Source organism: Pseudoalteromonas sp. C8 (genome assembly GCF_011378685.1).
Classification (GTDB): Bacteria; Pseudomonadota; Gammaproteobacteria; order Enterobacterales; family Alteromonadaceae; genus Pseudoalteromonas; species Pseudoalteromonas arctica.
Genome location: NZ_WTKT01000005.1, coordinates 57672 through 173014 on the forward strand (window position 1 = coordinate 57672; position 115343 = coordinate 173014).

The following is a 115343-nucleotide window of genomic DNA, read 5'->3' on the forward strand; positions in this document are numbered from 1 at the left end:
TAGCAATTGAATTGTTTTGTTCATTAATTTGCTCATTACGTGCTTGCTTATCTATTTTATTTTTTTGTTGAAGCGCCACAAACTTAATCAATTTATGCTGCTCTTTAGCAATATACGTGCTTGGCTCTTCAATCCCTTTTGGCTCATCAGCAAGTTTTAAGTTAGCAAGCTCGCTCGTTAAGCCTGTTTTTAAATCAACTTTAAAAAATACATTGCCTTGGCGGTAAACTAAATCGCCATTATTTAAAAATTGTGGTTTAGATTCGCTTGCTGATGTCGCTGTAATTTGTTTAAGTTCACCGGTTTTTAGGTTTTTAACAAACACATTGCCTTTAAACGTGTAGGCCGCCATTGTTTTATTTTTTGAATAAACGGTTTTATTTGAACCCACAGTATGAAGTTTATTAAGTGTAATTTGCTCTGCTGTTTGGCTAGTAACAGATTGGCTAAATAAATCGCGTAGTGTATTACCTTGCTCTTTTTGAGCATAAATAATAGTAGCCGAATCGCTTGCCCAATAAGCGCTCTCTGGCTGATTGCCCATCCAATCAGGATCGGCCATTGCTTGTTCTAACGTTATTTTTTGTGAGCCGATATCTGCTGGCGTGTTTACAACCGCAGCAACCGATGTTGCTGGTAAAGCACTTTGCTGTGTTGATGAGGTGTTAGCGGTCGCGCTACAACCTGCAAGCATGACACTTGAGGCAACAGCTAATGCCACTAACGTTTTAGATGAAGAAAAATTAAAAATCATAGTGCTTCTATACGGTTATTATAATTAAGCCGTATTTAAGCAGAAGCACTCAAGTTATTGCAATTTTTTAAGATAAATAGCCATTAAACAGGGTAAAGCTCAGTTTACTAGCGCATCCCCTGTTAATAGGCGTTATTCAACGATTAAATCAAGCCACACCAGTCGATGATCGCTCGATGCGTTTCTGTCTTTAATTAAACGATATTCATTGCTCGTTTTAGTTGGCCAAAACACACCACCGTCTTTAATTTTTAAGCCGTAGTTTGACGGTAAAACGTAATCAACACGCGCTTGCCAATTAGCACTGTAATTTTGTGCATAAGGCACATCATACTGCTCTTTAGCGCCCTCACTTTTTGGAACAAAGTGAGCGTTTATCAATGGGTTTTTAAGTAGTTGGTCGGTGGTATTTGTGCGGGCTTTATCGCCCTCTGGTGCGGCGTTTAAATCGCCTAAAATAACAAACCGAGAGTAAGTTTTTAAACCGCCCTTTTCGCCTTTATCATCGTAAATATACTTAGCGTTTGAAACGTAATCGGCAATTAACCTTACTTCATCGTGGTTACGTTTGCCGTTTCTATCCTCTTCACCGTCAAATACAGGGGGTGTTGGGTGAGATGCAATAACATGAATGGTTTTATCATTTACGTTAATAGGTAAATCCCAAAACGATTTAGAGCTAAGTCTAAGTGCTTGCCATTCTTGTGCGTTATACCAGTTTTCGCCTGTTTTAGGCATTACGGGCATTTGTGCATTTGGCATGTCTTTATATTTAAAGGTTTGAAGGGTTCTTACTTTATCAAAATCGATTGGGTATTTTGACAAAATAGCCATACCGTAATGGCCTTCAAAAAAGCCAAAACCTTGTGCATCGCCCATCACGCCATTTTTCTTGCCATCGTTATCTAAATCAAACTCAGTGGCTAGGCCTGTATTTACAGGGGCAATATAAGAGTAAGGGTAATTAATAGCGGCTTGTTTATGTTGGCCTACATTTAAATAATGCTTATTAAAGTATTCAATTCCCTGCTCTTTTGGGATGTAATCAAATTCGTTAAGTAAAATAATGTCAGGGCGAACACGTTGAATAATTTCCGCTATATTCTTAATTTGCTGGTGGTTTGCTTTAAGTGCATTAACTAAAGCATCACTTTTAACTTGCTCACCTTTAGGTGTGTGATTAGTTGCATCCATACTTACATTAAAAGTAGCAACACGAAGAGAGTCTGATGCAAATGCACTGTTACTAAAAAAAGGACTAAAAGAAGCGGCAACAAGTAGTGCGCTATAAATTGCTTTAAGTTTCATTAAATAATTTCACTGTAAAATTTTAGACTCAATCATTATTTCACAATCTAGGTAACCTTGCGCTTTTTTTAAGTACAAAAAAAATGCCGAGCAAGCTCGGCATTTAATAAAACGGTTAGCCATTTAATGAAGGATTAAATTTGCCGCCGCTTTTAAAATACCTGGATAATCTTGCTCAGGTAGATATTCAGTAAGCTCACCTAATTTATCTGCTAGATCGTTCATGCTAGTGGCCGATACGTTTATATGGCCCATTTTACGACCTGGTTTTGCAGTTTTACCGTACCAGTGGCTAGTCACATCTGCATATTTTAGTACGTCAGCTGGGATATTAGGTTGCCCTAGTACGTTTATCATCGCGGTAATGTGTTTAAGCTCTGTATTGCCAAGCGGCAAACCTGCAACAGCACGCATGTGGTTTTCAAACTGTGAGCAATGGCAGCCTTGTTGCGTCCAGTGGCCTGAGTTATGTACGCGCGGTGCAATTTCGTTAACGAGTAACGTGCCTTGTACATCAAAAAACTCAATAGCTAATACGCCAACGTAGTTAAGCTCGTTTGCTATTTTTGTAAATGCTTCGTTTGCTTGCGCTTCAACGCTGTGATTATTTTTGCCGGCAATAGAAAGCGTTAATACACCATTTGTGTGCTCGTTTTCTGTTAGCGGATAAATAGCAACGTTACCGTGTTTATCGCGCGCACCAATAATAGATACTTCACGATCAAACGGGATCATTTTTTCTGCAATAATTGTATGTGGCGCAAGTTCGGTGCCCGATGCAATAAAATCAGCCATTTGTGACCAAATTTCGTCTATTTGACTATCCGATTTTAAACGCCATTGGCCTTTTCCATCGTAACCCGCTTGGCATGTTTTGATTACAAGTGGCTTACCTAGAGTTTTAACGGCAAGTTCTAAATGCGCTTTTTCAGTAATTAATTGATACGGCGCACAAGTTACGTTTGTTTTATCAAGCAATGCTTTTTCAAGCGAGCGATCGCCACCGGTTTTAATAGCGGCTTTCCCAGGGTAGAACTTATTGCTGTTACAGCAAAGTGTTAGTACGTCATCAGGAATGTGCTCAAACTCTGCAGTAATTGCATCAGCGTTTAATATTGCTTGCTCAAGTGACGTGCTATAAACCTCACCAGTTAGCGGATGCTTAATTTGCTTGCTGCCTACATCGTATGCAACCACGTTTAAATTAAGCGGCGCGCCTGCAAGACTCATCATACGTGCAAGTTGCCCTGCACCTAATATTAAAATATTCATTATTACTCTGCAGGGTTTGGATTAGCTAATATAGTATCGGTTTGAGCTTTACGAAACGCTTCAATTTTTGCAAAAATTTCGGGGTTTTGACACCCTAAAATTTGTGCGGCTAGTAAACCTGCGTTTGCTGCGCCCGGCTCACCAATTGCAAGTGTGCCCACTGCAACGCCTTTAGGCATTTGGCAAATAGATAAAAGTGAATCAACACCATTTAATGCTTTTGATTTTACAGGCACGCCCAGTACAGGAAGCGACGTAAAAGCAGCAGCCATACCTGGTAAATGAGCCGCGCCGCCAGCGCCAGCAATAATAACTTTAATACCGCGTTCTGCGGCTGAACTTGCGTAATCAGCAAGTAATTGAGGAGTGCGGTGTGCAGACACGACTTTAGTTTCGTACTTAATGCCAAAATGCTCAAGCATAAGTGCTGCATGTTCCATGGTTGGCCAATCTGATTTAGAACCCATAATAATGCCAACAGTCATAAATACTCCTCAGTAATGTATTTTTAAAATAGCGGACTTATGTCCTGTTTAAGCCGGGTATTATACCCAAAGCCATATTAATTGCGACTAATACAAAGCCACAAAAACAAAAAAAGCCATGTTTAAACATGGCTTTTTAGAGTTAACGTGTAAATAGCTAATTAAGCTTCTTTACTCGCTAGGTATTCTGCGTAGTTGCCTCTAAAGTCAATGATTTTACCATCTTTAACTTCCCAAATTCGGGTAGCTACCGATGATACAAATTGACGATCGTGCGATACAAACATTAATGTACCTTCGTAGGCTTCAAGCGCTAAGTTAAGCGCTTCAATAGATTCCATATCCATGTGGTTGGTTGGCTCATCCATTAGCAATATGTTTGGTTTATGCATCATAATTTTACCAAACAGCATGCGGCCTTGCTCACCACCTGAAATTACTTTAACTGACTTTTTAATATCGTTTTGAGAGAACAACATACGACCTAAGAAGCTACGAACCACTTGCTCGTCGTCGCCTTCTTGTTGCCATTGCTCCATCCACTGAAACAAGTTCATGTCGGTTGCAAACTCATCTGCGTGATCTTGCGCGTAGTAACCAATGTTTGCATTTTCTGAGAACTTAAACTCACCGGCTTTAGGAGCTAAGCGCCCTGCTAATGTATTAAGTAATGTTGTTTTACCAACACCATTTTCACCAATAATAGCAATACGTTCGCCAACTTCTACTAAACCTTCAAGCCCAGAAAACAACGTATTGTCGTCAAAACCTTGCGTTAAGTTATTCATTTCAAGCGCGTTTCTGAATAACTGCTTTTCTTGGTCGAAACGAATAAACGGTGTTTGACGTGAAGACGCTTTAACTTCGTCTAACTGAATTTTGTCGATACGTTTAGCGCGCGATGTTGCTTGCTTAGCTTTAGATGCGTTAGCAGAGAAACGTGATACAAACTGTTGAAGTTCAGCAATTTGGTTTTTCTTCTTCGCGTTTTCGCTAAGTAGCTGCTCACGTGCTTGCGTTGCTGCAAACATGTATTCGTCGTAGTTACCTGAGTAAATACGTAGCTCACCGTAGTCAATATCGGCCATGTGAGTACACACAGAGTTTAAAAAGTGACGGTCATGCGAGATGATTATCATGGTACAGTCGCGTTGGTTTAACACGTCTTCTAACCACTTGATGGTGTAAATATCCAAGTTATTGGTAGGCTCATCAAGTAGCATTATATCTGGGTCTGAAAACAACACCTGTGCAAGTAGCACTCGTAGTTTAAAACCAGGTGCAATTTCTGACATTGGGCCAAAGTGTTGGTCTGTGCCAATACCTACGCCTAATAGAAGCTCGCCTGCTTTAGATTCAGCAGAGTAACCATCCATTTCAGCAAACTCAGTTTCAAGATCGGCTACTTTCATACCGTCGTCTTCACTCATTTCTGGTAAAGAGTAAATACGGTCGCGTTCTTGTTTTATTTTCCACAGTTCTTTGTGACCCATGATCACAGTATCAATTACTGAGTATTCTTCGTAGGCAAACTGGTCTTGGTTTAGTTTAGCAACACGTTCATTTGGATCAGTACTTACATTACCTGAAGACGCTTCGAGCTCACCACTTAGAATCTTCATAAATGTTGATTTACCACAACCATTTGCACCGATTAAACCGTAACGGTTTCCGTCGCCAAATTTTGCTGAGATATTTTCAAATAATGGTTTAGCACCAAATTGCATGGTGACATTAGCTGTACTAATAATAGCGCTACCCTCCAAAGGAGTAATGATGTATTTAAATTGCGCGCAGTTTAAACCAAAATGGCCTGTTTTTCTATGAAAGTTTAAAGGCAAACTAACGCGTTTTAGCCATTTATTAGCACTGTATAGTGGGTAACTCAAATAACAGATTAAATTAAATGGTTTTGTAAATTTTTATTCAGCTTACACAAGTAAAAATTCATCAATATATTCACTTTAATACGTCTAGGGAGTTTAGAATTACGTATACTGAATTAGAGTAAAAACACTTTTAACGTGTTTGTGTGTTTACTTAACTCATTTTTGTACACGCAGTAACAATAAAAAGTTATATTTATGAAAATAAAGCACTTTTAGAGCTTTTGCACTAGTCGCTATTTTTTAACCAAGATGAAATTAATTCAAATTAGAATTTTTACACACCACCTATTACCAATCCTTTTTACCTACAAAACAACTAAAAAAACAAACCTCAGCAACACCTGAAAAACAAAATTAACCTCAAGTGAATGTCAATTAAGTTTGCCGTTCAATTTTGTTGATTTTTTTTCACTTTTTAGCCGTTTATTGCTTTGTTAATCTTCGAACCTGAATTTTTACCTACGTAAAAACACTGAAATTTACACAGGGCAACACACAAGATGAGCAAAAAATTAGCGACACTGATTAGCGCAAGTATTGTATTAGCACCCGCTGTTTCAGCGGTAGAGTTATACAAAGATGATAAAAACACTCTAAAAGTAGGTGGATATCTTGATGTGCGTGTAATTAACACACAAAACGAAACCGAAGTTGTTAACGGTACTTCGCGCATTAATTTTGGCTTTACCCGAAAGCTCAAGAAAGATTGGACTGCCCTTGCACTCGTAGAATGGGGTGTAAACCCTGTAGGCAGTAGCGATATAATTTATAACAATCGTTTTGAGTCAATTCAGGACGAGTTTTTGTATAACCGTTTAGGTTACGCAGGCCTTTCACACGAAAAGTATGGTCAACTTACCATTGGTAAACAATGGGGTGCATGGTACGACGTAGTTTATGGCACAAATAATAGCTTTGTATGGGATGGTAATGCAGCTGGCGTTTACACCTATAACAAAGACGATGGCGCTGTAAATGGCACTGGCCGTGGTGATAAGTTAGTGCAGTACCGCAATAGCTATAACGATTTTAGTTTTGCAGTACAAGCGCAGCTTAAAAACAGCGAATTTTATACCTGTGACGTAAGCGATATTTCAGAAGAAGAATGCGAAACGCTATGGAACTCTGGCGATAGTGCAGCCCAAGAAGTTGAATTTAACTACACATTTGGTGCATCTGTAACATATACCCCTACAGATATGCTCACGCTTACAGCGGGCATTAACCGTGGCGAGTTTGATTTAACGTTTGGCGATGGTTCTACTCGCAATGTTGAAGATTTAATTTACGGTGCAGGCATTATGTGGGGCAACATTGATAAGCCAGGCCTTTACGTTGCTGCCAACATAAATAAAAACAAAAACCACGACACAGATAATATTGGTCGCTTAATTAAAGACGCAATAGGTATAGAAACATTTGCATCTTACCGCTTTGATAACGATTTTCGCCCTTTTATTGCCTACAACGTGTTTGATGCCGGTGATGACTACGTAATTCAGCCAAACTTTAACGCCGATCCAGACGATGTATTTAAGCGTCAGTTTGCTGTTATTGGCCTTCACTACTTAATTGACGAAGACACTATTGCCTACGTAGAAGCGCGTAAAGACTTTAGCGACTTTGAAAGTGATAACGACGATCAACAAGCACAAATGGAGCAGTCGGAAGATGACGGTATAGCATTTGGTTTTAGATATAAGTTCTAAATATAAGCTCTAAATATAAGTTTAAAAACGACTACAACTTCCCTAAGCACAACCCTTTTAGCCCTTTTAACTTTTTTAACTGGGCTTTTTTTATTCCGCCATACTTTTTTCAATACTCAATTCTGCATTTAAGGCTATTTCAACAAATGTATTAACAGCCGCATTGGTATCTGCTTTTTTAATTTGTAATAGCACCGGGATTTGCGTGAGTACGTCGCTCAGTTTTATAAAATGGCACCCTTCACTATATAATTTACGTACGCAATAAGGCGCAATTGCCACACCAAAGCCAGCAGCCACTTCGGTCACTAATGTTTGCATTGCAAAATGGTTTCATCAAAAAGACCAAGTGCTTCCTCTCTATTAAAAATAATAAATGGCTCATTTTTTAGTTTAGCTAAATCAATATTTTTATAATTTGCCAGCGCATGATTTTGATCAACGATGGCCTCCAATGAATCTACATAAATAGTATGAGTTACAAATTCATCATTAATTGAATCAGGTCAAGGCCGTGAAAAACCCACATAAATTAAATCGTTTTTAAACGCATGTATTTGCTCAGTTGCAGTCATTTCAAACAATGTAACGTGCACGCTTGGGTATTGCTGTTTATATTCTCGAACCAGTGCTGCCATAAAGGTTAAACATGCCGAGCTTAAGTGCGCCTTTAAACCATATGACGGTAGAGCTCAGCTATGTGAAAGTACGCGGCCGTAACTTATCGTACTTTACGATGGCTGTATTCTCGGGTCAGTTTTTTACCTCATTTATGCAGTACATACCTGGTGGTGAAAAAAACGTATTTATAATTTGTAGCGTTTCAGCATTTATAATTGCACTGGTATTGTTTTTTAAACCGATCAAAGCAAAGTAGTAGTAACTTAAAAAAGAGCATTTTTATAAATACTCTTTTTTACCTAAACCTCCCCCTTTATTATTTGCACTACTTCCCTGACTACTTTTTTCTAATTTGACTCTATTGCTAAGTTTAGCTTTATAATAAAACTTAGTATGATGTGTTCTTTCACTATAAAGCCACCAGCTAATTTATATTAATTGCATTAAGAGTGTAAAAAGGTGGTGAAACTATATTGAAATTAAAAAGTACTTACACTGTTTATTGCTGATCACAAAGGCGTAAGGCTAATTAAAAGCAGTAACAAATAGGTGTGATATATGCTCATAGGTACTGCCTGTATTCTAACTCAACACCTACGTACTGTATATAAACACAGTGCGCGTATTTACTGTGTAAAAATAAATTAAAACAACTTCCCTTTGTAAGTCGTTAATAATATTAAACTAAGTAAAGTGCTATGAAGCTGATTCGTTATCATAAATAGTTAAAACACCGGTAACTGTATATGCATACAGCCACCGGTTAAACCTATCTAACCTACTTTTTAATAAACTTACTATAACCAGCTAATGCCTTTGATACACTCAATGTTGGATTATCTGAATGCTCAGCACCTTCGTTTATAGCGCTTTGCCACACAAGGTTATTATTAGGATTTGCTTTTAAAGCAGACTCTAAATTATTAAACGCTTTTAACATTAACGGATGCTCTGCTCCACCCACCGAAAGATATAAATAAGTAGGCGCCTTAACTTTGTTAGCTTGAGTAGTTAAAAATGCTTCTACATTATTAACCACTGTCATATCGTCATACCAAGCCGCTGGGCTAAATGCAAAGTAGCCATTAAACAGTTCAGGCCTTGTATGCAGTGCATAAAGTACAAAGCTGCCACCGGCCGAAAAACCACTTAATACACGGTTATTACTAAGCTTATATTTTGCCGATAAATACGGGAATAACTCAGTTTCAATAAACGCTAAAAACTTGTCGGCTTCACCATTAGGCTCTATAAGTGTTTCGCCCTCTGGGCGCGCTTGTGTATTTACATCTTGGCGAGCATAAGGAGGCACTAAATCGCGATTACGTGTATCTGTAAAAAACAAATTAGGAATAGACACCAATATAGCCTTATCCCCTTTTTCGCTCTTAGCTTGTTTTGTAAGTGCTTTGTCCCATGTATCTAAATTAAAGTTACCATCGGTTTTAATAATTAACGGATACGCTTTTTTAGGATTGTAATTAGCGGGTAATCTTATAAACACTTTGCGCGACTCATTAAGCACGCTTGAGTTAATTGTTACGTCTGTATAGGCCGATACATAATGGTTGTAATAGCGTATGGCTAAAATACCGATAGCAAAAATGACTACGGCTAAACTTAAATTAATAAAATAGTGTTTTGTTATTTTTATTGCCATGCGGCATTCCTTTAAATGTTTAGGAGTTATTTAATCGAGCTTAACCCATTGTTTTATTTCAAGCGCGGTCATAATAAGCTCAACCGAAAACGCGGCTAAAATCATCCCCATCACACGCGTTAAAATAGACGCGCCGCCAGTACCAATAAGCTTAATTATTTTACCCGAAAGCAGCAATAGTATTAATGTAATACCCAACACACCAAGTGTAACAAGCGCTGTGCCTATTTGTGTGGTAATTGGGTGTATGTGGTTATCGGTAAGTAGTATCACCGCCAAAATAGCGCCTGGAGTTGCTGTTGCAGGTATAGCTAGCGGAAACACTGCTATATCGTGATCGGGGTCTTGTTTAGCTTTGTTAGAATCGTTTCCAAAAATCATTTGCAGGCCAAACAAAAACAATATAATACCGCCACCTAACTGAAACGACACCAATCTAATTCCCATCGCATTGAGTATTAGCTGCCCTATTAAAATAGAACCCAATAATACACAGCCTGCATAAAGCACCGTTTTAAAAGCTGTTTTACGACGTTGTTTATCGGTTAAGTGAGAAGTAAGCGCAGCAAACAACGCCATCGTGCCTATTGGGTCAATGGTAGCCCAAATAACAAGTGCATCTTGAGAGAGTTTTTCTAGCATATAAAATCCTTGTTAAGCGTAAATATTTAATAAAACACGGGTAACAAATTCATTTGCTTACGCTTAACTATAATAGAAAGCCGTTATTTTTTGTATTTTATTTACACTCGCAAAGATTTAAAAATTTGTCGTTTTACGTTAAAGCGATTTATGCCAAATAGAATTTTCTCTTAAACTAAAGCCTAACTTCATAAGTAAATTATGAGAGCGTGCATTGTGTGCACTCACCTCAGCCGATAAATGTTTAAGCGGAATATGCTTAAGTAACTCTTTAGTGAAACCAGTGACTACTTCAAACATTACACCTTTATCCCAAAAGTCGGGGTGCAGCTCAAATCCTATAAATGCATTACTTTTACAGGGCGTTAAATTATAAAGCCCACAAGTACCCATTAACTTTCCAGATGTATTATGTTCAATTGCAACTCTAATCACTTCGCCTTCGTAATAGGCGCTAATATCATCTTGTATTAGTTGCTTAATTTGTGTTTTGGTAAGGGGTGTATCGTAGTCGTTAAATTCTGACACGTGCGGATGGTTTAAAATATTAAATAAACACGCAGCGTGTTTGTGGGTAATTAAGCGCAGCGTAACGCGTTCAAGCTTTGTGGTATTAAACATTTTATTTAAGTGGTTAGTTAAATTAGCTCTTTATGGGCAAGCATTATTAACTTACCATACCCCATTAACAAGCATTATCTTTAAAGCAAAAAGAGTAGATAACGTAATGAGTGACGATTTTAAAGTAATACAACCCACTACCACAGTATATTGCCCAAAGCGCGGCGAAGGCTGGACCTTAACAGGCATTACTAATATTAACGAGTTTACCTCTGTAATGTTTGACGGCACACGCTATACACTTCCAGCACGCGAAATAGTAGAAGAACTCCTCCCTAACCAACTAGCGCGAGAACAAAATAGCTAACCAAACACATACGCATTAAAAAGGCTGCAAAATTGCAGCCTCATATCTAATTAACGAGTTAAAATGCTTCGTCTTCACTGTAAACATTAACGTTTAACTCGTCTTCATCTTCAAATACTACAAACGAAATAGGCTTACAGCATACTTGGCAGTCTTCTATGTATTGCTCATCAATATCTGCTGCATCAAGTAATACTTCTATACTTTCGCCGCAATAAGGGCAGCTTATTGACTTTTCAGTTAACTGGTTCATTTATCACCTGCTAATTTATATCTCGAATGTTGTCACTTTAATGAACAAACCAGCATAATTCAACACCCCATTAAATAACACTTATATGGCTAAACTAATTAAACCATGCTGCTCACTTAAAAAGTGATCTAACGACAAGCCCTATCACTATAAAACTCATCTAAGCACATTATTTTACACCATAGATAAGTGTTAGCCTGCTAATACAATGCCTCTACAATGAAATAGTATTAGCACTTAGCGGGTCTAACTTTACAAGCATTTATAAACTCACTCTACAGGTGGATAATTTTATGAAAAAATCACTCGCACTCGCATTAACATCTGCCGCAATATTGTTTAGCACATTTACTCATGCAGCTAAAACCGAAAAAGCCGTTCTAGCTGGAGGTTGCTTTTGGTGTATGGAAAGCGACTTTGAAAAACTAGAAGGCGTAACCGATGTAATATCGGGTTTTACTGGCGGTAAACTTAAAAACCCAACGTACAATGGTAATCATAAAGGCCATTACGAGGCCGTAGAAATTACTTACGACCCAGCCATAGTAAGCTACAAAGGCATACTTGATCATTACTGGGTTAATATTGATCCTTTTGATGCCAGAGGCCAATTTTGCGATAAAGGCCCTAGTTACTTAAGTGCTATATTTGTTGAAAACGACGAACAACGTAAATTAGCTGAAAAAACAAAAGCTGCAGTAGTTGCCGAGTTCCCTAATCAAACTGTGGTTACACCAATACTAAACGCAAGTACCTTTTACCCTATTAAAGGAAAAGAAAGCTTTCATCAAGATTATTACAAAAACAACCCAATCCGTTACAACACCTATCGCTGGCGTTGTGGTCGAGATAGCCGCCTAGAAGATATTTGGGGCGACAGAGCAACTCATTAATTACGTCTAATTAGGTATTTCACTGTAAAAGATTAAAAAGCCGCTTAAATTAGTCGCTTTTTAATCTTATTAGTTATTTCGAGATTCTTTAATAAATCGATATCTAAATTCAGATAAATAACCAACAATGCTAACAAGCAAAGCAGAATTAAAATCACCATTCACAAGCTGTGTCCAAACACTTCCCTCTCCATTAAAGCTAATGTAAATAACCATAATAAAAGCAAGAAACGCTGAAACTTTATACATCCAAGAATATTCACCAAAAAATTTCTGTGTCACACTTTTTTCTTTTAATTTATCTTTCACAATTAATCTCCATTTTATATTGCTATTAAATCCTAGCTATAACATTGGCAAAACAAGGAATTTATAATAAAGGTTTACTTATCCACCGTCTATTTCATAAAGCCTTTGTTATTAAGTTAAGTGTTACTTGTTGATGCAAAACAGCGCTAGACAGACCCTAAAAACCTAACGGTTTATAACCAATGTAAAAAGACTGCTTAAATAAAGCAGCCTTTTCATTTGTATCATTTTAATGTGTACGTTTAAAACTTAAAAGTCGCACTTAACCTTACGCTACGCGGTGTCCCCGGTTGAACCCACGCATCAGCAAATGAGTTAGTGTAATAGGTTTCATCAAACAGATTGTCTACCTCTGCACGCATGCCAATTGAATCAGTTACATCAACATCAACAAATACACGCGCTGTTGTGTAACTTGGCAGCTCAAAATCGGTACCAAAAAAGCCGTTTCGTGAGCCTACATAAACCAAGCCTCCACCAAATTTAACGGCTTTACCATATAACTCAGACGATTTAACTAGCTGTAAACTAAATTGATGCTCAGGAATATTTAATAAAGAGCTTCCCGCTTCTACTGTATAGCCAAAGTTCGCATCAAAAAATGAGTTTTCAATGGTTGCATCAACATACGCATACGATAACCATAGGCTTACATCATCAGTAAGATCACCGTTTATATCAATTTCTATGCCTTTGCTTTGTGCTTCGCCAATTGCAGCAAAAGTAAATGCAGTCGGATCGTCAACTACCAGCATATTGTCTTGTTCTACTTTAAATACAGCAACGGTGCCAAACAGAGCGCCATCGTTTAAAGTAAATTTAACGCCTACCTCTGATGACGTAGACTGATTTGGCTCAAAACCATCGCCATTTGTATCAGTGCCTGATAAAGGCCTAAAGTTTTCGCCATAAGCGGCATAAACAGATACAAACTCACTCGCCTCATACACAACACCAAACTGCGGGCTAACACGCGATTCGTTTTGCTTTGATTGAGTATCAGCTAAACGGTTATTAAGTGTTTGTTCGTAGTCATCAAAACGTGCACCAATACGTATATCAAGCTTATCGGTTAGGCTTATTTGGTCTTGTATAAATATACCTAACGACTCTTGCACTTCTAACTTATCGGTATTGGCCGTTGGCGTAGGTAACTCATACGCACCATACACGGGGTTAAATACATTAATAAACTGATCGCCACGCACGCGAAGAACAAATTGATCATTTTCGAATTTATCAGAGTCCACACCAATTATTAAACGATGCTCTAACCCTGCAACCTCTAAATTACCGGTTACTTCTGCACGGTATACTTGATATTTAGCATCGTAATCACGATAACGCCTAAAACGATTTACCTCACCATCAACAACACCTGCAAAACCGGTTTCGGTAGCAAACCCTTCAAGCGACGTATCACGGTAATTAGCGCCTAATAACACGCTCCAGTTATCATTAAAGTCATGAACAAACTCTAATTGATGACCAAGTACATCTGCCTCTATTGGGCCATCACCTGGTTCTCCTAAAAAGCGACTTTCTGGTATTAAACCAAGTTCACCATCAATAGCTAATACACCTCTATCAAAAGGGACTTCTTGGTCGCTGTATTCAAGCTCATATATTAGTTGGCTATTATCATTAATATTCCACGTTATTGATGGGCTAAAGCCTTGTTTAGTTGTTTCTATCGTATCGCGAAAGCTTTTCGCGTCTTCATAAAAACCAACCAGTCTAATTGCTACATCGTCGTTAAGGGGCGTTGTGTAATCTACATCAGCACGGTAGGTATCAAAACTGCCTACGCTTAGCTTGAGCTCGCCACTTGTATCAAATGTTGGGCGTTTAGTAACAAGGTTTACTGTACCACCAGGCTCTCCTCGGCCAAATAGTGCAGCTCGTGGGCCTTTTAACACCTCAACCGACTCAATACCCGACAAATCACGCGAGCCACCAAAACCACGCCCGGCATTAAACCCATTTACAAGGTAATTACTTGGTAAGTTTTCATCGCCTACAAAACCACGTAGTGCAAAGCTATTCCAAAGCCCACCAAAGTTATTTTGACGAGCAACCGAAGCAGACAAATCAAGTGCTTGGTTTAAATCTATCGCACCTGCGTTTTCAAGGGCTTCTAAATCTATTTTCAGTTCTGATTGCGGTGTTTCTAACGCACTAAATTTACCTTGATACGCTTGGCGCGAGCCGATTACAGCCAATCTTTCAATAGGGCTATTATTTGCGTTGTCATCTTTTTGGTTTTGCTCAACTGCCATAGCATGGCTGCTAAATAAACTGACTAAGCATGCGCTTAAATAGGTTAGCTTTAGCCCTTTATTATTGGTATTCATTATAAACCTTGTTAATTAGTTAACTGATAAATTTTCTTTTAGCTTAACGCCTGTAACTTCAGGCTCGTCCATTTCATTAAGCATTGTTTTTTTAAAGCTAGGCATATTCTCAAGCGCCGCTTTTGGTGGGTTACCCTTTATAAAGAGCCAAGGGTAGTAAAACTCCCTTAAACTTTTATGAAATCCTCGCATACGGTATTCGTATCTAAATGCAGCTAAAGCATCAGTGCTCGCCAGTCGTGTAAAACTGCGTTGTAACAGCAATGGTGGTGAAAACCACGATACAATTCCCGCTAATTGATACTTTGTATGCGCTGCATCACGATACGCATGTGAAAGTTCACCTGCTTTTTCGTCTCCAACTTGCTGAAATGCGTAATACCATTTCCACTCAAACTCGCTTTGCATATCAACGTGATCTTTCCACTGTGGATTTGATGCAACAAAAGCATCCATTGTGGTTTTCTTTGGTAAGTCCCATGCATCGTTAACGGCCTCTCTTTGAGTAAGCACAATGTCGCCGCCCTTTGGTGAGTGCACCGTTTTGTTTATAACTAAATCGCCTAAAATAGGAATAATAAAAGCAACTAACACCCAAAAACCAATTAACGTTGAAGCAACACGCGGCGCACTGCTGGCGTTTTTACCCCACCAGACACTGAGCGCAGTCCAAAACGCAATGTAAATTACACAAATAAAAGTAACAAACGCCACATCAGCAAGGGCCGAATGACTAAGCAATGTACCTATATAAAATGGCAGCATTAAACACACTATTACCGCAATCAACCGCACGATTATACGTGCCCCCCATAATGCAAAGTAAGACCTAGCAGTAGTTACTAATAAATCATGCCTACCGCTTGTTCGCTCATTAGCAAATAAATCATGAAATAGTAAAATAACTATCAGCGGTGCTAATGCACTTACTACAAATACAAAATCAATTTTACCCGCCTGCGCTAGCTCTGCGTTTTGCGCATCGCTTTCGTAAATTTGTCCCTCTAGCGCAAGTAGGTTTAAGCGGTGTTTCCACGGGTAAATATCGCGCTCGCCTAAAGCAGCAAACGCTAAATTTGAAGGCGATGAATACGTTAAGTGAAAACTGTAATAGGCAAGCGAGCCTGGGTCTTCGTATTTATGTTGAACGTTAGTTAAGTCTGTTAAATCGGCGGCTTTTAAGCGCTCAATGGTTTGCTTTTGCTGTGTTACTTCACTAAGCCCGCTGAAAACTGCAAACCCCGACATTACAAACGTACACACCAGTAATACCACTAAGTATTTTTGGCGAAGTAAAAAACGCCATTCACGCGCAAGCTGTTTTAATAGGTAACTCATATCAAACGCCTCCCTACAAATTTAATACCGCCTAACAGCACCGCAATCCAAAGTAGTAGCTGTAAAAAAGCAGGGATACTTCGCTGCGCTCTCGCTTTTGAGCTGTCTACATTAAAAGTAAAGTCCTGCAGTATTTGCCAATTTTGAGCACTTACACGTGCCTTTTGGGTTGCAGCAGTATCAGCATTGCGGTTCATGTCGTCTTGGTAGCTAAGCTTTTCTACATGAACTTTGTTAAGCCCTTGCACAAAATCAAAACGTAACTGCTCGGTTTCGCGTAAAAAGCGATGATGGGTTTCAATACTCGTGCCTACCACAATCATCGATAACGATCGAATAGCCACCATAGGTGAAACCCAACCAAAATAACGTGATACCTTTGTTTGTTTAAGCTCAGCTTGCATACGCTGCTCAGCAAACTTATTGAGTACGCTTGTGAGTTTAGCCTCAGACTCGCTTGCCACTAGCCCTCTAAAATTAACGGGTAACTCATCAATACTGCTAACGTTGTATTTATTAAGGAGCGATTGTTTAAATTGCTTAAATGCGGGGTCGTTTGTGTTGTGGCCGTCACCTAGTTTTCTAAGTTCGGCTTTTACAGCAAAGTCGGTTTCTATTTTGCCTGCTGATGGCACTGCCGTGGAGGCTGTTGTACTTGCTACACGTGGCATTACAATACACAGTAAAATCCAAACAAAGGCAAGTGCTGTAAAGCTTCCGCTGTTTTTACTAAACACACTCGATGCCAGTAAAATAAGCAGCACCCACACAATTAAATATAAAGCGTAGCCAAGCACAAAGCTTACAACCGCGAGTAAGCCTTCGCCTGAGCCAAGTGTAAATAAAGCCGATACCGTCAGCGGAGTTAAAATTAAACCCACAACAGAAAGTAGCGCCAATCCTTTACCTGCAATTAGCGTTACACCCGATGTACCTTGCGATAACAAATAAGAAAGCGTTTGAGATTCGCGCTCTCGGCTAATACCGCTGTAGCCAATTAATATTAATAATAATGGTGCGAGTGTTTGCACAATAAATGCAGGCGTTAAACTGCCTAATTTAGTTAATGCAGTCCCTTGGCGGCTATCTGCAAACATTGCGCTATTTTGTCTGTGCCCTTCTAAAAATATAGAGTTGCCTGTGTAAGCGTCAATACCAGGGTCTAGCGTACTAAGTGGCGAAGGCGTTCTAAATGCATAATGCCCGTAATGCACCATTCTGTGTGGATGGCGGTCGGGTTGATCAACAAAGCTCTTATCGCTTGTTGTTTGCAATTCATGGCGAGCATGGCTTAGCTCCATCATGGTAATAGCCGTTACAATTACCGAAGCAAGCGTGAGCACTAAACCTATAGCAAGCACGGTCATTGCTAATTTTGAGCGTAACCAATAACGCCACTCATCTTTGGTAACAATCACCACCTTTGAAAAGTTATTTATACTCATTAAGCACCTCTTTTAGCGTGATGCCCAAACGCAGCGTGTACTTGCTCGGTATCAATACGCCCACTTTGGGGCGCATTAAACTCTCCCACCAGCTCACCGTTTTTAAGTAAACCAATTCGATTAGCGACTTGGCAGGCACCGTATACATCGTGGGTAACCATTAAAATAGTCGCACCAGTTAATGCAAGCTCTCGTACAAGTTGATTAAATTCATCAATAGCAACAGGATCAAGACCAGAGGTTGGCTCATCAAGTAAAAAAATGGGTGCTTCACGCAGTATCGCAAGTGCAATTGCTGTTTTTTGCCTCATGCCTTTTGAATAAGTTTGCATGTGGCGATCCCACGCATCGTATTGCAGTGCAACACGATTAAAAGCCGCGTTAATTTGCTCATCTGATTTTTTAATATCAGCGAGTGATAAAAAATATTCAATATTTTCACGAGCAGTTAAATGCGGATATAACGTAGCCGACTCTGGCAAATACGCTGTTTTACCTCGCACAAAATCAAGCGCTTTACTCACCTCTTTACCCGCTACTTTTACAGAGCCTTCGGTTGGTTTATTAAACCCAAGTAACGTTTTTAACGTGGTTGATTTACCCGCACCATTACCACCAAGTAGCGCATAAACCTCACCTGCAGCCACACTAAAGCTTAAGTTTTTTAAAATAGCATTGTTTTTAATACTAAAATTTAAAGAACTCACTTCAATCATCGCATCACTTAGGGCGGCGTCTGCATTGCTAAGTTGTTTATCAAAAGTTTTAGGGGCAATTGTTGGTGTTTTATTAATCGTGGTAGGTGTTGTCACACTCAAACTCTATTTAGGGAAATTACATAGGTGTGAATGTTATACTATATCAAATAGCAATTGCAACAATATAACATCCCAACAGTTAACAAATAAGATAATTACGGTTACTTAGTTAATAAATTATTACTTTAGGAGGTAAAAATTAAAGCAACTTTAATAACCCCTTTTATATGGAATTTAGGATGGTGTTATGTGTGTTTATTTACAATTTAACGTAAATTAAAAACCAAGCATAAAGAGTGTAATTTTTTTAGCTTTGCCATGCTAACGCCTTTGGTAAAATCTTATGTTGGGTAAGTTGGTAATTTTAAAAAATGTGCTATCTTTTTATTATCCATATCATAAAAATAAGCGCTAACATGTTGTTCCGAGGTACAATTGCCATAGCCATATTGGTAATTTCTGCTGCTAATAAAAGCGATGCAAATGAAGTAGACGTGCAATTTAGTGGTTTTGCATCTTTAACACTCAGTTACACTGACGATTCAGATATCGGCTTTGCATCTAATTATTTAAATGAAAACGATACAGGCTTTTCAGCAACGCGTGATTCAATTTTAGGTGGGCAAGCTAATATCTCACTCTCAAAAAACTGGGACTCCGTGGTACAAGTCGTTTTACAAGATCATACCTTTAAAAGTCTTGATAATTTTTTAGAGCTCGCCTTTGTACGTTACCGCCCCTCGCGCCATTGGGCTATCCGTGCTGGCCGGCTAAATAGCGATCTTTACTTACTCTCTGAATATCCTTATGTAGGATACGCCTACTTATGGATACGCCCTCCTCACGAATACTACTCTTTTGCAAACATTGCAGGAAATTACGACGGCGTGGATATTGAATACAGTAAAGCCATTGATGAAGGGTTTTTACGCTTAAAGCTCGCTCATGGGAGCTCTACTGCAAAGCTGCAAGCATACAACAAAGACTTTTTTATAGATTTTGATAATTTAACAACCTTAAGTGCTACCTATTCACTGGATTCTTGGACAGTGCGATTTTCACTATCAAAGTCTGATTTTGGTGACTATAAGCTGGACTCACTAGATGAGTTTTTAGCTTTACTAGACGCTGTCCCACAAAGTATATGGCCACAAGCAGGCACTATATCTAACAAATTTAATACCAAAGGCCACAGTATAGAATATGCCGCGTTTGGACTTACCTACGACCATGATAATTGGCTTATTCAATCTGAAGTAGGTATTTCAGAATCCGATTGGATAATTGCTCCTTCAGTTTTCAGCACTTATATTAGCGCTGGTTATAGGGTAAATAATGCAATATTTTACACGAGCTTTTCTGCAGCAAAAAATCGTCACGATGTTATACAAGTAAACGAACCTGTTTTTTCACCAGGCATACCCGATCAAATTTCAGAGCCAATACAACAGCTAGCACTTGCAACACAAGCTGCTATTAAGGTGCCTTATGTTCATCAGCATTCAATTAACATAGGTGTAAAATGGCAACTGTCGGAGCGATTAGCGCTAAAAGCTCAACTAGACCGCTTTGATATAAAGCCCGAAGGTGCGGGTTTATGGAGTCTTAGTAATCCTGCCGATGTAGACAAAGGCCACAAAGTACATATGCTAAGCTTGAACGCTAGTATGGTGTTTTAACAATGATGAGCTATCGTAACTCACTCCTTTATGTGTTGCTGCCGCTTTGCCTGCTTCTTGTTAGTGTTAATGCCAAACCTACAGAGTTTGTAGTGGTGGTAAATAAAAACAATACAATTAATGCTTTATCTAAGCGCGAAGTTATTGATATTTACATGGGCCGTTATTTAACGTTCCCTGATGGTGAAACCTCTAAACCACTCGATTTACCGGCGCAATCAACATTAAAAAATGATTTTTACCTACAACTGGTCAACAAAGATGAGCAAAAAATTAATGCTTATTGGGCTAGGTTATTGTTTTCAGGGCGCGCAAAGCCCCCATCACCGTCAACATCCGTTGAAGATGCGTTAAACAAAATAGCGGCATCACAATTTGCAATTGGTTATATTCCTCAATCGCAGGTTACAGACGCAGTAAAAGTGGTATACACATTTGATAAAAATTAGCCAAGCACTCTACGTACGCGTTGCTCTATCAATCGCCATTGTCGCTATTGTAGTTACGTTAGTATCGTCAACACTTTCTTATTACTCGAGTCTTAAAGAAAAGAAAAACACCAATTACCTACTCGTGCAGCAGTTAGCACAAACAATGGGAAAAACAGCCGCAATAGCTGCCTACTTAAACGATCGTGAATTAAGCCAAGAAATTATCAATGGCTTATTAAGTAACGATTTAGTGCAAGGCGCAAGCCTAGAAGGAGAAGCAAACGCAAAAGGCGAAATGGAGTTATTTATTGCAAGTGGCTCTACTAACAAAAAAAATGAAGCTGTTTTAATTAAATTAATTCACCCCTTTATAGAAGACTCCTTTATAGGTGTACTTGCCATATACCCCGACGATAAATTTATTGAACAGCAAGCACAGTCATCACTTATAAAAGAATTTCTTTTAATGCTGATTCAATCAATCGTCATCGCTTTTTTTGTGTCGCTGGTTGTACGCAAATGGCTTACTCAGCCTATTCAAAACCTAACAGACAGCTTTGCGACAATTGACCCTACCAATCCCGAAACCATGACAATGCTAGAATTTAAACAAGGTAAGCGAGACGAAATAAGCAGGCTAACGCATGGTATAAACGCTCTAATGCATGAGTTAAAGTTAACCATAAGTAATGAGCAATCCCTTCGTAAAAAAACTCAAGAACTAGAAGCTAAATTTAGACTTATTTTTGAACAAGCCAGCGCCGGTATTTGTTTATTAGATGACAATAATATTATCACCACCTTTAACCCCGCGTTTAAACATTACTTTACCGTACCCGGCGAAGAAGAATTATCAACCTTGCACTTTCCCGCTCTATTAAATAACGTTGATGAGTTACAAAGCCTGCTTGCAGATATTCGTTGTGATAAAAACCCGCCACAAGCGACCCTAGATATAGAGTGTAAAGTGGGCCATAAAACCATTTGGTTGCACTGCTTATTTGTTAGATTAACAGAGCAACGTGAAACAAAGCGAGGCGCTCATCAAGAACACTTAGTTGAAGTCATTTTACATGATGTAACTGAGCGCGCAGAACGCGAATTTCAAACCCGTTTTGAAGCCGATCACGACCCGCTCACTGGCTTATTAAACCGACGCGCCGGTGAAAAACGCCTTAAAAAAGCACTACGTGAATGTATTAAACATAATGAACATTTAGTGCTTATGATGATTGATTTAGATAAGTTTAAACCCATTAACGACACCTACGGCCACGAAGCTGGCGACAAAGTGCTAATTGAAATAGCGCATAGATTTAAAACACTTTTTCATGAAAAAAACGACATGTGTATCCGCCTAGGCGGTGACGAATTTATTGTTGCACAGCAAATTAAAACCTACGATAAAACGGCAACACAACAAAAAGCGAACGCCTTACTCAATGAGTTAAAACACGATATTAATATTGCGCAAAATAAAACATGCGCAGTAGGTGCAAGCATAGGTATTGCAGTGTCCCCAAATGATGGCAACGAATTAGTTGCGTTAATGGTAAACGCAGACAATATGCTCTACCACATAAAAGAAACAGGCCGAGGGAAAATTGCATTTTATGACGATATAAAAAATTAGATGGCGTGAATTAGTAACTACATAGTAAATGCTATAGTGTTTTTATGGCTTTCAAATAGTCTTTATTATAAAAATAAGCCGCTAACCCAAAATAAGAAATAGCACCTAAATAAGCAATTGGAAAGTGTGAATATACACTGAGGTAAATAAGCAATAATATAAAAAACAGACTAATGCTAAAGCAAACCACTGCCAAAAGCCTGCCTAACCAACGTATAGATTGGGCTGCTATATTTAAAACAAACAAAGCAAGAGCACCAAGCGCAATAATTCCTACAGCGTTTAAATCTTTGCCATGTTCTAAACCGTCAACGCTATAGTACATCATGTAATGAGCAAGCGGAGTCAGTGCTAATAAAGCCCAGAAACCATAACTGCTCCATGTTGATGAAACAAAGTACTCACTACCAATATTAGGCGCAGGAAACGATGCTTTATATCTATTTTGGTTCATGTGGATTCCAGTTAAGCCGTTTTATAAGTTGATAGCTAGGCTTTTAGTAAAAATACAAAAGGCCAATAGGCAATAAAAACTATCTGTATTATTGATTTTTATCAAAAAAATTACAACTTGCTCGCACCACTAACCACAATACAGAATAACAATTGTACTATTAGCGATTAATCAAAGTAATACAAAATCTATTTAAAAAGAACATTGAACAATAAACTTTTCAATTGTTAGAATGCCCTACTTTTTCCCATCAAGAGATACAATGGCAAACTTCAATACTCATCTTAATACTGCCGTAATCATCACAGGCTTAGCATCTGCCACCTTATTATCTGCAGGACATATTGAATTAAAGGGCGCGCTCTGGTTATGGTTTTTAGGCTCAATCGGCGGCTTATTACCCGACATAGATTCAGATAACTCAACATCACTCGATACTATTTTTAACTTATTTGCACTCAGCGCTGTATTACTGGTACTGCATTACATAACCACCGAGCTCATTATTACAATTAGCTTTATCGAGTTAATCGTAGTGCCCTTATTGGTTTACGGATTTATGAAATATATTATTAGGCCCATTTTTGAGTGGATCACAGTACATAGAGGCAGTTGCCACTCTTTACTATTTATACTGTTATGCGCACTATTAACGACTCAAGTAGTATGGAAACTAAATGACCAATCAACCACACAAGCAGCCGTTTTTGCCTGGTTAACGGGCGGGTTTATTTTACTAGGCGGGTTAATTCATTTATTGCTGGATGAAATTTACAGTGTAGATTTAAGCAATGTCACCATTAAACGCTCTTTCGGAACAGCTTTAAAAATAGCCGACTTCGATAACAAATTAATTACGCTAGCATCAGTTATTGCCATTGCAGGTTTAATCTATGTTGCGCCCCCTACAAAGCAAACTATTACAGCGTTAAGTGACTGGTCCCATTTTACGTTTTTATCTTAACGCCGTAAGTATTAAGCCGTTTAACCACATATTCAAAATGTGTGCCCTCTTGATAATTAAGATAGTTAAACATTGATTTACTAAGAGGGTTTGAGGCGCTGCGCTTTTAGAGGGCATAAATGGCTTGAATCAAAACAGTTTTACAATTTAATTTTGATTTAAAAAGCCAAAGCTTTAGCCTATTTATTATTAATTAATACTTTTATAGGTTTAAGTGAAATAATTAAATAGCTTTACCTGTCTTATAGGCTAAGTGTAAAAGCTAATTAGCTAAAAAGCTCCCTGTTTGATGTATTCAAACCTGTAGAATTTTTTTAAAGCATTAAATATAAAATTATAAGAGGTAAATAATGGAATTTACGAATAAACGCACCATGCTAATTACAGCATCTTTATTATTGGTATTGGCGATATCACAGGGTATTTATTCTGTTCTTTACAGTGCAGAAATTAGTTTTTCAAGGCAGGTGGCTTGGGGGCTAGAAGCGCTGGTATTTACTTTACTTGTTGCCTTTGCAGGCACATCTATGGTGCAAGCAAAAAACGCTCAACTAGGCTGGTCGGCAATCGCGTTTAGTGCGGTACTTAACATAGTACAAGTGAGTATTGGCCTTACTTTATTTTCAACATTTGGAAAAGTTGCAGGCACAGTAGAGGGTGCACAACCTTTAATTGGTGGCGTGGTTTCTTTGTCATTCATGATTTACTATGCAGCTAAGTTATTATTAGGATTAGCAGCACTTGTTTTTGGCCTGTCTTTTCTAGCTAAAGGCGGCAAAGTAATTGGCGGCCTTACAGCCTTAGCAGGCGGAGTTGCAATGCTTGCCAATGGTATTTTAATTACCTTTGGCCGTGATGGATTTCTTCCATCAGCTGTTGCTGGCGCTTCAGGCATGATTGCAACGTTACTTTTATCTATATGTTTAATAAGCCTTTACCGTAAACAAGACTAAGGCTTAATACCTTACAAGTAAGGTATTCATTTAAATAAACTATAAACATCGGCGCATGTAAAACTATGAATTCGCCGATGTTTTACGTTTAAAGTGACGCCCACTTTCAACTTAAAACGTTCGACTATCGCATCCCAAGTTAATGCCCTCTTCGTAATCTAAAGGCTAATTCACAAAGAGGATATGAGGCGCTGCGCTTTTAGAGGAGATAATAGCTTAAATCAAAGCTATTCGACTAATTTAAGTTTTGATGTGTGAAGTCAAGATTTGACTTCATTTATTCTCGTAAATTCTTGTTACTTACGCTTTTTAACAAATCGAATTTCGTAATGATATAAACAGGTTCTTTTTTACATTCGACTTTATAAAGATATTGATTTTTAAGAAAATTAGTTTTTTCTTTTATTAAACTAATTTGCTCCCATGGTATTAAAAAACTCCTGGGAAATAGTAGAATCAACATCCGTTTTTGGCTTATAAATATACCTTGCTGAAATGATTTAATATTTAGCCAAGTCCGATATTCACTGTTTTTCTCACGAGAAATATCTGCCACATTCGTCAAGTACATACTGCTTGATTTTAAAAGTGAGGAATCAGAAATAATTAAATCCGTTTTATATTCTCTAGCTAGTTTAGGGTAATACCCAATAATGCTTTGGATATAATTGACTAAAATATAGAACAATAAAAATAAAATTAAGCATATAACAAAGTCCATTTTTTAATACTCCGAAAACTTGCTCCGCACTGCTGAGTAAGCTGAAATTTAAGATGGGTGTCTTATTAATTTCCTAATTCAAGCAGCTTATCTTCAACCCACCCTCGTCGGTGCTTGTAAGATTGACCTGTAAAACGGTCTTCGCCACATAAAAATGCACGACGAACACAGCGTGAAATACAGTGATAGTATTTTGTATCAACCAAACTTATTTGACGCTTTCTTGCAATTGCCATAAGACACCCTGCTCTTTTTTTGAACTAATTAAAACCTAGTCCTTAATTTTTAAAAGAGCAAAATTTAGAATGGGTGTCACTGTTAATCTTTTAAATAATAAGAACACTTGGTTTTTGAATAAAAAGATCAAGAAAACACAGCTGCCTGCTTGACCGGAATTTTCTAATGAGTGACCCCTTTCGCTTTTTTCAATTATTCCTTACTTTCTCCAGCGTTCAACAACCTTATCAAAAGCTACATCCTTCCATGCCGAACTCCACTCAGTATATACACTTACACTTGCTGACTTTGGCTCTGGACTTGGTTTAGGGAGTTGAACTAAACTGGGCATTAGTACAGCATCTCCAACAATGAATGCTTCCCCTTGATTTAACGAAGGTAACAAATCAATAAGACCACTTGAACTGTCAGGCAACAGTGCTTTTATATAACTTTGATCTACTCTATTTGTGAGTCTTAACGCTAGAAAATTATTACATTGAGAGAAAATTGTATCAGATACTTCTGATGGTCTTTGACTAACCACCATTAGGCTAAGCCCGTATTTGCGTCCTTCTTTTGCAATTCTTTCGATAGATTTTTTTGAGGCTTTGTATTCTGCTCCCCCAATTCGCGGAATGTAATTATGGGCTTCCTCACAAACAATCATAAATGGAATATCGTTCGTTTCATCTAGATTATGCTTCAGTTTTGAATAATGAAATGCAAAATCAAAGATAAGCCGAGAAATCAAGCTAACAGTCAAACTCAAAACCTCAAAAGGGACTCCACTTAGGTCTACGACCGAGATATTTGATTTATCAATATATCCTAAGAATTGTCTCAATATTTCCTCAAAATCTTTAGTTTTGTATATCTCACTATTTTCAGTTAATGGATTAAGAAGAAAAGTGAGTCGTTTATCATTTAGCTTTGTCTCAAGCCTTGATATAAACCTATCAAATTCACCATTAAAACCTCCATCTTTGGATACTTTAGCATCTAACACTTTATGCTTGGCATTACCTGTGGATGCTTCAAAGTTTATAGTTTCCCACAACTTATCTTCATCAAACTCAATTTCAGCACTGAGTGTTGCAAATAACTTTTTTGAGTCCTTTTCATAAACGGTGAGCTCATTTTTGTTACAAATAAAACTGTAAACTTCTTTAATATCGAAATATACAGGAGAGTCATAAGTTATTTTATTTAGTGTAGGGTTATGCTTTTCTTTGTTAAGAATGACTGCGTGTTTAAACTGCGATAATTGATTGTGTGAGTTCTGTTCATTGCTTTCAATGAAAAGTGACTCTAACTCCTCAGAATTCATTAGCCAATACGGCAACTTTAAGTTATCGACGCTTAATTCATTCAAGCTAAATTTTTCTTCCTCATCAACTTTAAATGCCGACGAATACTCAGAGTGAATATCAAAAATAAGTACATGTGAATTTTTCTTATTTTCTTTATTTATATTTTTTGAATCTGAAATACCAACAGCATTCTGTATTAAGCTCGCAACAGCACATGATTTACCTGAACCAGTAGACCCAACTAATCCAATATGTTTACCAAAAAACTTATCACCATCAATACAGAATGGTACTTCTGTATTTCCAGAAAGATGACCAACATTAAAATTATAATCACCATCATTTGAAAAAATAATTGATAAGTCAGAATCATCGAAAATATGGACTATTTCTGTAGGAACAGGTAATACTTGTGTACCTCTGAAAAACTTCAACTGCCCGTTATCATTAATTAACGCACCGACGGGCGAGGAATCAATAATAAAATTCCAGAGTAATTCCCCTTCTTTTTCGACTTTTTGACCACTTATATTATTTATCGTAGCTACTGCAAAGTTATGATTTCCATCTTCAATTTTTAAAAATTTCCCAACTTGTAACTTAGTTTTATTTTTTTCTAAAATTTCTAAACCATCAATTTCAATTGTTACTTGCTCTGGAGAGCTTGATGTAACATACCCTATTTTACTCATGGCTATTCCTTAAACTTACTACATATTCAAGTTCGTTGAAGTTATTAGTACCAACCTGATAATAGTTAATATCAGTTGTTTCTATACATTCAGGAGTTGAGCTACAGACTAAATAAAGATCATCACCTTTCCTGTGATTTATAGCATGCTGCTCGGAACTAAGTGCTAACAATCTCAAGTCAAACTCTCGATTTTCAATTTTACTTTTTTGTATTATTTGAATTGGATCTTTATAGAAGTTATCTACTTCAAAAACATCTCCAACTAAGCCAGTATTTGCCTTAATTCCCTTTATAAATAAACGGTACTGAATATCTTTAATGGATGAAAAATCAATATTCATTGCAAAAATAGGTGTTTTTAAGTGACTTGGTTTTGAATGGTATTTGTTTAAGTAATTACCAATGAATACAACAATTCTTTCTTCAAATTCTTCAATTTCATGAATATCAAAATAAAAACATCGCTCTCTACTGTTTTGCGAAAAAGAGTTCGCGAGTTGTTTTTTTGTTTTATTTAGAATTTCTTTACGGTTTTTAAGAGATAAAGTCCACTTTGAAATAGCTGTGGTTGTAACACTTGAAAGGTACTTTCGAAGATCATTATTACTAATTTTCCTGTGGGCTTCAGATTTTAAACTAGATAACTTCGAAATTTTTGTGATTGCGTTTGGATATAGTAATGTGTCTATATCACTACCAGATAATTTATATTTTCCTAAAGACTTTTTAACTTCGACCTCTAACTCATCAATTGAAGTTCCAAACTCGATTTTTACATTTTTCAAAAATTCATCAGCATCAAAGTTATTTTCAATCCTTGCTACAATTTTAATCAGGGATTGATTATCTGTTGCCATAGCCTCATTAAGCATTTCTTTTTCAACATTCCTAACACCTATAACTTCATTGGGTACGTGAAGAAATATAGTGTACTTAATGTCCTTTTTTGAGTTCTTTGAGAAAGCTTCAGCCATTTGCAGCAGTGGTTTATATATCAGACTACCTGTAAATTTATCTTGGGATTCATGATATTTACATTGTATTGCGTTTAGGCTTCCATCAGCACTATAGATATCAACATCTTCAACAAGCCCTTCTACGGTTATTATTTCATCGTCATCTGCTTGAGTTACTTCTAGCAACGTTTTATTAAATTGATATAGAAAGCCTTTAATGGTGCTATCAGCTGTTCTTCCTGTCATTGATACAAACTCCCTTTACCACTTTGATTATTTAACAAAACCAGAAATTAGATTGGTACCTAGTGAGGCTATAAAATAACTTCAACAGACACAATTAATTTAAATATGAGTTCTTGAAATCATAGCCCCTTTTAAGCATTAAGTAATGAATTCGAAGCTGCTTTCCTTAAAAAAAATTCTACAGCATCAACGCCTTGTTAGGCTTTTACATTTGACTTCTATATTCTCTTTTAGCCTCTTTGTTAATTATGTTTAAACAGAACTCAGCATTTTCCCTTAATTCTGCTAGCTTTTTTGGGTCTTCCGAGCTTGTTTGCATACTGAATAGTTTATTATAAAATCGTAACAACGATTCATGTGAGGTGTTATCCATAAAAAGAACGCTTGAATATACTTGAGTTTGTAATTTCAGCATTGATTTATTAAACATTAGTTTGCGATTATTGAGCTCTTCTTCATCGTGCTTTACGCCGTCAAGTTTAATATCAATCACCATATCGGCATAATTAATAATCACACTAAGAGCTTCAGATAATCCAATATAACAAGCTAGCTTTTTATCCCACCATTTTTCTGATTTGAATTTTCTCAATGCAAGCTTTACAGCGATGATTGCAGTAGGTATTGACACCACAAACGGAACAATAAATTTCATCGCTAGATCTACAAAATTATCCATAATTACCTTTTAGAAATTGAAGGATGAGTTCTAACAACTCATTCAAACCACTTTTGAGGCTATAACACCCAAAAAACGACTTTTAATAATGTTATAGGGCAAATTGCAAATAACTGTATTTATACACAGCTCTTAATTAAATCTATTTTTATTCAACCAAACCTTTAACTAAACGGTTTATCAAATTACCATTCATTTTTAAACCGTGAATCATTTTCACAAGGTTTTCCATCGCCATCACCATCCATTTTTGTATTCGGGCAATTATTTATAAAAAATACCGCCTCTTCGCGTGAGCGCATTTCAGTACAATATTGCCTGCCATCACACGTAAAATTTTGCGTGCTTTTAGGAATAACGACTTTTGGGTATTTTTCATCAAAGGTGGCTAAATCGTCATTAGTGGCTAAATCATTGGTGATAATGGGTGTTTGGCTGCTTGAGTGAGTGTTGTATTTATTAATCGCGTAAAAGCAAAGTGCAGCAATAAGCGCTAATGAGGCGGCTTTACCTAGAGAGCTACTGGCAAAATTAGATTTGGCAATGCGGTGCGGCTGGTTATTGTGTTTTTGATAAGGTGCTTTAAGCTCTGCAACGCCTTCTATGCGACAGTTAATTGCTTTGGTTTTACCGTCGGGCTGTGTTGCAACTTCAAAATAAATGGTGTCGCCAACTTTAGGCTTGCGGCTCATGTGTTTGAGCGCTGATATGTGTATAAATGTGTCGTGTTCTAGGGTGTCTGATTTAATAAAACCAAAACCTTTGTCTGTTTTCCACGACTTTAACAATCCTTTGTTCATGTATTCACCTGCTCTGCTTAAGCTGCGTTTTACGCAAATTCCATTTAGTTAACACTTGTTATTATACGTTCCTAAATTAAAACCATGCAACTAAATATTCATATTGCGTTAATTTTACGCTTTACCTACTAAACCAAATTATTAAACTAAGTTATTAAATTCAGCTAAAAATAAGCGTGCTAAAAGCAACTAAACCTCAACCTGTTTTATTTATAATTTGCGGCCAAATGTCCTTTAATTAACATCAACCATTACGCACTCACCCATCAGCTTAACAGCTTGTTTACACTCGGTTTTGTCATTAGTTATTTCTATCTGAATTAACCGTTTTTAGTACGATTTTTCATTCGTTATTTACTTAATTTATCTATACAATCCACACCTTATTTTTACGCACGTATTTTAAGTGATTATCTCATGCTATTAACGATTGTTTATATTATTGGTATTACAGCAGAAGCCATGACTGGCGCACTTAGCGCAGGACGAATGAAAATGGATTGGTTTGGCGTAGTGCTGGTAGCCAGCGCCACGGCAATTGGCGGTGGTAGCGTTCGAGATATATTACTAGGCAATTACCCGCTTACGTGGGTACAACACCCAGAGTATTTATTAATTACCTGTATTGCCGGTATTGTCACTACGTGGCTGGCTAAATGGGTAGTTAAATTTAAAGGCATATTTATGCGCCTAGACGCCCTGGGTTTAGCTGCTTTTAGCATTATTGGCTGCCAAGTGGGGCTAAATATGGGGCTGCATTACGGTATTTGTGTAGTGGCTGCCGTTGTTACTGGCGTATTTGGTGGCTTACTGCGAGATTTAATATGTCGCCAAGCGCCGCTTGTATTACATAACGAGCTATACGCGAGTGTATCGTTACTTGTTGCCTGTTTATACTTAGCGCTACACCATTACAATATTGACGACAACATCAGCATTATTGTAAGCCTTGTTGCAGGTTACTTAATACGTATGGCATCAATACGCTTTAAATGGCGCTTACCTACCTTTAGTTTATTAGAGCAGCACGCTAAATAAAAATAACCTTCAATACAAAATAAGGCAGGTAATATACCTGCCTTAGTTAATATAACTATTAGCGTATTAATTTAATGCCCGCTTACATCGCTTAACGCGGTTTTTAACCCGCTGTTATTTTGCTTAAGTACGCTAAAACTACCATCGGTTTCTAGCACTACTGCAGCTACATCTTCAATGGCTAATATACCAGCGCCACGAATAGCGGCGCGAATTTCTGACTTTGTTACGCGCTGCGATTTAAGTGCAGCCGTGCAGTATTCACCATCACTTAGTAAAAGCGTGGGCTCTGCTTTTATAAGCGCTGCAAATTTTGACGAGCGCACACTAAGCCACGTAATAATATACTGCAGCCCTATTAATACGACAAAGGCAAGTATGCCCTCAGCTAACGGAACACTTTTTGAAATAATAACAGACGCCAATATAGAGCCCAGCGCAATGGTGACTATAAAGTCGAACACGTTCCATTTAGATAGTGTTCGCTTGCCCGATACACGCAACCAAAACACCAGCGCTACATACCCCAGTACACCAATAATAAGTACGCGTACTAAACCCTGAACATCATCAAAAAACATGCTTACTCCTTTATTTTTAAAGCCGCTATTAAATTTAACCCTTCTTTAATTGAGTTAATAGCTTTGCACCTAAAATCGTACCAATGGGGATAAATAAAAGCCATAGATACGCATAAAACTTTAAAGCAGATTTAAGCAATGCAAAGTCATTTACACGTTTATTTTTAATCAACGTGTAACTTATAAAATAGCCAGCTATTGCTGGTGCAATTTGTATTAACGAAATTACAATACCTGATGAAATATGCCCTGCTATTAATTTAGGATCGCCACCAGCAAATGTTACATAAGCATTGTAAATACTTGTAAAAAAACTAATTAGCGAGATTAGCAAAAAAGCCTGTAAAAACAGGCTTACTACGGCTAAAAATACGATTGAAGATTGTTTCAAAATCATCCTTAATTTGGCTAATGCATTGTTTAAAGTTAGTTTTATGGCCCAACGGTTTTATCTGCCAGTACTGCTAATACTTTACTTAATTTTGTAGCAACTAAACAGTTTGGTACGTTATGGCGCGCAGCTATATGAGCAGGATCGTTATAACTTAACCATACCTGCGATTGTGCATCTTCCCATACCAGTGCTTTTAGCGGTAAATCAATACCTATTGTTTGTGCGCACTGCATAAGAGGTGTGCCGCCTTTGGGGTTACCAAATATAAGAACCTCAGTTGAGCGTAGTTGCTGTTCTACTTTTTTAGCACCAGCTGCGTGATCTATTCGTGCAAATATATTTAGCCCTTTTTGTTTTGCTAAATTCTCAAACTTATCCATAGTAGCTTTAGCGCTTAGAGGGCTTTTTACTGAAATTAGCCCCTCTACTGCGTTAGCATTTGTAATAGCAAAGAGTAATGCGAGTCCAAAAATAATATTTAGTGTTTTCATAGTGTCTCCGTTTAAATATATAAATACTGAGCGTTATTGCTCCTTTAATTTTTACAATGTACATTTTTTGCTAGGTAATTAAATTTAATAAAATTTTTGGCTGATGGTTATCTGTTTCAATGTATAATAAATTTAAAGGGAGAAATACATGCACATTGGAATAATTGAAGATCATCAATTAGTACGCGACAGTTTTAAAAAACTACTAGAGCTACAAGCAGACTGGGAAGTAATAATAGAAGCCTGCAATGTTAGCCAAGCAAAACTGGCTGTTGAGCTTGAACAACCCGATATATTTATTGTTGATATATCACTTAATGAATCAGAAACCGGCCTTACATTTTTAACCTACCTTAACGAAAATTTCCCTGAAATTAAAACCATTGTTGCCTCCATGCACGATTACGAACCTTATGTAAGTAATGCGCTAAGATTAGGCGCACTTGGTTACGTGTCTAAGCGCTCTGCGTCGGAGGAGTTAATTGATGCAGTTAAATCAGTTGCTTTAGGTAAACGCTATATAAGTGAAGATGTAAATTTTGCTTTAAATACGCCAAACTCAGCGTTAACTATTTTAACTAACCGAGAGCTCGAAGCTTTACCACTGTTAGCAAAGGGCTTTAATGCAAAGCAAATAGCACAAAAATTAGAAATAATGCCTAAAACAGCGCATGTGCATAAAGCAAATATTTACAGCAAGCTTAATGTAACAACATCGTTTGAACTGCTAAAAATAGCAATTGATGCGGGAGTAATTCAGTTAGATGAACTTACCTAATACATTACCTGCTTTTAATTTTTCTATTGCAGCAACCGTTAAAGAAATTACAAAGCAGTTTGTAGTTGGCATAATTTATTTTATTGCCTGTATTGCTGCTTTTTGGGTTGGAGCTAATTTAGAAACTGTCCTTGAAAGTAGCGCTATATTTATTCCTGCAGGGATAAAAATTGCTTTTTATTTGCTTTCGCCAACTCGGTATTGGATTACGTTGTGGATATCGTCTCGTGCTTTGGCTGCTCACTTAGGTTATACAATGACCGGGGTTTGGGAGTTTAATTTACTGCATGGTTTTTGGCAGGAGCTTTGCTTTTTTGTCCTTGTGTATGTGTTTAAACATAGCCGCTGGCCACCAAGTATTAATAATAGTTTAGGTATACTTTCGTTGATTTTATTGTGTGTTGCGAGCACCTCAATAAAGTGGTTTTTGTTTTCTAGTGCGTTTGAATTTACAAACATATTGGTTGCTAAAGAGCTATTACAGTATCAGTTAAATATGTGCCTTGGCGATATAACAGGCTCGTTATTAGTTGCGCCGTTTATTATGCTACTTCACTCTTTAAACCTTTCGTTAAAGCGCCCGGCATTACTTAAAGTAACTAATTTAACGGTTACGTTAGCTACTGTTTTACTTGTTGCGATGCTTGTATACCTGATACGGCCCGATACTTACCCATTACTTCGCCTTGCATCGTTATTACCTATTATTTGGTTTTCGTATCGCTTTGGCGTATTAGGCGCAGTAAGTAGCGCGACACTTATAAATGCACTAATAATAGTTGAAGCAAGCATGGCCCATGAGCCTAGCAATACCTATATTAGCCAGTTGTTTATTTTGGCTAATGCGATTACCAGCATGGTGTTAGGCGCGGCAATTACAGAGCTTAAACGTAAAAATACTGAATTAAAAAAGATTAACCGCGCACTGACTAAGCAACTTAATCAAAATACTCTTCTTGGGGCTAAAATGGTGAGCGTGCAAGAAAACGAGCGTAAGCACCTTTCACAAGAGTTACACGACGAACTTGGGCAAAACTTAACAGCTTTAAAAACCGACTTGGCTATTTTATCGCACCTTTGTGATGAAAAAACACAATCGTTTGTGGCTACGTTAAAAAGCAATGCAAACTCTATGTACGATTCTGTTTACCAATTAATGCACTACCTTCGCCCTCGTGAATTAGACGAGTTAGGGCTACAAAATGCGATGACTCAAGGGCGATTAAAAAGTTTACTTACAAAAGCAAGTATAGGCTATGAGGTTAATTTTAACGTAGATGATACGCTCACTAAAGAGCATGAAATTGCCGTTTACAGGATTTGCCAAGAAGCTGTTACCAATTGTATTAAGCATAGCAACGCGACCAAACTTATTATAAATATTAAAACGGATAGTCAGTTTATAAAATTAGAAATTAGTGATAACGGAAGCGAAGTAAAACCAACAGAAAACTCAGGTCACTATGGTTTAGCTTTTATACAAGAGCGAGCTATTGCGCTAGGTGGTAGCTTTAAGGTTACTAATCAAGGCGGCTTTAGCATTAAGGTAAAACTGCCTATAAGCATTGGCCGTTAAACACTTTAACAAATTGATACTTGCTTAGTGTAAAACTTTTGCCTTGGTTGATCATCAAATGCGCTATCTGGGTTTACCTGAATTTCAACTTGGTTACCCACCAGCTGTAGCAATAGTCCGGTAGCTATTTGGCAATTGCCTAAGGTTGATTTTACTATTACCTTTTTACCTATAGCGTCTTGCAGCCTTGGTTTTGGTAAATTAGGGTTAGTAACAGGCCTCAAACCTTCTGCTTTTACAAATAAATTTATACAGTAAAGTTTAGCTGCGGCGACTCTTTGCTCGTTCATCTTAGCTATATCAACATTATTCAAAAAATGAATAATGGCTTGGTTAGCGCGGTTAAAGTCACTGGTAACATCATCTAGTTCGCGCCCTGCTGCCCACTTTCGGGTAACTAAATACTTGCCAGCTTCAACTCTTGCTAAGGTAATCGACGCTCCGGTCATTTTACTAAACCACTCAATACAGTAACTTGCTGTATTGGTGTTATGAAGTAATACGCTCATACTGCCAAATTCTTTTGTACTTTCATCTAATAAAGTCATATTTGTATCTTAACGTCCCAGTTTTCAATAGTTTATTAGCAATTATGAAAGTAAAAAATCATCCATATTCCTAATCAACCTAGGAAAATGGCTTAGAAAATAACACGTGCTATTTATAAAGCTCCGTTTTGACAGTTAATTCCACTATTAATGGTTAAAAAGTAAAGCAGTGGTTTAAATTTATCATACGGTTGATTATGATAAATTAAGTACTATATCTATGCTTTCGCTTTATTATTTTCAGTAAGGATCACCATGTCTAGCTATAACGAATCTCCAGAGCAAATTGAACAAGCCACGCAAGGCTATGTGATGCAGCAAACTATGTTGCGTATTAAAGATCCAAAGCCGTCTTTAGAATTTTATGAAAATGTATTGGGTATGAAGCTTTTAGGTAAGTATGACTTTCCTGGTATGAAGTTTACGCTTTACTTTTTAGGCTACGAACAAGAGTTGCCAGAAGGCGATGATAAGGAAAAAGCTGAATGGGTGTTTCGTCGCCCTGCGTTAATTGAGTTAACCCATAATTGGGGCACTGAAAACGATGACAGTTTTGAGGGCTACCACAGCGGTAATCAAGAACCTAAAGGCTTTGGCCATATTGGTATTAGCGTGCCGGATGTTTACGCAGCCAGTGAGCGCTTTGCAAAATACGATGTAGAGTTTGTAAAAAAACCAGATGATGGTTCAATGAAAGGCTTAGCCTTTATTAAAGATCCTGACGGCTACTGGATTGAAATACTCTCTGCTGAGGGTATTACTGAAATTATTCTTTCTCAGTAATAATGAGCTGCTATAGTTTTATAACTAACTGTAGCCTAATATTTTTACTTTAATGTTGGGCTAAATTTCATGGATAAAAATATAAGGGAAGTAAAAATGTTAAAAGTAGTAATTCTATTCGCAATCTTTCTCGGAGGTTGTAGTTCGGTGGTGACCATTCCAAGAGATAATAAGGATGCCCTTCGCTACTCTCCTGATATAAGGGAAGATAATTTAACTTTTAACGCTAACTATCAGGCTCTTGTTAAATGTTGGGACGAGAAAGCAGAAAAACAAAAGATTAACTTCTCAAATGCTACTTATACCAATATATATTCGGACTTGGGAGTTGCTGAAATAACCGTGAGTTATGATAACTATTACTACTTATTTATTGAAGTTTTGAAAGTAACAAATGATGAAACTACAGTTAATGCGTATGGAATGGGAGAAATAGGTAACTCAAACATTCCTAATTGGCTAAGCATAATGAGAACCTGCGCAGCTAAATAGGTATAGGACAGTCCATACTCGCAATTAATTATCAATCTTATTGCTACTAGGTTTTGTTACCTCACTATTTCGTGAGGTAACAAAACCTAAAAAATTTTAAATTATTAGCTATTTAAAGGCCCAAGCATCGGTTATTGTTACTTGGCAATTGTTATAACTAGCCGCTTGTTTTTGCGCAATACCTCTTACTCTAAAGTTGGTTGAATCATTAGGCATTAGAATTAGGTCTTCGTCGGTTATTGATACCGTATCGACTAGTGCGTTTTGATTTGTTAAAAAATCGACCTTAAACTTTATATTTTTAAACGAAAAATCTGATTCATTTTTTATTTTCCCTATACAGGCAACATACAAACCATCGGTTTCATTTTTAGTGCTAATTTGGTTTACATTAGCAGTTAGGTTTTTTTGTGCTTGTTCTTCAAGCCCTGCTACATATATATTTTGATAAAAAATAAACCCAAAAATACCAACAATAATTAAGGCCAATGCACCAATAATAATGGGATTGTTTTCTAAATTAGAATATTTAGCTTGAAGTGAGGTGCATTGCGGGCATTTTTTAGCGCGTGAATCTATAGCGCTAAAACACATAATGCATTCTTTAGTTTGCTGCATCTTTTCCACTACAATAAGCATCCTTGTTAAGTATTAAATGTTAAGTATTAAAACCAGTAGTATTGCTGGCTTTAAGGTATTTTAGTTTACTTATACATAATAACTTCGTAAACACATATAGCTTAAAAAAGTAACGATTTTATAAAGCAACACAGGGTGCTGTATATAAACACAGTGCATGCGTATTTTGGTATTTTAACGTAAACATAAAAAAGCCAGCAATTAAGCTGGCTTAGTATATTAACTATTTTACATAATTACTTACGAAGTGCGTCGATTCGCGCATCAAGCGGTGGGTGCGATGAAAACAATTCAGCCATGCCTTTGCCACTTGCAATACCAAAGGCCATCATTGAGCCTTCTAATTGCGAAGGATGGTTTTGCTTTAATCGCTCAAGGGCTGATCGCATTTTGTCAGCACCAACTAGTTTTGCTGCGCCGCTGTCGGCTGCAAACTCACGTTTACGGCTGTAACTTGCAACTACTATGCTTGCTAGCACACCAAATAATACTTGGAATAACATATCGAATAAGAAGTATGTCCAGCTACTACCACCCTCTTCTTCATCGCTATTAATAAAGTTATCTACTATGCCTGCCAGTACTTTTGCAGCAAATATTACAAAGGTGTTTACCACGCCTTGTATTAGGGTAAGCGTTACCATGTCGCCGTTAGCCACGTGCGATACTTCGTGGGCAAGTACGGCTTCGGCTTGATCTTTGGTCATGTTGTGCATTAAGCCTGTGCTTACTGCCACTAACGAGTTGTTTTTACTTGGGCCGGTTGCAAATGCGTTCATTTCTGGGCTGTCGTAAATAGCCACTTCTGGCATTTTAATACCTGCTTTTTTTGCTTGCGCAGATACCGTTTGTACAAGCCAGCGTTCGGTTTCGTTTCGGGGCTGCGTAATTACATGCGCGCCGGTTGATTTTTTAGCGATCCATTTCGACATTAATAACGAAATAAACGATCCACCAAAACCAAACACCGTGGCTATAATTAAAATTCCGCCAAGGCTACGATGGCTTAAACCCAGCGCACTCATTATTATTGAAAGCACTACACCTAATACCAACATAACCGCTAGGTTAGTTAATAAAAACAAAAATACACGTTTCATATTGTCCTCACAAAATTAATATTGATCACCGAACGCTTAAAATAAATTAGGTTAAAGCAATCACTACGTCATGACACACTATGTCATAACGTTAGCGCTATTTTGTGACAAACTATGTCATAACACAAGTGTTATTTATGTGTTTATTGATAATTTTTTTAAGAAGAGTTTTACAGCAATTTTAAAACTGAAGTTTCTTTATAAATCAGCTTATTACAAGCTGTTATTTAGCTCTGCCATATCAATTGGAAATCCACGCTCGTGTGCCAATATGCGTGCAACTTCGCCAATTTTGTCGCTGCTATTATGTTTAAGGTACGACCATTGATGGGTACTGCGGTGATGATTTACAGCAGGATCGCTACTTATTATTCCTAATTTTATAAACTCAGACACTATTTGATCTGCAGCTATTAACGTTGACGATGCTTTAACATTTTCGGCCCGCGCATAACTAATATGCGAATATAAACTTACATCGGCTACGCGCAAAGTGTCATCATCACCTGGGATTTGTTGCCCGCCAAACAAGGCATTATTTTGTGTATTAGCAGTTTTAAACGCAGGTACAAACTCGGCTACATAATCAATTGCTGTTTGGGTGCGTGTTTGCAACGCTGCTTTATCCCAGCCATCTTTAATATAATGCAGATATTTATCGGGGAGTTTAGGTTGTGCGCTCATTAGTGTTGCATCAGCTAAGCCATCATTAAATAGCGTAATGTCGTTGGTCATGCCGTGTATTTGAAAATATCCATTTGGGTAAGGCGTTAGCTGCGCCATGCCCTCTGGTGTGCCACGGTTACCGTAAATAATAATTTCGGGTATTTGCCCACCAGCACCTTGCCAATGAGTGATGTAAGAGGCTTTAAATTCGACCATGCGCTTTACATCCACCCCAACCAAGTCGTCAATAATACCGGTTTGAAAACCACACGCATTTATTAGGTAATCTACCTCAATGGTTTGTGTATTAGTTGAAGTATCAGGTTGTTCATCAAGGCTTGGCTCTGATTGGTATTCAATGCGCCACTTAAGTGTGTGCTTATCATTATTGGTATTTATAACTGGCGATACATTTTTAACACTGGTGCTTGTTAAAACGTGAGCGTGTTTGTACTGTGCAAGTGCTAGTTGTGCACTGGCCGATAAACGAAATATATTCCAACCATATTCTTGTGCAACAATAAGCGGAAACTTTAGCTTATCTAAATCTAAATGCTTAGCAACGGGTATCATCCACTCATCTAACGACGTGGGCTTGGCTACTTGTTTTTGCTTAGCAAGCTTTAGCATTTGCTCATAACTATATAACTGATAATAATGCTCTGGCTCGCCTAATATTTTGTTAGCGCTATCTTGCTCAACAAGCTCGCTGTAGGCTTTTACTAATTTATTTAAACGCGGAAATAAATCCTCGGGTGAGTCGTCATCGCGCTTAGGCACTGCAAATACTGTAGGGCGAACATCGATGGTGTGAGGATAAAGGCGCGCAATATCTATACATTGCTTGAGTAAATCTATGCAGTCTTCGTCGGGTATTTCACGGTATAAGTTGCCACCTGCATGCAAATGGCACATTGGAGGGCCATCAATTAACGACTTTTTCTTTTCAAGTACATAAGTTTCTAACCCTAACGCAGCAAGCCTAATGGCTATTGTGGCGCCAGCTGTGCCCCCACCAATTATGCCTACGCGTTTTTTAGGTAAGCCATAGTTTAGTGCTTTTGGCTCAGCGCTTACGTGCGCATCTGGGGCGTAGTTTTCAATAAATGGGTGCGTCATATAGTCGTTATGTCCTTAGTAACACTGTCTTTAAGCAAGCTATGTATTTATAAACGTTTATATGTGTACTAAGGCTGACTATTTCAAGATTTACCTAAAAAAGTAACTTTTTTAAAACCACTTAAGTGTTTATAGATAACGCACTAAGCAAGCTTTTGTATATTTGTAACTTAGGAGTTTGCTCGCTGTATGGGCTTATAGCAAGTATTGGAAACGGTAAACGTGCTTTGAGTGAATCAAGGTTTGCTTGATACTCGTCCATGTTTTTATCGACTTGGTTTGCAATCCAGCCAACGCAGTTTATACCCATACTTTGCATATGCGCAGCGGTTAGTAACGCATGATTTAAACAACCTAGCTTCATACCTACAACGAGTATTACCGGCATTTTTTCTGCTTTAACCCAGTCGTATAAATAATCGTTTTTGTTAATAGGTAACGCCCAGCCACCCGCGCCTTCGGTAAGTATGTAATTAGCGCCTTGCTGTTTTACGTTTTTATAAGCATCACTTAGTTTATCGACAGTAATACTCACCCCAACTTGATCAGCAGCTATGTGCGGTGCAATAGGTGGTGCAAACGCAAACGGATTTACTACGTCGTATTTAGCGCTGACGGTTGCGCTTTCCATCAGTATGAGGGCATCAGCATTTACTAGCTGCTCAAACGCCATTTCGCAGCCAGCAGCAAGAGGCTTAAAGCCAATGGCTTGTTTTTTATGTTGGGCAAGTAACTTTAATAGCAAACTGGTAACGTGGGTTTTTCCGGCATCGGTATCGGTGCCTGTTATAAAAAATTCTTTCATGCGTTGCCTTTAATGTCTTTGGGCTTATTTAGTGTTTTTCTAATGATAACAATACCACATGGTACGATACACATGCTTTGTTATTTATAAGCGGATACGCACTGCATACTTTTTGTAGCGCCGATTTGGTAAGTAACCCTTGGCGCGTATTAGTATGATTTTGCGTAGTAGCGCCTATAGCTTTAATTGAGGCAATCGCTTTTAAAGGTGTTGTGTATTCATCGGTGTAAATACGTTTTTGAGCGCTGTTAATAGTAAACCCTGCTTTTTGGACTGATTGGTTTATATGCAATTCACTATTAAAAGTATTTATGTGGCTGTTTGAATCAAGCGCTGCAAACGCTGTTTTTATTTCGTTAAGTGAGCCCTCTACCACAGTGCTTATGTACGCCTGCCCGCCTGGTTTTAATATGCTGTAAAGTGATTGCATTAAAGCCGAAAAATTAGCAGACCATTGCACTGCAAAGTTACTGTAAATAACATCAACACTGTTTGCTTGCAGCGGTAAGTTATCCATATCGGCACATATTTTAGCTGTGGTTAAATAACTACTTTGCAGCATATTTATGCTCAAATCCATGGCAATAACGCTTGCAAACATACTTTGTAAGGTATGCGTATTAACAAGCGGGCCTGCGCCTAAATCAACACAAAGCTTATTTTGATTAAAGCCTGGTTTTATAAGTTTAAATAAATCGCTTGCTGCGTGTTTTTGTACATTTGCATGGGTGTTATAACGCGCTGCCGCCTTTGAAAATTTACTTTGGGTGGACTTTTTAAGCTCCTTGCTTAGCTCTTTATCCAATTCGCTAGTTAACTCTTTATTTAACTCTCTATTTAACTCGCTACTTACTAGGCACGGTTTTACAAGTTGTGTTTGCACTAGGTCTGTTTTTAATACTGGCTGAGCAGTCATGCTATTGCACCTACTAAATGCTTAACTAAGTGCGTTATGTCTTGCTCAGTATGTGCGGCTGTTAAAGTAATGCGTAAACGTGAGGTGTTATGTGCAACCGTGGGCGGTCTAATTGCAGTGAGCCAAATACCCTGTTGTTTAAGTTTATCTGCCGCTTGCAACGTTTGCTCAGCGCAGCCTAATACAATGGGCTGTATGGCTGTGTTTGACTCCATAACTGCAATATTATGGGTTTTAGCGAGTTGCTTAAATAATGCAATATTGGCATTTAGCTTATCGCGTTTATCATCAGCTGTTTTTATGCTTTTAATACGCGCAAGTGTGTGGCTTGCCATAAGCGGCGACATAGCGGTTGAATACGTGTAATCGCGATTAAATTGCAGCATGTAATCAATAAACTGTTTACTGCCTAATACACACGCGCCGCTACTGGCGACTGCCTTACCAAAGGTAATGACTAATATATCTGGCAGCGTTTGAGTAATAAACGCTTCGCAACTGCCCAAACCGGTTTTGCCTAATGCACCAAAGCCGTGTGCGTCGTCAATCATCAGCCATGCGTTGTGCTGTTTTGCAAGTGCGAGTAATTCTTTAAGAGGCGCGGTATCGCCATCCATCGAAAATACGCCTTCGCTTATAATTAGCTTGTTTTGCGCTTTTGATTTTTCGAGCCGTGAGCGTAAATGGTTCATGTCGTTGTGATTAAAACGCACTAAAGCCGCGTTAGAATGCATAGCCCCGTCAATCAAGCTTGCATGATTTAACTTATCTTGAAAAATAGCGCTGTTTTGCGCAGCCGCTTTATCTTGAAACAACGCTTTAATTACGCTGCTATTAGCGCTAAACCCTGAGTTAAATAGCATCCCTGCGCCATAACCAAATTGCTCGCATAAATATTGTTCAAGCCCTTTTTGCTGCGCCTGATAACCTGTAACCAATGCGGAGCTGTGGCTGCCTAATGCGTGAGAGTTATTAAGGTTAACAGCCTCATCTGCAAAGCCTAAGTAATCGTTACTGGCAAAATTAAGATAGGTTTTATTATTAACCGTTATAGTACGCGCTGTTGCATGTTGCACTACGTGGCGTTTACGAAGTAACGCATCTTGCAGGCGAGCCTGCAGATGCGTGTTTATAAAATCAAAAGGCATAGATATAAAAGCCTACGCTTCGTAAAACAATTCAGAGGTTGCTTTGTCGGCTACTTGCGATGAAAGCGAAGCTTCTACTGCTTCGTCTGAATAGTCGTGACGTTTTTCTGGGTTCATGCCTAATTTTTTGATGAGGTTCATATCGGCATCAGCGTCTGGGTTTTCGGTGGTAAGTAGTTTGTCGCCATAAAATATTGAGTTAGCGCCTGCAAAAAAGCACATTGACTGCATTTGCTCGTTCATGGCGTTACGCCCTGCTGACAAACGTACATAACTGTGTGGCATCATAATACGCGCTGTTGCTATGGTACGTATAAATTCAAAGTGATCTAAATCGTCTACGTTTTCAAGCGGTGTACCTTTAACTTTAACCAACATATTAATAGGCACGCTTTCTGGCTGTTGTGGCAAATTAGCTAGTTGCATAAGTAGTCCAAAACGGTCGCTTGCTTGCTCGCCCATGCCGACTATTCCGCCCGAGCATACTTTCATACCGGCATCGCGTACGTGGTCAATGGTATTTAATCTATCTTGAAAAGTACGGGTTGATATAATTTGCTCGTAATATTCAGGTGATGTATCGAGGTTATGGTTGTAGTAATCAAGCCCTGCATCTCGAAGCTCATGGGCTTTTTCGTTTGTGAGTTTACCTAGCGTCATACAGGTCTCTAACCCTAGCTCTTTTACTTCTTTAACCATTTGCGAAATGTATGGCATGTCTCTGTCTTTTGGATCTGACCATGCTGCGCCCATACAAAAACGCGTTGCGCCTTTTTGTTTTGCTAGGCGTGCTTGCTCTACTACTTTTTTTACTTCTATTAAGCGTTCGCGCTCTAAATCAGTACGGTAGTGCCCCGACTGCGGGCAATATTTACAATCTTCTGGGCAAGCGCCTGTTTTAATTGATAACAACGTAGAAATTTGCACTTCATTGGGATTAAAATTAGCACGGTGAACCGATGCGGCTTTAAAAAGTAAATCGTTAAATGGCATTTCAAATAATGCTTTAACCTCAGCGTGGGTCCAATCGTGACGAACAGGTGCAAGTTCCATAATACTCTCTTATTTTTTCTCAACGGTGATATTGGCTTAGTCTACGAGTTGAAGTAACATTGTCAACGAAGCCCACCAAGTTAAAGTTTACATATGATTAAAAAGAATGCGATTGACCTTGATTTTGATCGTGAGCACATTTGGCATCCATATACATCTATGACTAAGCCAATTCCGGTATATCCCGTTACACATGCAAATCACAACATTATTCACCTTGAAACTGGCGAGCAATTAATCGATGGCATGGCCTCGTGGTGGAGCGCAATACATGGCTATAACCACCCTGTTATAAATAACGCCATGATTGAGCAAATTAATAATATGAGCCACATTATGTTTGGCGGAATTACGCATAACAGCGCAGTAGAGCTTTGCAAAAAAATAGTAAATATAACGCCGCCGAGTTTAACTAAAGTATTTTTAGCCGACAGCGGATCGGTAAGTGTTGAAGTAGCAATAAAAATGGCGCTGCAATATTGGTTAAGCCAAGGCATTACAACAAAACAAAAATTAATGACGCCTTACAAGGGCTACCATGGCGACACCTTTGCAGCCATGAGCGTATGCGACCCCGTTAACTCAATGCATAGTTTGTATAGCGGCTTTTTACCTGAGCATGTTTTTGTACCTGCACCGGTGAGTAAGTTTGGCAGCGAATTTAACCAAGCTGAAGCTCAAGAGCTTGAAGAATACTTTAAAGCAAACCATAACCAAGTAGCCGCCTTTATCATTGAGCCAATAGTACAAAACGCCGGTGGTATGAACTTTTATCACCCTGATTATTTAGCCTGCGTACGTAAATTGTGCACCCAATATAACGTACTGCTAATTTGCGACGAAATTGCCACAGGCTTTGGCCGTACAGGTAAATTATTTGCTGTAGAGCACGCCAATATAGAGCCCGATATAATGTGTATTGGTAAAGCATTAACTGGCGGCTCAATGACGCTATCGGCCACTATCACTAGCAATAAAATAGCCATTGGCATAAGCGAAGGTGAAGCAGGTGTTTTAATGCACGGCCCCACTTTTATGGGTAACCCGCTTGCCTGTGCTGCGGCCTGCGCAAGTATTGATTTATTACTAGAGCAAAACTGGCAACAACGAATAAGCCAAATAAACACCCAACTACAACAACTTAATAAATGCAGTGAATTAGATGCGGTTGCCAATGTGCGTACCTTAGGTGCAATAGGCGTTGTTGAACTAAACGAGGCTGCGGGCAATGTTGATGTTGCTAAAATTCAGGCTTATTTTGTAAAGCAAGGCGTATGGATACGCCCATTCGGTAAACTAATTTACCTTATGCCACCGTATATAAGTGACGACACAAGTATAAAAACACTGTGTGATGCCATTTATAATGCCATTAAAGGCAAGCATTACGCTTAATAGTCGGTCTCAATAACTAATCCTAATACAGGTTATAGCGCTATTTACTGTAACCTACCGCTACATTTAGTGTTTTTATCTATTAAGCGAGTTTGTGGTTATTGATCTCGTTAACTATTAGCTATATGATAATGTCTATCATTTACAATTACCTTTTTGGACTTCTTTGCTATGAAATTACTATTTAAACCAGCCAAAACTTTAGGTGCAAGCCTTTTACTAGCCTCGGCGTTTATGGCTCAACCAGTATTAGCTAACGGCCCTATTGGCGAGCATGTTAATCATCTTCAAGCTAACCTTAAAAGTTACGCAGAAGAAGTAGAATGGATGGTAGGCAAAGTTGATACCATGGTAAGCGACTACGATACTAAAGGCGCAAAATCTGTAAAAACTGATGATTTAATTGAATATTGGGAATCAGTTAAGTTTCACAGCGCAATAGAAACTAACTTTGTACCGGTATACGCTTCTATTTGGCAGGGTCTTTATGGCGTAAAAATGGCCATTGATAATAAGCAGCCTGCTGAGGAAGTTCGTAAACAACAAAAAGCGATGAACATAGCCTTGTGGCAAGGCCTTGGGGCTGTTAAGCTTGCTGCAAAATTCCAGCAAAAAGGCTTGTTAGACACAGTAAAAGCAACCGCTACAAAAGAAATGACACAAAGTGCCACAATTGATGAAATTAAGCACAAATTAGACCGTGTAGTAGCTAAATTTGCTGAGCGTTTACAAGACGAAGCAACTGAAATTGTTCATGACACTTACCTACACCTGTTTGAAGGCGTTGAAGGTACACTTATTGAGCAAGACGCTAACCTAGTTGAAGTGCTGGAAAAAGACTTTAACGTAACACTGCCACTAGCAATTAAAAACAGCAAAAGCGTAGATGAAGTACGCGATGTGATCAGTGATATGCAAACAAAATTAGACCGCGCTAAGGTTTTAATAGAAAAAGCCGAAAAAGCCCGTAAGGATGTATTTTAAGTGAAGCGTAGGACCTTTATTCAAGGCCTAGCTGCGTTAGGGGTGGTTGGCTCATTGCCACTGCCTCTTTCTCGTGCGCTAGCCGCTGATATAGCAAACCCAGTTTCTGTTGATGATTTACCAAAGCTTAAAGGCGAGTTAACCCTTTATTTAGGCCGAGGCGAAGGTGGTTTGTATGAAAACGTATTGCAAGCAATCCAGAAAAAAAATCCAGACTTTAAACTCGGTATACGCCGAGGTCCTACTGCTGCTTTAGCAAATACGATTGTTGCAGAAGCTAAAGCCGGCGTTCGCCGCGCTGATTTATTTTGGGCGGTTGATTCAGGCGCAATTGGTTTAGTAACCGATGCAGGCCTTGCACAACCTATCCCAGGTGATTTATCTGCTCAGTTACAACCACAGTTTAGATATAAAGAGTGGGCTCCAGTAACTGGCCGTATTCGTACATTGCCATATAACACGTCGCGTTTGACCAAAGATCAAATTCCAACAAGTATTATGGAAATTGCCGACAGCGATTTAAGTATTGGCTGGGCGCCCGCCTACGCTTCTTTTCAATCGTTTGTAACCGCAATGCGAATTTTAGAAGGCGACGACAAAACTGCTAAGTGGCTTAAAAAGATTAAAAAACGTGCTAAAACATACGCAGGTGAATTAGGCGTTGTTATGGGCGTTGAACGCGGTGAAGTTGATATTGGTTTTGCAAATCACTATTACACATTGCGTTTAAAATCAGGCAAGCCTGATGCCAAGCTAGATTTAGCATTTACACAAAATGATGCGGGCTGTTTAGTTAATGCATCGGGTGTATTAGCGCTTAACGACGATCCGCTTGCAACAAACTTTATGCGTTACTTACTAAGTAAAGAAGTACAAGGTTACTTAGCCAGTGAAGCGTACGAAATTCCGTTAGTAAATGGTATTATTCAACCTAAAGGTTTGCCGTCTCTTGCTGATATTTCTCCCCCTAAAGTAGATTTAACACAGCTAGCTGATTTACGCCCTACTATAGATTTGATGCGAAGCAGCGGCGTATTGTAATGAAAATACCGGCCTCTTACCCAATGGCGCTGCTTGCAGCGCTTGTTGCGCTTACCCCTGTTTATGTATTAATTGTACTTGCAAGCGATGCAAGCTCAGTGTTTGACACCCACAATCTTCAAATTTTAGGTAACACGTTATCCTTAATGGGTTTAACGGTACTCGGATCTATTTTAATTGGCGTGCCACTGGCGTTTATTAGCGCGTATGTGCATTTACCATTTAAAAAACTCTGGCTGGTTGTATTTGCGGCGCCGCTGGCAATCCCCAGTTATATTGGCGCATTTACCCTTTATGCAGCGTTTGGCCCCGGTGGCGAAATAAACACCTTAACAGGAATAGAAACCCCATCAATGTATGGCCTAACCGGTGCCGCCATTGTAATGACGCTTTATACCTTCCCATTTGTAATGATGACAACTCGCTCATCTTTACTGAGCCTTGATGCAAGCATGGTTAACGCTGCACGAACGCTTGGAATGTCGATGACGCAAAGTATATTTAAAGTAATACTACCGCGCGTAGTTAACGGTATTGCAGCAGGCTCATTGTTAGTCGCCCTTTATACGTTATCAGACTTTGGCACACCCGCAATGATGCGCTTAGATACGTTTACCCGCGTAATTTACGTTGAATACAACGCTTTTGCGTTAGGCCGCGCAGCCATGCTTTCGCTTCAACTGATGGTTATTGTTGGCTTTTTACTTTTAGTTGAATCACAAATAAAAACAGCCCCTGAGCGCCAAGGTCGTCCGTTAATTTTATTCCCAAGCAAATTACAATTAAGTGCAATGTTTGTTACGTTTGCACCTGTTTTGCTACTCGCTATTGGCTTGCCTTTGGCTATATTTTCGCTTTGGTTAGCTCGTGATGGTTTTAGCTCATTTGATTTTAATATTGCGTGGAACTCTACGTATGCATCGGGTATTGCGGCAATTGTAGCCGTTATCGTTGCGATCCCCGTTGCACATGCCGCACTTAGTGGAAAAGCGGGTCGTATAATGGAACGTGTTACTTACTTTGGTTTTGGTATTCCGGGTATAGTAATGGGCACAGCGCTTGTTTACGGTGGATTGCAGTTGCCGTTTTTATACCAAACACTGGGATTGCTTATTATTGCTTATATGCTGCGATTTTTACCACTTGCTGTAGGCTCTGTTAGAACAAGCACCGAACACTTAGATCCAAGCTTAGTAAAGTCTGCACGCGTATTAGGGGCAAGCCCACGTGAAGTATTTACTCGTATAACACTGCCTTTAACTATGCGCGGTATTATTGCCGGTGCAGCACTGGTGTTTTTAGAGTCAATGCGCGAACTAGAAGCCACGCTACTACTTGGCCCAACAGGGTTTGAAACCCTCTCTACCTATTTATGGCGTGTATACGAAGCGGGCTATTTTGGTCGCGCTGCTATTCCTGGATTATTGTTAGTAGTGATATCTGCCTGCGGGTTAGCTATTATGATGTCTGGCGAAAAACGCAACCAGTTTGAACATTAAGGATTTAAGAAACAATGCTATCTGTAAGTCAGTTGTCTATAGATTATGGCAGTAACCGCGTAGTAAGCGATTTAAACTTATCGCTGGGTGAAAACGAAATCCTTATGCTTGTAGGGCCAACAGGTTGCGGTAAAAGTACAATTTTACAAGCCCTTGCTGGCCTTATACCTATTAGCGAAGGCGAAATAAACACGGATAAATGGCGCGCTACACCCAAATTAACAATACCTCCTGAAAAACGCAGTGTAGGTATGGTATTTCAAGATTTTGCGTTATTTCCGCACTTAACCGTACAGCAAAACATTTGCTTTAGATTAAAAGATACAGCCCCTGCTGAATATTGGATAAACCTACTTGGACTGAGCGATTTTAGAGATAAAAAACCAGCAACGCTTTCTGGCGGACAAAAGCAACGTGTAGCACTTGCGCGCACCCTAGCCCACCAACCTGACTTTGTATTGCTTGATGAGCCGCTTTCAAACTTAGATGCCGCCCTTAAAGACATGCTTCGTTGGGATATTAGAAACGCACTTAAAGCCGCTGGCGTACCAGCTATTTGGGTAACACACGACCAAGAAGAAGCACTCTCAGTTGGCGATCGTGTTGGTGTGCTTAAAGGCGGTAAAATTCAGCAAATCGATACACCCGAGCGCTGCTTTAGTACCCCAAACAATCGCTTTGTAGCACGTTTTTTAGGTGAAGCCAGCTTTATTAGCGGCCAATTTAGCCAAGGACAAGCCACTACCTCAATTGGTAATGCTCCCGCTCATGGTGTTGACTGTGAAAGTGGCGACGTTGATGTACTACTTCGACCAGACGATGTGTTACTTGTACAAAGCAGTGTTGGCAATAACGGCGAAGTAATTTGGGTACGTTTTGAAGGTGGCAGCCGCTTGTGTGCTGTAAAACTTGCGTGCTCTACGGTTGTAACTAGCCGAGTAAGCCATGAAGTTGTTGTAAACCCTGGCGACGAAGTGCATGTATCACTAAGTACCTCGCACCCATTAGCGGTTTATAAATCTATAGACTGATTAAAATATTGATGTAGGCATTAATTTAAACATTAATACCTACATCAATACTTACTATTTAGACCCAAAATTCAGTTTAAATACGTTCCCCGTTAAAACCCTATCTCGCTTAAAACTAATACTTTTTACCTTTAAAAAGCTCACTATAGCCAATAAACAACAATAATATGCAGGTTAAATTATGAACCTCTTGCTATTAATCAGCTGTTGCTGTTTACTGAACAAAGATTAATGTTAAATAGTTCCTCTCAGATATCACTTATCAGGTTACGCCTTTTATATTAGTTAAAACCACACACAAACATTAAAACACATTATTAAGCATTGCTTTTAGCGAACGTATTATAAAAATAAAGCTATATTCAAGCATTGCTGAACCTTAATTATCCTTTAAACGTTTATAAAGTTGTTCAGCCCTTAATGGTACAAAGGATCTAGATAGTGAATAAAATAAGTACCAAGAAAGAACTCTTAGAATACTCCGAAAGTATTGTAAACACGGTTCGAGAACCACTGATTGTTTTAGACCAACATTTAAGAGTAGTTACAGCAAGCCGCTCATTTTATGAGTTTTTTCGCGCTAATCATAAAGACACAGTCGGGAAACTAATATACAACCTTGGTAATAATCAATGGAACATTCCCAAGCTTCGTGAATTATTAGAAACCATATTGCCTCAAAAAACGAGCTTTGATGATTATAAAGTTGAGCACAATTTTAAAACAATTGGTTGGCGTACAATGCTGCTCAACGCAAGGCAAATTAAACGTACTCAGTCAAAAGATCGTATTATTTTATTGTCTATCGAGGACATTACTGAACGTAACGCGATTCAAGAAGGACTCGTAAAAGCGAATAAAGAGCTAGAAGTGCTAACGAGTGACTTGGAAAGTGCTGCTCGAGTTAAATCAGAGTTTTTAGCAAATATGTCGCATGAACTGAGAACCCCACTTAATTCTATAAATGGTTTTTCTGAGGTGCTCTACGACGAAACATTTGGCACTTTAAATGACAAACAAAAACAGTATGTTAAAAATGTATTGGTGAGCGGCAAACATTTACTGTTACTTATTAATGAAATACTGGATATGGCAAAGATTGAAGCAGGCAAAATGAGTCTAACCATCTCTCATTTGCCGATACGCCAAGTATTGCACGAAATTACAGGGCTTACAGCAGATACAGCTAACCAGAAAAAATTGAATATGTGTCTTGATATTGCTGATGACTTGCCACCAATTGAAGCTGACTCCCTTAAGGTTAAACAGATACTTTATAATTTGCTTTCAAATGCAGTGAAGTTCACACCCGATGAGGGTCAAATTGGCGTTAAAACACGACATACTGATACAGAAATAGAAATAATAATTTGGGATACGGGTATAGGTATTGCTGCTGAAAATATGGAAAAAATATTTGAAGGTTTTTTCCGTATAGAAACCCCCTATTCTAGATTAACAGAAGGTACAGGACTTGGGCTGCCAATCGCAAAAAGTCTAGTAAAGTTGCATGGAGGCGAGTTTGTTATTGAATCTGAAGGTGTTAATAAAGGCACATCGGTTCGTATAACTTTGCCAATTAAACAAAAGTCTGTGGTAAAGCATAATGAAAACCAAAATAGTTATAGTTGATGATAATGCGAATAACCTATTGCTAGAGGAAGATCTTTTACTCATGGCAAATTTTGAAGTATTCACTGCTATGAATGCAAGAGATGCGCTTTTAACAATAAAGCGTGAGACTCCAAAAATTATTATATTAGATGTCCAACTCCCAGATATGTCTGGAACAGAAGTTGCGAAAATTTTGCGTGATGAAAAAGAAACGGCAGATATTCCTATTGTTTTTGTTACCGCTTCTGTTTTACCCGCAGATATAGACCAATTACTGTGTATACCTAACAGTGCGTATATTTCGAAGCCTATAGATACACGCACGTTTGCTCAACAAATAAGTTTATATATAAAGTAATGACTACAATTATTTAAACCTTGATACACAGGAAAAGTTAATGAAAGATAGCCCTTTAATTTTGGTTGTAGATGACAACCTTCAAAATATTGAACTCATGCAAGCTTATCTTGAACCCAAGGGATATAAAACAGTAACAGCGACTGGCGGGCAACAAGCATTAGATATCTTAGCACAACAACCTGTAGACCTTATTTTACTTGATATAATGATGCCCGGTATGAACGGTTTTGAAGTAACACGCCGAGTTAGAGAAGACGCTTTATTAAAGCTATTACCTATCGTCCTTATTACTGCTTTAAGAGAGACAAAAGAACGAGTTAAAGGGATTGATGCTGGTTGCGATGATTTTATTACAAAGCCTGTAGATAAAAACGAGCTATTATCGCGCGTTAAGTCCCTTCTTAAGATTAAAGACTATAACGATTTAAGAACAAATTATCAGAAACAATTAGAAGCTGAAGTTGCTCAAAGAACTGAATCACTAAAGCAAGCAATGCAAAGCATTAAAGCCGCATCACTAGAAACAATTAATAGGCTAACCAAAGCTGCTGAATACAAAGATGAAGAAACGGGTGCGCACATTCAACGTATGAGTTTGTATTCTGAGGCCGTTGCACGCAGTGTAGGGCTAGATGAGGGAACAGTTGAAAATATTTTATTTTCAGCGTCGATGCATGACCTCGGAAAGATTTCTACACCTGATCATATTTTGCTTAAAGCAGGACAATTAGATGCTGCAGAATGGGAAATAATGAAACAGCACACCGTTGTAGGCGCCAGCATACTTTCAGGTTCTGATTCTGAGGTTATTAAACTCGGTGAAATTATTGCCCGCTCACATCATGAAAAATGGGACGGCTCTGGTTATCCTGATGGCTTAAAAGGTAATGAAATTCCAATTGCAGCACGCGTAGTTGCTATTGCTGATGTATTTGATGCTCTCTCCTCAAAACGTCCTTATAAAAAATCATTCTCACAAGAAAAAACATTTGCCATTATTAAAGAAGGTAGTGGGAAGCACTTTGACCCCGCAGTAGTGGATGCTTTTTTTGCAGTTCAAGAAGAGATTTTAGCAATTAAACAAAAGTATGCTGAAAAGTAACACGTCCATAATTAATTAGAGGGAACCCCATGAACGGACCAAACCCCAATAATCCTTCACCAATGGAAGGTTTTCCTCAAGTAGGTTTTTATATTTGACGATAAAACAATAAATACGCTGCTAGATATAGCTTGGTGGGATTGGAGCAATGAAAAAATCACTGCTCATTTAGATACTATAACTCAAAATAATTTAGACGTGCAGTCTAAAATTTAGCACTACCACTCAAACATGTAGGCCATTTTGCTTATTGTTTTAAGCGGGACATTATGCGAGTTACGTTTAGCATATAAGTGCTGCATTGATTTGTCTTTCACTTCACCCACTATCACTTCTTTTACTTGATAACCTAAAGCAACAGCAGCTTGAGTGTAAGCTATAAATTCCCACTTTTTAATATTGGTGTTATCTACAATTACCAATGGCATACCTTGAGCAAGTGCATTTATAAAGCGCGCTAAATTTAAATTATGAAATTGCGACAATTTAAATTTATCGAAATGATATTCGCCCTGCTCATTAATAAAGTAATCATCAGTTGAGCAGATTAGGTATTGGCTTTCGTCAACTCCACCTAATTCGTCAGCAAGGCTTTGCGCGTAGTAAGACTTACCGCTTCCTGGTAGTCCTCGTAAAATAAAAACTTGTTTCATAGCATCGATTTTTTAAGTGTGAATAAATAGTAATTTGATTTGTTTGTTAATAATGCCACAAAATCATTAAATTTAAGAGCAACAAATCATAATAGTAGTAATTAAACTCTAAAAACTGTTTAAAAATAAACCGCATGCATAAAAACTTTTAAAGAGTTGCTCACAATAGTTTTTTTATTCAACTTTACTAGGTAAGATACAGGGTTCAAGTGCAGCGCCGTTTATGTGCAATTTATGCCCGAGTGCTGCGCACAGTTAAAATAAAATAGTTAGGCAACTTATATCATTGGAGTGAAGATGAGCCATTTAGCGATTTCAGAGCTATTAAAAGGCAATGTTGCGGTAGACAGCCAAGTAACAATTAAGGGCTGGATCCGTACTCGCCGCGATTCAAAAGCAGGAATTTCATTTTTAGCCGTTCATGACGGTTCGTGTTTTGATCCTATTCAAGCGGTAGTTCCTAATTCACTGAATAATTATGATGAAGTTACTAGCTTAACAGCCGGTTGTTCTGTGTCGGTTACTGGTGTTTTAGTACAATCTGCTGGCCAAGGTCAATCTTACGAAATTCAAGCTAATACAGTGACTGTATTAGGTTGGGTAGAAAACCCAGATTCATACCCAATGTCGGCAAAACGTCACAGCATTGAGTACTTACGTGAGCACGCTCACCTTCGCCCTCGTACAAATATGATTGGCGCGGTAACTCGTGTACGTAACTGTTTAGCACAAGCTATTCACCGTTTTTACCACGAGCAAGGCTTTTACTGGATCAGCACGCCAATTATTACGGCAAGTGACTGTGAAGGCGCTGGCGAAATGTTCCGTGTGTCTACGCTTGATATGCAAAACTTACCGCTTACAGACAAAGGCGAAGTTGATTACAGCGAAGATTTCTTCGGTAAAGAAGCATTCCTTACTGTATCTGGCCAGTTAAATGGCGAAACTTACGCTTCTGCAATGTCAAAAATTTACACGTTTGGCCCAACATTCCGTGCAGAGAATTCAAATACATCACGCCACCTTGCAGAATTTTGGATGGTAGAGCCTGAAGTTGCGTTTGCTGATTTAGAAGACATCGCAAAACTTGCTGAAAATATGCTTAAGTATGTGTTTAAAGCCGTACTTGAAGAGCGCCGTGATGACATGGAATTTTTTGCACAACGTGTAGAAAAAACCGCAATTACGCGTTTGGAAGAATTTGTAGAAAAAGACTTCGCGCAGGTAAATTACACTGAAGCAGTAGAAATCCTTAAAAACTGTGGTAAAAAGTTTGAGTACGCTGTTGAATGGGGTGTAGATTTACAGTCTGAGCACGAGCGTTACTTAGCTGAAGAGCACTTTAAAGCACCGGTAGTTATTAAAAACTACCCACGTGACATTAAAGCATTCTACATGCGCCAAAACGAAGACGGTAAGACCGTTGCCGCAATGGACATTGTAGCACCAGGTATTGGTGAGATCATTGGTGGTTCACAACGTGAAGAACGCCTTGATGTACTTGATGCACGCTTAGAAGAAATGGGCTTAAACAAAGAAGATTACAGCTGGTACCGCGATCTACGTAAATACGGTAGCGTGCCGCACTCAGGCTTTGGTTTAGGCTTTGAACGCTTAGTTGCTTATGTAACAGGTATGGGCAACGTACGTGACGTTATTGCCTTCCCTCGTACTAAAGGCAGCGCAACTTACTAATACTAAGTTAGCCGTTTATAAATACTAAAAACCAGCCAATTGGCTGGTTTTTTTGTGTCTTTAATTTACCGAATAAAAAAGCCGCAGCACTCAAAGAGCACCACGGCTTTCAACCAGAATAAATTTTGCTTAATTAAGCGCTATAAAGCACTTTCGAGCTGTGGCAGTACTTCAAATAAGTCAGCCACTAAACCGTAATCTGCAACTTGAAAAATAGGTGCATCGGGGTCTTTATTAATCGCGACAATTACTTTTGAGTCTTTCATACCGGCTAAATGCTGAATAGCACCGCTAATCCCTACTGCAATGTATAAATTAGGCGCTACAATTTTACCTGTTTGCCCTACTTGCATATCGTTAGGTACAAAGCCTGCGTCAACTGCTGCGCGCGACGCACCAATGGCTGCTCCCAATTTGTCGGCAATACCATTAAGTAGTGCAAAGTTTTCACCGTTTTGCATACCGCGACCACCCGATATAACCACAGTGGCAGCCGTAAGTTCAGGTCGTTCAGACTCTGTTTGTTCAACACTTACAAAGCTACTTAATTGCGAATCAGACACTGTATCAATGCTTGTTATAGCCGCTGCTGATTGCTCGCCTTGTAAATCAAAGCTACTAGCACGTACGGTAATTACTTTTTTACTGTCGAGTGATTTAACCGTTGCGATTGCATTACCTGCATAAATTGGACGTTTAAATGTATCTGAGTCCACTACTGCGATAATTTCAGAAATTTGCGCAACATCTAATAACGCAGCAACACGTGGCATAAAATTTTTGCCTGTTGTAGTAGCACTTGCAACAATGTGGCTGTAGGTGTCGCTAAGAGATAAAACTAAATCGCTCATGCTCTCAGCTAACTGATGTTCATAAACGCTATTATCGGCAACTAAAACATTAGCTACGCCATCAATGCTAGCAACGTGTGAGCTCATTGCGCTTAGGCTGTTACCTGCAATAAGTACATCAACAGGAAAACCAATTTTTACTGCGGCGTTAATAGTTTTTGAGGTTTCTGGTTTTAAGGCACCGTTGTCGTGCTCTGCAATTACGAGTGTTTTCATTTAAATCACCTTTGCCTCTGTTTTTAATTTTTCTACAAGCTGTGCAACGTCTTCAACAATAATTCCTGCGGTACGTTTAGCTGGCTCTTCTACACTTATTAATTGAATACGCGGTGTTAAATCAACACCAAGCGAATCAGCTGCTATTACTTCAAGCGGCTTACGTTTGGCTTTCATAATATTTGGCAGTGATGCGTAACGAGGCTCGTTTAAGCGTAAATCAGTTGTAACAACCGCCGGTAAATTAAGTGCTACCGTTTGCAGGCCCCCATCAACTTCGCGGGTCACGTTTACTTTGCCATTTTCAATAACAACCTTGGATGCAAATGTACCCTGCCCACGTTTAGTTAAAGCCGCTAGCATTTGACCTGTCTGATTATTATCTGAGTCAATTGACTGTTTACCTAAAATAACAAGTTCAGGCGTTTCTTGCTCTACAATTTTAGCGAGTAGCTTTGCAATATGGAGTGACTCGAGCTTTTCATCGGTTTCGATGTGAATGGCTTTGTCGGCACCCAGTGCTAATGCTGTGCGCAATTGCTCTTGCGATGCTTTAGGACCAATAGTAACAGCAACAACTTCATTGGCTGTACCGGCTTCTTTAAGGCGGATTGCTTCTTCTATAGCAATTTCACAAAACGGGTTCATTGCCATTTTTACGTTGGTTAAATCCACGTCGCTGTTATCACTTTTAACGCGTGCTTTTACGTTGTAATCAATCACTCTTTTTATTGGTACGAGAACTTTCATAGGAACTCCATAATTATTTAAACCTACAAGGTAACGTGCACGTCAACTTATTTATTTTATGAAATTAGACTACTTCCTGTTGACGTAAACGTCAACCTAAAATAACCTTTAACTATTCACAGTCTGTAACGTTTAATTTGCAAGGTTAAAAATAGGCTGTACACCTTATTTAAATGCGTAGTAAACATTCGAATAAGTCCGTCATAGATAAAGAGGTTATTATGGTCGAACGTGAAACCATGGAATTTGATGTAGTAATTGTTGGCGCTGGCCCTGCGGGGCTTTCAAGTGCAATTAAACTCGCGCAATTAGCACAAGAAAAACAACAAGAGTGCATGATTTGCGTAGTCGAAAAAGGTTCCGAAGTAGGCGCTCATGTACTCTCTGGTGCTGTTTTTGAAACCAAAGCTTTGGATGAGCTACTACCAAATTGGCAAGAGCTTGGCGCACCGGTTACAACCAAAGTAACTAACGATGAAATTTATTGGTTTAATAATAAGCAAAAAGCGACATCAATCCCCCACTTTGCTACGCCAAAAACATTTTATAATGATGGTAACTACATTGTATCTATGGGTAATGTATGCCGATGGCTTGCAGAGCAAGCTGAAAGCTTAGGCGTAGAGATATTCCCGGGGTTTAGTGCTCACTCTTTAATAATTGAAGATAAAGCAGTAAAAGGGATTATTACTGGCGATATGGGTGTCGACAAAAACGGTAATGAAAAAGACGGTTACATGCCAGGCATGGAACTTAGAGCAAAATACACTATATTTGCAGAAGGCTGCCGAGGTCATTTAGGTAAGCAGTTAATTAATGAGTTTGCACTTGATGCAGATTCATCGCCGCAGCATTACGGTCTAGGCTTTAAAGAAATTTGGCAAATAGATGAAAGTAAACATGAGCTTGGCAAAGTTGTTCATGGTACAGGTTGGCCACTTAGCGGCGATACTAATGGTGGTGCGTTTATGTATCACAGTGAAAACAACCAAGTCGTTGTAGGTTTAATTGTTGATTTAAATTACTCAAATCCGCATTTAAGTCCTTTTGATGAATTTCAGCGAATGAAGCACCATCCAGTATTTAAAAGCGTACTTGAAGGCGGTGAGCGTATTGCATACGGTGCACGTGCAATAGCCAAAGGCGGTTTACATTCATTACCAAAAATGCATTTTGCTGGTGGCTTAATTATAGGGTGCGATGCAGGCACACTTAATTTTGCAAAAATTAAAGGTAATCACACCGCAATGAAATCAGGAATGATTGCCGCTGAGGTTATTTTTGAAGCATTGCAAAATGAGTTGGCAAATACCGATTTAACTCATTATCAAACTGCGTTTGAGCAATCGTGGGCATATAAAGAGTTATATCAATCTCGTAACTTTGGCCCTGCTATGCACAAATTAGGTAAATTTATAGGTGGTGCGTATAACACGCTTGATCAAAACATTTTTAATGGTGGTTTACCGTTTATATTTAAAGATAATACGCCCGATCACTCGACCCTTGTAGATGCTAACGCTGCTGACAAAATAGCGTACCCAAAGCCAGATGGATACCTTAGCTTTGATAAACTCTCAAGTGTGTTTTTATCAAATACTAACCACGAAGAATCACAGCCTTGTCATTTAAAGCTCAAAGATGCGTCAATTCCTATTAACGTAAATCTAGTTAAATTTGATGAACCCGCACAGCGTTATTGCCCAGCAGGCGTTTACGAAGTAAAAGAAATAGCAGGCAATAAAGAGTTTGTTATTAACGCCCAAAACTGTGTGCACTGTAAAACCTGCGATATTAAAGACCCAAGCCAAAACATTACCTGGGTAACCCCAGAAGGTGCTGGTGGGCCAAACTACCCTAATATGTAACTAAATTATGCGTTATATACACATATAATCACTTTTTTTACATATAAATTATAAACATATCCTAAATTGCAGGGGCTTCGGCCCCTTTTTTACGTTATGCTAATAGTAGTTTTAATAATAAGAGTGTTATCTATGCCGTCGTCAAAAGTTGTTTTTCGTTTTTTAGCAGAGCCTACCGATGTTAATTTTGGTGGTAAAGTTCATGGTGGGGCCGTCATGAAATGGATTGACCAAGCAGGCTATGCATGTGCTGCGGGTTGGAGTGGTCACTACTGCGTAACGGTTTCGGTTGCGGGTGTTAAATTTAGACGCCCAATTCTAGTAGGTCAAATAGTCGAAGTAGAAGCTAAAATTGCCCATACGGGTAGAAGTAGCATGCAAATATTTATACAAGTACGTTGTGGCGATCCTAAAACACAAAATATGGTTGAAACAAATCATTGTGTTATCAGCTTTATTGCAATGGATGAAACGGGCTACCCAATAGAAGTGCCTTCGTTTAAAGCTGTAACAGAAGAAGATATTAAATTAGAAAATTACGCTATAAAAATGAAAGAAATAGCAATTGAAACAGAAAACTTGCTTCATACAGTGTAATTACTAGTTTAAATAAAGTCAGGCTATGTAAAAAACTCATTATACTTTGTAAAAGATACAACTTATTTTAGAGTACTCAATTACACAAAAGTTCACTTTGATTATAAAACACGCTAAACACCGTAAAAACCAATACAAAAGAATTAATTAAGGCGTGTTTTTAATTCATTTTAATATTGGCACGCTCGCTGCAAGTAGATAATTGAAGTTTGATTAATGAAATCAAGCATTTGATTATTTTTTGTAAAGGAGCTATTCAATGATTAAAACACTTTCTCTTTCAGCTATTGCACTAGCAACACTGGGTTTTAACTCTGCAGCACACGCTGACATTTCTGATTTCGATTCTCCACGTATTTATACTGGTATCGGTTACGGTCAATATTCTTTTGAATTTGAAGACAGTGACAACGACACTGACTTTGACGACGATGCACAAATGCTTAAGGGTTACGTTGGTGCACAATTTAACGAGTACTTAAGCTTAGAGCTTGCTTATCAAAACTTTGATGAAGTAAGTGATATAGACAGCAAAGCTGAAATTGATGGCGTATCGCTTGCCGCACGTTTGGGCTACCCTATAACAGAAAGCTTTTCTGTGTATGCAAAAGGCGGTTGGCTTGAATGGGATGCAGATTACACACAAGATTTACCAGTAGGTGGGGTATCAGCGTCTACAGATGGTGGTGATGCATTTTACGGCGCTGGTATTGAATACGCGCTTACAACAAATGTACAGTTTCGTTTAGAGTACGAACGCTATAAACTTGATGACGATATTGACCCAGATATGGATGTAGCGTCTGTATCAGTTCAATACATGTTTTAATTAGTTTTTAGCATGTATAAAAGGTAAGCCTTAGGGCTTATCTTTTTTTGTTTTAGGCTCTTTTTAAATATATTAATATAAACCAATCAGTCTAATAAATAACTTTAAACCTTATGGTCTATAATGCCAATTGCATTAAATAAGTGTTCTATTATAACACTAAGAAAATAGCGCAATAACAAGGCAAAATTATAATATATAGTTGTTCTGGGCAATTGCTCCCTGCATTACTCTACCTCCTGCATCCATGCAGTCAACTATGAATAATTCCTAACAAAGTAAGTGCGCTATTTAATGCAGTAGAATAATCATATTTTTAATAAAATTGGTATACGCAATAAACTTGCTTACATTAATGCCATAAATGCTAAATGCGGGTAGAATAGCGCTCTATTTTATTTGTACCCGAGTACTATGAGCGATTACACCATTTCGGCTATTGGCCACATTCAATCTCCTTATAAACAAAAGTTTGCTATACCTAGGCAACCACGTTTAGTGCCACAAGCTAAAGCAAAGCTTATATTTGCCCCCGATTTTAATCGCGAAGAGTTTGTACGTGGTTTAGATGAATTTACTCATATTTGGTTGTTATTTCGTTTTCATGAAACAGCTGATAAAGGTTATTCTGCTATGGTGCGCCCGCCTCGTTTGGGTGGCAATGAGCGAAAAGGTGTATTTGCGACCCGTGCTACATTCAGACCAAACGCAATTGGAATGAGCGCCGTAAAACTTGAAGGTATTGAATATAAAAACGGACAACTTAGCTTATTACTCGCTGGCATTGATTTACTTGATGGCACACCGATTATTGACATAAAACCGTATTTGCCGTATTCAGACTCTATGCCGGATGCAAGTGCTGGCTTTGCTGACACGCGCCCAGAAACACAAATGACGGTTGAATTTAGCCCTCAAGCAATTGAGTTTGTTAATGCGCAAACACAATACCCAGACTTACATGATTTTATAGCCAATGTTTTAAAACAAGATCCTCGCCCTGCATATAAAAAACAAAAAGATGGCGAGCAGAGCTATGGTATGACTTTGTATAATTATAATATTCGCTGGCAAGTCAATGGCGAACATAACGTAGTAACAAGCATAGAAAAAAACTAAATAACTCAGTTAGCGCTTTAGTGTAAAAGCATCCGCTGGTAAACTTAAGCTCTATTAAAAGAATATAATTACTCTATTTCGGAAAAAACATGCGTACAAGCCAATATATACTCGCAACACTTAAAGAAACGCCATCAGATGCTGAAATCGTATCGCATCAGTTAATGCTTAGAGCCGGTATGATCCGTCGCGTCGCTTCGGGTTTATACACTTGGTTACCCTCTGGTTTACGCGTGCTACGTAAAGTAGAAAACATTGTACGTGAAGAGATGGACAAAGCGGGTGCAATTGAAATGCTAATGCCTGTTATTCAACCTGCTGATTTGTGGGAAGAGTCTGGCCGTTGGAATGAATTTGGTCCTGAGCTTATGCGCTTTACAGACCGTCATAACCGTACATTTGCACTTGGCCCAACACACGAAGAAGTAATAACTGATTTCGTACGTAAAGAAATAAGCAGCTACAAGCAATTACCAGTTACTTTATACCAAGTACAAACTAAAGTACGCGACGAACGTCGTCCTCGTTTTGGTGTAATGCGTGCTCGTGAATTTACAATGAAAGATGCCTACTCTTTTCACTTAAGTGAAGAGTGTTTAGATGCGACTTATCAAGCGATGCACAAAGCATACTGTAACATTTTTGAGCGTTTAGGCCTTGATTACCGCCCTGTTATAGCCGATACAGGCTCTATTGGCGGTAGCGTATCGCACGAGTTTCATGTACTTGCTGAGTCGGGCGAAGATGCCATTGCATTTAGTGACGGCAGTGATTACGCCGCTAATATTGAAAAAGCAGAAGCACTGGCACCAAGCGAGCCTCGCCCTGAAGCATCAAAAGAGCTTAAAGCGTTTCCAACGCCTGATGCTAAAACGATTAACGAGCTTAAAAAACACTACGGTGTTAAGCCACATCGCGGTGTTAAAACGTTAATTGTTTATGGTACGCCTGATGAAAACGAAGTACGCGGTTTAGTAGCCCTAGTACTGCGTGGCGATCACGAATTAAATGAACTAAAAGCTGAAAAGCACCCATTAGTAGACTCTCCGCTTGAAATGGCAACAGAGACAGATATTGTTGCTGCTATTGGCGCAAAACCTGGCTCATTAGGCCCTGTCGGCTTATCTATGCCTATTATTGTTGATAGAACAGCTAACATACTTGCTGATTTTGTTGCCGGTGCAAATAAAGACGATGAGCATTACAGCGGTATTAACTGGGATCGTGACGTAACTGATTACGAAGTTGCTGATATTCGTAATATTGTTGAAGGCGATATGAGCCCATGTGGCCAAGGCGTTTTACAAATTAAACGTGGTATTGAAGTAGGTCATATTTTCCAACTTGGCACTAAATACTCAGAAGCGATGAAAGCGGGTGTATTAAACGAAGGTGGTAAAAACCAAACCATGACTATGGGTTGTTACGGTATTGGTGTTTCACGTATTGTTGCTGCTGCTATTGAGCAGAACAACGATCAATACGGGATCATTTGGCCAAAATCAATCGCGCCATTCGATTTAGCAATTGTTCCAATGAACATGCACAAATCGCATCGTATTCCTGATATTGCAAATAACCTTTACCAAGGTTTAAAAGATGCTGGTCTTGATGTGTTATTTGATGACCGTAAAGAGCGCCCTGGTGTTATGTTTAACGATATGGAACTCATTGGTGTGCCATTTACGCTAGTAATTGGTGAGCGTAACCTTGACGAAAACAAAGTTGAGCTTAAAAACCGCCGTACAGGTGAAAAGCTAATGATTGATATCGATACAGCAATTGATGCAATTAAAGCAGCCGTTAAAGGTTAAGCTAAAAATACTTATAAGTAATTTTAAAACCGCTTTTTAAAAGCGGTTTTTTTATACCTAAATTTTATGTGTGTTATTTGGCTTTAGTATTACTGTCGTATAATTGTCATTTTTATTCCCTAAAATATTTAACCTGAACTCTGGATAGTAAATCTATCTCGAGCAGCTATTTTCAGCGCTAACTGCGTTGAATTTACTTGCAATAGGCTCACTATTGACGCGTAAATTCGCCTTGTTTTCACTGAAAATCTCTGGCTAGAGAAAATAAATTTAAATATCACCATGATTCAATACCTTAGTAAATCTCTTAACCAGAGTTCTGGTTATTTAACTATTACACTCGATACTTTAGGGAATGAAAATGAGTAATGGCGCAAACACTAAGAAGCAACACTACCCTACTATTTGGATATCTGATGTTCATTTAGGTTACAAAGACTGTAAAGCAGATTACTTACTCGATTTTTTAAACTCGGTAGAATCCGATACACTTTATTTAGTGGGTGATATTATTGATTTATGGTCAATGAAACGTCAGTTTTATTGGCACCCTTCGCATTATCAAGTATTAAGCTCTATACAAAAAAAAGCAGCTAGCGGTACACGCGTCATTTATATTCCCGGTAATCATGACGAAACGTTTAGAAACTATATAAATCAAACGTTATTTGGTATTGAAATCCACCAGCAGTTTATTCACACCACTAAAGCTAATAAACGTTTTTTACTCGTACACGGTGATGATTTTGATTCCGCGACACGCTATAACAAACTTATTAGTATCGCAGGGGATGCAGGGTACGACTTTTTATTATTTTTAAACCGCTGGACCAATCGTATTCGAAAGCTATTTGGTGGTAATTACTACTCGCTTGCATCATGGATAAAAGCCCGCGTACACAAAGCACGTGAAGCGATTAAAGCCTTCGAAGATGCCGCAATTCATGAAGCTAAAAAGCAAAACGTAGACGGTATTATTTGTGGACACATTCATCATCCCAAAATAAAAGTAGGTGACGGAATTATGTATTGTAACGATGGAGATTGGATTGAGAGCTGTACAGCGCTGGTAGAGCAGCAAGATGGAAAAATTGAATTACTACATTGGTCAGACACACAATCCGTACTCGATAGCGCCGACATAACAAAGTTAAATATATCAACGGATGCTAAACCAAAAAAATCAGCTGCATAAGCAGCTGATTCTCAATTAATAACTATTAACTTAGCCAGGTGATTAACTTATCTTTTAGCGTTCTTGGCTTGATTGGTTTAGTAATATAGTCGTTCATGCCTGCAGTTAAACAACGCTCTCTATCACCTTCCATCGCGCTTGCTGTCATCGCAATAATAGGAATGTGTGTGTAATCGACTCCGGCTTTACTATTTCTGATTTCACTTGTTGTATCGTACCCATTTAGATTAGGCATTTGGCAGTCCATTAAAATTACATCAAAAGCTTGCTCTGTGTTTTCTCTCAATGCTTCTAATGCTTCTACGCCATCTGATGCACAGGTGATTTTTACTTTAGTTCGTTTTAAAATCGCCTTAGCTACTTCAATGTTTATCATATTATCGTCTACTAATAATATATGATAAGCAGAAAGGTCAGGCTCTACTTGTTCTTCTGTTAAGCCCTTGGGTGGCGCTATAATACAATCATTACTAGCACCAAATAAGCTGGCTAATTTATAGCTGAATTGATCTTGGGTAAGCGGTTTATTTAAAATATGGCTACCTTCAGGTAACACCATTTTAGTTGGTTTATCGGTCACCATGTCGCGTAAAATTAAGACGTACTTTTTATTAAACTGTTTACAGTAATTAATAAGGGCATCAATTTGAGGGTGTTCATCATCAATCAATAATAAGTCAGCCTCAAACTCTTTATGCTCACTAAAGTAGTCGAGTCTTATAATGTTTTCTGCATTTACTTTACAAGTTAATAGCAACAAATCGCACACATTTTGATAGACATTATCGCGCGCTATTAATGCAGCTACGTTAATGCTAGTAGCAAGTTCAATACCTGTATTTAGTTTTTTCTCTTGTGCGACGTGTAGCTCAACCGTTGCTGTAAATGTACTACCAACGCCCTTTTCACTTATAACAGTGATATTACCACCCATTAACTGAGCGAGCTTTTTACATATAGATAAACCTAAGCCTGTACCACCAAAGTGGCGGGTTGTGCTTGAGTCTTCTTGTGTAAACACTTCAAATAGTTTGTCTATGTTCTCTGGTGCTATACCAATACCAGTGTCTTTTATTGTAAAGCTCATTAATAACTTTGAATCGGTAATGTACTTAGAACCAATTGTTAGACTTACTTCACCTCGGTGAGTGAATTTAAAAGCATTATTAACTAAGTTAATTAAAATTTGTTTAAGGCGATGGCTGTCGCCAATAACCATTCTGTCTACTACATCTTTAGTATCTAAAAATACTTCAAGACCTTTGCGCTGGCCCTGTAACGCTAAAGAGCTAATCATATCGCTACATACTGTAACAACATCAAATGTATGATTATCAATATCAAGCTTACCCGCTTCTATTTTCGAAAAATCGAGAATATCGTTAATCAAGTTCATCAGTGAGTTAGCACTGCTGTTGGCTAGTTTTAGGTAATGGTATTGTTGTTCACTTAAGCCATCTTCTTTGAGCATTTCAAGCATACCCAAAACGCCATTCATCGGTGTGCGTATTTCGTGAGATATATTTGCTACAAAGTCACTTTTTGCTTGGCTCGCTGCTAATGCTTGATCAATTGCTCGCTCTAGCTCAACAGTCCTTTGTGAGACTTTTAGCTCTAAAGTACTGTTTAAGCCTTCAAGCTCTGATTGAGTATTTTTTAATGAGCTAATATTTCTTAAAATAGCCGCTACCTGATAACGGTTATTGTAGACATCAAAAATACTACTGAGTGTAATTGAAAAGTATTGTTTGTTGCCATAACCATCTGTGTAGATAGCTTCAAACGGCATTTTTGATCCGTTTGAAATAGTCTCTTCTATACAGTTATTATCGGCTTCATTTAAGTTAAATAAAGAAACAAAATCAGGGCTAGTGCCTGAGATTGAATTACCGAAAACCTCTTTAGCTGTATTATTAAAGTGAACAATTTCGCCGTTTTGCTCAATTGTAAAAATAGCATCCAAAGAATTTTCTATTACTTTATTGTTTTGCTCTTTTAGAGAATTAATTAACAACTTACGGTTTATAAAACGTTGGTATAAAAAGGCAATAACTAAAAATACGCTAAAGAATACCACTAGCATTGCAATAAAGTTTTGACGCCTTTCGTTCACCTTTGCAAACAACGTTTTAGTATCAACACTTACACCAAGCTCTAAAGGTAACATCGCAATATCACCATCAAGCGAAATACGCTTTTTTAACGTGTAAGCAATTGGGTAATTACTTAGCGGTAAAGTGCCTTGCTCTGCCATTGTGCTTGCAGTGGAAAATTCTTCAGTCCATGTTTTTGCTTTATTAAATTCAAAACCGAAGCGTAATTGAGAGTTTGGATGATATAAAAATTCACCTTCATTATTCATTAGGTAAATTTGTGTTCCTTGTGGAGATTCAACCGTTAAACTTTTTATTAATTTATCAGCAAAGTAGTTAGTGACTAATATTGCAAAAATTTTATTTTTTTCATCAAAAACAGGCTTAGCTACACGAAAAGTACTTATATAAGGTTCTTGTATCTGCCCATTTTCACGGTTGTAGTTAATAGGAGAAATATAAACACTTTTATTATCGAGCATACTCGCTTTTATCATGTAATCGCGTTGGCCTTTCTTTTGTAATTGCAGGCCTTGCAGTCGATTAATTTCTCCGAGTTGGTTTCTATCAACCCTGACAACTTCTTGCCCACCATCTGCGAGAATAATATAGCGAGCCTGAAGTATGCTGTCGTCTGTGCGCATAAAACCACTAAAAATACTCGCTAAGCGCTCTTCCCAAACGTCAATGTGCGTGCCTAACAAGGGATCTATTTTCTTGTTTTCAGTGGCGCGAGTAATGCCTTTAATCGGGGGCGTTGCGTCTAAAAAGCGAATAGCGGTAACACTATCTTTAAGATGGTTTTTTAGTGAAAGGCTTTTTGTTTCAAGCTCACGTTTTAATTCTATTTGGGCTGAATTATAAACATCACTTCTTACTTTTTGGTCAAACAAATACAGAGATGGTAAAGCTATAAGAACAAATATTATTGTTGCAACGAGCATTAGTCTATTATTTTTTGTCACATTCAAAAAATTATTCTTTTTCAACATTTACCTTCACCATAAATTTTTATTGTTATTAGTATAGAGCATTAACGAAAGAATTGGACCATCTAACTAATCGGTTATCGTTATAATTTTTATAATAAAAAGACTAAATCATTAGTTTTATTTAGAGCACTCTCTCTATATGAATTATAAATGAATGAGAGTAACCATATCGACTTACACAGACTATAGAATAGTTGTTTCAACCAATCATCCCTTTAAAATATAAAAGGTAGCCAATGCTACCTTTTATATTTTTTCAGAATGCTAAATCTATATAATTATCTAAACAGCACATCTTCTCTGTTAAACCATTTAACGCAAAATGCCAGTAGTCCGGCTGCAATGATTGCAGTTGCTAAAAATATTAAGCCTACAAATGTGTAATCAACTGTGCCTTTAATTATGTCTTTAATGGCTAATGCCACGTTTGTTACCGGGATAAACGCGGTTTTAGCAGTAAGCTCCATATTTGGCATTATTGAAATAATGATAGGGAAAAATACGACCATACTTAAAGGCTGCATATAATTTTGTGCCTCTTTAAATGTACGCGCATAAATTGAGATAGCTAACGCTAAAGAAGAGAATATGGCAGCCAGCGGAAGTAAAAGTAAAAAAATCATCAGTAAATCACTAACCGCTAGCGTACCGAAGGCCGTTTTAATGAAATCTAAGTCAGCAAATGCTAATGCAACTGCAACCCAACACCCCATACTCACAATCGTAATAGTGGTTGATGCAATAGAGGTAGTAAGTAATGTTATAAATTTACCGAGCACCAATTCTGTACGTGTAATGGGTGTTAGTAGGAGTGTTTCTAGCGTGCCGCGCTCTTTTTCGCCGGCACCTAAATCTATTGCTGGGTAAGTAGCCCCCATTAGTACTAATGGTATAAGTAAGTAAGGTAAAAAACCGCCAATTTTTTCGCCAAGGTTTTCACGTTTATCGGCTGTATCCACCTTAATTACTTCAATTGGGTTAAGAATAGATTTTTGAACAGACTCTTCAATACCAAAACTGATTAGCTTTTGAGTTTGCAGCACGTCACTGTATTCTTTTGCTAGCTCTTTGACGCGTTCGAATAAAAAGTTAATAGATTTTGAATCGTTAAAAACAACCTGCCACTGACTTTGTTCACCATTATCTAGTGTTTGCTCAGCATGGCTTGGTAAATAAATACCCATATCAATATCGCCAGCTATAACACCAGCTTTAAGCTCTTCAATGTTATTAAAGGTTTTAGCCCCTTTATAAAGCTCAAAACTTTTGTGATAAAACACTTTATCAGTAAACTCTTGTGCGTATTCACCATTAATAATGGCATACGTATTTACTTTTTGTTCTGCATCCATTGCTGCTTGCGAGCTTATAAATGCCATTACAGCAAACAATAACGGAAATATAGCGACAGGGAGCGCAACAACAAATAATAGCGTTTTTTTGTCGCGTAATAACTCTCTTAACTCCTTTTTAAATACCTCAAACATCATGTTTCTCCGTTAGTATGTTCATAAACGCTTGATTAAGCTCATCACTATTACCTGCTTGTTTAAATTCATCTACTGTTCCGTCAAAGCAGCTAATACCTTCGTTAATTACAGCGACTCGGTCGCATAAAAGTGCAACTTCATCTAAATGATGGGTAGAAAAAATAACAGGAGTACCTTGCGCCTTTAAACCCTTAATAAATTGAATAACGGTTTGCGTGGTCATTATATCGAGACCCGTTGTTGGCTCATCAAGTACAACAACTGCTGGGCGATGCACAACAGCACGCGCAATATTTGCTTTTTGCTTCATACCTGTTGATAGGTTTTCTGCGCGTTTATCTACAAACTTATGCATATCAAGCAATGTAAATAGCTCATCACAACGCGTTGCTATATCGCTTTTGCTCATACCGTGGAGCTTTGCAAAATACTCTATGTTTTCTTTTACAGTTAAGCGGCCATACAAACCGGTAGAGCCCGATAAAAAACCGATAGACTTACGCCCCAGTAGCGGTTTTTTTACAATGTCGTTTCCAGCAATTGTTATTGAACCTTCATCGGGCTTTAACGCGGTTGAAATCATTCTAAGTGTAGTTGTTTTACCCGCACCATTTGGGCCTAGCAATCCAAGTACTTCACCCTTTGCGCAGCTAAAACTCACATCTCGTACTGAATGAAAATAGTCTTTATCTTCACGAGGGTCGATGTCGTCTATTTTATTTTTTTTGTGATCTTTAGTTAGCTTAAATTTCTTTTTAAGCCCAGCAACTTCTATCATGTTCGTATCCTTCGTTTCGCTCTAAAATAATCTGTATTGTTGTAAAAAGAGTCGTCTTTGTTTTCGTCATGCCAGCCAGGCACACCTAATAAAGGCAGTGGTGAAAGCTGTTTGTTATCAGCTAAGCAGTTATCTGTATTAATCATCTCATAAAGGGCTTGGTCAAGGTACTGGTATTGAGTTACTAAATCTTTACAAAATATTTCATTAGGTACACAAACAAATAACGCTTTACCTGTTAAGCCTATATAAGGTTTAGTAAGCATTTCGTAATTTGCATGACCAAACATAAAAGGTTTTATTGTTTTACCCCACTCATGTTTGTGTTCAACAAATGCTGTTTTCCATTGATGATCGCAAAGCCACTGCTGCCATTTACTCTCACTTATAGCTAATACAACACCACATTCATCAAAGAGCGTTAATGCATTACGATGCTTGGTACGCTTTTGCAAACCATGCTCAGCTATATCTTGTACATGCCGCTGGTTTATAAGTGCTTTGGTTTTAGGAAATAAACACCAAATAAAGCCTCCAAATAAGTCATGCCAATTCTCACTGCGTGTAGGTACAACACCCGTTTCAAAAATAACTTGTTCGTAATAACGATCGCCAAAATCTACTTTTGCATCATCTTTAAAAGTAATAGGTATATTATTCGCATTAATAGCGTTTAAAAATGGAGAAAACCACTGCGGCACCGGCCAATCTGTTAGTTCGTTAACTTTAAACAGCTCACGTAAATGCGCAAATGCACCTGTTTCTAAACTACTGATTTGCCACTGCTCGGGGGGAGTAAAACGCTTCATTTAAACCTTTAACAATTTATGCCTATAATTTACGAGAAGTTTACCGCAAAAACTGGTTCTACTTAATAGAAGTTAATATACTAATCACAACTTAAAACAAAAAAAGAGCTGACATGAAACATTATTTCTCTCTCACACTCCTCGCTACTGCTGTTTTAGCAGGTTGCGCAACAACAAGTATTACACCTACTGATGTAACAAATGGTTATAACAGTATCCAAGCTGATGAACTGGCTAAACATGTAAAAGTACTCGCATCAGACGAATTTGGTGGTCGTGCTCCTTCATCACCAGGCGAAAAGCTAACGCTTGATTATTTAACTGCGCAGTTTAAAGCTTTAGGTTTAAAACCAGGTAATGGCGACAGTTACTTACAAGAAGTGCCATTAGTTTCTTTAGAAGCTGATTCGAACATGGTGCTTAGTATTGGCGGTAAAGACTACCAATACAAAAAAGACATGGTTATGGGTAGCAGCCGCATAAGCGCTCAAGAAGGCATTGAAAACTCTGAACTTGTATTTGTGGGCTACGGCGTTAACGCACCTGAATACAATTGGAATGATTACGAAGGTTTAGACGTTAAGGGCAAAACGGTTGTAATGCTGGTTAACGATCCGGGTTTTGCAACAAAAGACCCTGCTTTATTTACTGGCGACGCAATGACCTATTATGGGCGTTGGACATACAAATACGAAGAAGCGAGTCGCCGTGGTGCCGCAGGTGCAATTATTATTCATGAAACAGCACCTGCATCCTACCCGTGGTCGGTTGTTGAAAACTCGTGGAGCGGCGAGCAGTTTGGTTTTCAAAAAGAAAACAACAATATGGACCGCGTAGCCGTTGAAGGCTGGGTTACAACTGACGTAGCAAAAGAGCTTTTTACTAAAGCAGGTTTAGATTTTGATACCGTTAAAACGAATGCTGCTAAAGGTGCTTACCATGTTGATATGGGCGATTTAACTGCTTCTGTTAGTATTAAAAACACGATTAAAAAATCGGTGTCGTATAACTTTATCGCCACTTTACCTGGTAGTGAAAAACCAGATGAGCATGTTATTTACTCGGCTCATTGGGATCACTTAGGTACAGACAAAACACGTAAAGGTGATCAAATTTATAACGGTGCTCACGACAATGCAACGGGTACCGCTGGGCTAATTGAAGTAGCTGAAGCCTTTACTAAATTACCAAAGCACCCTAGCCGCTCAATGACATTTTTAGCGGTAACTGCTGAAGAGCAAGGCTTATTAGGTTCTAAATACTATGCGGCAAATCCAGTGATTGCAGCGAATAAAACAGTCGCTAACATAAACATGGATAGCTTAAATTTATTAGGCAAAGTAAAAGACATGAATGTGGTTGGTATTGGTAAATCACAAATGGATGAGTTTTTAGAAACTGCGGCTAAAGAGCAAGGCAGAACAATATCAGGTGATCCTAAACCATCATCGGGTGGCTATTACCGCTCTGATCACTTTGCATTTGCAAACATGGGCATTCCGGCCATGTACGCAGGTGGCGGCACAGTGGCTGCTGATGAAGAAACGGCTAATTACCGTAAACGTATGAGCTTAGTACTTCGCGGTTGTTATCATCAACCATGTGACCGTTACCGTGATGAATGGGATTTATCGGGTGCTGTTCAAGACTTACAATTATTTTATAAGGTAGGTTTTGATATTTCTGAAACAGAACAGTGGCCAACGTGGAATACAAACTCTGAATTTCAGCGTAAGTAGCCCAATTTAATCACAGCCTTTAATTCAAATTTAAACTAACTTAGATTTGGCTATCGAAAAACTCAAACAGAGTAATCGATTTAAATAGATGCAAATGATATTGATTATCATTTAATTAAAATATACAGTGTGACCTAGTTAATTTATTAGGTCGCATTGTATGATTTCACTCCCTCACATTGGTTTTATTACTCCAGCCTCAAAACGATTTTTGAGCCAAAATAAACGCTTACTGCTGCCTTTATTTATTTTAACTTGCCTTGCAATACCGCAATTACGCGAAATAACAATGACCGCACTGAGTGATGCATTTTTTCAAGTGAGTGTGTTTGTTGCTTCTACCCTTTTAATTTATTACTACGCTATAGAACACTTACCTCAATTAGAGCTTAGTTATTTAAGTGCCAAGTCCCCTATTTTAGAAATTAGCTTTGCAGCGGTTTTAGGTGCATTACCTGGCTGTGGTGGCGCTATTATTGTGGTTACTCAATTTACAAAAGGCCAAGCAAGCTTTGGTGCTATTGTTGCTGTGCTAACAGCTACAATGGGAGATGCAGCATTTTTATTACTTGCTACCCGCCCTACTGATGGCTTGTTAATTATGGGAATAGGGTTAGTTGTGGGTACATTCAGTGGTTTACTGGTTAATACGATACACAAAAAAGACTTTTTACGCCCAACAGCGCAAGAACAAAAGCACCAAATTAAAATACTCTCAACTAACATTATCAAAATCAGTAAACCGGTTTGGATGGTAGCAATAATCCCAAGCCTTATAATTGCCTTTTTGATTGCGTTTAATGTTGATTTTTCACAGTTTGGTTCAAGCACAAGTACTGTAATTACGCTATTTGGTGCGGTAATGGCTTTATTTATTGTTAGTATTTGGGCGCTTTCGTCAAGAGGTGAAAGCTATCAAGAAGTAACGTCAGAAGACGATGCATGTAACCCCCCTTCTAAAATAATAAAAGTATTACAAGATACCCATTTTGTAACGGCATGGGTTGTAGCCTCTTTTATGCTATTTGAGATTTTGGTTAACATTGCAGGACTTGATTTAAAAACGTGGTTTGTACATTACGCCTATTTAGCCCCATTAATTGCAGTGCTTATTGGTTTTTTACCCGGCTGTGGCCCGCAAATAATTGTTACAACACTTTATATTCAAGGCATTATTCCCTTTAGTGCTTTAGCAGGAAACGCAATTTCTAACGATGGTGATGCGTTATATCCAGCAATAGCAATGGCGCCCAAAGCTGCAGTTATAGCTACACTTTATACGTCTATTCCCGCATTAATAGTTGGTTATGGGTTGTATTTTTTTGCTGAAATTTAAAAGAATGAGAAATAAAAAAACAAAAAAGCTCAGCAATTGCTGAGCTTTTAACATGTTAAGTTATTCTTACTTATACAGTAGTTGGTTCTACTGCTAATTCTTTTGGATTTGGACCAAAATCGTTTTCACCTTCGTGCGAATCTTGCGCAAGAAAAACAATTAAAACAATCCAACCAATTATTGGCACTAACCAAAGTAGCTGCCACCAGCCTGAACGGCCTGTGTCATGTAGACGACGTGCACCAATACTTAAGCCAGGAATAAATAGCGCTAAGCTATAAATAGAGCTTACGAACATTGTGTCTGTAATACCATCTATAACACCTGTCAAAAGCGAAAAAATAAAATTAATTAGCATAAACATCCAAAATGCTTTACGACGATTACGGCCTGAAAAATCTGCGTAGCTACGCAACGCGTTCATATAGTGTTCCATAAAATTTCCTTAGTGTTATTTTTTATATTCCCTAACGGGGTTAATCCAATTACTTTTTAGTAACATTTGTATCTTAATTAAAAACAGCTGACATTAAAACAAAAACCAGCTAAAAGCTGGTTTTTATTAAATATTAACAATTTAGCTATTAACTCATAGCCATCATCATTGCCGATGGGTTTTCTAAGTAAGACTTCCATAGGTTATTAAAACGAGCAATAGTGCCCCCATCAATAACACGATGATCGCCAGACCAGCTCACTTGCATAATAGCTTTACTCACAACCTGCCCACTTTCATCAAAACGCGGTAGATGCTGCAGTTTACCTAGCGCAACAATAGCCACTTCTGGTTTATTAATTATAGGGGACGCGATAGTGCCGCCAATAGCACCAATGTTAGAGATGCTAATTGTCCCACCTTTTAAATCATCGGGTGCAACACGGCCTTCTCGCGCTGAATGAGTTAAGCGGGTTAAATCATTTGCCACATCAACAATGCTTTTACTCTGGCACGATTTAATATTAGGCACTAACAAGCCAATTTTTGAATCAACCGCTATACCGATATTATGATCGTTATAATAGGTAAGCTCTGAGCATTCATCGTTCACTTTAGAATTAAGTACAGGGTACTCTTTCATTGCTAGCGAGAGTGCTTTTACAAAAAATGGCATCATGGTGAGCTTAACGCCTTGTGCTTTGTACTGCTCTTTTAAACCGCTACGCAAAGCTATAAGCTGTGTTAAGTCTATTTCATCACTAAACGTAAAGTGCGGAATAGTTGAAACCGAAGCTACCATTTGCTTGGCCATGGCCGCTTTAATGCCTTTAATTTGCTCTACTCGTACGCCACCGCTTTGATTCTGTGTTTGGTTTTGTACTGCACTTTGAGAAGCATCGCTATTAAGCGGTGAAGTATCAATAGTATTTGGCACTTCGCCTTTTACAAACTCTTCAATATCTTGCTTGTAAATACGTCCATTTTTACCACTACCTGGTACACAGGTTAAATCAACATCTAGTTCACGTGCTTTACGACGAACCGCAGGTGATGCAACCGCTTTTTGATTGATAACTTTAGCAGCTTGCTGCGTTTTAACAGGGGCAACTTTTTCAGCGACGGCATTAGTTTGAGCCTTTACGACCGCTTGGTTTATATCAACATTTGGTTTTGCTGCACTGCCTGCAATTGTCATTTGAAACAACGGGCTATGTACTTTTGCTATTTCGCCTTTTTGGTAATATAGTTTTTTTACTGTGCCTGTATATTTTGCCGGAATTTGTACTAATGCTTTGTCGGTCATTACGTCACAAACCGCTTGGTCTTCTTCTATTTCGTCGCCTTCAGCAACTAACCAATCAACAATCTCACACTCAACAATACCTTCACCAATATCCGGTAATATAAAGTCCTCAACCACATCAGCTGCATCATTAGTTTTATTTTCAGCTTGTACTGGCTCTTGTACTACTTCATTGTTAGTGTTTTCACCTGCTACATCCATAGCGAATAAAGGGGCATGTACTTTAGCAATCTCACCTTTTAGATAATATAGCTTTGAAATAACGCCATCATGCACTGCCGGAATTTGTACTAATGCTTTGTCTGTCATAACATCGCAAATTGGTTGATCTTCAGATACGGTATCGCCTTCTTGTACTAGCCATTCAACTACTTCGCATTCAACAATGCCTTCACCAATATCGGGTAATATAAAATCTTTAGCCATGGTAACCCCTAAAAATCCATTGATTGTTTAATTGCAGCCAACACTTTTAGTGCATCCGGTACGTATTCTTTTTCAAGTGCCAGCGGGTATGGCGTATCTAGACCACATACACGTAAAATTGGCGACTCTAAGTGCAAGAAACACTCTTGTTGTATTGTCGCGGCTATCTCTGCACCAAAGCCATTGGTTATAGGCGCTTCATGACTCACGATTAAACGGCCGGTTTTAATAACCGATTTAGCAATCGTTTCAACATCCCATGGTAAAATACTACGAAGGTCAATAACTTCACAGCTTATACCTTGCTCACTTGCTTGCTTTGCTGCATCTTCAATAATCTCCATTTGAGCACCCCACGCTAAGAGCGTAATATCGGCACCCACTTGCACTACTTCAGCCGTGCCTAATTCAATACTATAATCTTCTTCTGGCACTTCGCCAATTGATGCACGATATAAACGCTTAGGCTCAAAAAATATGACCGGGTTATCGTCTTTAATTGATGCACGTAATAAACCTTTAGCTTGATAAGGGTTACGCGGTACAACTACTTTCAAACCCGGTGTGTGCGCAAAATACGCTTCGGGTGATTGTGAATGGTATAAACCACCGGCAATACCGCCACCATAAGGTGTACGAATAGTTAAGTTACCTACATTAAATTCATTACCACTGCGATAACGAAATTTAGCGGCTTCATTTACTATTTGATCAAACGCTGGGAAAATATAATCCGCAAATTGAATTTCTGCCAATGCAGGTGCACCAAATGCCGCTAAACCATTAGCAAAGCCTAAAATACCTTGCTCGGTTAAAGGCGTATTAAAAACACGATGTTTACCGTACTTTTCTTGCAAGCCCGATGTTGCTCTAAATACACCACCAAAGTAACCAACATCTTCACCAAAAATACAGGCTTGAGGGTGTTCATTCATCGTAATATCGAGAGCAGAGTTAATTGCGTGGAGCATGTTCACTTTAGCCATTACTTAATTCTCCCTGCGGTTACTGGGTAAGCATCTGGATGCTGTTTTATATGTTCTTTTAGTTGCTCGTACTGGCGTTGCAATAATGGAATTGGTGTATCGTAAACGTCAGATACCAGTTCTTCTAAAGCGGGCTTTGCAACAACTTCAGCACGTTTAAGCGCTGCTAAAATTTCTTCACGAATCGACTCTTTTGCTTTTATATCGTCTTCTTCGTTTAACCAGTCTTGCTTAACCAGCCATTTTCTAAATTTATCAATAGGGCACGTTTGATGATTAGCTTCTTCATCTTTAGAGCGATAACCACTTGGATCGTCTGACGTAGAGTGCGCACCCAAACGATAAGCAATCGATTCAATAAGTACAGGTTCACCTTGTGTTGAGGCTATTTCGCGTGCTTTTTTAGTTGCCGCATAAACAGCAAGTGCATCTGTGCCATCAACACGAATTGTTTTAATGCCATAACCCACACCACGCGAGGCAATACCATCGCCTTTAAATTGCTCATCAGCAGGGGTTGATATTGCATAGCCGTTATTACGTGCAAAAAATATAACCGGCGCTCTGTGAACAGCGGCCATATTTAAACCGGCATGAAAGTCACCTTCAGATGCAGCACCTTCACCAAAGTAACAAATAGTCACATTATCAATTGTGCTGGCAAGCTCGCCTGTTTTAACGTCGATGTGCTTTATTTTTTGGCCATATGCATAACCCGTTGCCTGTGGTATTTGCGTACCCAATGGCGATGAAATCGTCATGTAATTTAGCGCTTTAGACCCATAATGAATTGGCATTTGACGGCCTTTGCCTAAATCCAATTCATTTGAAAACATTTGGTTCATAAATTGATCAAGCGTAAAGCCACGATAATGCAGGGCTGCCTGTTCACGATATTGAGCCATGATCATATCGTCTTGATCAAGTGCAGCTGCAGAGGCTGTAACTGCGGCTTCTTCGCCTAGGCATTGCATATAAAAACTAACACGGCCTTGGCGCTGCGCGCCTTGCATACGTTCATCTAACAAACGTATAAAACGCATTGTTTCATATAACTTAATAGCGGTATGTTTTGAAATGTCAGGTGCGGTTGCACTAGGATGAATGTCGCCGTCCTCAGTTAAAATACTAAGGGTTGGAATATTAAGCGCTTGACCATCAATAAATTCAAGCTCGTGGTTAATATTCAGCGATACGTTATTTGGATTACTCATAACCTACCTTCTTTTGTTGTCGGTAAAACAGTGCCCCTTTAAATTATTATTGTGGGTGATTGTTGCTGGTTAAACTTTGCAACATCTGCACTATCTTTAATTAAAGCTGCCAACACTTTACGTTAACGTAAAGTGTTATTCAACAGATCTGGGACGAAACAAAAGCAAATATTGGTTAAATAAGTGGCAAGTTAACGATACGGTTACTTTACTTCATAGTAAACATATAGTTAACTTTAAGTTACTAGTGGTCTGATGAGTTAAATTAGACGAAATTGCTATCAATATCCATTGGAATAACAGTAAGGAGTGCTCTTTGCCCTAATGCTACGCTCGCATTTGGAAAAATAATAGCCTCTCCTTCAACGTCAGCGTAAATCGCTGTATCACCGTCGGTTGCAAGTAGTTCACCTTTCGCAAAGCCAGTAAAGTTCTCGGCATCGTCAGAAAAAGGAAAACTAAAATCGTTCTGCGTTCTATTAATTGTGCGATGGACAGCAAATAATTCAAAATCGTTTGCATTAAATTCAGGATATTTAACTTCATTTTGACTAATTAATGCAGTTAAGGTTTGCTTTGTTTTTTCAAAGCGAGCCATATCGTTTTGACCAAATGGCTTAACTTGACCCAGCTCTACCGTAAAAGAATCAGCACCGTGTATAAATGACGAATAATAGCTAAATGTTGTTGCAGGAGATTTCATCATTAATACGGTATTTACACCACAACTCAATAAAAATTGTAACTGCGACTTTTTCCATGGCTTACCATGTAAAAATGGATAGACAGCAAATTTTTCGTTTTTAGAGCCTCTAATTGCAGTGTGTAAGTCGTAATGACATCGGCTACTGCCTTGCTCGCCACGTGTATAAAAATCGCTTACGTATTGCTCAAGCTTTGCAGCGCGGTTTCGCTCATTATTCATTGGTACACCTTCAACTGTATGGTGACCATTAAATAATCTATTTAAGTTTTCTTCTACAAAACGCAGGCCAATATTAATTGATTGTGGATTACCGTAAATAAACAAAACACGCTGCTTAAGTATCAGCTCGCCTTTTATAATTTGTTTAATAAGTGCATCACAAATTTCAATTGGGGCAGTTTCGTTACCGTGTACAGCGCTTGAATAAACTACATCTTTTGACGTTGTAACAGCAGGTTGAAACTCAATTACGCCGGTATCGTGTATATTTACACGAGTCCCATTATCTAAAACAAAGTCACCTGCATCTAAATGCCATTCGTTGTCACGACTAAGCGTTAAAAAATCGCCTGTTTGTTTTAGTTCATTTAAGTAAGATGGATTGGCTGACATATAATAAGCCCTTTAAAAATAATGTGAGAGTAGACTCTTATGCATATATTTTTATAAATACACAAGGTATAGAAACGAAAACGGCTGAATAAATCAGCCGTTTTAAAATTATTAGATTAAGTTAGCTTATAACTGAATCTACAAGCTTTTTAGCTTCTTTTTCAAGTAACGCTAAATGCGCTTCACCTTTAAATGATTCAAGGTATATTTTATAAATATCTTCAGTACCTGATGGACGCGCTGCAAACCAGCCATTTTCAGTAACCACTTTTAAACCACCAATGGCGGCATCGTTACCTGGTGCATGAGTCAATTTTTGCAAAATAGGCTCGCCAGCAAGTGTATCTGCTTTAACATCAGAAGCACTCAATGCTTTTAAACGTGATTTTTGACCGCTTGTGGCTGGTGCATCTAGGCGTTTATAAATTGGAGAACCAAACTCTTGTTCTAATTCTTTATAAAGCGCTGATGGCGTTTTACCTGTCACAGCAAGTATTTCTGCAGCGAGTAGACCCATAATGAAGCCGTCTTTATCTGTACACCATACAGAGCCATCAAAACGTAAGAATGCAGCACCTGCGCTTTCTTCGCCACCAAAGGCAAGCTTGCCTTTGCTTAAGCCTTCAACAAACCATTTAAAGCCTACTGGTACTTCTTTAACTTTACGGTTGTTACGAGCAGCTACTTTGTCGATCATAGAGCTAGAAACCAATGTTTTACCAATTTCTACGGTTTCATTCCAATCACGGTGTTTAAGTAAGTAATCGATTGCCACTGCTAAAAAGTGGTTTGGATTCATTAAACCATCTGGCGTTACAATCCCGTGACGATCGTAGTCAGGGTCGTTACCTATAGACACATCAAAATCATCTTTTAGTGCAATAAGATTTGCCATTGAATAAGGCGATGAACAATCCATACGAATTTTGCCGTCTTTATCAAGTGGCATAAAAGCAAAACGTGGATCAACAACATCATTAACTACGGTTAAATCTAAATTATATTTTTTTGCAATGACTGGCCAAAAGTTGATGCCTGAACCACCTAGTGGATCGATACCAATTTTGATACCTGCATCGCTAATTGCTTTTAAATTAACGATATTTGCTAAGTCATCAATATAAGGAGTCATTAAATCTTCGTAGCGGATAAAGCCAGAACGCGATGCTTTAGCGAATGGGAACAACTCAACTTCAACTAAATCTTCTAGTAAAAGTTGATTAGCTCTGTCTTCAATCCATTTAGTGACGTCGGTATCTGCTGGCCCGCCATTAGGTGGGTTGTATTTAAAGCCACCATCTTCAGGAGGGTTATGCGAAGGCGTAACAACAATCCCGTCTGCTAATTCATTTGGGTGTAGCTTATTGTGGCTAACTATGGAATGGCTGATAACTGGCGTTGGTGTAAAATCACCGTCTTCTTGCGTTATCACTTGCACTTCGTTAGCAACTAATACTTCAATAGCCGAGTTAAATGCGGCTTCACTCAATGCGTGTGTGTCTTTGCCTAAAAATAACGGACCAAATATGTCATTTTGTTTTCTGTAATCACAAATAGCCTGAGTAATCGCTAGAATGTGTGACTCGTTAAATTTAACATCGTAAGAACAACCACGGTGCCCTGAGGTACCAAAGGCAACACAATGCTCTGGATTTTGTTCAAGATCAGGTTCATTTAAGTAATACGCAGATACTAATTTAGGTACGTTAACCAGTGCCGATTGTGGAGCAGTTTTGCCTGCGCCTGAGTGAATAGCCATTATATTTCCTTACAGGTAATCGCGAATTTTTTCAGCTTGCTCTGCACTATATCCAAGGCAAAGAGCCACTTCATGAAGCATCATTTTTTTACGCGTTGTATTAGAATTAGTCATAACCCAATATTCACTATCGGTTATGTTCTTAGGATTCATACTACTACCGCTATTTACTAGAGCTTCTTTACTAGTAGCAAAGTAAACACGGTCACGCCCTTTTATGTCTAATACCGCAGAAAAATCAGTTTTATGTGTGCGGTAAAATGCACTTAAAATAAACAAAAAGCGTCCAACAACACCTTTTTGCATTGCCAGCTCTTCTTTATTTAATACATTAAAAACATTATCGCTTTTTTGCTTCACGGGTGCATGAGCTACAGGCGTTTGTTTTTTTGAAGTCTCAGCAGCAGATGGCTCTGAGCTTTTTAATGTGGCGGTAGACGTAGTCGCAGTTTGATTATTTTGAGTTAGTTCTACGTTTGCGGTTTGAATTTTTTCGCCGCTCAGATTTAATAAACGACGTAAAATAGTGGATGCACTTTCACCAATACTTTGCGTATTGCTTGCAATATATTGATATAACTCGTCGTCTATGTCGATTTGTTTCATGTTCTTCCTGTCATTACGGGTCACATTTTTTTCTCCCGTGTGATTATACCCAAACCAATCAGAAATGCGAGTTACAACAAGCACTCCCGTAAACATATTAATATTTACCTCATTGTTGTTGATTTAACAAACAAAAGCCCAATTTAATAAATAGTCGCTGTATTTTTTGCTTTTTAGAGCAATGCTCGGCAAACTATGGCGAAATTTTCAGGAGGCGGGTATGCAGTTAAATTACAAGCAACAAGGGCAAGGTCCTAATGTTATTTTGATACATGGGCTTTTTGGATCATTAGAAAACCTAAATGTAATAGCAAAACCATTAAGTGAACACTTTACTGTTATTAACGTTGATTTACGTAACCACGGGCTTTCTCCTCATAGTGATGAAATGAACTACCCGGCAATGGCACAAGATATTGTTGAGTTATTGGCACATTTGAACATAGATAAAGCACATTTAGTTGGGCACTCTATGGGTGGTAAAGTGGCAATGGAATTAGCGCTTACACATCCTGAACTTGTAAATAAGCTTGTTGTACTTGATATCGCACCTGTTAGTTACCCTGCTCGGCACACAAAAATATTACAGGCATTAAAAGCGGTTTCAGCACAATCAATTGACGATAGAAAACAAGCTGATGCTCTAATGCAGCCTTACATAGAAGAACTGGGAGTTCGACAGTTTCTACTTAAAAGCCTCGCTAAAAATGAGGAAGGTCATTTTGCATGGCGATTTAACTTAGATGTGCTTGACGAAAAATATTCTACAATCACATCCAATGTTAATGAAAATAATTCTTGTTTATGCGATACTCTTTTCATTAAAGGTAATGATTCTGACTATATTTTGCCCGAGCATCGTACTGCAATTAAAGCTCGCTTTAAAAATACCAAGGCTAAAATAATTCATGGCGCAGGCCATTGGCTTCATGCTCAAAAGCCACTTGCTGTAAATAAAGCGATAAACGACTTTTTAACTGCGGTTTAAAGCAATTTTAATCGCGTGTTTTTGATTTTGCGCACTAAATATATGAATAATTATATGCTATAGTACGCGCCGTTTAATTTAAAGGTTATACGTTGATGGTCAGTCAGTTAATTAACGAATTTGATACCCTAGGGTTGTATTTTGGCTTAGCCGGTATTTTCATATTCATCGGCATGGCAATTAAAGACGTACTAAAAAGTGGCAATGTGCCTAAGTTCGGACAATACATTGTCTGGGGCGTGCTCTTTTTAGGTTGTTCAGGCTTTATTGCTAAAGGTCTTATTCAAGTATTTTGGCAAGGCGCAGGTGTAGGTTAAGCATGGCGAAGTCAGAAACAGATAGAACTACACTCGATTTATTTGAATACGAAAAACGCCCAGGCAGACCTAAAACCAATCCCCTTTCACGGGATATGCAGTTAAAGGTAAATAAACGTAATCAAATAAAAAGAGATAAAGCACGTGGCTTAAAGCGTGTTGAATTTAAAGTTTCATCGCAGTTATATCAAGCATTGAGTGATATGGCAGATGCACAAAATATTAGCCGCAGTGCGCTGATTGAAACGATTTTACAAGAAAGATTGGCTATTGATACATAAAAGGTTTTAAATCCATGGCAAGTGTAGGCATTTTTTTCGGAAGTGACACAGGTAACACAGAACACGTAGCAAAAATGATCCAAAAAGAATTGGGTAAAAAGCTAGTGGCTGTTCATGATATTGCAAAAAGCTCTAAAGAAGAGATTGCTGAATTTGATTTAATCTTATTCGGTATCCCTACTTGGTACTACGGCGAAGCACAATGTGACTGGGATGATTTTTTTCCAGAACTTGAAGAAGTAGACTTTGAAGGTAAACTTGTTGCTATTTTTGGTTGTGGAGACCAAGAAGATTACGCTGAGTACTTTTTAGATGCGATGGGCATGATCAACGATATCGTTACTGAACGTGGCGCTATTGTTGTTGGTCATTGGCCGAGCGAAAGCTATGACTTTGAAGCATCTAAAGGCATGGCTGATGATAAGCATTTTGTAGGTTTGGGTATCGACGAAGACCGTCAACCAGAGCTTACAGAACAACGTGTTAAAGCATGGTCTGCTCAAGTATATGAAGAAATGTGTTTAAGTGAATTAGCTGACTAATTTACTGCATATATCGCTAGCTGTTTAAATAATTATCAAACAGTTAGCGTTTTAAGCTTTAGTGGCAATATAAATCAATTGTTCTTTGCACTTAACGCTTAGGCACGTTATCCTGTTTGTTGCTAATGTGTCGTGTACATCTTTGCAAGATGTCTAGTATAACCAAATAAAATTGAGACAGATTTAATGACTGATCATAACTTGGAACTTAAAAAAGCCGGTTTAAAAGTAACTTTACCGCGTATTAAAATATTAGAGATTTTACAATCTCCAGATAACCAACACATCAGTGCTGAAGATGTTTACAAAATTCTTTTGGATCTAGGTGAAGAAATTGGTCTTGCAACTGTATACCGCGTACTTAACCAATTTGATGATGCGGGTATTGTAAGCCGTCATCACTTTGAAGGTGGCAAATCAGTATTTGAACTTTCAGGAAGCACACACCACGATCATTTAGTATGTTTGAAGTGTGGCAAAGTGGTAGAGTTTGAAGATGAGATGATTGAACGTCGTCAACTTGAAATTTCTGAAGAAAATGGTATTACACTTACAAACCATTCTTTATATTTATACGGTGAGTGTAACGATAAAGCAGCGTGTAAAGAATTTAGCGACGCTAACAGCTAATACCGCTTTTAAAAGCAATAAAAAACCTGCTAAGTGCAGGTTTTTTTGTGTCTAAAATACGCTTGTAATAAACATAACTGGGGATATTAAACCTGAACTCTGGTTAAGAGATTTACCAACGTATTGAATCATGGTGATATTTAAATTTATTTTCTCTAGCCAGAGATTTTAAGTAAAAACAAGGCGAATTCACGCGTCAATAGCTGGCCTATTGCAAGTAAATTCAACGCAGTTAGCGCTGAAAATAGCTGCTCGAGATAGATTTATTATCCAGAGTTCAGGTTTTTTAGATATTACTTATTGAGTCTTAGACCATGAATCACGAAGACCCACTGTTTGGTTAAATACAACGTTCACTGATTTAGAATCACGAGAGAAATAACCTGTACGCTCAAACTGAAAGCCCTGCTCTGCTTGTGAATTAGCAAGCGATGGCTCTAATTTAGCGTTTGATAAAACAACCAGTGACTCTGGATTTAATGTTGTTTCAAACTCATCAGCGGCTGCTGGGTTTGGAACACTAAACAAACGATCGTATAAACGAACTTCTGCCGTAATACACTCTGGTGCTGAAACCCAGTGAATAACACCTTTTACTTTACGTCCATCACTTGGATTTTTACCAAGTGTTTCAGTATCGTAAGTACAGAAGATAGTTGTGATTTCACCATTTTCGTCTTTTTCAACACGCTGTGCTTTGATAACATAAGCACCACGTAAGCGCACTTCTTTATCAAGCACTAAACGTTTAAACTTGTTATTCGCTTCTTCTTTAAAGTCTTCTCGTTCTATATAGATTTCACGAGTAAATGGTACATCACGACGACCCATTTCTTCTTTATTTGGGTGGTTAGCCACTGATAAAGTTTCAACCTTGTCTGCATCGTAGTTTTCAATAACAACTTTAACAGGATCGAGTACGGCCATTGCACGTGGTGCATTTTCGTTTAGATCTTCACGGATACATGCTTCAAGCATACCCATTTCAACCATATTCTCTTGTTTTGTTACACCAATACGCAAACAAAACTCACGGATTGAGCCTGGTGTATAACCACGGCGACGTAGACCTGCAATTGTAGGCATGCGTGGGTCATCCCACCCTTCTACATGGTTATTTACCACTAAATCGCTTAGCTTACGCTTAGACATAATTGTGTATTCAAGATTTAAACGTGAAAACTCAATTTGCTGTGGGTGACACTCTAAACTAATGTTATCAAGCACCCAGTCGTACAAACGACGGTTATCTTGAAACTCGAGTGTACATAATGAATGTGTAATACCTTCAAGTGCATCAGAAATACAGTGCGTGAAGTCATACATTGGGTAAATGCACCACTTGTCTACTGTTTGATGATGATGAGCAAAACGTACGCGATAAATAATTGGATCGCGAAGCACCATAAATGAACTAGCCATATCAATTTTAGCACGCAGGACACATTCGCCTTCTTTGAATTCGCCAGCACGCATTTTTTCAAATAACGCTAGGTTTTCTTCAACTGATGTATCTCTGTACGGGCTATTTTTACCTGGTTCTTTCAATGTACCACGGTATTGGCGTGCTTCGTCTGCTGTTAAAAAACAAACGTACGCTAAGCCTTTATTTATTAGCTCAACAGCGTAACCATATAAAGTATCAAAATAGTTAGAAGAATACTTTATATCGCCATCCCAGTTAAAACCTAACCACTGTACGTCTTCTTTTATAGAATTAACGTAGTTAATGTCTTCTTTTTCTGGGTTTGTATCGTCAAAACGTAAGTTACATAAACCGTTATAATCTTTTGCGATGCCAAAATTTAAACAAATTGATTTGGCATGACCAATATGCAAAAAGCCATTTGGTTCAGGTGGAAAACGTGTATGCGTTGTTGCATGCTTTTTACTTGCTAAGTCTTCATCAATTCGGGTTCTAATAAAGTTACTTGGGCGATTCTCAATTTCCGCCATAGGAGTGCAGTCCTCTAAATATTACGTAATAACAAAACTAATGCATTATTACAAAAACATACACTAACATACAGCACTAGATTAAGGTTTATTTTTGATATTGCTTAACTTTAATTCAGCTGAACCATTGTTTATGAATAAAATTTGTTTTAACGCAATATTTAAGTCATCTAAACAGTTTATAGTAGGTAAATAACCTACATTATAAGGATTTAAAGATGGCGACACTTAATCAACATCGTGTATATATTCCAACTAATGCACGCGCTAACCACTACCTTTTAGCTGAAATAACCCCTAATCACGATTTTTATAAAAGCTTTAGTGATATAAATTGCTGCTATGAACGTATTGCACGTCAGCTGTTTGCTTCTTGTGATGAGTATGAGCTTTATAATGTGCACTTATTAGCGAATGATAAACTACCCGTTGTAAGATTTAATGATGAGTCTTATCAATTAGAAACAGATAAACAAATGCTCTTTTTTTATAATCCTCGTTATCACGAAGCGCATAAGATTTATTACACTGAAGGTACACCGAGTAAAAAAATACGCATTCTATTTTTAGCAACAGGCGATGATTTACGAGCCAACTCTGCAGAATTTCATAATAAAGTTCAAAAAGTGTTAGACACTTTACAAGAACAACTCTTAATAAATCAACCCCAGTTTAAACTACGCGACCATCAACACTTAACGTATGACCTATTTGCTAAAGAAAAAGGCAACAAGGAAAGCTATGGTTACAAATTAAGAAGTCTCTACCCTCGCTACCAGTCAAGACAATGCAGCATACCCAATGATTATGCAGAGATGACTTACGCCACTTTTACTATACCGGTTTCGCGCGCTATTAAAACGCAGTTTCAAACACTAATGAACACCAACGATTATGCTAAATTTTATGACTACTTTGCTTATGCATTTTTACGTGCATGTCAAAATAATAACTTAAACCATGGCGCTATGGTTGCTAACGGTGCAACGCCTATTATACGCAACAGTAAAATAGATAAAAGTGAAGGCAATGATGAACTTCAAAAGTTAAGTTTTGATATTGAATCTAATGAAAATCAAATTAAGCACTTTTATGAAGCAAGTAAATTAGTAGAAACGCTGCATTTTGTAGTAGTAGCAACGCAGCAGGATAAACATGAAATGGGCTACGGTCGATTTATGAACCAAGTAGAAAAAACAATCTATACTCTGTGTAATGAGCTGGCTATAAATAAACAACGCCAAGACTTATCTGTACGTTTTTTCCAGCATATTAGTTACCCGTTCTAAATTTTCATCTAATAACAAAAAGGCCCGCATATGCGGGCCTTTTCAAAGGAAACAAGCGATTACCAGCCTGTTTTCTCTTTAAGTGCTTTACCGATATCAGCAAGTGAACGTACAGTTTTTACGCCCGCAGCTTCTAATGCAGCAAATTTCTCATCAGCAGTACCTTTACCGCCGGCAATGATTGCGCCAGCGTGACCCATACGCTTACCTTCTGGTGCAGTAACACCAGCAATGTAAGATACTACAGGTTTAGTAACGTTAGCTTTGATGTACTCTGCAGCTTCTTCTTCTGCAGTACCACCAATTTCACCAATCATTACGATTGCTTCAGTTTGTGGATCTTTTTCGAACATTTCTAGAACGTCGATAAAGTTAGTACCTGGAATTGGATCACCACCAATACCAACACACGTAGACTGACCAAAACCAGCATCAGTAGTTTGCTTAACTGCTTCGTACGTTAAAGTACCAGAGCGAGAAACAATACCTACTTTACCAGGTTTGTGGATATGACCAGGCATGATACCAATCTTAGTTTGACCAGGAGTAATAACACCTGGGCAGTTAGGACCGATCATACGAGTACCTGTTTGATCTAGTTTGATTTTAACATCAACCATATCAAGTGTAGGGATACCTTCAGTAATACAAACTATTAGCTCGATGCCAGCATCGATAGCTTCTAAGATTGCATCTTTACAGAAAGGAGCTGGTACGTAGATAACTGAAGCAGTTGCGCCAGTTTCTTTTACAGCATCACGAACTGTGTTGAATACAGGAAGACCAAGGTGCGTTTGACCGCCTTTACCTGGGCTAACACCACCAACCATTTGTGTACCGTACTCAAGCGCTTGCTCTGAGTGGAAAGTACCTTGGCCACCAGTGAAACCTTGACAGATAACTTTTGTATCTTTATTGATTAATACAGACATTATTTGCCCTCCGCAGCAGCAACAACTTTTTCAGCAGCGTCTGTTAGTGATTCAGCAGCAATGATATCTAGACCAGAGTTCTTAAGAACTTCACGACCTAATTCAGCATTAGTACCTTCTAAACGTACAACTACTGGTACGGTTACGCCAACTTCTTTAACTGCGCCAATGATGCCTTCAGCAATCATGTCACAACGAACGATGCCGCCAAAGATGTTTACTAAAACAGCTTTAACATTGTCGTCAGAAAGAATGATTTTGAATGCTTCAGAAACACGTTCTTTAGTAGCACCGCCACCAACATCCAAGAAGTTAGCCGGCTTGCCGCCGTGTAGGTTTACGATGTCCATAGTACCCATTGCTAGGCCTGCACCGTTAACCATACAACCAACATTACCGTCTAGAGCAACGTAGTTAAGCTCGAAGCTTGCTGCGTGTGCTTCACGAGCATCTTCTTGAGATGGATCGTGGAATTCACGGATTTTAGGTTGACGGTAAAGTGCATTACCATCAATACCGATTTTGCCGTCAAGACAGTGAAGGTTGCCTTCGTCTGTAATTACTAACGGGTTGATTTCAAGTAATGCGAAATCAAAATCAGTGAACATTTTACCAAGACCCATAAAGATCTTAACAAACTGTTTCATTTGTACTGGGTTAAGACCCAATTTGAAACCTAGTTCACGTGCTTGGTAAGCTTGAGGACCTACTAACGGGTCGATCTCTGCTTTGTGGATAAGCTCTGGTGTTTCTTCAGCAACAGTTTCAATTTCAACGCCGCCTTCAGTAGACGCCATGAAAACTACTTTACGAGATGCACGGTCAACTACTGCACCTAGGTACAATTCGTTAGCAATGTCAGTACAGCTTTCTACTAAAATTTTAGCTACTGGCTGGCCTTTCTCGTCTGTTTGGTAAGTAACTAGGTTTTTACCTAACCAGTTAGCTGCAAACGCTTTTACTTCTTCGATAGTTTTAACTAGCTTTACACCGCCAGCTTTACCACGTCCACCTGCGTGAACCTGAGTTTTAACAACCCACATATCGCCGCCAATTTTTTCAGCAGCTGCAGCAGCTTCTTCAGGTGTATCGCAAGCGTAACCTGTAGAAACGGGTAAACCATATTCGGCAAAAAGTTGTTTTGCCTGATACTCATGCAAATTCATGATGCTTTATCCAATTTTTTATACTAAAAGAGCTGAATATTTTTTCAAATAAACAACTATCCCAAATTGCGCACCTAGTATAGATCCCAAGGCTTAACATGAAAACCCCAGTACGACCAAAGGCGCAAAAAAAAAGCTGTGAATGTTCATTCACAGCTTACATTTTATACAACTAGATTAAACATCTAGCAATAAGCGAGTTGGATCTTCAAGTAACTCTTTAATAGTCACTAAGAAACCAACAGATTCTTTACCATCAATGATACGGTGGTCATAAGAAAGTGCTAAATACATCATAGGTAGTATTTCAACTTTACCATTTACAGCCATCGGACGGTCTTGGATTTTATGCATACCCAAGATTGAAGACTGTGGCAAGTTAATGATAGGTGTAGATAGCAATGAACCAAATACGCCACCATTAGTAATAGTGAAATTACCACCCGTCATATCAGCAAGCGTAAGCTTACCATCACGACCTTTAAGTGCTAGCTCACGAATACCTTTTTCGATTTCAGCAACAGATAGTTTGTCACAATCTTTAAGTACTGGAGTAACTAAGCCACGTGGAGTAGATACTGCAATGCTGATATCGAAATAGTTATGGTAAACAATATCGTCACCATCAATTGATGCATTTACATCAGGGAAACGCTTAAGAGCTTCAGTTACCGCTTTCACATAGAAAGACATGAAACCTAAACGAATGCCGTGACGCTTTTCAAACGTTTCTTGGTACTGCTTACGAAGGCTCATGATTGGTCCCATGTTCACTTCGTTGAATGTAGTTAACATTGCAGTTGAGTTTTTAGCTTCAAGAAGGCGTGTCGCAATCGTTTTACGTAAACGAGTCATAGGTACACGTTTTTGAGTACGATCGCCCATTGGTGCTGCAGGAGCAGAAGCTTCTGCTTTTTTAGCCGCTGGCGCTGGTGCTTTTAAGAAAGTATCAACGTCTTCTTTAGTTACACGACCATTTTTACCCGTGCCTTTAATTTTAGAAGCGTCTAGGCCTTTCTCAGCAATTAAACGACGAACTGATGGTGTTAACACATCTGAACTTTCGCTTGAATCTGCTACTGGCGCTGCGTCTGCTTTTGCAGCTGGAGCCGCTGGTGCACCGCCTGCTTTAACCGAACCAATTACTTGCTCGCCTAGTACAGTATCGCCTTCGCCGTGAATGATATCACCCATGATGCCATCTTCTTGAGCTACTACTTCAAGAACAACTTTATCTGTTTCAATATCTACCAAGTTTTGGTCGCGTGTTACCGCGTCACCTGGTTGTACATGCCATGTAGCAATTGTTGCGTCTGCAACTGATTCTGGAAGTACAGGTACTTTAATATCCACTTCTTTACCTTCTGATGCTGGTGCTGATTGCGCCACTGGCGCGTCTTCTGATTTAGCTGGTGCTGATTCTTCTTTAGTTGAACCTTCACTTGCTGGCGCTGCATCAGCATCACCAAGTAAACCCATAACTTGGTCGCCAAGTACGGTTGCACCTTCTTCTTGTGATATTTCTGTTATTACACCGTCATGCTGTGCAACAACTTCTAAAACCACTTTATCTGTTTCAATGTCTACTAAGTTTTGATCGCGAGTTACTTTGTCGCCAACACTTACATGCCATGTAGCAACGGTAGCATCTGCAACCGACTCAGGAAGAACAGGAACTTTAATTTCTGTGCTCATTGCTTATCCTTTATTTTCTATAGTAAGCGCGTCGGCAACGAGCGCTTGTTGTTCTTTAGTATGTACTGACATGTAACCACACGCTGGTGATGCAGACGCTTTACGTCCTGCATATTTTAATTTAGCACCTTGTGGGATTGCATCAATAAAGTGATGTTGTGAACAGTACCATGCACCTTGGTTTTGTGGCTCTTCTTGACACCATACAAAATCAGTTACGTGTTGGTAGCGCTCTATAATTGTTTGCATTTCATCGTGTGGGAACGGGTATAACTGTTCAACACGTACAATTGCAATATTATCTTGCTCAAGCTTACGACGCTCTTGTAGTAACTCGTAGTAAACTTTACCGCTACAAAATACAACGCGCTCTACTTTCTCAGGGTTAATATCATCAACTTCGTCGATCATATTATGGTAAACACCGTGTGAAAGCTCTTCAAGTGATGAAGTTGCAAGCGGGTGACGAAGTAGCGACTTAGGCGTCATAACAATCAGAGGACGACGAAGTGGTCGAACTGATTGACGACGAAGCATAGCGTAAACTTGCGCCGGCGTTGAAGGAACACATACTTGCATGTTGTGATCAGCACATAGTTGCAAGAAACGCTCTAAGCGCGCTGAACTATGCTCTGGCCCTTGACCTTCGTAGCCATGAGGTAACAAAATTGTAAGCCCACATAAACGGCCCCACTTTTGCTCACCAGAACTTAAGAACTGGTCAAATACAACTTGTGCACCATTGGCGAAGTCACCAAATTGCGCTTCCCATATTACGAGAGACTTAGGTTCAGCGGTAGCATATCCATATTCGAACGCAACGACAGCTTCCTCAGATAAAACAGAATCAAAGACTTCAAATGTGCCTTGATCTTCACTTAAATGCTCTAAAGGAGTGTAAGTTGTACCATCAGATTGACCATGAACAACAGCATGACGATGAAAGAATGTTCCTCGACCTGTGTCTTGTCCTGTTAAACGAATGTCAGTACCTTCAGACGCAATTGTTGCATAGGCAAGAGTCTCTGCCATACCCCAATCAAGTGGTTTTTCACCTGTGGCCATTAGCTTACGATCGTCATAAATCTTTTTAACGCGAGATTGAGCTTTATGTTGTTCTGGGTAAGAAGCTACTTTCTCACCAAGAGCTTTAAGCTTCTCTACAGATACGCTAGCATCGTAGTCAACATTCCATTCATGACCAATATATTTGGCCCACTCAGAAGAATGCGACGTCTCTGGCTGTATTTCTGAAACAACACAGCTGCCTTCATCTAGTGCATCACGGTACTCATCAGCTAAGGCTTTAACTTCTTGTTCAGAAAAAGAGCCTTCAGCAATCAGTTGGTCTGCATAGATTAAACGCGGCACTGGATGCTTTTTAATTTTTTGGTACATGACAGGCTGAGTTGCATTAGGCTCATCAGCTTCATTGTGACCATGGCGACGGTAACAAACTAAATCAATTACTACGTCACGCTTAAACTGATTTCTAAAATCAAGAGCAAGTTGAGTAACAAATGCAACGGCTTCAGGATCATCAGAATTAACATGGAATATTGGAGACTGAACCATTTTAGCAATGTCAGTACAGTATGGCGTTGAGCGAACGTCATCTTGCTTAGAGGTTGTAAAACCTACTTGGTTGTTGACAACAATACGAATACTACCACCACAACTAAACGCATTAGTTTGTGACATGTTAAACGTTTCTTGAACAACACCTTGTCCAGCAATAGCAGAATCACCATGGATGGTAATAGGTAGTGCTTTAATGCCTGATTTATCACCTAAACGGTCGAGACGACCACGTACAGAGCCCATTACAACAGGGTTTACGATTTCTAGGTGAGATGGGTTAAACGCAAGCGCCATGTGTACATTGCCACCTTTGGTAGCAAAGTCAGACGAATAACCCATGTGATATTTAACATCACCAGAACCTAACGTTTCTTTATGTATACCAGCAAATTCATCAAATAATTCTGATGGATTTTTACCAAGTACATTAACTAAAACGTTTAAACGACCACGGTGAGCCATACCAATAACAGCTTCTTGTTGGCCGCTTTCACCAGCGCGGTGAATAAGCTCTTTAAGCATTGGAACTAACGCATCGCCACCTTCAAGTGAAAAGCGCTTAGCACCAGGAAACTTAGACCCTAAATATTTTTCTAGACCATCTGCTGCAGTAAGCCCTTTAAGGATACGTAGCTTTTCATCTTTTGAGAATTTAGGCCTAGACTGGACAGATTCTAGACGTTGTTGTAACCAACGTTTTTCCTCTGTTGATGTGATGTGCATATACTCAGCGCCAATTGAACCACAATATGTAGTTTTTAGTGCTTGGTATAGTTCACCTAAAGGCATAGTATCGCGCCCTACGGCAAACGATCCTACGTTAAACTCGCGGTCAAAATCACTTGAAGATAGGTCGTGGTACTCTAGCTCTAAATCTCGTACACGCTCTCGTTGCCAAATACCTAATGGATCTAGGTTTGCATTTTGGTGCCCACGAAAACGGAAAGCATTAATAAGTTGTAGAACTTTAACCTGTTTAAGGTCACCGCCACTACCCTCTGCTACCACTACTTCTCTATGCTTGTTTTTTGCAAGCTGTGCAAACTGTGCTCGAACCTCTGAATGTTTTACTTCAACATCCACACCATCAACTTTAGGTAATTGTTCAAACACTTCTCGCCATTCGTCTGGCACAGAAGTCGCATCGTCTAAATACGCTTCATAAAGCTCTTCTACATAAGCAACGTTGCCGCCGTTTAAATGTGAAGATTCTAGCCATGCCTTCATCACACCTTCGTGCATTTATAAGCCCTTTTTTTTAGCGCAGAAATTAATAGTTATTATAACAAGATGGCTAATATAATTTAATATTAGCCATCTTACCTTTACTAAGCTATCAAACCGCTCGGTTTAGTAACATAGATTTGATTTGTCCAATTGCTTTGGTCGGATTAAGACCCTTAGGACAAACGCTAACACAGTTCATGATACTGTGACAACGGAACACACTGAACGCATCGTCTAAATCCGCTAAACGTTCTTCAGTTGCTGTATCTCGGCTATCAGCCAAGAAACGGTAAGCATGAAGAAGGCCTGCTGGACCAATGAACTTGTCTGGATTCCACCAGAACGAAGGACACGATGTTGAACAACATGCACACAAAATACACTCATAAAGCCCATCTAATTTATCACGTTCTTCAATAGTTTGAAGACGTTCGCCTGCTGCAGGCTGATCATTAATTAAATAAGGTTTAACTTTTTCGTACTGAGTGTAGAACTGACTCATGTCAATAACAAGGTCACGTACCACAGGTAAACCTGGTAATGGACGTACTACGATTTTACCTTTGCCATTTTTTTGTAGCGTAGATAAAGGGGTAATACATGCTAAACCATTTTTACCATTCATGTTAACACCATCAGATCCACACACACCTTCACGGCATGAACGACGGAAAGATAATGTAGGATCTTGTTCTTTTAGAAGAATAAGTGCATCCAACACCATCATGTCGTGACCTTCCTCTGTTTGCAAGGTGTATTCTTGCATACGAGGAGCGTTGTCAACATCTGGATTATAACGATAAACTGAAAATTGTACTTGTGCCATCGTCTATCTCCTAGTAAACACGTGCTTTAGGTGGGAAAGCTTCACGCGTTTTAGGCGCATAGTTTACATCACGCTTACTCATTTCATCCGTTACAGGATTGAATACTGAGTGACATAACCAGTTTTCGTCATCACGATCTGGGTAGTCAAAGCGAGAATGTGCACCACGGCTTTCTGTACGGAAGTTTGCAGCTACTGCAGTTGAGTAAGCTGTTTCCATTAAGTTGTCTAGTTCAAGACATTCGATACGCTGCGTGTTGAAGTCTGATGATTTATCATCAAGACGAGCATGTTGCAGACGTTCGCGAATTTCTTTAAGTTCTTGAAGACCTGCAGCCATTGAGTCACCTTCACGGAATACCGAGAAGTTAAGCTGCATACATTGTTGTAGGTCTTTTTTGATTTGAACTGGATCTTCACCTTGGCCAGCCGTTGAATTTTCCCAACGATTGTAACGTGCAAGAGACGCTTCTAAGTCTGATTCTGAAGCAGCTTTAGATATTTCAACGTCATTTAGGTACTTACCTAAGAAGTTACCCGCAGCACGACCAAACACAACTAAATCAAGTAATGAGTTACCACCTAAGCGGTTTGCACCGTGTACAGATACACATGCAATCTCACCTACTGCAAATAAACCTTGAACTACTGTTTCGTTGCCTTGAGCATCGATTTGTAGCGCTTGTCCATTTACATTAGTAGGAACACCACCCATCATATAATGACAAGTTGGAATTACTGGAATTGGCTCTTTTGCAGGGTCAACGTGAGCAAATGTTTTAGCAAGGTCACATACGCCAGGAAGACGTAAGTTAAGTGTTTCTTCACCTAAGTGGTCAAGTTTTAACTTAAGATGTGGACCCCAAGGACCATCACAACCACGACCTTCACGGATTTCAGTCATCATTGAACGTGCAACAACGTCGCGAGACGCTAAGTCTTTTGCGTTTGGTGCGTAACGTTCCATGAAGCGTTCGCCATCTTTATTTAGAAGATAACCGCCTTCACCACGACAACCTTCAGTTACTAGCGTACCAGCACCTGCGATACCCGTTGGGTGGAACTGCCACATTTCCATGTCTTGCATAGAAATACCAGCACGTGTTGCCATACCAACACCGTCACCAGTGTTAATGTGAGCATTAGTGGTTGATGCAAATATACGACCTGCACCACCAGTAGCTAATACAACAGCTTTAGATTTGAAGAAGGTAACTTCACCTGTCTCAATCTCAATTGCAGTACACCCTACTACATCACCATTATCGTTTTTAACTAAATCAAGTGCATACCATTCAGAGAATACATTTGTTTTGTTTTTAACGTTTTGTTGATATAGAAGGTGTAATAAAGCATGACCAGTACGGTCAGCAGCTGCTGCAGTACGTGCGGCTTGTTCACCACCAAAGTTTTTCGATTGACCACCGAAAGGACGTTGGTAAACACGGCCATTTTCAAAACGAGAAAATGGTAAACCCATGTTTTCTAATTCGGTAATAGCTTCTGGGCCAGTTTGACACATGTATTCAATAGCGTCTTGGTCACCGATAAAATCGGAACCTTTAACGGTATCGTACATATGCCATTCCCAGTTATCTTCGTGTGAATTACCAAGCGCAACCGTAATACCGCCTTGAGCAGATACAGTGTGTGAGCGCGTTGGAAATACTTTAGATATTAATGCACACGTTTTGCCAGATTCTGTAATTGCTAAAGCAGCGCGCATACCTGCACCACCTGCACCAATTACTACGGCGTCAAATTCACGAACAGAATATTTCACTTAAACACCCCATAATACGATTAGACCAATAGCTACGTAAGCAACGGCCATTAGGTTTAATACAAAACCTAAAACTGCACGAAGCTTTGCGCACTTAACATAGTCTGTAAGAACTTGCCAAAGGCCAATGCGGGTATGAACCATAATGCAAACAAGGGTAATTAACGTAAACCCTTTCATTGCTAGGTTAGAGAAGAGGCCTGTCCAGGCTTCGAAAGTGACTTCTGGCGTCGCTAAAAAATAGCCGATAATAAAAATCGCGTAAGCGCTGATTATTAATGCCGTGGTACGTAAAGATACGAAATCTTGTACACCATCACGTTTTAGAGTTGCTTGATTTAAAACCATATCCACACCCCTGCCAATAAGGCAAACACAACACCAAGAGCCATTGAAACTTTAGCGCTGAGGTTACCTGATTCAAGTTCTTCCCAATATCCCATATCCATAATCATATGACGGATACCACCAATAAGGTGATAACCTAATACAGAAACAGTGCCCCAAGCTATAAATTTGGCAATGAATCCGTTAAACAGACCCTTGACGAATTCAAAACTTTCAGCTGAAGAGAGAGACTCAGACCAAGCCCAAATGACAAACGTTAAAGCAAAAAATAATGCAACACCGGTGACGCGGTGAAAAATTGAAGCTTTAGCCGTTGCCGGCATAGATATAGTTGTTAGATCTAGATTTACAGGTCTTTGCTTTTTCACAGTTACTTGCCCATCTTTGCTCACAGTGGAGCTCATCTACTTGTTTTTCTAAAAACCCACCAAATATTACTGATGGAACTATCAAAATAAACGTACCAAAACAATTAAAGTTCACAAACCTGTAAATTTTAAGCTGTTAAGAATATGTTTACCCAAATACAATACGGTTTAAAACCACCGTTAGTATATATACCCACAGGGCTTTTTACAATTCTTGTTTATTTAGAGATGTTTGCGAATTAGCCAATAGTATTATATTTAATTAATACCGAATATTTATTATACATATATGCATAATGTTTATAAAAATTGACTTTAACCCCCTCTTTCACGTTAAAATGAGAAGATGTGCTTAAAACAGATTTCAGAACTTTAAAATCTAAAAATCAGAATAGATATCTTAATAGGAGATACATAACGATGGCAGATAAAAAAGCCACAGTCCAAATTGATGGACTAGATCCAATCGAACTTCCAATTTATCAAGGCACTGCTGGCCAAGATGTAATCGACGTACGTACGTTAGGTTCACACGGTCACTTTACTTATGACCCAGGTTTCATGTCGACTGGTTCTTGTGAATCTGCAATCACCTATATTGATGGTGGTAAAGGTGTACTACTTCACCGTGGTTACCCAATTGAGCAATTAGCTGAAGACTCAAATTACATTGAACTTTGTTACTTACTTTTAAATGGTGAGTTACCTTCTAAAGAACAATATGAAGTTTTTAAGAATGAAATCACTACAAGCACTATGCTTGACGAGAAGATTGCTAACTTTTTCCAAGGTTTCCGCTTTGACGCTCACCCAATGGCAATGCTTTGTGGCGTAGTAGGTGCATTATCATCTTTCTATCATGAAGACCTTGATATTACTGATGCTGAACAACGTAAAACAAGCGCAGTTAAGCTTGTTGCTAAGTTACCAACAATCGCGGCAATGGCTTATAAAACAAATATCGGCCAACCGTTTGTATACCCACGTAACGATTTAAGCTACGCAGAAAACTTCTTACACATGATGTTCTCTGTACCTGCTGAAGAATATAAAGTTAATCCAGTAACTGCAAAAGCAATGGATAAAATCTTTATGCTTCATGCAGATCATGAACAAAATGCATCAACTTCAACAGTTCGTCTTGCTGGTTCATCTGGTGCTAACCCGTATGCATGTATTGCAGCTGGTATTGCATCTTTATGGGGCCCTGCTCACGGCGGCGCTAATGAAGCATGTTTAAACATGTTAGAAGAGATTGGCTCTGTTGACCGTATTGATGAATACGTAGCTAAAGCTAAAGATAAAGCTGACCCGTTCCGCCTTATGGGCTTTGGACACCGTGTTTACAAAAACTTTGACCCACGCGCTACAGTAATGCGTCAAACGTGTCACGAAGTTTTAGCTGAGCTGAATATCCAAGATCCACTTCTTGATATTGCTATGAAGCTTGAGCAAATTGCGCTTGAAGACCCATACTTTGTAGAGAAAAAACTATACCCTAATGTAGATTTCTACTCTGGTATTATCTTAAAAGCGATTGGTATTCCAACAAGCATGTTCACTGTAATCTTTGCAATGGCACGTACTGTTGGTTGGATCACTCACTGGGATGAGATGCTATCTCAACCTGGTCATAAGATCAGCCGTCCTCGTCAACTTTATACTGGTTACACTCAACGTGACTACGTATCAACTGACAAGCGTTAATTAACGTTGGTTAGTTTAAAAAGGCCGCATTTTGCGGCCTTTTTTATTAACAACACTTGAGAATTATCATAAACCGATTACAATTCCTGCCTTAAAAACACTATGTAGATGAGCCATGCTTGCTTTAAAGTTTGATATAAATAAAATTAGAAACGACTTCCCAACATTAAATCAAACAATAAACGGCTGCCCGCTTGTTTATTTAGACTCAGCAGCAACCTCACAAAAGCCTCAATCAGTTATAGATACAATTACTGAATTCTATACGTTTCAAAACGCTAATGTACACCGTGGACGGCATACACTTAGCGAGCAAGCAACTTATTCATATGAACAAGTACGGGATAAAACTGCAGAATATTTCAATGTATTTAGTAAAGAGATTGTATGGACTAAAGGCGCTACAGAAGCCATTAACTTGGTCGCTAACGGATTAAAAAAGCGCTTAAATGAAAGTCATACCATAATGATATCTCCGCTTGAGCATCATGCAAACATAGTGCCTTGGCAAATAGTGAGTCAACAAACGGGTGCTAAATTAATAGCGCTTCCACTAAATAAAAATGGCACGCTGAACACCAAAGAATGCTGTAAATTTATAAAAGAAACAAAACCTGCCCTATTAGCTATTACACAAGCATCTAACACACTGGGTAATATAACCGATTTAAAACCACTAATTAGAGCTGCAAAAGACGTCAATTCTCTTGTTTTAGTCGATGGTGCACAAGGTGCACTGCATTTAAAACCCGATTTACGTGAATTAAACTGTGACTTTTATGTCTGCTCAAGCCATAAAATGCTCGGCCCAACAGGATTAGGTGTGCTTTATGGTCGATATGAGCAATTAAATACCCTTGATATTTACCAATCAGGTGGGGAAATGATCGATAAAGTGTACTTAACTCACAGTACTTATCGTCCTGCGCCTGCAAAATTTGAAACTGGAACACCAAATATCTCTGGAGTTTTAGGCTTTGGTGCCGCATTAGACTATTTAAATGAATTAGATCACGCAAAAATCCAGCAATATGAGCAAAAATTGTTTAGTTATGCCGCTCAAAAATTGGTAAAGGTTGATGGTATTACAATATATAGCAACCTATCTGACAATATTGGTACACTCTGCTTCAACTTAAATGATGAACATCCTTATGATTTGGCAACTTTACTTGACGGGTACGGGGTTGCAGTAAGGAGTGGACACCATTGTACACAGCCATTAATGACACATTTAGGGCTTAATGGAACGCTAAGAGCGAGCTTTTGTTTTTATAATACCTATGAAGATGTAGATATATTCATTGATTCACTTAAAAAATGTATCGCTTTACTGGACTAAACGTCACTTTAATAGAATTAATTAGGATAACTCATGACAAATACGTTTAACAAAGTCACAGAATCTATAAAAAATGCGCCCGCTTGGCAGCAAAAATATCGTGAGATAATGCTTTTAGGAAAAACTTTACCTGTTTTAGCTGATGTTTTGAAGACTGATGATGCACTTGTACCAGGCTGTGAAAGCAAAGTATGGATGTTTGTTGAATTTGATTTAACAGAAAATACACTTGTTGTAATTGGTGACTCAGATACACGTATAGTAAAAGGATTATTAGCCATTATTTTAGCGCTTTACAATGGCCTCACACCAGAGCAAGTAGTGAATAAAAATGCGTATGAAGAATTTGAAAAGCTCGGCCTTATAAGCCACTTAAGCGCATCACGTGGTAATGGTATTAAAGCCATGGTTGATAAAATACAAACCATGGCACAACACAAGCTTAGTTAGCAAAAACTAAGCTTGCGAGCGTTGTTTTTTATCTAGATATTTACGCACCGCTTTTGCCGCAACAAAAAAGCCGAAGCTTCCTGTGATCATAGTCACAGATCCAAAACCATTATTACAATCCATATTCATCGAGCCATCAGCACTTTGCTTAGCATGACATACGCTGCCATCGCTTCCTGGGTAAACCAATTGCTCTGTTGAGTAAACACAATCAATATTAAACTTACGTTTAGGATTATTACTAAAATTATACTGCTTACGCAAAATATAACGTACTTTTGCAAGTAATGGGTCTTGCGTAGTTTTAGCTACATCACCAAAAGTTATTTGGCTAGGATCTGTTTGCCCGCCAGCACCACCGGTAGTAATTATAGGAAGTTTATTACGTTTGCAATGCGCTATTAATGCTGCCTTTTCTTTAACTGCATCAATACAATCAATCACATAATCAAAACCTTGAATATGCTCTTGAATATTATCAAGCGTAATAAAGTCATCTATTACATTAACTTGGCACTGTGGATTAATAAGCTCGCAGCGCGCTTTCATTGCATCTACTTTAGCTTGACCAATAGTGCCCGTTAACGCATGAATTTGTCTATTGACGTTAGTCGCGCAAATATCATCCAAATCAATCAATGTTATTTTACCAACACCAGTACGTGCAAGTGCTTCTGCTGTCCAGCTCCCTACACCACCAATCCCTACTACACAAAAATGTGCTTCTTGAAGCCAATCAAACTGTTGATGACCATATAAACGTTTAATACCACCAAAACGTATATCTGTAACTTTTTCGCTCATTTACCAATCCAGTTGCCATGGCGATTGCCATGCTTGAAAATCTTGATGTTTAATTAACGCCAAATACTCATCACCATTATCGGGTAATAAAGTTAGCTGTATTTGTTCACCTTGCCATAAAAAGCTCAATGCATATGCATGTAAATAGGTACGATTTGATGGCGTGCCTGAATACATTGCATCGCCTAAAATAGCAGAGCCAATACTTTTTAGTGCCACTCTTAATTGGTGTGTCTTTCCTGAGTAAGGCTTTAAAATATACCCTCTAAATCCCGGCTTATAGCTTAGCGAATAAAATCGGGTGATTGCAGGGTTAAGTGTACTAGTGAGTAACTTAAACGAGCCACGGCGAGACTTAGCCATATCGCCTTTTATCCACCCCTGCTTCTTTTTTGGTTTAGCATCACTAATCGCTAAATAAAATTTAGCAATTGCATGCTCAGTAAACATAACAGTAAAGGTGGCCGCAGCGGCTTTGTTTCGCGCTAAAATAATCAGCCCTGATGTCACTTTATCTAAACGATGAACGGCATAAAGCTTTTGCGATAATTGTTGTTCGGCTAACACAACAAAGCCGGGACCATCTTCTGAATGAAAATTAAGACCCGCTGGCTTTTCTAAAATATAAAAATCGTTATGTGTATAAACAACTTTTAATATCTTACTTACTTGTTCACTCACGCGTTTGTACTTTTAATATGCGCTATCACTTTAGCTAAGTCATCGGGCGTATCAACTCCAGCATGGGGTGCTATTTGAGCTTGCTCTATTTTGATTTTATAACCATGATACAACACACGTAACTGCTCAAGCGATTCAAGTAGCTCAAGTGGCGATACGCTCAATTCTATATATTGTTTAATAAAACCCGCTCTGTACGCATAAATACCTACGTGGCGCTGAAATGGCGCTAAATTAAGAGCACTGCTGTCATTCATCATTGTGCTTCTATCAAACGGAATACTTGCACGAGAAAAATACAGCGCATTTTTATTTATATCGCTAACCACTTTAACGGCATTAGGATTAAATACTTCATCACGCTCTTCAATAGCAACACTTAACGTTGCCATTGGTGCTGTTGAATCACTTAATAGTGCAGCAACTTGGGATACATTTTCTGGCGCAAGTAAGGGCTCATCGCCTTGTACATTAACCACAATTGTATTGCTGTCGAGATCAAGTAAATCAACTACTTCGGCTAAACGCTCAGTACCCGATTGGTGATCTTCGCGAGTCATTACAACATCACTAGTAAATAAACTTACTGCATCAAACACTTTTTGATGATCGGTTGCTATAACCACTTTACTTGCACCTGATAAACATGCTTTTTCGTAAACATGTTGAACCATTGGCTTACCGCAAATATCAGCAAGCGGCTTACCAGGTAGTCGGGTTGATGCAAAACGTGCAGGAATTACAACTACGAATTCCACTTTTCAACCTCTTCTAAAGATAACTCACGTGCTTCGTTTTCAAGCAATACTGGAATATCATCTTGAACGGGGTAAGCAAGCTTAGCTGCAGTACTAATTAGTTCGTTGTTTTCTCTATCAAAGCGTAATTTACCCTTACAAACTGGGCAGGCAATTATCTCGAGTAATTTTGTATCAAAGGCCATTGAGTATTCCTTTTTCTTTTAATAATGAATTTAATGTGTTTATTACGCTATCGGAGGGCTCTGCATCTACAGGTAAATAATACCAATTAGGTTTTGCAAAGGACTTACATTTAACCGCGTCTTTTTCGGTCATTATAATGCAATCATCACCAAACTGAATAAAATCATCTGCTGTATAAGCATAATGATCTCTAAAATGATGAGTCGACAATAGCTTAATATTTTGTGCTTCTAATGAGTTTTCAAACCGTTTTGGGTTCCCAATTGCACTTATTGCATGCGCCTCGCTTACGTTACTTTTTGCATCATCACTTGAATTAACTAAGCGAAGGTTACTTACTTGCAGCACGTAGCTATTATTAGCCTCACCGCCATTTTCAATTACTATATCAACACTTTGTAAGCGTTTAGTTGTTTCGCGTAGTGGCCCTGCGGGCATAACAAAACCATTGCCAAAGCGGCGTTCACTATCAACAATACAACACTCAATGCTACGAGGCATTTTATAATGCTGCATCCCATCATCAGAAATAATGACATCTAGCGTATAATTTTTTTCTAATAAATCGATATTGTGTTGTCTATTAGGGCCAACAGCTATTGGGCACTTTAAACGATGGTATAAAAGCACAGGCTCATCTCCAGCCTGTTGGGCGTCAACAACTGAAGTGACTAACAGCGGGTAATTATCTGATTGCCCACCATAACCTCTACTAATAATACCCACTGATAAACCTTGCTCGGTCAGATACTCATACAACCACAAAACAAAAGGTGTTTTACCATTACCGCCAACGCTTATATTGCCGACTACAATAACAGGCGTTTTGCACTCAAAAGGTTTAAGTATTTTAGCGCTGTATAAGTATTTTCGAAATGCCGATACAACCCAAAACAAAGCACTTAATGGTAATAACAATAAAGTAATTAGACCAAATGGTTTATACCAGCTTTGCTCTATTTTGCTCACGCCTGATCACCAAACTGCATTTTGCAAAGTGCTGAATAAGTACCGTCATTTGCTAATAAGCTACTATGATCGCCACTTTCTATCACACGACCGTTATCAATAACATAAATTCGGTCACTGTTTTCAATAGTAGATAAGCGATGTGCTATAACAATAGAGGTTTTATCTTTCATTAGCGTTTCTAACGCTTGCTGAATAAGCTTTTCTGATTCGGTATCAAGCGCTGACGTTGCCTCATCTAAAATCAAAATAGGTGCATCTTTTAATATTGCACGCGCTATCGCTATTCGCTGGCGTTGACCACCTGAGAGCATTACCCCATTTTCGCCTACCATGGTGTTTAATTGCTCTGGCAAGTCTTTAACAAATTCCCACACGTGCGCTTGTTTGGCAACTTGTTCTAACTCTTCAACAGACACATCGTGCTTTATGCCATAACAAATATTGTTGGCAATCGTATCGTTAAATAACACAACCTGCTGAGAGACTAAAGCAAATTGGCGACGCAGATCAGTTAATTTATAGTCCTGCAGTGCTATGCCATCAAGTAATATTTCACTCGGTAACTCTAAGTCATAGTAGCGGGGTAACAAGTTAGAAATTGTGGACTTACCTGAGCCTGAGCGTCCTACTAAGGCAATACTTTCACCTGCCTCAATCGTTAGCGACAAATCGTTTAATACGGCTTCATCTTTCGTTGGGTACTTAAAGGTTACGTTCTTAACTTCAATTAAACCTTTAACTTTATCAACCGAAACAGTGCCTGTATCTTTTTCCATTTCTTCGTCTAAAACTAAAAATATACTTTGCGCTGCAGAGATACCACGTTGCATATCACTATTCACATTGGCAAGTTGTTTTAGCGGACGCAATAACATCATCATTGAGGCAATTAATGCCATGAAGTCACCAGATGTAATCGTATCAATCATTGATGGCAACGACACCGCCCACAAAATAACTGCCATGGCACTTGCCGCTAAAATTTGAATTATAGACACACTAAGCGCTTTAGTTGCGTCCATTTTGATACGTTGCTGACGATTATGATTATTAATTTTCGAGAAGTGATTAATCTCTTGATCTTGACCACCAAAACCATGAATAACTTTATGTCCGCTCAGCATTTGTTCTGAGCTACGGGTAACTTGCCCCATGGCAGATTGAATGTTTTTAGAAATGTGGCGAAAACGTTTAGAGACGACGGCGACAATAATAGCAACAAGTGGGATGATCACTAAAAATATCAGTGATAATTTCCAGCTGGTATAAAACATTACCGCAAGTAAAAATACAACAAATGCACCTTCTCGAACCACGATTAGCAACGCTTTGGTTATTGCTTGTTGAACTTGTTCTGTATCAAATGTGATTTTTGAAATTAAATCTCCCGTTGAGTTTTTGTCATGAAAAGAAACGGGTAAGTGCAATATGTGCTCAAATAACTCTTGGCGTAAAGAACGTACAACTTGGGAGCCTACATAACTTAAGCAGTAAGAAGACATAAAGTTAAAAACACCACGCCCTAGAACTAACGCGATAACGACAAAAGGTGCGTACTTTAAAACTTCTGTATTACGCTGGTTCAAACCTTGATCAATAAACGGCTTCATTAATTGAATAAATAAAGCATCCATTGCTGAATAGCCTATCATCCCAATAATTGCGACAAATGCGACGCTTTTGTAAGTGCCAACATACGAGACAAGACGTTTATAAATTTGTGTAGTACTTTGATCCATAACACTCTCTAAATACAGTAACAATCTGTATTGTATCCTCCGATGAGATAAAACTAAACGTCAATCTTTGATAAACCAGTAACTTTCCTGCCCTCTTGCTGTTTCTATAGCCAAATTCTTTGCATAAAATTTAATACTAATTTGCCCTTCAACGCCTGTCGTAAATTGCTGAGCGTTTATTTGGTTATAACGTTCGACGACAAGAGGCTTGGGGAATTCCCACTGCCCTTTATAGGCACTTGAATGAATAACTACTTGGGGAGCAACGTTATTTATAAAATTAACACTTGAGGATGTATCGCTGCCATGATGCGGGCTTAACATTACTGTACTTTTCAACGATTTATTATCCGCTAATAGCGATGCTTCACGCGCCTTTGATATATCACCGGTAAATAACACGCTATGAGTATTACTCGATATTCTAACAACGCATGAATCATCATTTTTATTTCCAAACCCTTTTGTACTAAAGCTTTGTACTTTTAATCCAGCAAAATCAATGTTTATGACTTCACATACATTATGTGTATTTTTAGGATGAAATTGTTGTAATGTTTCACCAAAGCCAGCATCTATGAAATGTTGTAATCCTCCAGCGTGATCATTATCTTCATGACTTAGAATCGCTGTTTTCACTGTTAAATTATTTGCTTTAATATAAGGCAATAAAATACTTCGCGTACGGCTAAAGCGATTGAAATAACTGGGGCCAAAATCATAAATAAGCACTTGTTTATCTTTTTCAATTAATGCCATAAGTCCATGCCCTACATCAAATACATGTAGTTGCCACTTAGGCTTTTCTGTTAGCCAATAATTTAATAAAAGCGTTATTGCTGGAATAAAAGCGAGCCATTTATAAGGAAGAAAATAAACCATCAACATAATAATATAAGTAAAAACGACAAATATTGAGTCAATTCTGCCAGTCGTTATCCACCTTAACGATTCTGGTATTTCATTAAGCAATTTAAATAGCGCATATAAGCCAGTATCAAACAGGTTTATTAAAATACTTATATCTAAGAAAATACTCAGTAATGTAAAAACAATTAAAAAAGGTAAGATAATGATTGAAAGCAGCGGTATAGCAATTAAGTTTATTATCAAACCCGCAATACTTACCCCATTAAAAAAATAGAGTGAAAGTGGCAATAAACCAATAAATAACGCTATTTGAATAACAAACAGTGAAATAACTTTGTTTTTTATGCGAGTGTTTAATATTGGTAATTTATTAATAACTGTAAAAATGATAGCAACAGCTAAAAATGAAAAGTAGAGACCTGGATTGAGTAAATTAAATGGGTTAACAATAAGAACAATAACCAAGGAAAATAAAATGCTCCGCCAACGCAGCGGCTGCTTAGCAAGAAAATACAATAATAAATAACAACCCAGCATGATAAGCGCTCGCGTTGCCGATACTAAAAAGTCACTTAAGTACACATAAACCAAGGCTACTAAAAATCCGCATGAACTGTAATAAAGAGTCAGGTTGAATGATTGCCCGATCGAAGAATTAATTTTTCCAAAAATGAATCGAGTAAATAGATAACCGAAGCTAAAAATCAAACCAATATGTAACCCCGATATAGCAAGTAAATGACTTAGCCCAAGAGATTGCATTAATTGTTTATCAGCGTAGCTCATCAAAGATTTTTCACCGCTAAGCAATGCATAATAGAGCCACTGTAGTTTTGTATCCGTATAAGTGTTTTTAAGGAAGTGTTGATAATCTAAAATTATGCTTTGTTTGTCGCTATTTATAATATTAAGATTTTTATTAAGCACTTTACCTTTAAATAATATTCTACTTATAAAAGCATAACGTTCATTATCAAATACATTAAAATTTTTATTACTACGAAAATGTTTTAAATGAATTAAAGCAGAAAATTCATCACCTACTATTAAAGGCTGTGCAGAATTAACACTGAGCATTGCTTTGGGTGCTCTAAAATCCGAAAAATTACTCCCTTCTAATGCCACTATTTTAACTTTAATATATTGAGGTTTTTTGTCAGAAATAACCTCTTCAACAATTAATGTAGAATCAAGTGCATACTTTTCATCCGGTTTTGGTATTTCAAAACTATAAAAAACGTAAAAATGCAGACCAACGAAGCAAATTGCACAAATAAAGCCTAACAATACATTTAAAAACGGCTTAAAATAAGCGCTCACTATAACAATGAAAATTGTAAATACTGTAAATTCGAGAGTTTGATAATAAAATACGGTTGCTATACAGCCAATTACAAACCCAAGACTTATCCACACTGATGTAAATGGTTGCTTTAAATGGCTAAAAAAACGATCCAAAGATTTTTACCTGATCCAAATAAAATTAGACATCATAAATCACTAAGAATATTTGGACGCCTTTTACAAGATGCAAATCTTTGGCATTTAAATAGACGTTCTGCTCGAGGTGCATTTGCAGTCGGGTTATTTTTTGCTTTCATCCCTGTTCCTTTTCAAATGGTTTTAGCAGCAGCCGGCGCTATATTATTTAGAGTTAATTTACCTATCTCAGTAGCATTAGTATGGCTTACAAACCCTCTAACTATGCCACCTATTTTTTATGGCTCATACTTAGTGGGTACATTAATACTTAATCAGCCTGAGCAACACTTTGTATTTGAAGCTAGTTGGTCTTGGTTTCTTGAGAGCATAGAAACTATTGGTCCTGCATTTTTACTAGGTTCGTTAGTATGTGCTTCTATTGCATCAATTATCGGCTATTTTGGTATTGATATTATTTGGCGCCGTTCTGTTAAAAAGGCATGGTTATCGCGAAATAATTAGTAGCGTTAAAGCTAAATAATAATTATAAGATTCATGGCAATCCTAATCTTATAAAATATTATAGACGAAAAAAAACCAACTTTATTAAGTTGGTTTTTTTATAATCAATATTATTAAACTTTAAAAGCGAAATATACGTCTTAAGCCAACTAATGGTAATAGCAATAATGTATACCAAGGAAAGCTAGCAGAGTTACGCTCATACACTTCTGCTTCTACTGGAGCACAGTTTTCTACTTCACCATTTGCAATTGGCGTTAACTTAACTGCAACTGCAATACTTTCGTATTCAATTTCACCATTGATATCAGTTACAACACCGCCTAAAGAATCAAGTTTTTCAACTGTCTTAGTCGCAGTACCAAATATTTCATTATTTTCATTGATAGCTGTAGCTTCAGCCATAGTATAAGCGTAATCAGTTTCACCGTCCGTGTCATAACAAGGCAGTAAATCGTTTAGATTAGTGATTTTATCATCACCAATTTTGTAAATAAACGCTTCTTTAAGTCGTGAGCTATCAGAAACACCCACTTCCCCTTCGCCTACAATATATCCTTTATTATTTATATCGTTGCCATAAGAACTTGAGCTTGAAAAATAATCAGTTGGAAAAACTGTATTACCTGTTTCAATGTCATGATAGAAGAATTTATTGCGAAGTGTGCCTTCAATACGCTTAGTCGCATAACCTGTAATTACATCATTATCATTAATAGCAATTGACTTACCAGACTGCCAGTCATCTTCTTGATTGATAAAGTCAGTAACTGCACCATCTTTAAAATAAACTGGCATTGTAAGAATCGCATCATCATTTTTGTAATAACGCGTATTTGATGAACCTACAATTGTACCGTTGTTATTCACTGCTAAAGCAGTACTCGTAAATGCGTCATCTTCCGTTTCACCTTCATCAGGTGTAAGTGCCATACCAAGCTCTTCAACAGAAATAATATTTAACGATTCATCAAGTTCCCATTTAACAGCACGCTTATTAAATAAGCCTCGTGTAATGTTAGAATTTAATAAATTGATACATACTGATGTTGGTTCGTCTTCATTATCACAGTTATCATCAATATTATCTTGTTTGTCATCAGGAATACTTGTAGAGATATTACCTACAACAGTGTAACCACTATTTGTTTTGACTATATCGTTAGCGCGGCTTGTGCCACCGTATTCATTAAACTCAGGCTCTAACTCAACACTTATACTGCCATCAGCGCTTATTACAATCCCACGTTCTATAAACTCATGAGTGAACCACGTTTCTGCATCATCTTCATCATCAGGTGTAAAAGAAACTTTATCGTATGGAGCGCTACCCCACCCAACTGTAACGCCATCTTCACTTACAGCATTAAGAAGATTAATAGTTGAACGAGTTAATCCGTCATAATCAACAGAAACTACATCAAAAAGAGGTTGTTCAGTAATCACCGATTCGTTAAATTTAATACCAACCAAAGAACTCATCTTTTGATATTCAAAGTTTGACGGAATCCCCAAATTCGAATTTGCCAAAAAGCTAACCATAAAAGTATGAGCATCAGGATTAGTACTTACGGCGTCATTGTTTTCAATATCATTAAGCGTAAAAGTAATTGCTTTATCACTTAGTTCATATGCTGCTTCAGCGCTATCATAAGCACTTTCAATAACATTTTCTGTAAAATCTATATAGCTGATATCAATAGGTAAATTGTATAAACCATTTGCGAAACCAATAATATGCCCGCTTTCGCTTACATCTGTTACATAAGAATATTTAGCGTCTTCAAGAGTCCCTAATTCACTTAACTGGTACGTAGCACTTGTTGCTGAAGTGCTTAATGTCGCTAAAATACTGGCAGCGAGTAATTTATATTTCATTTTAGTCCTTACTACTGATTCTGTAATTCTTCAAGTTCTTCCCAGCGCTCAAGCGCAGCTTCAAGGTCAGACTCAAGTTGTGCCAAATGGTTCAATGCTTTAGTTGTTACATCACTCTCTTGTTTAAAAAAGTCTGAGTCACTAACTACAGCTTGTTGAGCTTCAATTTCAGCTTCTAGTTTTTCCATTTTATTCGGTAGTTGCTCTAATTCAAGTTTTAATTTGTAAGAGAGTTTATTTGTTTTAGCTGCAGGTTTAGCAACTGGAGCGACTACTTTTTCAACTTTTTTTACTGGTTGCTGCTGCGTTTTTTTTTCTTGTTCAGCTAAATAGTTAACGTAAGCCTCATAGTCGCTATAGCCACCTACAATATCTGTAACTTTACCGTTACCTTCAAACGCCCATACACTTGAACATGTATTATCAATAAATTCACGGTCATGGCTTACAATCAGCACTGTACCTTGGTATTGATTAATGATGTCCTCTAGTAACTCTAACGTTTCAATGTCCAAGTCATTCGTTGGCTCATCGAGAACAAGTATATTAGATGGTTTTAAAAACAGTTTAGCTAATAGCAGTCTATTTTTTTCACCACCAGAGAGTGCTTTAACAGGGGTTCGAGCGCGTGCTGGAGGGAATAAAAAGTCTTGCAGGTAACCTAAAACATGGCGTGAACGACCGCCCATCATCACTTCTTGTTTACCTTCGGCAACGTTATCTTGAACTGTTGCTTCTTCATCAAGTTTTTCACGGTATTGGTCAAAGTAAGCAAACTCTAAATTAACACCTTGCTTAGTAATACCACTATCTGGTTCTAAATCACCAAACATTAGTTTTAATAGTGTTGTTTTACCAATACCATTTGGGCCTACTAGACCGATTCTGTCACCGCGCATCACCAGTGTAGAAAAATCATCAGCAATAACTTTGTCTTTAAATGCATGACAAAGATTCTTAGCTTCAAATACTAACTTACCAGAGCGATCTGCTGTTTCAATATTGAAATCAGTTTTACCAACTTGGTCAACACGTTGCTTACGCTCTGTACGAAGCTGTTTTAACTCACGAACTCTACCTTCGTTACGCGTTCTACGCGCTTTAACACCTTGGCGGATCCATGTTTCTTCTTCGGCTAAACGCTTATCGAACAATGCATTTTGCGCTTCTTCTACTTTTAAATCATGCGCTTTTTGCTCTAGATAAGTCGCGTAATCACCAGGGTACGAAATAAGCTTACCACGGTCTAAATCTAAAATACGCGTAGCAACAGCGCGAATAAACGCACGGTCATGCGATATAAATACGATTCCGCCCTTAAACTCTTTTAAAAATTGCTCAAGCCACATGACGCTTGCCATGTCTAAATGGTTTGTTGGCTCATCAAGTAATAATAAATCAGGCTCACTGACAAGTGCACGTGCAAGTGCTACTTTACGTAACCAACCACCAGAAAGAGACTCAAGTTTAGCTTCTGGCGTTAATTCTAATTGTGTTAGTACTAATTGAATTCGGCTATCAAAGCGCCAGCCATCAGCCGCTTCTAATTGATTTGATAAACGTTCAAGCTTGTTTAATAACTTATCAGTACACACTGTTTGCAACTCATTACTTACATGATGAAAATCAATGAGTAAGTTTGCAATCTCAGGCATACCTTGCGCAACGTAATCAAATACAGTGCCATTTGCGCCTTTTGGTGGATCTTGTTCTAAACGAGAAATTCTAATCCCGCCTAGCTGATTTATTTCACCATCATCTAATACAACTTCGCCATCAAGCACTTTTAATAGAGTTGACTTACCCGCGCCATTTCGACCAACAACACACACTCTTTCGCCACTTTCTATAACGGCATCTGCTTTGTTAAGCAAAGCATGCGTACCAAAAGCAAGTTGTGCTTTTAAAATTCTAATTAAATCCATAGTTCTTATTTGCTCTTATTCTGCTTGTGCTAAAAATTCGCGCACAGTGTGTAAAGTAAAAGGCCAAAATAATTGCTCGCCTTTTTCACTTTTTAATACAGGAATAGTAATTTGATACTCAGCTATAAGCTGCTCATCAGTCATAATATCGATTAGTAATAACTCACTCGTATTACTAAGTACCTCAGTGATAAGTTGCTCAGCTTGCTCGCACAAGTGGCAACCATCAGTGTGGTATAAAACCCATTTAGCCATGTGTGATTAACCAGCTATTATGGATTTTTTTATTACGTTTAAAGTCTGGTGATAACGTTTTATCTGAAATATTAATGGCTTTTAAACCTAAACCAATCAGACCAACTTCATCTATCACAAAGCCACGTTTGTTATTAGAGAAAATTAAGGTACCTGATGGGCTTAAAATCTTTTTAACCCACGTTAATAATTTAATGTGATCGCTCTGTACATCAAACGCGTCTTTCATACGTTTTGAGTTTGAAAACGTTGGAGGATCTAAAAATATCAAATCATATTGCGCCGTTGCGTGCTCTAACCATTTTAAACAATCAGCTTGTTCAAAACGGTATCGTGTATTACTAATACCATTTAAATCAAAGTTATCTTGGCCCCATTTTAAGTAGGTCTTTGATAAATCGACTGTAGTAATGGCTTTAGCACCACCAAGAGCAGCATGTACAGAAGCTGTACCTGTATATGCAAAAAGGTTTAAGAAACGTTTATCTTTAGCATTTTCTTGAATATAACAGCGCATTAAGCGATGGTCTAAAAACAAGCCTGTGTCTAAGTAGTCAAATAAATTAACTTTGAACTTAGCACCAAACTCTTCAACAACCATAGTACGGTTTTGTTTAGACATAGCGGTGTATTGATCTTCGCCCTTCTGCTTTTTACGTACTTTTACAGCAATGTTTTCAGGTGAAATCTCAAGCTGTTGAGCCGTTAAACTTATTACATCTTGCAGGCGTTTTTCTGATGTTTTTTCGTCTATTTCTTTAGGCGCTGCATATTCAAAAATTACAGCAGAGTCACCGTAAATATCTACAGCAACATTGTATTCAGGAATATCCGCTTCATAGACGCGATAAGCGTCTATTTTATTTTGTTTAAGCCAGTTTTTTAAGCCTTGTTTATTCTTTTTCAATCTATTTGCAAATGATGTTGAGCCTTCAAAATTGAGTGCTTTTTTGTCATCTGTGGTCAAACTTACTTGCTTATCATCTAATTGATATAAGTTAAGCTCAACATCTAATGGGCCATTTTTAAATTTATAACGCTTAAGGCGCACAAGTTTTAAAAGTTTAAATAGGCTCTCGTCCATACCCAATAAGGCAAGTTTCCAGTGATTGAAGTGCTTTTTAAAGCCAACGCCTAAATTACGGTGTAAATCAACAAGCTCAGCCATAGAGCCAATACGCTCACCATAAGGTAAGTTTGAAATTACAACACCCGGTAATTTTGCAACAGCTGTAAGTTTAGTTGCATCACTTTGCTTAAACTTAATCACGTCGTCAAGCTCTGCACGTTTAGCATTATCAATTGCTTTACTTAATACTTGCTCATCGTAATCGTGGCCAATTAACCACAATTTAGGATCAGTAATATTAGCGAGTAACTCTTCTTTAAGCTCTTTAAACTTAGCGGCTCTAAAACTGGGTAAACGCTCAAAAGCAAAACCTTCACGGAATAATCCTGGCGCTTCGTTTCGCGCCATACCGGCAGCTTCTATCAAAATAGTACCCGCACCACAACAT

Annotated in this window: 108 protein-coding genes and 1 pseudogene (2 of these 109 cut by a window edge); 41 read left to right on the forward strand and 68 right to left on the reverse strand. The window is 38.4% G+C overall.

Going from position 1 to position 115343, the window contains the following annotated elements; translation table 11 throughout:
* The 5 genes from GQR39_RS06505 to GQR39_RS06525 form a co-directional block, all read right to left on the reverse strand.
* Nucleotides 1–754 carry the 5' end (the start) of a prolyl oligopeptidase family serine peptidase gene (locus tag GQR39_RS06505; protein ID WP_165735150.1) on the reverse strand. The gene continues 1751 nt to the left of window position 1, outside the view, so the window shows 754 of its 2505 coding nt (coding positions 1–754); the start codon lies at nt 752–754; the stop codon falls past the left edge of the window.
* Nucleotides 755–886: 132 nt separating this feature from the next.
* Nucleotides 887–2062, reverse strand: coding sequence for an endonuclease/exonuclease/phosphatase family protein (locus GQR39_RS06510; protein ID WP_165735151.1), 1176 nt, complete (start codon nt 2060–2062; stop codon nt 887–889).
* 123 nt (nt 2063–2185) lie between these two features.
* Complete coding sequence (locus tag GQR39_RS06515) at nt 2186–3334, reverse strand: 5-(carboxyamino)imidazole ribonucleotide synthase (RefSeq protein WP_165735152.1); 1149 nt, start codon at nt 3332–3334, stop codon at nt 2186–2188.
* A 2-nt stretch (nt 3335–3336) separates the two neighbouring features.
* Entirely contained in the window at nt 3337–3819 is a 483-nt protein-coding gene (purE, locus tag GQR39_RS06520) for a 5-(carboxyamino)imidazole ribonucleotide mutase (protein ID WP_002962540.1), read from the reverse strand.
* Between the two features lie 161 nt (nt 3820–3980).
* The gene (locus tag GQR39_RS06525) at nt 3981–5570 is read right to left on the reverse strand and encodes an ABC-F family ATPase (protein WP_076915491.1); all 1590 of its coding nucleotides are present in this window, start codon (nt 5568–5570) and stop codon (nt 3981–3983) included.
* Between the two features lie 638 nt (nt 5571–6208).
* Here GQR39_RS06525 and GQR39_RS06530 point away from each other — a divergent pair.
* The gene (locus GQR39_RS06530; RefSeq protein WP_024589388.1) at nt 6209–7417 is read left to right on the forward strand and encodes a porin; all 1209 of its coding nucleotides are present in this window, start codon (nt 6209–6211) and stop codon (nt 7415–7417) included.
* Between the two features lie 90 nt (nt 7418–7507).
* Here the strand turns inward: GQR39_RS06530 and GQR39_RS20225 are convergent, their stop codons facing one another.
* Both GQR39_RS20225 and GQR39_RS20400 read right to left on the reverse strand, forming a co-directional pair.
* On the reverse strand, nt 7508–7738 hold the full coding sequence (locus tag GQR39_RS20225; RefSeq protein ID WP_024589389.1) for a hypothetical protein: 231 nt from the start codon (nt 7736–7738) through the stop codon (nt 7508–7510).
* 185 nt (nt 7739–7923) lie between these two features.
* A complete protein-coding gene (locus GQR39_RS20400) occupies nt 7924–8055 on the reverse strand; it encodes a hypothetical protein (RefSeq protein ID WP_263640614.1) in 132 nt (43 codons plus the stop codon).
* An 11-nt stretch (nt 8056–8066) separates the two neighbouring features.
* Here GQR39_RS20400 and GQR39_RS06540 point away from each other — a divergent pair, with 11 nt between their 5' ends.
* Complete coding sequence (locus GQR39_RS06540; protein WP_240918179.1) at nt 8067–8294, forward strand: hypothetical protein; 228 nt, start codon at nt 8067–8069, stop codon at nt 8292–8294.
* Nucleotides 8295–8816: 522 nt separating this feature from the next.
* Here GQR39_RS06540 and GQR39_RS06545 read toward each other — a convergent pair.
* From GQR39_RS06545 to GQR39_RS06555, 3 genes are all read right to left on the reverse strand, one after another.
* Nucleotides 8817–9698, reverse strand: a complete 882-nt coding sequence (locus tag GQR39_RS06545; protein ID WP_165735153.1) for an alpha/beta hydrolase-fold protein — start codon at nt 9696–9698, stop codon at nt 8817–8819.
* Nucleotides 9699–9728: 30 nt separating this feature from the next.
* A complete protein-coding gene (locus GQR39_RS06550) occupies nt 9729–10340 on the reverse strand; it encodes a MarC family protein (protein ID WP_024598382.1) in 612 nt (203 codons plus the stop codon).
* Nucleotides 10341–10478: 138 nt separating this feature from the next.
* Nucleotides 10479–10961 (reverse strand): GNAT family N-acetyltransferase, encoded by a 483-nt coding sequence (locus GQR39_RS06555; protein ID WP_165735154.1) that lies wholly within the window; start codon nt 10959–10961, stop codon nt 10479–10481.
* Between the two features lie 106 nt (nt 10962–11067).
* Between GQR39_RS06555 and GQR39_RS06560 the strand changes: the two genes are divergently transcribed.
* Entirely contained in the window at nt 11068–11268 is a 201-nt protein-coding gene (locus GQR39_RS06560; RefSeq protein ID WP_002962626.1) for a hypothetical protein, read from the forward strand.
* Between the two features lie 58 nt (nt 11269–11326).
* Here the strand turns inward: GQR39_RS06560 and GQR39_RS06565 are convergent, their stop codons facing one another.
* Complete coding sequence (locus GQR39_RS06565) at nt 11327–11521, reverse strand: CPXCG motif-containing cysteine-rich protein (protein WP_024593951.1); 195 nt, start codon at nt 11519–11521, stop codon at nt 11327–11329.
* A gap of 293 nt (nt 11522–11814) precedes the next feature.
* On the opposite strand from GQR39_RS06565, the gene msrA reads away from it, so the two are divergent.
* On the forward strand, nt 11815–12414 hold the full coding sequence (msrA, locus tag GQR39_RS06570) for a peptide-methionine (S)-S-oxide reductase MsrA (RefSeq protein WP_165735155.1): 600 nt from the start codon (nt 11815–11817) through the stop codon (nt 12412–12414).
* A 69-nt stretch (nt 12415–12483) separates the two neighbouring features.
* Here msrA and GQR39_RS06575 read toward each other — a convergent pair whose 3' ends face one another.
* From GQR39_RS06575 to GQR39_RS06595, 5 genes are all read right to left on the reverse strand, one after another.
* Nucleotides 12484–12723 carry a hypothetical protein gene (locus tag GQR39_RS06575; protein WP_165735156.1) on the reverse strand — a complete coding sequence of 80 codons (240 nt, stop codon included), beginning with the start codon at nt 12721–12723 and terminating at the stop codon, nt 12484–12486.
* Nucleotides 12724–12965: 242 nt separating this feature from the next.
* Nucleotides 12966–15077, reverse strand: a complete 2112-nt coding sequence (locus GQR39_RS06580; RefSeq protein ID WP_165735157.1) for a TonB-dependent siderophore receptor — start codon at nt 15075–15077, stop codon at nt 12966–12968.
* A gap of 15 nt (nt 15078–15092) precedes the next feature.
* Nucleotides 15093–16415, reverse strand: coding sequence for a DUF3526 domain-containing protein (locus tag GQR39_RS06585; RefSeq protein ID WP_165735158.1), 1323 nt, complete (start codon nt 16413–16415; stop codon nt 15093–15095).
* Entirely contained in the window at nt 16412–17860 is a 1449-nt protein-coding gene (locus GQR39_RS06590; RefSeq protein WP_165735159.1) for a DUF3526 domain-containing protein, read from the reverse strand. The genes GQR39_RS06585 and GQR39_RS06590 overlap by 4 nt, the downstream gene beginning before the upstream one ends.
* The gene (locus tag GQR39_RS06595; protein WP_346774491.1) at nt 17860–18672 is read right to left on the reverse strand and encodes an ATP-binding cassette domain-containing protein; all 813 of its coding nucleotides are present in this window, start codon (nt 18670–18672) and stop codon (nt 17860–17862) included. Before GQR39_RS06595 ends, GQR39_RS06590 begins: the two co-directional genes overlap by 1 nt.
* 362 nt (nt 18673–19034) lie before the next feature.
* On the opposite strand from GQR39_RS06595, the gene GQR39_RS06600 reads away from it, so the two are divergent.
* Genes GQR39_RS06600 through GQR39_RS06610 form a run of 3 tightly spaced genes read left to right on the forward strand, consistent with a single transcriptional unit; the run spans nt 19035 to nt 22361 of the window.
* The gene (locus GQR39_RS06600; protein ID WP_165735160.1) at nt 19035–20297 is read left to right on the forward strand and encodes a hypothetical protein; all 1263 of its coding nucleotides are present in this window, start codon (nt 19035–19037) and stop codon (nt 20295–20297) included.
* Between the two features lie 2 nt (nt 20298–20299).
* Entirely contained in the window at nt 20300–20746 is a 447-nt protein-coding gene (locus GQR39_RS06605; protein WP_165735161.1) for a hypothetical protein, read from the forward strand.
* Nucleotides 20733–22361, forward strand: coding sequence for a sensor domain-containing diguanylate cyclase (locus GQR39_RS06610; RefSeq protein WP_165735162.1), 1629 nt, complete (start codon nt 20733–20735; stop codon nt 22359–22361). The genes GQR39_RS06605 and GQR39_RS06610 overlap by 14 nt, the downstream gene beginning before the upstream one ends.
* A 31-nt stretch (nt 22362–22392) precedes the next feature.
* On the opposite strand, the gene GQR39_RS06615 is transcribed toward GQR39_RS06610, so the two are convergent.
* Nucleotides 22393–22815, reverse strand: coding sequence for a hypothetical protein (locus GQR39_RS06615; RefSeq protein WP_024598372.1), 423 nt, complete (start codon nt 22813–22815; stop codon nt 22393–22395).
* 262 nt (nt 22816–23077) lie between these two features.
* Here GQR39_RS06615 and GQR39_RS06620 point away from each other — a divergent pair, with 262 nt between their 5' ends.
* Together GQR39_RS06620 and GQR39_RS06625 are read left to right on the forward strand one after the other, a co-directional pair.
* Nucleotides 23078–23779, forward strand: coding sequence for a metal-dependent hydrolase (locus tag GQR39_RS06620; protein WP_165735163.1), 702 nt, complete (start codon nt 23078–23080; stop codon nt 23777–23779).
* A 350-nt stretch (nt 23780–24129) separates the two neighbouring features.
* Nucleotides 24130–24732, forward strand: a complete 603-nt coding sequence (locus tag GQR39_RS06625) for a thiamine biosynthesis protein ThiC (RefSeq protein WP_165735164.1) — start codon at nt 24130–24132, stop codon at nt 24730–24732.
* 277 nt (nt 24733–25009) lie between these two features.
* Here the strand turns inward: GQR39_RS06625 and GQR39_RS06630 are convergent, their stop codons facing one another.
* The 6 genes and pseudogenes from GQR39_RS06630 to GQR39_RS06655 all read right to left on the reverse strand — a co-directional run bounded on the left by GQR39_RS06630 (nt 25010) and on the right by GQR39_RS06655 (nt 30357).
* Entirely contained in the window at nt 25010–25453 is a 444-nt protein-coding gene (locus GQR39_RS06630; protein WP_024598369.1) for a hypothetical protein, read from the reverse strand.
* Between the two features lie 74 nt (nt 25454–25527).
* Nucleotides 25528–25689, reverse strand: a pseudogene (locus GQR39_RS06635) (transposase); the annotation flags it as partial.
* 200 nt (nt 25690–25889) lie between these two features.
* Nucleotides 25890–27674 carry an ATP-binding protein gene (locus GQR39_RS06640; RefSeq protein WP_165735165.1) on the reverse strand — a complete coding sequence of 595 codons (1785 nt, stop codon included), beginning with the start codon at nt 27672–27674 and terminating at the stop codon, nt 25890–25892.
* Complete coding sequence (locus tag GQR39_RS06645; protein WP_165735166.1) at nt 27667–28878, reverse strand: hypothetical protein; 1212 nt, start codon at nt 28876–28878, stop codon at nt 27667–27669. The genes GQR39_RS06640 and GQR39_RS06645 overlap by 8 nt, the downstream gene beginning before the upstream one ends.
* 205 nt (nt 28879–29083) lie before the next feature.
* A complete protein-coding gene (locus GQR39_RS06650) occupies nt 29084–29557 on the reverse strand; it encodes a hypothetical protein (RefSeq protein ID WP_165735167.1) in 474 nt (157 codons plus the stop codon).
* 185 nt (nt 29558–29742) lie between these two features.
* Nucleotides 29743–30357, reverse strand: coding sequence for a cold shock domain-containing protein (locus GQR39_RS06655; protein ID WP_165735168.1), 615 nt, complete (start codon nt 30355–30357; stop codon nt 29743–29745).
* Between the two features lie 417 nt (nt 30358–30774).
* On the opposite strand from GQR39_RS06655, the gene GQR39_RS06660 reads away from it, so the two are divergent.
* Nucleotides 30775–31395, forward strand: a complete 621-nt coding sequence (locus GQR39_RS06660) for a trimeric intracellular cation channel family protein (RefSeq protein ID WP_002961255.1) — start codon at nt 30775–30777, stop codon at nt 31393–31395.
* 71 nt (nt 31396–31466) lie between these two features.
* Here the strand turns inward: GQR39_RS06660 and GQR39_RS06665 are convergent, their stop codons facing one another.
* Genes GQR39_RS06665 through GQR39_RS06675 form a run of 3 tightly spaced genes read right to left on the reverse strand, consistent with a single transcriptional unit; the run spans nt 31467 to nt 32861 of the window.
* Nucleotides 31467–31976, reverse strand: coding sequence for a YetF domain-containing protein (locus tag GQR39_RS06665; RefSeq protein ID WP_165735169.1), 510 nt, complete (start codon nt 31974–31976; stop codon nt 31467–31469).
* A 34-nt stretch (nt 31977–32010) separates the two neighbouring features.
* Complete coding sequence (locus tag GQR39_RS06670; protein ID WP_240918180.1) at nt 32011–32367, reverse strand: hypothetical protein; 357 nt, start codon at nt 32365–32367, stop codon at nt 32011–32013.
* A 41-nt stretch (nt 32368–32408) separates the two neighbouring features.
* On the reverse strand, nt 32409–32861 hold the full coding sequence (locus GQR39_RS06675) for a DUF302 domain-containing protein (RefSeq protein ID WP_165735171.1): 453 nt from the start codon (nt 32859–32861) through the stop codon (nt 32409–32411).
* A gap of 148 nt (nt 32862–33009) precedes the next feature.
* Between GQR39_RS06675 and GQR39_RS06680 the strand changes: the two genes are divergently transcribed.
* Nucleotides 33010–33639, forward strand: a complete 630-nt coding sequence (locus tag GQR39_RS06680) for a response regulator transcription factor (RefSeq protein ID WP_024599605.1) — start codon at nt 33010–33012, stop codon at nt 33637–33639.
* A complete protein-coding gene (locus GQR39_RS06685; RefSeq protein WP_165735172.1) occupies nt 33626–35215 on the forward strand; it encodes an MASE1 domain-containing protein in 1590 nt (529 codons plus the stop codon). The genes GQR39_RS06680 and GQR39_RS06685 overlap by 14 nt, the downstream gene beginning before the upstream one ends.
* Before the next feature lie 5 nt (nt 35216–35220).
* On the opposite strand, the gene GQR39_RS06690 is transcribed toward GQR39_RS06685, so the two are convergent.
* Nucleotides 35221–35763 carry a hypothetical protein gene (locus tag GQR39_RS06690; protein ID WP_165735173.1) on the reverse strand — a complete coding sequence of 181 codons (543 nt, stop codon included), beginning with the start codon at nt 35761–35763 and terminating at the stop codon, nt 35221–35223.
* A gap of 255 nt (nt 35764–36018) precedes the next feature.
* On the opposite strand from GQR39_RS06690, the gene gloA reads away from it, so the two are divergent.
* Together gloA and GQR39_RS06700 are read left to right on the forward strand one after the other, a co-directional pair.
* The gene (gene gloA, locus GQR39_RS06695) at nt 36019–36546 is read left to right on the forward strand and encodes a lactoylglutathione lyase (protein WP_024599602.1); all 528 of its coding nucleotides are present in this window, start codon (nt 36019–36021) and stop codon (nt 36544–36546) included.
* A 69-nt stretch (nt 36547–36615) separates the two neighbouring features.
* Nucleotides 36616–37038: a hypothetical protein gene (locus GQR39_RS06700; protein WP_165735174.1), complete on the forward strand. Its 423-nt coding sequence runs from the start codon at nt 36616–36618 to the stop codon at nt 37036–37038.
* Nucleotides 37039–37146: 108 nt separating this feature from the next.
* Here GQR39_RS06700 and GQR39_RS06705 read toward each other — a convergent pair whose 3' ends face one another.
* The 7 genes from GQR39_RS06705 to bioB form a co-directional block, all read right to left on the reverse strand.
* Nucleotides 37147–37656, reverse strand: coding sequence for a hypothetical protein (locus tag GQR39_RS06705; protein ID WP_240918184.1), 510 nt, complete (start codon nt 37654–37656; stop codon nt 37147–37149).
* A gap of 257 nt (nt 37657–37913) precedes the next feature.
* On the reverse strand, nt 37914–38777 hold the full coding sequence (htpX, locus tag GQR39_RS06710) for a protease HtpX (protein ID WP_165735175.1): 864 nt from the start codon (nt 38775–38777) through the stop codon (nt 37914–37916).
* Nucleotides 38778–38990: 213 nt separating this feature from the next.
* Nucleotides 38991–40562, reverse strand: coding sequence for an FAD-dependent oxidoreductase (locus GQR39_RS06715; protein WP_165735176.1), 1572 nt, complete (start codon nt 40560–40562; stop codon nt 38991–38993).
* 121 nt (nt 40563–40683) lie between these two features.
* Complete coding sequence (gene bioD / locus GQR39_RS06720) at nt 40684–41367, reverse strand: dethiobiotin synthase (protein ID WP_165735177.1); 684 nt, start codon at nt 41365–41367, stop codon at nt 40684–40686.
* Nucleotides 41368–41395: 28 nt separating this feature from the next.
* Nucleotides 41396–42283: a methyltransferase domain-containing protein gene (locus GQR39_RS06725; protein ID WP_165735178.1), complete on the reverse strand. Its 888-nt coding sequence runs from the start codon at nt 42281–42283 to the stop codon at nt 41396–41398.
* A complete protein-coding gene (locus tag GQR39_RS06730) occupies nt 42280–43431 on the reverse strand; it encodes an 8-amino-7-oxononanoate synthase (RefSeq protein WP_165735179.1) in 1152 nt (383 codons plus the stop codon). Before GQR39_RS06730 ends, GQR39_RS06725 begins: the two co-directional genes overlap by 4 nt.
* 12 nt (nt 43432–43443) lie before the next feature.
* A complete protein-coding gene (gene bioB, locus GQR39_RS06735; RefSeq protein WP_165735180.1) occupies nt 43444–44484 on the reverse strand; it encodes a biotin synthase BioB in 1041 nt (346 codons plus the stop codon).
* 93 nt (nt 44485–44577) lie between these two features.
* Between bioB and bioA the strand changes: the two genes are divergently transcribed.
* From bioA to GQR39_RS06775, 8 genes are all read left to right on the forward strand, one after another.
* Nucleotides 44578–45879 carry an adenosylmethionine--8-amino-7-oxononanoate transaminase gene (gene bioA / locus GQR39_RS06740; RefSeq protein WP_165735181.1) on the forward strand — a complete coding sequence of 434 codons (1302 nt, stop codon included), beginning with the start codon at nt 44578–44580 and terminating at the stop codon, nt 45877–45879.
* A gap of 171 nt (nt 45880–46050) precedes the next feature.
* A complete protein-coding gene (locus GQR39_RS06745) occupies nt 46051–46863 on the forward strand; it encodes a hypothetical protein (RefSeq protein WP_024589225.1) in 813 nt (270 codons plus the stop codon).
* On the forward strand, nt 46864–47904 hold the full coding sequence (locus GQR39_RS06750) for an extracellular solute-binding protein (RefSeq protein ID WP_165735182.1): 1041 nt from the start codon (nt 46864–46866) through the stop codon (nt 47902–47904). It begins immediately after the preceding gene.
* Nucleotides 47904–49403, forward strand: a complete 1500-nt coding sequence (locus tag GQR39_RS06755) for an iron ABC transporter permease (protein ID WP_024593497.1) — start codon at nt 47904–47906, stop codon at nt 49401–49403. The genes GQR39_RS06750 and GQR39_RS06755 overlap by 1 nt, the downstream gene beginning before the upstream one ends.
* 14 nt (nt 49404–49417) lie before the next feature.
* Nucleotides 49418–50434 carry an ABC transporter ATP-binding protein gene (locus GQR39_RS06760; RefSeq protein ID WP_165735183.1) on the forward strand — a complete coding sequence of 339 codons (1017 nt, stop codon included), beginning with the start codon at nt 49418–49420 and terminating at the stop codon, nt 50432–50434.
* Between the two features lie 441 nt (nt 50435–50875).
* Nucleotides 50876–52066 carry a PAS domain-containing sensor histidine kinase gene (locus tag GQR39_RS20455; protein WP_010552739.1) on the forward strand — a complete coding sequence of 397 codons (1191 nt, stop codon included), beginning with the start codon at nt 50876–50878 and terminating at the stop codon, nt 52064–52066.
* Nucleotides 52041–52406, forward strand: a complete 366-nt coding sequence (locus GQR39_RS06770) for a response regulator (protein WP_010552738.1) — start codon at nt 52041–52043, stop codon at nt 52404–52406. Before GQR39_RS20455 ends, GQR39_RS06770 begins: the two co-directional genes overlap by 26 nt.
* A 40-nt stretch (nt 52407–52446) precedes the next feature.
* Nucleotides 52447–53511, forward strand: a complete 1065-nt coding sequence (locus tag GQR39_RS06775) for an HD domain-containing phosphohydrolase (RefSeq protein ID WP_165735184.1) — start codon at nt 52447–52449, stop codon at nt 53509–53511.
* A 218-nt stretch (nt 53512–53729) separates the two neighbouring features.
* Here the strand turns inward: GQR39_RS06775 and GQR39_RS06785 are convergent, their stop codons facing one another.
* The gene (locus GQR39_RS06785; RefSeq protein WP_007586798.1) at nt 53730–54164 is read right to left on the reverse strand and encodes an ATP-binding protein; all 435 of its coding nucleotides are present in this window, start codon (nt 54162–54164) and stop codon (nt 53730–53732) included.
* Nucleotides 54165–54461: 297 nt separating this feature from the next.
* Between GQR39_RS06785 and asnS the strand changes: the two genes are divergently transcribed.
* Nucleotides 54462–55859 carry an asparagine--tRNA ligase gene (asnS, locus tag GQR39_RS06790; RefSeq protein ID WP_010552735.1) on the forward strand — a complete coding sequence of 466 codons (1398 nt, stop codon included), beginning with the start codon at nt 54462–54464 and terminating at the stop codon, nt 55857–55859.
* A gap of 140 nt (nt 55860–55999) precedes the next feature.
* On the opposite strand, the gene GQR39_RS06795 is transcribed toward asnS, so the two are convergent.
* Together GQR39_RS06795 and GQR39_RS06800 are read right to left on the reverse strand one after the other, a co-directional pair.
* Nucleotides 56000–56926 (reverse strand): FAD-binding protein, encoded by a 927-nt coding sequence (locus GQR39_RS06795; RefSeq protein ID WP_165735185.1) that lies wholly within the window; start codon nt 56924–56926, stop codon nt 56000–56002.
* Nucleotides 56927–57676, reverse strand: a complete 750-nt coding sequence (locus tag GQR39_RS06800; protein WP_165735186.1) for an electron transfer flavoprotein subunit beta/FixA family protein — start codon at nt 57674–57676, stop codon at nt 56927–56929.
* Nucleotides 57677–57897: 221 nt separating this feature from the next.
* Here GQR39_RS06800 and GQR39_RS06805 point away from each other — a divergent pair, with 221 nt between their 5' ends.
* From GQR39_RS06805 to GQR39_RS06830, 6 genes are all read left to right on the forward strand, one after another.
* On the forward strand, nt 57898–59544 hold the full coding sequence (locus GQR39_RS06805) for an electron transfer flavoprotein-ubiquinone oxidoreductase (RefSeq protein ID WP_165735187.1): 1647 nt from the start codon (nt 57898–57900) through the stop codon (nt 59542–59544).
* A 132-nt stretch (nt 59545–59676) separates the two neighbouring features.
* Entirely contained in the window at nt 59677–60141 is a 465-nt protein-coding gene (locus tag GQR39_RS06810) for an acyl-CoA thioesterase (RefSeq protein ID WP_007586808.1), read from the forward strand.
* 259 nt (nt 60142–60400) lie between these two features.
* Nucleotides 60401–60970, forward strand: a complete 570-nt coding sequence (locus GQR39_RS06815; RefSeq protein ID WP_007586810.1) for an outer membrane beta-barrel protein — start codon at nt 60401–60403, stop codon at nt 60968–60970.
* A gap of 414 nt (nt 60971–61384) precedes the next feature.
* The gene (gene tsaA / locus GQR39_RS06820) at nt 61385–62089 is read left to right on the forward strand and encodes a tRNA (N6-threonylcarbamoyladenosine(37)-N6)-methyltransferase TrmO (protein WP_007586811.1); all 705 of its coding nucleotides are present in this window, start codon (nt 61385–61387) and stop codon (nt 62087–62089) included.
* Between the two features lie 89 nt (nt 62090–62178).
* Nucleotides 62179–63903, forward strand: a complete 1725-nt coding sequence (locus GQR39_RS06825; protein WP_101216635.1) for a proline--tRNA ligase — start codon at nt 62179–62181, stop codon at nt 63901–63903.
* A gap of 361 nt (nt 63904–64264) precedes the next feature.
* Nucleotides 64265–65098, forward strand: a complete 834-nt coding sequence (locus GQR39_RS06830; RefSeq protein WP_165735188.1) for a UDP-2,3-diacylglucosamine diphosphatase — start codon at nt 64265–64267, stop codon at nt 65096–65098.
* Nucleotides 65099–65123: 25 nt separating this feature from the next.
* Here GQR39_RS06830 and GQR39_RS06835 read toward each other — a convergent pair whose 3' ends face one another.
* The 4 genes from GQR39_RS06835 to GQR39_RS06850 form a co-directional block, all read right to left on the reverse strand.
* Nucleotides 65124–68183 (reverse strand): ATP-binding protein, encoded by a 3060-nt coding sequence (locus GQR39_RS06835; RefSeq protein WP_165735189.1) that lies wholly within the window; start codon nt 68181–68183, stop codon nt 65124–65126.
* Between the two features lie 278 nt (nt 68184–68461).
* Complete coding sequence (locus GQR39_RS06840) at nt 68462–69670, reverse strand: ABC transporter permease (protein ID WP_165735239.1); 1209 nt, start codon at nt 69668–69670, stop codon at nt 68462–68464.
* Nucleotides 69663–70451, reverse strand: a complete 789-nt coding sequence (locus tag GQR39_RS06845) for an ATP-binding cassette domain-containing protein (protein WP_165735190.1) — start codon at nt 70449–70451, stop codon at nt 69663–69665. Before GQR39_RS06845 ends, GQR39_RS06840 begins: the two co-directional genes overlap by 8 nt.
* The gene (locus GQR39_RS06850; protein ID WP_165735191.1) at nt 70448–71260 is read right to left on the reverse strand and encodes a DUF3025 domain-containing protein; all 813 of its coding nucleotides are present in this window, start codon (nt 71258–71260) and stop codon (nt 70448–70450) included. The genes GQR39_RS06845 and GQR39_RS06850 overlap by 4 nt, the downstream gene beginning before the upstream one ends.
* Nucleotides 71261–71373: 113 nt before the next feature.
* On the opposite strand from GQR39_RS06850, the gene GQR39_RS06855 reads away from it, so the two are divergent.
* Both GQR39_RS06855 and GQR39_RS06860 read left to right on the forward strand, forming a co-directional pair.
* On the forward strand, nt 71374–72999 hold the full coding sequence (locus GQR39_RS06855; RefSeq protein WP_165735192.1) for a M28 family metallopeptidase: 1626 nt from the start codon (nt 71374–71376) through the stop codon (nt 72997–72999).
* 160 nt (nt 73000–73159) lie between these two features.
* The gene (locus GQR39_RS06860) at nt 73160–74335 is read left to right on the forward strand and encodes a putative manganese transporter (RefSeq protein WP_165735193.1); all 1176 of its coding nucleotides are present in this window, start codon (nt 73160–73162) and stop codon (nt 74333–74335) included.
* A gap of 70 nt (nt 74336–74405) precedes the next feature.
* On the opposite strand, the gene GQR39_RS06865 is transcribed toward GQR39_RS06860, so the two are convergent.
* The 7 genes from GQR39_RS06865 to seqA all read right to left on the reverse strand — a co-directional run bounded on the left by GQR39_RS06865 (nt 74406) and on the right by seqA (nt 82386).
* Nucleotides 74406–74771 (reverse strand): DUF805 domain-containing protein, encoded by a 366-nt coding sequence (locus GQR39_RS06865; RefSeq protein ID WP_165735194.1) that lies wholly within the window; start codon nt 74769–74771, stop codon nt 74406–74408.
* 148 nt (nt 74772–74919) lie between these two features.
* Nucleotides 74920–76503, reverse strand: a complete 1584-nt coding sequence (locus GQR39_RS06870) for a dihydrolipoyllysine-residue acetyltransferase (RefSeq protein ID WP_165735195.1) — start codon at nt 76501–76503, stop codon at nt 74920–74922.
* An 8-nt stretch (nt 76504–76511) separates the two neighbouring features.
* Entirely contained in the window at nt 76512–77489 is a 978-nt protein-coding gene (locus GQR39_RS06875) for a transketolase C-terminal domain-containing protein (protein WP_165735196.1), read from the reverse strand.
* The gene (locus GQR39_RS06880) at nt 77489–78703 is read right to left on the reverse strand and encodes a thiamine pyrophosphate-dependent dehydrogenase E1 component subunit alpha (protein ID WP_024592587.1); all 1215 of its coding nucleotides are present in this window, start codon (nt 78701–78703) and stop codon (nt 77489–77491) included. Before GQR39_RS06880 ends, GQR39_RS06875 begins: the two co-directional genes overlap by 1 nt.
* Nucleotides 78704–78968: 265 nt before the next feature.
* Complete coding sequence (gene astE, locus GQR39_RS06885; protein WP_165735197.1) at nt 78969–80021, reverse strand: succinylglutamate desuccinylase; 1053 nt, start codon at nt 80019–80021, stop codon at nt 78969–78971.
* 121 nt (nt 80022–80142) lie between these two features.
* Nucleotides 80143–81780 carry a phosphoglucomutase (alpha-D-glucose-1,6-bisphosphate-dependent) gene (gene pgm / locus GQR39_RS06890; RefSeq protein WP_165735198.1) on the reverse strand — a complete coding sequence of 546 codons (1638 nt, stop codon included), beginning with the start codon at nt 81778–81780 and terminating at the stop codon, nt 80143–80145.
* Nucleotides 81781–81789: 9 nt separating this feature from the next.
* Nucleotides 81790–82386, reverse strand: a complete 597-nt coding sequence (gene seqA, locus GQR39_RS06895) for a replication initiation negative regulator SeqA (RefSeq protein ID WP_024589204.1) — start codon at nt 82384–82386, stop codon at nt 81790–81792.
* 220 nt (nt 82387–82606) lie between these two features.
* Here seqA and GQR39_RS06900 point away from each other — a divergent pair, with 220 nt between their 5' ends.
* From GQR39_RS06900 to fur, 5 genes are all read left to right on the forward strand, one after another.
* Nucleotides 82607–83374: an alpha/beta fold hydrolase gene (locus GQR39_RS06900; RefSeq protein WP_121955046.1), complete on the forward strand. Its 768-nt coding sequence runs from the start codon at nt 82607–82609 to the stop codon at nt 83372–83374.
* A 95-nt stretch (nt 83375–83469) separates the two neighbouring features.
* Entirely contained in the window at nt 83470–83691 is a 222-nt protein-coding gene (locus GQR39_RS06905) for a DUF2788 domain-containing protein (RefSeq protein WP_002962930.1), read from the forward strand.
* 2 nt (nt 83692–83693) lie between these two features.
* Nucleotides 83694–83972, forward strand: coding sequence for a LexA regulated protein (ybfE, locus tag GQR39_RS06910; protein ID WP_002962928.1), 279 nt, complete (start codon nt 83694–83696; stop codon nt 83970–83972).
* 14 nt (nt 83973–83986) lie between these two features.
* A complete protein-coding gene (gene fldA / locus GQR39_RS06915; protein WP_007586856.1) occupies nt 83987–84514 on the forward strand; it encodes a flavodoxin FldA in 528 nt (175 codons plus the stop codon).
* Between the two features lie 186 nt (nt 84515–84700).
* The gene (gene fur / locus GQR39_RS06920; RefSeq protein ID WP_007586857.1) at nt 84701–85144 is read left to right on the forward strand and encodes a ferric iron uptake transcriptional regulator; all 444 of its coding nucleotides are present in this window, start codon (nt 84701–84703) and stop codon (nt 85142–85144) included.
* Between the two features lie 297 nt (nt 85145–85441).
* On the opposite strand, the gene glnS is transcribed toward fur, so the two are convergent.
* Nucleotides 85442–87100, reverse strand: a complete 1659-nt coding sequence (glnS, locus tag GQR39_RS06925; RefSeq protein WP_165735199.1) for a glutamine--tRNA ligase — start codon at nt 87098–87100, stop codon at nt 85442–85444.
* A gap of 218 nt (nt 87101–87318) precedes the next feature.
* On the opposite strand from glnS, the gene GQR39_RS06930 reads away from it, so the two are divergent.
* Entirely contained in the window at nt 87319–88389 is a 1071-nt protein-coding gene (locus GQR39_RS06930; RefSeq protein ID WP_165735200.1) for a DUF3083 family protein, read from the forward strand.
* Between the two features lie 59 nt (nt 88390–88448).
* Here the strand turns inward: GQR39_RS06930 and sucD are convergent, their stop codons facing one another.
* The 8 genes from sucD to sdhC form a co-directional block, all read right to left on the reverse strand.
* A complete protein-coding gene (gene sucD / locus GQR39_RS06935; RefSeq protein ID WP_007586864.1) occupies nt 88449–89321 on the reverse strand; it encodes a succinate--CoA ligase subunit alpha in 873 nt (290 codons plus the stop codon).
* Entirely contained in the window at nt 89321–90487 is a 1167-nt protein-coding gene (gene sucC, locus GQR39_RS06940) for an ADP-forming succinate--CoA ligase subunit beta (protein WP_007586870.1), read from the reverse strand. The genes sucD and sucC overlap by 1 nt, the downstream gene beginning before the upstream one ends.
* A gap of 177 nt (nt 90488–90664) precedes the next feature.
* Nucleotides 90665–92182 (reverse strand): 2-oxoglutarate dehydrogenase complex dihydrolipoyllysine-residue succinyltransferase, encoded by a 1518-nt coding sequence (odhB, locus tag GQR39_RS06945; protein ID WP_165735201.1) that lies wholly within the window; start codon nt 92180–92182, stop codon nt 90665–90667.
* A 3-nt stretch (nt 92183–92185) separates the two neighbouring features.
* A complete protein-coding gene (gene sucA / locus GQR39_RS06950; RefSeq protein WP_010552673.1) occupies nt 92186–95005 on the reverse strand; it encodes a 2-oxoglutarate dehydrogenase E1 component in 2820 nt (939 codons plus the stop codon).
* Nucleotides 95006–95099: 94 nt separating this feature from the next.
* Nucleotides 95100–95816 carry a succinate dehydrogenase iron-sulfur subunit gene (locus GQR39_RS06955; protein WP_007375751.1) on the reverse strand — a complete coding sequence of 239 codons (717 nt, stop codon included), beginning with the start codon at nt 95814–95816 and terminating at the stop codon, nt 95100–95102.
* 10 nt (nt 95817–95826) lie between these two features.
* On the reverse strand, nt 95827–97599 hold the full coding sequence (gene sdhA, locus GQR39_RS06960; protein WP_007375750.1) for a succinate dehydrogenase flavoprotein subunit: 1773 nt from the start codon (nt 97597–97599) through the stop codon (nt 95827–95829).
* Complete coding sequence (gene sdhD / locus GQR39_RS06965) at nt 97600–97947, reverse strand: succinate dehydrogenase, hydrophobic membrane anchor protein (protein ID WP_007586873.1); 348 nt, start codon at nt 97945–97947, stop codon at nt 97600–97602.
* Entirely contained in the window at nt 97938–98315 is a 378-nt protein-coding gene (gene sdhC, locus GQR39_RS06970) for a succinate dehydrogenase, cytochrome b556 subunit (protein ID WP_165735240.1), read from the reverse strand. Before sdhC ends, sdhD begins: the two co-directional genes overlap by 10 nt.
* A gap of 420 nt (nt 98316–98735) precedes the next feature.
* Between sdhC and GQR39_RS06975 the strand changes: the two genes are divergently transcribed.
* From GQR39_RS06975 to GQR39_RS06985, 3 genes are all read left to right on the forward strand, one after another.
* Complete coding sequence (locus GQR39_RS06975; RefSeq protein WP_007586875.1) at nt 98736–100022, forward strand: citrate synthase; 1287 nt, start codon at nt 98736–98738, stop codon at nt 100020–100022.
* Nucleotides 100023–100137: 115 nt separating this feature from the next.
* The gene (locus GQR39_RS06980) at nt 100138–101364 is read left to right on the forward strand and encodes a SufS family cysteine desulfurase (protein ID WP_165735202.1); all 1227 of its coding nucleotides are present in this window, start codon (nt 100138–100140) and stop codon (nt 101362–101364) included.
* 33 nt (nt 101365–101397) lie between these two features.
* Complete coding sequence (locus tag GQR39_RS06985) at nt 101398–101814, forward strand: SufE family protein (protein ID WP_008172666.1); 417 nt, start codon at nt 101398–101400, stop codon at nt 101812–101814.
* A gap of 6 nt (nt 101815–101820) precedes the next feature.
* Here the strand turns inward: GQR39_RS06985 and tcdA are convergent, their stop codons facing one another.
* Genes tcdA through GQR39_RS07020 form a run of 7 tightly spaced genes read right to left on the reverse strand, consistent with a single transcriptional unit; the run spans nt 101821 to nt 109282 of the window.
* Nucleotides 101821–102618: a tRNA cyclic N6-threonylcarbamoyladenosine(37) synthase TcdA gene (tcdA, locus tag GQR39_RS06990; RefSeq protein ID WP_024592579.1), complete on the reverse strand. Its 798-nt coding sequence runs from the start codon at nt 102616–102618 to the stop codon at nt 101821–101823.
* Complete coding sequence (locus tag GQR39_RS06995; RefSeq protein ID WP_165735203.1) at nt 102619–103299, reverse strand: TIGR01621 family pseudouridine synthase; 681 nt, start codon at nt 103297–103299, stop codon at nt 102619–102621.
* Nucleotides 103296–104057, reverse strand: coding sequence for a 3-deoxy-manno-octulosonate cytidylyltransferase (gene kdsB, locus GQR39_RS07000; protein ID WP_024589197.1), 762 nt, complete (start codon nt 104055–104057; stop codon nt 103296–103298). The genes GQR39_RS06995 and kdsB overlap by 4 nt, the downstream gene beginning before the upstream one ends.
* The gene (locus GQR39_RS07005; protein ID WP_002961789.1) at nt 104045–104242 is read right to left on the reverse strand and encodes a Trm112 family protein; all 198 of its coding nucleotides are present in this window, start codon (nt 104240–104242) and stop codon (nt 104045–104047) included. The genes kdsB and GQR39_RS07005 overlap by 13 nt, the downstream gene beginning before the upstream one ends.
* Nucleotides 104232–105212, reverse strand: a complete 981-nt coding sequence (lpxK, locus tag GQR39_RS07010) for a tetraacyldisaccharide 4'-kinase (RefSeq protein ID WP_165735204.1) — start codon at nt 105210–105212, stop codon at nt 104232–104234. The genes GQR39_RS07005 and lpxK overlap by 11 nt, the downstream gene beginning before the upstream one ends.
* A complete protein-coding gene (gene msbA, locus GQR39_RS07015) occupies nt 105209–106954 on the reverse strand; it encodes a lipid A export permease/ATP-binding protein MsbA (protein WP_165735205.1) in 1746 nt (581 codons plus the stop codon). The genes lpxK and msbA overlap by 4 nt, the downstream gene beginning before the upstream one ends.
* Before the next feature lie 60 nt (nt 106955–107014).
* Complete coding sequence (locus tag GQR39_RS07020) at nt 107015–109282, reverse strand: DNA internalization-related competence protein ComEC/Rec2 (protein WP_165735206.1); 2268 nt, start codon at nt 109280–109282, stop codon at nt 107015–107017.
* Here GQR39_RS07020 and GQR39_RS07025 point away from each other — a divergent pair.
* Nucleotides 109262–109768: a DUF2062 domain-containing protein gene (locus tag GQR39_RS07025; protein WP_007586895.1), complete on the forward strand. Its 507-nt coding sequence runs from the start codon at nt 109262–109264 to the stop codon at nt 109766–109768. The two genes, GQR39_RS07020 and GQR39_RS07025, sit on opposite strands and share 21 nt — an antisense overlap.
* Nucleotides 109769–109888: 120 nt before the next feature.
* On the opposite strand, the gene GQR39_RS07030 is transcribed toward GQR39_RS07025, so the two are convergent.
* The 4 genes in view from GQR39_RS07030 to rlmKL are tightly spaced (at most 15 nt apart) and all read right to left on the reverse strand, a layout consistent with a single transcriptional unit that may run on beyond the window.
* A complete protein-coding gene (locus tag GQR39_RS07030) occupies nt 109889–111646 on the reverse strand; it encodes a DUF3466 family protein (RefSeq protein ID WP_121954899.1) in 1758 nt (585 codons plus the stop codon).
* An 11-nt stretch (nt 111647–111657) separates the two neighbouring features.
* Complete coding sequence (locus tag GQR39_RS07035) at nt 111658–113571, reverse strand: ABC transporter ATP-binding protein (protein WP_165735207.1); 1914 nt, start codon at nt 113569–113571, stop codon at nt 111658–111660.
* A gap of 15 nt (nt 113572–113586) precedes the next feature.
* On the reverse strand, nt 113587–113826 hold the full coding sequence (locus GQR39_RS07040; protein WP_007586898.1) for a glutaredoxin family protein: 240 nt from the start codon (nt 113824–113826) through the stop codon (nt 113587–113589).
* A protein-coding gene (rlmKL, locus tag GQR39_RS07045; RefSeq protein ID WP_165735208.1) for a bifunctional 23S rRNA (guanine(2069)-N(7))-methyltransferase RlmK/23S rRNA (guanine(2445)-N(2))-methyltransferase RlmL crosses the window boundary here: on the reverse strand, nt 113819–115343 show its 3' portion. Its footprint extends 593 nt past the window's final position; only the last 1525 of its 2118 coding nucleotides appear in the window; its start codon lies beyond the right edge, outside the window; the stop codon is at nt 113819–113821. The genes GQR39_RS07040 and rlmKL overlap by 8 nt, the downstream gene beginning before the upstream one ends.

What these genes read in the sequence shown, in the direction of transcription:
- GQR39_RS06510 (WP_165735151.1), bottom strand. Translation starts at nt 2,062, where the DNA reads ATGAAACTTAAAGCAATTTATAGCGCACTACTTGTTGCCGCTTCTTTT.
- GQR39_RS06515 (WP_165735152.1), bottom strand. Translation starts at nt 3,334, where the DNA reads ATGAATATTTTAATATTAGGTGCAGGGCAACTTGCACGTATGATGAGT.
- purE (WP_002962540.1), bottom strand. Translation starts at nt 3,819, where the DNA reads ATGACTGTTGGCATTATTATGGGTTCTAAATCAGATTGGCCAACCATG.
- GQR39_RS06530 (WP_024589388.1), top strand. Translation starts at nt 6,209, where the DNA reads ATGAGCAAAAAATTAGCGACACTGATTAGCGCAAGTATTGTATTAGCA.
- GQR39_RS20225 (WP_024589389.1), bottom strand. Translation starts at nt 7,738, where the DNA reads ATGCAAACATTAGTGACCGAAGTGGCTGCTGGCTTTGGTGTGGCAATT.
- GQR39_RS20400 (WP_263640614.1), bottom strand. Translation starts at nt 8,055, where the DNA reads ATGGCAGCACTGGTTCGAGAATATAAACAGCAATACCCAAGCGTGCAC.
- GQR39_RS06540 (WP_240918179.1), top strand. Translation starts at nt 8,067, where the DNA reads ATGCCGAGCTTAAGTGCGCCTTTAAACCATATGACGGTAGAGCTCAGC.
- GQR39_RS06545 (WP_165735153.1), bottom strand. Translation starts at nt 9,698, where the DNA reads ATGGCAATAAAAATAACAAAACACTATTTTATTAATTTAAGTTTAGCC.
- GQR39_RS06550 (WP_024598382.1), bottom strand. Translation starts at nt 10,340, where the DNA reads ATGCTAGAAAAACTCTCTCAAGATGCACTTGTTATTTGGGCTACCATT.
- GQR39_RS06555 (WP_165735154.1), bottom strand. Translation starts at nt 10,961, where the DNA reads ATGTTTAATACCACAAAGCTTGAACGCGTTACGCTGCGCTTAATTACC.
- GQR39_RS06560 (WP_002962626.1), top strand. Translation starts at nt 11,068, where the DNA reads ATGAGTGACGATTTTAAAGTAATACAACCCACTACCACAGTATATTGC.
- GQR39_RS06565 (WP_024593951.1), bottom strand. Translation starts at nt 11,521, where the DNA reads ATGAACCAGTTAACTGAAAAGTCAATAAGCTGCCCTTATTGCGGCGAA.
- msrA (WP_165735155.1), top strand. Translation starts at nt 11,815, where the DNA reads ATGAAAAAATCACTCGCACTCGCATTAACATCTGCCGCAATATTGTTT.
- GQR39_RS06580 (WP_165735157.1), bottom strand. Translation starts at nt 15,077, where the DNA reads ATGAATACCAATAATAAAGGGCTAAAGCTAACCTATTTAAGCGCATGC.
- GQR39_RS06585 (WP_165735158.1), bottom strand. Translation starts at nt 16,415, where the DNA reads ATGAGTTACCTATTAAAACAGCTTGCGCGTGAATGGCGTTTTTTACTT.
- GQR39_RS06590 (WP_165735159.1), bottom strand. Translation starts at nt 17,860, where the DNA reads ATGAGTATAAATAACTTTTCAAAGGTGGTGATTGTTACCAAAGATGAG.
- GQR39_RS06600 (WP_165735160.1), top strand. Translation starts at nt 19,035, where the DNA reads ATGTTGTTCCGAGGTACAATTGCCATAGCCATATTGGTAATTTCTGCT.
- GQR39_RS06605 (WP_165735161.1), top strand. Translation starts at nt 20,300, where the DNA reads ATGATGAGCTATCGTAACTCACTCCTTTATGTGTTGCTGCCGCTTTGC.
- GQR39_RS06615 (WP_024598372.1), bottom strand. Translation starts at nt 22,815, where the DNA reads ATGAACCAAAATAGATATAAAGCATCGTTTCCTGCGCCTAATATTGGT.
- GQR39_RS06620 (WP_165735163.1), top strand. Translation starts at nt 23,078, where the DNA reads ATGGCAAACTTCAATACTCATCTTAATACTGCCGTAATCATCACAGGC.
- GQR39_RS06625 (WP_165735164.1), top strand. Translation starts at nt 24,130, where the DNA reads ATGGAATTTACGAATAAACGCACCATGCTAATTACAGCATCTTTATTA.
- GQR39_RS06630 (WP_024598369.1), bottom strand. Translation starts at nt 25,453, where the DNA reads ATGGACTTTGTTATATGCTTAATTTTATTTTTATTGTTCTATATTTTA.
- GQR39_RS06640 (WP_165735165.1), bottom strand. Translation starts at nt 27,674, where the DNA reads ATGAGTAAAATAGGGTATGTTACATCAAGCTCTCCAGAGCAAGTAACA.
- GQR39_RS06645 (WP_165735166.1), bottom strand. Translation starts at nt 28,878, where the DNA reads ATGACAGGAAGAACAGCTGATAGCACCATTAAAGGCTTTCTATATCAA.
- GQR39_RS06650 (WP_165735167.1), bottom strand. Translation starts at nt 29,557, where the DNA reads ATGGATAATTTTGTAGATCTAGCGATGAAATTTATTGTTCCGTTTGTG.
- GQR39_RS06655 (WP_165735168.1), bottom strand. Translation starts at nt 30,357, where the DNA reads ATGAACAAAGGATTGTTAAAGTCGTGGAAAACAGACAAAGGTTTTGGT.
- GQR39_RS06660 (WP_002961255.1), top strand. Translation starts at nt 30,775, where the DNA reads ATGCTATTAACGATTGTTTATATTATTGGTATTACAGCAGAAGCCATG.
- GQR39_RS06665 (WP_165735169.1), bottom strand. Translation starts at nt 31,976, where the DNA reads ATGTTTTTTGATGATGTTCAGGGTTTAGTACGCGTACTTATTATTGGT.
- GQR39_RS06675 (WP_165735171.1), bottom strand. Translation starts at nt 32,861, where the DNA reads ATGAAAACACTAAATATTATTTTTGGACTCGCATTACTCTTTGCTATT.
- GQR39_RS06680 (WP_024599605.1), top strand. Translation starts at nt 33,010, where the DNA reads ATGCACATTGGAATAATTGAAGATCATCAATTAGTACGCGACAGTTTT.
- GQR39_RS06685 (WP_165735172.1), top strand. Translation starts at nt 33,626, where the DNA reads ATGAACTTACCTAATACATTACCTGCTTTTAATTTTTCTATTGCAGCA.
- GQR39_RS06690 (WP_165735173.1), bottom strand. Translation starts at nt 35,763, where the DNA reads ATGACTTTATTAGATGAAAGTACAAAAGAATTTGGCAGTATGAGCGTA.
- gloA (WP_024599602.1), top strand. Translation starts at nt 36,019, where the DNA reads ATGTCTAGCTATAACGAATCTCCAGAGCAAATTGAACAAGCCACGCAA.
- GQR39_RS06700 (WP_165735174.1), top strand. Translation starts at nt 36,616, where the DNA reads ATGGATAAAAATATAAGGGAAGTAAAAATGTTAAAAGTAGTAATTCTA.
- GQR39_RS06705 (WP_240918184.1), bottom strand. Translation starts at nt 37,656, where the DNA reads ATGCAGCAAACTAAAGAATGCATTATGTGTTTTAGCGCTATAGATTCA.
- htpX (WP_165735175.1), bottom strand. Translation starts at nt 38,777, where the DNA reads ATGAAACGTGTATTTTTGTTTTTATTAACTAACCTAGCGGTTATGTTG.
- GQR39_RS06715 (WP_165735176.1), bottom strand. Translation starts at nt 40,562, where the DNA reads ATGACGCACCCATTTATTGAAAACTACGCCCCAGATGCGCACGTAAGC.
- bioD (WP_165735177.1), bottom strand. Translation starts at nt 41,367, where the DNA reads ATGAAAGAATTTTTTATAACAGGCACCGATACCGATGCCGGAAAAACC.
- GQR39_RS06725 (WP_165735178.1), bottom strand. Translation starts at nt 42,283, where the DNA reads ATGACTGCTCAGCCAGTATTAAAAACAGACCTAGTGCAAACACAACTT.
- GQR39_RS06730 (WP_165735179.1), bottom strand. Translation starts at nt 43,431, where the DNA reads ATGCCTTTTGATTTTATAAACACGCATCTGCAGGCTCGCCTGCAAGAT.
- bioB (WP_165735180.1), bottom strand. Translation starts at nt 44,484, where the DNA reads ATGGAACTTGCACCTGTTCGTCACGATTGGACCCACGCTGAGGTTAAA.
- bioA (WP_165735181.1), top strand. Translation starts at nt 44,578, where the DNA reads ATGATTAAAAAGAATGCGATTGACCTTGATTTTGATCGTGAGCACATT.
- GQR39_RS06745 (WP_024589225.1), top strand. Translation starts at nt 46,051, where the DNA reads ATGAAATTACTATTTAAACCAGCCAAAACTTTAGGTGCAAGCCTTTTA.
- GQR39_RS06755 (WP_024593497.1), top strand. Translation starts at nt 47,904, where the DNA reads ATGAAAATACCGGCCTCTTACCCAATGGCGCTGCTTGCAGCGCTTGTT.
- GQR39_RS06760 (WP_165735183.1), top strand. Translation starts at nt 49,418, where the DNA reads ATGCTATCTGTAAGTCAGTTGTCTATAGATTATGGCAGTAACCGCGTA.
- GQR39_RS06770 (WP_010552738.1), top strand. Translation starts at nt 52,041, where the DNA reads ATGAAAACCAAAATAGTTATAGTTGATGATAATGCGAATAACCTATTG.
- GQR39_RS06775 (WP_165735184.1), top strand. Translation starts at nt 52,447, where the DNA reads ATGAAAGATAGCCCTTTAATTTTGGTTGTAGATGACAACCTTCAAAAT.
- GQR39_RS06785 (WP_007586798.1), bottom strand. Translation starts at nt 54,164, where the DNA reads ATGAAACAAGTTTTTATTTTACGAGGACTACCAGGAAGCGGTAAGTCT.
- asnS (WP_010552735.1), top strand. Translation starts at nt 54,462, where the DNA reads ATGAGCCATTTAGCGATTTCAGAGCTATTAAAAGGCAATGTTGCGGTA.
- GQR39_RS06795 (WP_165735185.1), bottom strand. Translation starts at nt 56,926, where the DNA reads ATGAAAACACTCGTAATTGCAGAGCACGACAACGGTGCCTTAAAACCA.
- GQR39_RS06800 (WP_165735186.1), bottom strand. Translation starts at nt 57,676, where the DNA reads ATGAAAGTTCTCGTACCAATAAAAAGAGTGATTGATTACAACGTAAAA.
- GQR39_RS06805 (WP_165735187.1), top strand. Translation starts at nt 57,898, where the DNA reads ATGGTCGAACGTGAAACCATGGAATTTGATGTAGTAATTGTTGGCGCT.
- GQR39_RS06810 (WP_007586808.1), top strand. Translation starts at nt 59,677, where the DNA reads ATGCCGTCGTCAAAAGTTGTTTTTCGTTTTTTAGCAGAGCCTACCGAT.
- GQR39_RS06815 (WP_007586810.1), top strand. Translation starts at nt 60,401, where the DNA reads ATGATTAAAACACTTTCTCTTTCAGCTATTGCACTAGCAACACTGGGT.
- tsaA (WP_007586811.1), top strand. Translation starts at nt 61,385, where the DNA reads ATGAGCGATTACACCATTTCGGCTATTGGCCACATTCAATCTCCTTAT.
- GQR39_RS06825 (WP_101216635.1), top strand. Translation starts at nt 62,179, where the DNA reads ATGCGTACAAGCCAATATATACTCGCAACACTTAAAGAAACGCCATCA.
- GQR39_RS06830 (WP_165735188.1), top strand. Translation starts at nt 64,265, where the DNA reads ATGAGTAATGGCGCAAACACTAAGAAGCAACACTACCCTACTATTTGG.
- GQR39_RS06835 (WP_165735189.1), bottom strand. Translation starts at nt 68,183, where the DNA reads ATGTTGAAAAAGAATAATTTTTTGAATGTGACAAAAAATAATAGACTA.
- GQR39_RS06840 (WP_165735239.1), bottom strand. Translation starts at nt 69,670, where the DNA reads ATGTTTGAGGTATTTAAAAAGGAGTTAAGAGAGTTATTACGCGACAAA.
- GQR39_RS06845 (WP_165735190.1), bottom strand. Translation starts at nt 70,451, where the DNA reads ATGATAGAAGTTGCTGGGCTTAAAAAGAAATTTAAGCTAACTAAAGAT.
- GQR39_RS06850 (WP_165735191.1), bottom strand. Translation starts at nt 71,260, where the DNA reads ATGAAGCGTTTTACTCCCCCCGAGCAGTGGCAAATCAGTAGTTTAGAA.
- GQR39_RS06855 (WP_165735192.1), top strand. Translation starts at nt 71,374, where the DNA reads ATGAAACATTATTTCTCTCTCACACTCCTCGCTACTGCTGTTTTAGCA.
- GQR39_RS06860 (WP_165735193.1), top strand. Translation starts at nt 73,160, where the DNA reads ATGATTTCACTCCCTCACATTGGTTTTATTACTCCAGCCTCAAAACGA.
- GQR39_RS06865 (WP_165735194.1), bottom strand. Translation starts at nt 74,771, where the DNA reads ATGGAACACTATATGAACGCGTTGCGTAGCTACGCAGATTTTTCAGGC.
- GQR39_RS06870 (WP_165735195.1), bottom strand. Translation starts at nt 76,503, where the DNA reads ATGGCTAAAGATTTTATATTACCCGATATTGGTGAAGGCATTGTTGAA.
- GQR39_RS06875 (WP_165735196.1), bottom strand. Translation starts at nt 77,489, where the DNA reads ATGGCTAAAGTGAACATGCTCCACGCAATTAACTCTGCTCTCGATATT.
- GQR39_RS06880 (WP_024592587.1), bottom strand. Translation starts at nt 78,703, where the DNA reads ATGAGTAATCCAAATAACGTATCGCTGAATATTAACCACGAGCTTGAA.
- astE (WP_165735197.1), bottom strand. Translation starts at nt 80,021, where the DNA reads ATGTCAGCCAATCCATCTTACTTAAATGAACTAAAACAAACAGGCGAT.
- pgm (WP_165735198.1), bottom strand. Translation starts at nt 81,780, where the DNA reads ATGGCTATTCACTCAGGCGCAGGCAAAACTGCTCCACAATCGGCACTG.
- seqA (WP_024589204.1), bottom strand. Translation starts at nt 82,386, where the DNA reads ATGAAACAAATCGACATAGACGACGAGTTATATCAATATATTGCAAGC.
- GQR39_RS06900 (WP_121955046.1), top strand. Translation starts at nt 82,607, where the DNA reads ATGCAGTTAAATTACAAGCAACAAGGGCAAGGTCCTAATGTTATTTTG.
- GQR39_RS06905 (WP_002962930.1), top strand. Translation starts at nt 83,470, where the DNA reads ATGGTCAGTCAGTTAATTAACGAATTTGATACCCTAGGGTTGTATTTT.
- ybfE (WP_002962928.1), top strand. Translation starts at nt 83,694, where the DNA reads ATGGCGAAGTCAGAAACAGATAGAACTACACTCGATTTATTTGAATAC.
- fldA (WP_007586856.1), top strand. Translation starts at nt 83,987, where the DNA reads ATGGCAAGTGTAGGCATTTTTTTCGGAAGTGACACAGGTAACACAGAA.
- fur (WP_007586857.1), top strand. Translation starts at nt 84,701, where the DNA reads ATGACTGATCATAACTTGGAACTTAAAAAAGCCGGTTTAAAAGTAACT.
- glnS (WP_165735199.1), bottom strand. Translation starts at nt 87,100, where the DNA reads ATGGCGGAAATTGAGAATCGCCCAAGTAACTTTATTAGAACCCGAATT.
- GQR39_RS06930 (WP_165735200.1), top strand. Translation starts at nt 87,319, where the DNA reads ATGGCGACACTTAATCAACATCGTGTATATATTCCAACTAATGCACGC.
- sucD (WP_007586864.1), bottom strand. Translation starts at nt 89,321, where the DNA reads ATGTCTGTATTAATCAATAAAGATACAAAAGTTATCTGTCAAGGTTTC.
- sucC (WP_007586870.1), bottom strand. Translation starts at nt 90,487, where the DNA reads ATGAATTTGCATGAGTATCAGGCAAAACAACTTTTTGCCGAATATGGT.
- odhB (WP_165735201.1), bottom strand. Translation starts at nt 92,182, where the DNA reads ATGAGCACAGAAATTAAAGTTCCTGTTCTTCCTGAGTCGGTTGCAGAT.
- sucA (WP_010552673.1), bottom strand. Translation starts at nt 95,005, where the DNA reads ATGCACGAAGGTGTGATGAAGGCATGGCTAGAATCTTCACATTTAAAC.
- GQR39_RS06955 (WP_007375751.1), bottom strand. Translation starts at nt 95,816, where the DNA reads ATGGCACAAGTACAATTTTCAGTTTATCGTTATAATCCAGATGTTGAC.
- sdhD (WP_007586873.1), bottom strand. Translation starts at nt 97,947, where the DNA reads ATGGTTTTAAATCAAGCAACTCTAAAACGTGATGGTGTACAAGATTTC.
- GQR39_RS06975 (WP_007586875.1), top strand. Translation starts at nt 98,736, where the DNA reads ATGGCAGATAAAAAAGCCACAGTCCAAATTGATGGACTAGATCCAATC.
- GQR39_RS06980 (WP_165735202.1), top strand. Translation starts at nt 100,138, where the DNA reads ATGCTTGCTTTAAAGTTTGATATAAATAAAATTAGAAACGACTTCCCA.
- GQR39_RS06985 (WP_008172666.1), top strand. Translation starts at nt 101,398, where the DNA reads ATGACAAATACGTTTAACAAAGTCACAGAATCTATAAAAAATGCGCCC.
- tcdA (WP_024592579.1), bottom strand. Translation starts at nt 102,618, where the DNA reads ATGAGCGAAAAAGTTACAGATATACGTTTTGGTGGTATTAAACGTTTA.
- GQR39_RS07005 (WP_002961789.1), bottom strand. Translation starts at nt 104,242, where the DNA reads ATGGCCTTTGATACAAAATTACTCGAGATAATTGCCTGCCCAGTTTGT.
- msbA (WP_165735205.1), bottom strand. Translation starts at nt 106,954, where the DNA reads ATGGATCAAAGTACTACACAAATTTATAAACGTCTTGTCTCGTATGTT.
- GQR39_RS07025 (WP_007586895.1), top strand. Translation starts at nt 109,262, where the DNA reads ATGGCTAAAAAAACGATCCAAAGATTTTTACCTGATCCAAATAAAATT.
- GQR39_RS07030 (WP_121954899.1), bottom strand. Translation starts at nt 111,646, where the DNA reads ATGAAATATAAATTACTCGCTGCCAGTATTTTAGCGACATTAAGCACT.
- GQR39_RS07035 (WP_165735207.1), bottom strand. Translation starts at nt 113,571, where the DNA reads ATGGATTTAATTAGAATTTTAAAAGCACAACTTGCTTTTGGTACGCAT.
- GQR39_RS07040 (WP_007586898.1), bottom strand. Translation starts at nt 113,826, where the DNA reads ATGGCTAAATGGGTTTTATACCACACTGATGGTTGCCACTTGTGCGAG.